General features: G+C 44.6%; 91 protein-coding genes and 2 tRNA genes. 65 read left to right on the forward strand and 28 right to left on the reverse strand.

The window, feature by feature from the left end:
- Nucleotides 1-94: 94 nt before the first annotated feature.
- Nucleotides 95-235, forward strand: coding sequence for a hypothetical protein (locus IQ263_RS05390; RefSeq protein ID WP_194066520.1), 141 nt, complete (start codon nt 95-97; stop codon nt 233-235).
- 182 nt (nt 236-417) lie between these two features.
- Here IQ263_RS05390 and IQ263_RS05395 read toward each other — a convergent pair whose 3' ends face one another.
- The gene (locus IQ263_RS05395) at nt 418-3,198 is read right to left on the reverse strand and encodes a phycobilisome rod-core linker polypeptide (RefSeq protein WP_194066521.1); all 2,781 of its coding nucleotides are present in this window, start codon (nt 3,196-3,198) and stop codon (nt 418-420) included.
- Between the two features lie 180 nt (nt 3,199-3,378).
- Here IQ263_RS05395 and IQ263_RS05400 point away from each other — a divergent pair, with 180 nt between their 5' ends.
- Both IQ263_RS05400 and IQ263_RS05405 read left to right on the forward strand, forming a co-directional pair.
- Nucleotides 3,379-3,603: a hypothetical protein gene (locus IQ263_RS05400; protein ID WP_194066522.1), complete on the forward strand. Its 225-nt coding sequence runs from the start codon at nt 3,379-3,381 to the stop codon at nt 3,601-3,603.
- 228 nt (nt 3,604-3,831) lie between these two features.
- On the forward strand, nt 3,832-5,019 hold the full coding sequence (locus IQ263_RS05405; protein WP_194066523.1) for a class I SAM-dependent methyltransferase: 1,188 nt from the start codon (nt 3,832-3,834) through the stop codon (nt 5,017-5,019).
- A 207-nt stretch (nt 5,020-5,226) separates the two neighbouring features.
- Here the strand turns inward: IQ263_RS05405 and IQ263_RS05410 are convergent, their stop codons facing one another.
- Nucleotides 5,227-5,403 carry a hypothetical protein gene (locus tag IQ263_RS05410; protein ID WP_194066524.1) on the reverse strand — a complete coding sequence of 59 codons (177 nt, stop codon included), beginning with the start codon at nt 5,401-5,403 and terminating at the stop codon, nt 5,227-5,229.
- 89 nt (nt 5,404-5,492) lie between these two features.
- Here IQ263_RS05410 and IQ263_RS05415 point away from each other — a divergent pair, with 89 nt between their 5' ends.
- A complete protein-coding gene (locus tag IQ263_RS05415; RefSeq protein ID WP_194066525.1) occupies nt 5,493-5,738 on the forward strand; it encodes a hypothetical protein in 246 nt (81 codons plus the stop codon).
- A gap of 336 nt (nt 5,739-6,074) precedes the next feature.
- Here the strand turns inward: IQ263_RS05415 and IQ263_RS05420 are convergent, their stop codons facing one another.
- Complete coding sequence (locus IQ263_RS05420) at nt 6,075-7,124, reverse strand: restriction endonuclease (RefSeq protein WP_194066526.1); 1,050 nt, start codon at nt 7,122-7,124, stop codon at nt 6,075-6,077.
- A 459-nt stretch (nt 7,125-7,583) separates the two neighbouring features.
- On the opposite strand from IQ263_RS05420, the gene IQ263_RS05425 reads away from it, so the two are divergent.
- Nucleotides 7,584-7,787, forward strand: coding sequence for a type II toxin-antitoxin system HicB family antitoxin (locus IQ263_RS05425; protein WP_194066527.1), 204 nt, complete (start codon nt 7,584-7,586; stop codon nt 7,785-7,787).
- Complete coding sequence (locus IQ263_RS05430; RefSeq protein ID WP_194066528.1) at nt 7,784-8,002, forward strand: type II toxin-antitoxin system HicA family toxin; 219 nt, start codon at nt 7,784-7,786, stop codon at nt 8,000-8,002. The genes IQ263_RS05425 and IQ263_RS05430 overlap by 4 nt, the downstream gene beginning before the upstream one ends.
- Nucleotides 8,003-8,107: 105 nt before the next feature.
- Here the strand turns inward: IQ263_RS05430 and moaA are convergent, their stop codons facing one another.
- Entirely contained in the window at nt 8,108-9,097 is a 990-nt protein-coding gene (moaA, locus tag IQ263_RS05435) for a GTP 3',8-cyclase MoaA (protein WP_194066529.1), read from the reverse strand.
- A 370-nt stretch (nt 9,098-9,467) separates the two neighbouring features.
- Here moaA and IQ263_RS05440 point away from each other — a divergent pair, with 370 nt between their 5' ends.
- From IQ263_RS05440 to IQ263_RS05480, 9 genes are all read left to right on the forward strand, one after another.
- Complete coding sequence (locus IQ263_RS05440) at nt 9,468-9,917, forward strand: nitrate reductase associated protein (protein WP_194066530.1); 450 nt, start codon at nt 9,468-9,470, stop codon at nt 9,915-9,917.
- Between the two features lie 457 nt (nt 9,918-10,374).
- Complete coding sequence (locus IQ263_RS05445) at nt 10,375-10,806, forward strand: ATP synthase subunit I (protein ID WP_442922495.1); 432 nt, start codon at nt 10,375-10,377, stop codon at nt 10,804-10,806.
- Nucleotides 10,807-10,833: 27 nt separating this feature from the next.
- On the forward strand, nt 10,834-11,589 hold the full coding sequence (atpB, locus tag IQ263_RS05450; RefSeq protein WP_194009252.1) for a F0F1 ATP synthase subunit A: 756 nt from the start codon (nt 10,834-10,836) through the stop codon (nt 11,587-11,589).
- Nucleotides 11,590-11,729: 140 nt separating this feature from the next.
- A complete protein-coding gene (gene atpE / locus IQ263_RS05455; RefSeq protein WP_194009253.1) occupies nt 11,730-11,975 on the forward strand; it encodes an ATP synthase F0 subunit C in 246 nt (81 codons plus the stop codon).
- A 27-nt stretch (nt 11,976-12,002) separates the two neighbouring features.
- Nucleotides 12,003-12,470 carry a F0F1 ATP synthase subunit B' gene (locus tag IQ263_RS05460; protein WP_228042322.1) on the forward strand — a complete coding sequence of 156 codons (468 nt, stop codon included), beginning with the start codon at nt 12,003-12,005 and terminating at the stop codon, nt 12,468-12,470.
- A gap of 101 nt (nt 12,471-12,571) precedes the next feature.
- Nucleotides 12,572-13,099, forward strand: coding sequence for a F0F1 ATP synthase subunit B (locus IQ263_RS05465; RefSeq protein WP_194066531.1), 528 nt, complete (start codon nt 12,572-12,574; stop codon nt 13,097-13,099).
- A gap of 3 nt (nt 13,100-13,102) precedes the next feature.
- Nucleotides 13,103-13,648 (forward strand): ATP synthase F1 subunit delta, encoded by a 546-nt coding sequence (gene atpH / locus IQ263_RS05470; RefSeq protein WP_194066532.1) that lies wholly within the window; start codon nt 13,103-13,105, stop codon nt 13,646-13,648.
- A 309-nt stretch (nt 13,649-13,957) separates the two neighbouring features.
- On the forward strand, nt 13,958-15,475 hold the full coding sequence (gene atpA, locus IQ263_RS05475; RefSeq protein ID WP_194066533.1) for a F0F1 ATP synthase subunit alpha: 1,518 nt from the start codon (nt 13,958-13,960) through the stop codon (nt 15,473-15,475).
- Between the two features lie 352 nt (nt 15,476-15,827).
- Nucleotides 15,828-16,778, forward strand: coding sequence for a F0F1 ATP synthase subunit gamma (locus tag IQ263_RS05480; protein ID WP_194066534.1), 951 nt, complete (start codon nt 15,828-15,830; stop codon nt 16,776-16,778).
- Between the two features lie 161 nt (nt 16,779-16,939).
- Here IQ263_RS05480 and IQ263_RS05485 read toward each other — a convergent pair whose 3' ends face one another.
- The 4 genes from IQ263_RS05485 to IQ263_RS05500 all read right to left on the reverse strand — a co-directional run bounded on the left by IQ263_RS05485 (nt 16,940) and on the right by IQ263_RS05500 (nt 18,032).
- Entirely contained in the window at nt 16,940-17,167 is a 228-nt protein-coding gene (locus tag IQ263_RS05485) for a DUF2442 domain-containing protein (protein WP_339384757.1), read from the reverse strand.
- A gap of 113 nt (nt 17,168-17,280) precedes the next feature.
- Complete coding sequence (locus IQ263_RS05490) at nt 17,281-17,493, reverse strand: helix-turn-helix domain-containing protein (protein ID WP_106149042.1); 213 nt, start codon at nt 17,491-17,493, stop codon at nt 17,281-17,283.
- 56 nt (nt 17,494-17,549) lie between these two features.
- A complete protein-coding gene (locus IQ263_RS05495; RefSeq protein WP_106333817.1) occupies nt 17,550-17,762 on the reverse strand; it encodes a helix-turn-helix domain-containing protein in 213 nt (70 codons plus the stop codon).
- A gap of 57 nt (nt 17,763-17,819) precedes the next feature.
- On the reverse strand, nt 17,820-18,032 hold the full coding sequence (locus IQ263_RS05500) for a helix-turn-helix domain-containing protein (RefSeq protein WP_106149040.1): 213 nt from the start codon (nt 18,030-18,032) through the stop codon (nt 17,820-17,822).
- Nucleotides 18,033-18,285: 253 nt separating this feature from the next.
- Here IQ263_RS05500 and IQ263_RS05505 point away from each other — a divergent pair, with 253 nt between their 5' ends.
- The 12 genes from IQ263_RS05505 (at nt 18,286) to IQ263_RS05560 (ending at nt 27,543) form a co-directional block, all read left to right on the forward strand.
- Nucleotides 18,286-18,729, forward strand: a complete 444-nt coding sequence (locus IQ263_RS05505; RefSeq protein ID WP_194066535.1) for a hypothetical protein — start codon at nt 18,286-18,288, stop codon at nt 18,727-18,729.
- A 451-nt stretch (nt 18,730-19,180) separates the two neighbouring features.
- Nucleotides 19,181-20,455: a phospholipase D family protein gene (locus IQ263_RS05510; RefSeq protein WP_194066536.1), complete on the forward strand. Its 1,275-nt coding sequence runs from the start codon at nt 19,181-19,183 to the stop codon at nt 20,453-20,455.
- A gap of 375 nt (nt 20,456-20,830) precedes the next feature.
- A complete protein-coding gene (locus IQ263_RS05515) occupies nt 20,831-21,268 on the forward strand; it encodes a CdiA C-terminal domain-containing protein (protein ID WP_194066537.1) in 438 nt (145 codons plus the stop codon).
- Between the two features lie 11 nt (nt 21,269-21,279).
- Entirely contained in the window at nt 21,280-21,663 is a 384-nt protein-coding gene (locus IQ263_RS05520) for a hypothetical protein (protein ID WP_194066538.1), read from the forward strand.
- Between the two features lie 182 nt (nt 21,664-21,845).
- Nucleotides 21,846-22,343 carry a DUF29 domain-containing protein gene (locus tag IQ263_RS05525; protein ID WP_194066539.1) on the forward strand — a complete coding sequence of 166 codons (498 nt, stop codon included), beginning with the start codon at nt 21,846-21,848 and terminating at the stop codon, nt 22,341-22,343.
- 74 nt (nt 22,344-22,417) lie between these two features.
- On the forward strand, nt 22,418-22,957 hold the full coding sequence (locus IQ263_RS05530; RefSeq protein WP_194066540.1) for a Uma2 family endonuclease: 540 nt from the start codon (nt 22,418-22,420) through the stop codon (nt 22,955-22,957).
- 143 nt (nt 22,958-23,100) lie between these two features.
- Nucleotides 23,101-24,282 (forward strand): YcjF family protein, encoded by a 1,182-nt coding sequence (locus IQ263_RS05535; protein WP_194066541.1) that lies wholly within the window; start codon nt 23,101-23,103, stop codon nt 24,280-24,282.
- Complete coding sequence (locus tag IQ263_RS05540; protein WP_194066542.1) at nt 24,283-24,438, forward strand: hypothetical protein; 156 nt, start codon at nt 24,283-24,285, stop codon at nt 24,436-24,438.
- Between the two features lie 834 nt (nt 24,439-25,272).
- Entirely contained in the window at nt 25,273-25,590 is a 318-nt protein-coding gene (locus tag IQ263_RS05545) for a 2Fe-2S iron-sulfur cluster-binding protein (RefSeq protein ID WP_194066543.1), read from the forward strand.
- A 57-nt stretch (nt 25,591-25,647) separates the two neighbouring features.
- Nucleotides 25,648-25,839: a hypothetical protein gene (locus tag IQ263_RS05550; RefSeq protein WP_194066583.1), complete on the forward strand. Its 192-nt coding sequence runs from the start codon at nt 25,648-25,650 to the stop codon at nt 25,837-25,839.
- Nucleotides 25,836-26,927, forward strand: a complete 1,092-nt coding sequence (locus IQ263_RS05555; RefSeq protein WP_194066544.1) for a DUF3326 domain-containing protein — start codon at nt 25,836-25,838, stop codon at nt 26,925-26,927. Before IQ263_RS05550 ends, IQ263_RS05555 begins: the two co-directional genes overlap by 4 nt.
- Before the next feature lie 22 nt (nt 26,928-26,949).
- Entirely contained in the window at nt 26,950-27,543 is a 594-nt protein-coding gene (locus tag IQ263_RS05560; protein WP_194066545.1) for a CPBP family glutamic-type intramembrane protease, read from the forward strand.
- A gap of 199 nt (nt 27,544-27,742) precedes the next feature.
- Here the strand turns inward: IQ263_RS05560 and IQ263_RS05565 are convergent, their stop codons facing one another.
- The 8 genes from IQ263_RS05565 to radA all read right to left on the reverse strand — a co-directional run bounded on the left by IQ263_RS05565 (nt 27,743) and on the right by radA (nt 33,072).
- A complete protein-coding gene (locus IQ263_RS05565) occupies nt 27,743-28,159 on the reverse strand; it encodes a TIGR02588 family protein (protein ID WP_194066546.1) in 417 nt (138 codons plus the stop codon).
- Nucleotides 28,156-29,010, reverse strand: a complete 855-nt coding sequence (locus IQ263_RS05570) for a TIGR02587 family membrane protein (RefSeq protein ID WP_194066584.1) — start codon at nt 29,008-29,010, stop codon at nt 28,156-28,158. The genes IQ263_RS05565 and IQ263_RS05570 overlap by 4 nt, the downstream gene beginning before the upstream one ends.
- 118 nt (nt 29,011-29,128) lie before the next feature.
- Nucleotides 29,129-29,380: a type II toxin-antitoxin system PemK/MazF family toxin gene (locus IQ263_RS05575; RefSeq protein ID WP_228049807.1), complete on the reverse strand. Its 252-nt coding sequence runs from the start codon at nt 29,378-29,380 to the stop codon at nt 29,129-29,131.
- Nucleotides 29,381-29,383: 3 nt separating this feature from the next.
- Complete coding sequence (locus IQ263_RS05580) at nt 29,384-29,617, reverse strand: hypothetical protein (protein WP_194066547.1); 234 nt, start codon at nt 29,615-29,617, stop codon at nt 29,384-29,386.
- 85 nt (nt 29,618-29,702) lie between these two features.
- Nucleotides 29,703-30,656 (reverse strand): WD40 repeat domain-containing protein, encoded by a 954-nt coding sequence (locus tag IQ263_RS05585; RefSeq protein ID WP_194066548.1) that lies wholly within the window; start codon nt 30,654-30,656, stop codon nt 29,703-29,705.
- Nucleotides 30,657-30,716: 60 nt separating this feature from the next.
- On the reverse strand, nt 30,717-30,956 hold the full coding sequence (locus IQ263_RS05590; RefSeq protein WP_194066549.1) for a DUF2283 domain-containing protein: 240 nt from the start codon (nt 30,954-30,956) through the stop codon (nt 30,717-30,719).
- A 283-nt stretch (nt 30,957-31,239) separates the two neighbouring features.
- Nucleotides 31,240-31,470, reverse strand: coding sequence for a type II toxin-antitoxin system Phd/YefM family antitoxin (locus IQ263_RS05595; protein WP_194066550.1), 231 nt, complete (start codon nt 31,468-31,470; stop codon nt 31,240-31,242).
- Nucleotides 31,471-31,515: 45 nt separating this feature from the next.
- Nucleotides 31,516-33,072 carry a DNA repair protein RadA gene (gene radA, locus IQ263_RS05600; RefSeq protein ID WP_194066551.1) on the reverse strand — a complete coding sequence of 519 codons (1,557 nt, stop codon included), beginning with the start codon at nt 33,070-33,072 and terminating at the stop codon, nt 31,516-31,518.
- Between the two features lie 164 nt (nt 33,073-33,236).
- Here radA and rpaB point away from each other — a divergent pair, with 164 nt between their 5' ends.
- The 5 genes from rpaB to IQ263_RS05625 all read left to right on the forward strand — a co-directional run bounded on the left by rpaB (nt 33,237) and on the right by IQ263_RS05625 (nt 35,837).
- Nucleotides 33,237-33,968, forward strand: coding sequence for a response regulator transcription factor RpaB (gene rpaB / locus IQ263_RS05605; protein ID WP_194009302.1), 732 nt, complete (start codon nt 33,237-33,239; stop codon nt 33,966-33,968).
- Nucleotides 33,969-33,988: 20 nt separating this feature from the next.
- On the forward strand, nt 33,989-34,132 hold the full coding sequence (locus IQ263_RS05610; RefSeq protein ID WP_194066588.1) for a hypothetical protein: 144 nt from the start codon (nt 33,989-33,991) through the stop codon (nt 34,130-34,132).
- Nucleotides 34,133-34,409: 277 nt separating this feature from the next.
- Nucleotides 34,410-35,060, forward strand: a complete 651-nt coding sequence (locus tag IQ263_RS05615; protein WP_194066552.1) for a cofactor assembly of complex C subunit B — start codon at nt 34,410-34,412, stop codon at nt 35,058-35,060.
- Nucleotides 35,061-35,112: 52 nt separating this feature from the next.
- Nucleotides 35,113-35,451, forward strand: coding sequence for a hypothetical protein (locus IQ263_RS05620; protein ID WP_228049808.1), 339 nt, complete (start codon nt 35,113-35,115; stop codon nt 35,449-35,451).
- A gap of 74 nt (nt 35,452-35,525) precedes the next feature.
- Nucleotides 35,526-35,837 carry a type II toxin-antitoxin system VapC family toxin gene (locus tag IQ263_RS05625; protein ID WP_339384758.1) on the forward strand — a complete coding sequence of 104 codons (312 nt, stop codon included), beginning with the start codon at nt 35,526-35,528 and terminating at the stop codon, nt 35,835-35,837.
- Nucleotides 35,838-35,927: 90 nt separating this feature from the next.
- On the opposite strand, the gene hpsJ-A is transcribed toward IQ263_RS05625, so the two are convergent.
- From hpsJ-A to rfbB, 4 genes are all read right to left on the reverse strand, one after another.
- Nucleotides 35,928-36,605, reverse strand: a complete 678-nt coding sequence (hpsJ-A, locus tag IQ263_RS05630; protein ID WP_194009278.1) for an HpsJ-like protein, cyanoexosortase A-associated — start codon at nt 36,603-36,605, stop codon at nt 35,928-35,930.
- A 215-nt stretch (nt 36,606-36,820) separates the two neighbouring features.
- Nucleotides 36,821-37,489, reverse strand: coding sequence for a cyanoexosortase A system-associated protein (locus IQ263_RS05635; protein ID WP_194066553.1), 669 nt, complete (start codon nt 37,487-37,489; stop codon nt 36,821-36,823).
- A complete protein-coding gene (gene crtA / locus IQ263_RS05640; RefSeq protein WP_194066554.1) occupies nt 37,489-38,340 on the reverse strand; it encodes a cyanoexosortase A in 852 nt (283 codons plus the stop codon). The genes IQ263_RS05635 and crtA overlap by 1 nt, the downstream gene beginning before the upstream one ends.
- Before the next feature lie 226 nt (nt 38,341-38,566).
- Entirely contained in the window at nt 38,567-39,676 is a 1,110-nt protein-coding gene (gene rfbB, locus IQ263_RS05645; RefSeq protein ID WP_194066555.1) for a dTDP-glucose 4,6-dehydratase, read from the reverse strand.
- A gap of 360 nt (nt 39,677-40,036) precedes the next feature.
- On the opposite strand from rfbB, the gene IQ263_RS05650 reads away from it, so the two are divergent.
- A complete protein-coding gene (locus IQ263_RS05650) occupies nt 40,037-40,528 on the forward strand; it encodes a hypothetical protein (protein WP_194066556.1) in 492 nt (163 codons plus the stop codon).
- Nucleotides 40,529-40,535: 7 nt separating this feature from the next.
- Here the strand turns inward: IQ263_RS05650 and IQ263_RS28190 are convergent, their stop codons facing one another.
- Entirely contained in the window at nt 40,536-40,754 is a 219-nt protein-coding gene (locus tag IQ263_RS28190; RefSeq protein WP_228049810.1) for a hypothetical protein, read from the reverse strand.
- Between the two features lie 518 nt (nt 40,755-41,272).
- Between IQ263_RS28190 and IQ263_RS05655 the strand changes: the two genes are divergently transcribed.
- From IQ263_RS05655 to IQ263_RS05665, 3 genes are all read left to right on the forward strand, one after another.
- Nucleotides 41,273-41,878, forward strand: a complete 606-nt coding sequence (locus IQ263_RS05655; RefSeq protein ID WP_194066557.1) for a DUF1517 domain-containing protein — start codon at nt 41,273-41,275, stop codon at nt 41,876-41,878.
- 297 nt (nt 41,879-42,175) lie between these two features.
- On the forward strand, nt 42,176-43,060 hold the full coding sequence (locus tag IQ263_RS05660) for a hypothetical protein (protein ID WP_194066558.1): 885 nt from the start codon (nt 42,176-42,178) through the stop codon (nt 43,058-43,060).
- 182 nt (nt 43,061-43,242) lie between these two features.
- Nucleotides 43,243-44,298 carry an S-layer homology domain-containing protein gene (locus IQ263_RS05665; protein ID WP_194066559.1) on the forward strand — a complete coding sequence of 352 codons (1,056 nt, stop codon included), beginning with the start codon at nt 43,243-43,245 and terminating at the stop codon, nt 44,296-44,298.
- 55 nt (nt 44,299-44,353) lie between these two features.
- On the opposite strand, the gene IQ263_RS05670 is transcribed toward IQ263_RS05665, so the two are convergent.
- Complete coding sequence (locus IQ263_RS05670; protein WP_194066560.1) at nt 44,354-44,563, reverse strand: hypothetical protein; 210 nt, start codon at nt 44,561-44,563, stop codon at nt 44,354-44,356.
- Between the two features lie 34 nt (nt 44,564-44,597).
- Here IQ263_RS05670 and IQ263_RS05675 point away from each other — a divergent pair, with 34 nt between their 5' ends.
- Together IQ263_RS05675 and IQ263_RS05680 are read left to right on the forward strand one after the other, a co-directional pair.
- Entirely contained in the window at nt 44,598-45,236 is a 639-nt protein-coding gene (locus IQ263_RS05675) for an alpha-ketoglutarate-dependent dioxygenase AlkB family protein (RefSeq protein WP_194009303.1), read from the forward strand.
- Nucleotides 45,237-45,278: 42 nt separating this feature from the next.
- Nucleotides 45,279-46,649 (forward strand): hypothetical protein, encoded by a 1,371-nt coding sequence (locus IQ263_RS05680; protein ID WP_194066561.1) that lies wholly within the window; start codon nt 45,279-45,281, stop codon nt 46,647-46,649.
- 136 nt (nt 46,650-46,785) lie between these two features.
- Here the strand turns inward: IQ263_RS05680 and IQ263_RS05685 are convergent, their stop codons facing one another.
- Nucleotides 46,786-48,408: a peptidoglycan-binding protein gene (locus tag IQ263_RS05685; protein WP_194066562.1), complete on the reverse strand. Its 1,623-nt coding sequence runs from the start codon at nt 48,406-48,408 to the stop codon at nt 46,786-46,788.
- A gap of 268 nt (nt 48,409-48,676) precedes the next feature.
- Here IQ263_RS05685 and alr point away from each other — a divergent pair, with 268 nt between their 5' ends.
- The 4 genes from alr (at nt 48,677) to IQ263_RS05705 (ending at nt 52,412) form a co-directional block, all read left to right on the forward strand.
- A complete protein-coding gene (alr, locus tag IQ263_RS05690) occupies nt 48,677-49,882 on the forward strand; it encodes an alanine racemase (RefSeq protein WP_194066563.1) in 1,206 nt (401 codons plus the stop codon).
- A gap of 147 nt (nt 49,883-50,029) precedes the next feature.
- Complete coding sequence (locus tag IQ263_RS05695) at nt 50,030-50,878, forward strand: mechanosensitive ion channel family protein (RefSeq protein WP_194066564.1); 849 nt, start codon at nt 50,030-50,032, stop codon at nt 50,876-50,878.
- Nucleotides 50,879-50,919: 41 nt separating this feature from the next.
- Nucleotides 50,920-52,044 (forward strand): patatin-like phospholipase family protein, encoded by a 1,125-nt coding sequence (locus IQ263_RS05700; RefSeq protein ID WP_194066565.1) that lies wholly within the window; start codon nt 50,920-50,922, stop codon nt 52,042-52,044.
- A gap of 279 nt (nt 52,045-52,323) precedes the next feature.
- Nucleotides 52,324-52,412 (forward strand) — tRNA-Ser (locus IQ263_RS05705).
- 112 nt (nt 52,413-52,524) lie between these two features.
- On the opposite strand, the gene IQ263_RS05710 is transcribed toward IQ263_RS05705, so the two are convergent.
- Complete coding sequence (locus IQ263_RS05710; protein ID WP_194066566.1) at nt 52,525-53,463, reverse strand: serine hydrolase; 939 nt, start codon at nt 53,461-53,463, stop codon at nt 52,525-52,527.
- A 95-nt stretch (nt 53,464-53,558) separates the two neighbouring features.
- Between IQ263_RS05710 and IQ263_RS05715 the strand changes: the two genes are divergently transcribed.
- Together IQ263_RS05715 and IQ263_RS05720 are read left to right on the forward strand one after the other, a co-directional pair.
- Nucleotides 53,559-54,260: a C40 family peptidase gene (locus IQ263_RS05715; protein WP_194066567.1), complete on the forward strand. Its 702-nt coding sequence runs from the start codon at nt 53,559-53,561 to the stop codon at nt 54,258-54,260.
- 238 nt (nt 54,261-54,498) lie between these two features.
- Complete coding sequence (locus IQ263_RS05720; protein WP_194066568.1) at nt 54,499-55,503, forward strand: glycosyltransferase family 2 protein; 1,005 nt, start codon at nt 54,499-54,501, stop codon at nt 55,501-55,503.
- Nucleotides 55,504-55,760: 257 nt separating this feature from the next.
- On the opposite strand, the gene IQ263_RS05725 is transcribed toward IQ263_RS05720, so the two are convergent.
- Nucleotides 55,761-56,930, reverse strand: coding sequence for an IscS subfamily cysteine desulfurase (locus tag IQ263_RS05725; RefSeq protein ID WP_194066569.1), 1,170 nt, complete (start codon nt 56,928-56,930; stop codon nt 55,761-55,763).
- Nucleotides 56,931-57,026: 96 nt separating this feature from the next.
- Between IQ263_RS05725 and IQ263_RS05730 the strand changes: the two genes are divergently transcribed.
- The 17 genes from IQ263_RS05730 to IQ263_RS05805 all read left to right on the forward strand — a co-directional run bounded on the left by IQ263_RS05730 (nt 57,027) and on the right by IQ263_RS05805 (nt 79,106).
- On the forward strand, nt 57,027-57,674 hold the full coding sequence (locus IQ263_RS05730) for a hypothetical protein (RefSeq protein ID WP_194066570.1): 648 nt from the start codon (nt 57,027-57,029) through the stop codon (nt 57,672-57,674).
- A gap of 517 nt (nt 57,675-58,191) precedes the next feature.
- Nucleotides 58,192-59,514, forward strand: coding sequence for a four-carbon acid sugar kinase family protein (locus tag IQ263_RS05735; RefSeq protein WP_194066571.1), 1,323 nt, complete (start codon nt 58,192-58,194; stop codon nt 59,512-59,514).
- A 421-nt stretch (nt 59,515-59,935) separates the two neighbouring features.
- Nucleotides 59,936-60,832 (forward strand): hypothetical protein, encoded by an 897-nt coding sequence (locus IQ263_RS05740; protein WP_194066572.1) that lies wholly within the window; start codon nt 59,936-59,938, stop codon nt 60,830-60,832.
- Between the two features lie 165 nt (nt 60,833-60,997).
- The gene (locus IQ263_RS05745; protein ID WP_228049811.1) at nt 60,998-61,762 is read left to right on the forward strand and encodes a hypothetical protein; all 765 of its coding nucleotides are present in this window, start codon (nt 60,998-61,000) and stop codon (nt 61,760-61,762) included.
- Entirely contained in the window at nt 61,684-62,619 is a 936-nt protein-coding gene (locus IQ263_RS28195; RefSeq protein ID WP_228049812.1) for a hypothetical protein, read from the forward strand. The genes IQ263_RS05745 and IQ263_RS28195 overlap by 79 nt, the downstream gene beginning before the upstream one ends.
- Before the next feature lie 499 nt (nt 62,620-63,118).
- A complete protein-coding gene (locus tag IQ263_RS05755) occupies nt 63,119-63,757 on the forward strand; it encodes a hypothetical protein (protein ID WP_194066574.1) in 639 nt (212 codons plus the stop codon).
- Between the two features lie 80 nt (nt 63,758-63,837).
- Nucleotides 63,838-65,529 (forward strand): hypothetical protein, encoded by a 1,692-nt coding sequence (locus IQ263_RS28200; protein ID WP_228049813.1) that lies wholly within the window; start codon nt 63,838-63,840, stop codon nt 65,527-65,529.
- 87 nt (nt 65,530-65,616) lie between these two features.
- Entirely contained in the window at nt 65,617-66,609 is a 993-nt protein-coding gene (locus IQ263_RS05765) for a hypothetical protein (protein ID WP_228049814.1), read from the forward strand.
- A gap of 55 nt (nt 66,610-66,664) precedes the next feature.
- Nucleotides 66,665-66,907 (forward strand): hypothetical protein, encoded by a 243-nt coding sequence (locus tag IQ263_RS29740; RefSeq protein WP_339384756.1) that lies wholly within the window; start codon nt 66,665-66,667, stop codon nt 66,905-66,907.
- Between the two features lie 366 nt (nt 66,908-67,273).
- Nucleotides 67,274-68,419 carry a circadian clock protein LdpA gene (gene ldpA, locus IQ263_RS05770; RefSeq protein WP_194066575.1) on the forward strand — a complete coding sequence of 382 codons (1,146 nt, stop codon included), beginning with the start codon at nt 67,274-67,276 and terminating at the stop codon, nt 68,417-68,419.
- A 285-nt stretch (nt 68,420-68,704) separates the two neighbouring features.
- The gene (locus IQ263_RS05775) at nt 68,705-70,483 is read left to right on the forward strand and encodes a R3H domain-containing nucleic acid-binding protein (protein ID WP_194066585.1); all 1,779 of its coding nucleotides are present in this window, start codon (nt 68,705-68,707) and stop codon (nt 70,481-70,483) included.
- 364 nt (nt 70,484-70,847) lie between these two features.
- On the forward strand, nt 70,848-72,500 hold the full coding sequence (locus IQ263_RS05780) for a CheR family methyltransferase (protein ID WP_194066576.1): 1,653 nt from the start codon (nt 70,848-70,850) through the stop codon (nt 72,498-72,500).
- 127 nt (nt 72,501-72,627) lie between these two features.
- Nucleotides 72,628-73,746, forward strand: a complete 1,119-nt coding sequence (locus tag IQ263_RS05785) for a chemotaxis protein CheW (RefSeq protein ID WP_194066577.1) — start codon at nt 72,628-72,630, stop codon at nt 73,744-73,746.
- Between the two features lie 447 nt (nt 73,747-74,193).
- Nucleotides 74,194-75,654: a methyl-accepting chemotaxis protein gene (locus IQ263_RS05790; protein WP_194066578.1), complete on the forward strand. Its 1,461-nt coding sequence runs from the start codon at nt 74,194-74,196 to the stop codon at nt 75,652-75,654.
- Between the two features lie 91 nt (nt 75,655-75,745).
- Nucleotides 75,746-76,099 (forward strand): methyl-accepting chemotaxis protein, encoded by a 354-nt coding sequence (locus IQ263_RS05795; RefSeq protein ID WP_370588989.1) that lies wholly within the window; start codon nt 75,746-75,748, stop codon nt 76,097-76,099.
- Complete coding sequence (locus IQ263_RS05800) at nt 76,096-76,587, forward strand: methyl-accepting chemotaxis domain-containing protein (protein ID WP_194066579.1); 492 nt, start codon at nt 76,096-76,098, stop codon at nt 76,585-76,587. Before IQ263_RS05795 ends, IQ263_RS05800 begins: the two co-directional genes overlap by 4 nt.
- Nucleotides 76,588-76,613: 26 nt before the next feature.
- The gene (locus tag IQ263_RS05805; protein WP_194066580.1) at nt 76,614-79,106 is read left to right on the forward strand and encodes a hybrid sensor histidine kinase/response regulator; all 2,493 of its coding nucleotides are present in this window, start codon (nt 76,614-76,616) and stop codon (nt 79,104-79,106) included.
- Here IQ263_RS05805 and IQ263_RS05810 read toward each other — a convergent pair.
- Entirely contained in the window at nt 79,103-79,318 is a 216-nt protein-coding gene (locus IQ263_RS05810; protein ID WP_194066581.1) for a hypothetical protein, read from the reverse strand. The two genes, IQ263_RS05805 and IQ263_RS05810, sit on opposite strands and share 4 nt — an antisense overlap.
- Here IQ263_RS05810 and cheB point away from each other — a divergent pair.
- Nucleotides 79,305-80,393, forward strand: a complete 1,089-nt coding sequence (gene cheB / locus IQ263_RS05815; protein ID WP_194066582.1) for a chemotaxis-specific protein-glutamate methyltransferase CheB — start codon at nt 79,305-79,307, stop codon at nt 80,391-80,393. The genes IQ263_RS05810 and cheB overlap by 14 nt on opposite strands.
- A gap of 165 nt (nt 80,394-80,558) precedes the next feature.
- On the opposite strand, the gene IQ263_RS05820 is transcribed toward cheB, so the two are convergent.
- Nucleotides 80,559-80,948 carry a response regulator gene (locus IQ263_RS05820; RefSeq protein ID WP_194013022.1) on the reverse strand — a complete coding sequence of 130 codons (390 nt, stop codon included), beginning with the start codon at nt 80,946-80,948 and terminating at the stop codon, nt 80,559-80,561.
- Between the two features lie 653 nt (nt 80,949-81,601).
- On the opposite strand from IQ263_RS05820, the gene IQ263_RS28210 reads away from it, so the two are divergent.
- The 3 genes from IQ263_RS28210 to IQ263_RS05830 all read left to right on the forward strand — a co-directional run bounded on the left by IQ263_RS28210 (nt 81,602) and on the right by IQ263_RS05830 (nt 82,425).
- Nucleotides 81,602-81,985 (forward strand): hypothetical protein, encoded by a 384-nt coding sequence (locus IQ263_RS28210; RefSeq protein WP_228049816.1) that lies wholly within the window; start codon nt 81,602-81,604, stop codon nt 81,983-81,985.
- 26 nt (nt 81,986-82,011) lie between these two features.
- On the forward strand, nt 82,012-82,326 hold the full coding sequence (locus tag IQ263_RS30080; protein WP_486579270.1) for a hypothetical protein: 315 nt from the start codon (nt 82,012-82,014) through the stop codon (nt 82,324-82,326).
- 27 nt (nt 82,327-82,353) lie between these two features.
- Nucleotides 82,354-82,425: transfer RNA gene (locus tag IQ263_RS05830), tRNA-Gln, on the forward strand.
- A gap of 160 nt (nt 82,426-82,585) precedes the next feature.
- On the opposite strand, the gene IQ263_RS05835 is transcribed toward IQ263_RS05830, so the two are convergent.
- Nucleotides 82,586-84,016, reverse strand: a 1,431-nt coding sequence (locus IQ263_RS05835) for a serine hydrolase (RefSeq protein ID WP_370588991.1), incomplete at its 5' end; no start/stop codon positions are given.

Here is an 84,016-nt window from a genome sequence, read left to right on the forward strand (position 1 = left end):
GGCTAAGACTTCATCCATAGCACATCTTTATAAAAATGGTATAATATCAAATCCTCTCTTCATCGGAATAGTAAATTAACAGTTAACATCATGTATGAGTGCAACCGGAATTGATCTAACTCTCATCCTCAAACCCTCACCCACCGTCAACAATCGCATTTGGCTGGCGTTCAGAAAATCAGAAAAACAACAGCCAAAAATAAAACGGATGCTCGAATTGTACCAACTTCAATAAATTAATTCGCGATCGCGCTTCCCTCTCCTCCCTCTCTTCCCTCACTCAGCGCCCTCTGCGCCCTCTGCGGTTAAAAAACTCCAAATTATACAACAAAAAAAGGGCTAGCAATTAGGCCAGCCCCTCAACTAATTGGAGACATTAAATTACAACTAATTTAAGATCTCAAATCTCAAAACAATCTAACTTCTGTCGATCGCTGCTACCGGCTCAAAACTCGGAACCACAACATCAGCATTCTGCTTAGTCAACTGGTTGTAAAGCCTTTCAGTATTCGGGAAATTAGCAGCAGGGAGAGTCGGGAAGCGGCGGTAAGGAACAGTATCCTCGCCAAACGCTTCAGCATATTCAACGCTGTTCAACATCGCGTTGATAAAGCCCTTAATCCCTTGGCTTGCCAAGATTTGGTTGTACGTCCGAATCTCCGCTTGATTGCGAGGAGCGCGGCCCAAGAAGTGCTTCGTTCCCAACTCAATCACCTTAGTATTGGGATAAGGTGCGTAGAACTGTTTCACGTACAGCGACGAGCAACCCAAAGCCTCAATAAACTCTTTGAGATTGATTTCATTGTTGCCCAGTTTGCTTTCCAGCGCCGTGAATTCATTCTTCACAACATACGGATGGATGTCGCGCTCAAAAACTTGACGGTAAGCAGCTTGAATTAAAGTTTTCAAAGCTACTTTGTCCGAAGTAGTCGTCAGCTTGAACACCTTAGTTTGTTCGCGCCGCTTGCTGACACCTTGAGCAATCCGATTTTGCAACTCGACATCGCCCGGAGAGCCGGCAGTACCAAGTTCAACAAACCTAGGTGTTTCTGTCGCCGTCTCAAGGTTGACCTTTTTCTCACCAAAGGAGCCTGTACGCATCGTCCGCATCGACAAACCAGCCGGAGTCACGTAGCGCTCGTAGGGGACTGTATCTTCCCCGAAAGCTTCGTTGTACTCCATGCTGTCCATGATGCCATCGACGAGCGCGTAGAAACCCTTCTTGGCGCAAATGTCAAAGTAAGCGTTCATTTCCTGGCGGCCGTAGGTAGGGCGTCCCAGGAGTCGGCGGTGGATGTACTCGATCGCCTTACAAACGTACAGCTTGCTCCAGTACATATTGCGGAACACATCAGACTTCGCCAACATCCGAATAAACTCGCGCATCGGAATGTCGCCGTTTTCCAGCTTAATTTCCGCCACCTTTTGGCGCTGGCCGTCGAACACATCGCGGCCGAACACTTGCAGGTAAGCAGCCCGAATCACCGCTTGGGTGGAGCTTTCGGTATATTTGACACTGGAAGCACTGCTGTAGCCGCTAGAGACACCGCGAGTTGATTTTTTCGGAGATGTGTAACCACCGGGGAGCTGGTCTAATTTAAAGACCTTGGGGCCGAGAGAGCCGGGAGCCTTACCTCTGGCATCCGGGTTGCTCAATTGGTTTTCAATACCAGCACCTTGACGGATCAGGATGCGTCGGGTGTCTTTGCCGAAGGGAGCCGGACGGCTCTTGGGGTTGCGAGTTTCTTTCGGGAAAATCGCGCCGAACTGAATTTCTAAGGGGTCATTACCAACACCGTAAACGTGCTGGTCTGGTAGCGGCTGGGTGTAGCCGGCAAACAAGGTGATGAACTGAGGAACTTTGCGGAACGGAGCGCTGAAATTGAACAGATCAATTTGTGGGCCCCAGTTGCGGCATTCCTGAGCTTCTTGGCCCAAACCGCGCAGGTAAGGAACTGTTTCTTCGCCGAAGTAGTCGGAATATTCCTGGGAATAAACCATTGCGTCTACGAGGCCTGCGAGGCCGCTTTTGGTGACGATCGCAAAATACTTGCTAAATTCCTCCCGCGAGCTCAAACCGCGGCCGAGGAAGTGGCGGGCCGCCAGTTCTACAGCGCGACTGTTGACAAAGGGCTCGTAGAATTGCTGGCGGTACAGAGGAGATGTACCCAAACGGCGGATAAACTCTTTCATCGAGATTTCGCCGTTTTTGACCTTAGATTCCAGGTCAGAAATGCTTTGGCTGTAAGCGCGGGTAATGTCGCGCTCGAATACTTGGCGGTAAGCTGCTTTGACTACTTCTTGCTTTTCGCCCGACGACAGACCGGTTTTCATCGCGAATTTCGAGCGTCGTTCCGATGCGTTGAAGTAGATTTGAGGCAGTTGCAGGCCTTGCTGATCCTTGGTTTCGCGCTGGCGCACCTTGTCTGAAGGTGTCGGAGCTTTGAATTCGGTAATTGCTACGTCGAAATACTGTGCGACGATCGTGCGTCCGGCCTCATCATTCTTGAAATAACCCAAGGATGCAGCCTTCATTTCCTGCATTGCCACAATTGTAGCCGCGGAAGAGCAAGCATTTTCGATAATTTCCCGCAATCCGCGCACGTTCACCGAAATAATATTCGGGTCGCCAGCGACGATCGCGTAGGTGATGTAGCGCAAAAACCAGCTCAAATCCCGCAGAGATTTGGTCATGTTGCTCGGGCCGTAGCGCGAGACATTAATCGGCCCAAACCCAGCAGGAACTGGGCCGCCACCGCCACCGTTGCTCGAAAACAGATTTCCCAAACCCAACAATCCGCCACCTGAACCAGAGCCGTTGCCGCCGCCACCCGCGCGACCTTCAACGTAGGTAACAGTTCCCAGTTTCATGCCTTCAGAGACATTAACCGAGCCGCCACGAGCCGCACCAGCCATTGCCATCACAGGTTCTGCCGGTCTTTCCAAAAATGCCAGCGGGGAACCGCCGACAAAAATTCGGTTGGCGGCCCGAGACACTATCAGTTCTGAGTTTCTCGTCAGCGTCTCAGAAATTGCGATTCTCATCGCACCGGAACTGAAATAAGTTGCCAGTTCGCTAAGTTCGCCCCGCTGTAGGAAGCGGTCTTGCTGTTCTGCTTGCGAAATCGTTGCGACCGGTACAGTTTGATATAGTTGCGGACGCGCAACTGAGCTTCCACCACTTGCTTTTACAGTCATTAGACTCCTTCGCTCCCTATCTAAATCGTTGCAGCATTTACCCAGACTAACCTTGCCTTCTGATGCAAGTACAACTAGGTATTTTGCTTTGTTTACTTTTTGCCTTGACCTGTCACGAGGTTGGGGCGCTTACTTTCTTAGATTAAAATGTTTTGGTTTCATCTTTCGTCCTGCCGGGAAATGTCCGACCCGAAGACAGGCACGCGGCACTTCCTCCGCCCTTGCTTGGCCCTAGACCCCCGGCAAAAATTATTTGCAGGAAAGCTCGCGAGCGGGCGATCGCAGCAACTGCCGTTTATTCAGGAACAAGAAAATCCAAAATTTTCTTCTGCCTTTTGCTGGGCCTTTTACTTTTTGCCGAAAGACGCCTCCGCTTTACCCGAAAGCTCAGCATTGGGTGATTGACAGTCCTCGTTTGTTAAAAAGCCTGTCGAGACTTATTGTATAGATTCACGAGAGCTTATATGAGAAAAAATGATAAGTTTTATTACGCGCCAACTGTCAGTCGATTTAAAATTTGAGATTTTTGATTTGAGATTGACTCGCGCGAAACAATAACAGTTTACCACGTAGCGCCCTTCTGTCGGAGCTCGGGACAATCTCAAAACTCACGCACTAACCCCTCACCCACCTATGGATACTACGCCCGATATCAGCGCTGCCGTGCGGCGGCTTTACGATACTTTCCCTTTTCCTCCCGATCCTTTGTCCGACGAACCGCCCCCAGGGTATAACTGGCGCTGGAGTTGGCCTGATGCTTACAATTTTTGCACTGGCCAAAAGCCGCCAAAACTCGATATTCGGATTTTAGATGCGGGCTGCGGCACTGGTTCGAGTACGGATTATCTGATTCACCTCAACCCGGAAGCGTCCGTAACGGCGATCGACCTTAGTTCCGGTGCCTTGAAGGTAGCACAAGAACGCTGCAGGCGATCGGGGGCGCGAGAAGCCGATTTTCGCCACCTCAGCATCTACGATGCGGCCGAGTTAGAGGGCGAGTTCGATCTGATCAACTGCGTCGGCGTGCTGCACCACTTACCCGATCCGATCCGGGGCATTCAAGCGCTGGCGGCGAAGTTGGCGGAGGGCGGTTTGATGCACATTTTTGTGTATGCTGAGCTCGGCCGCTGGGAGATTCAACTGATGCAAAGGGCGATCGGACTTCTCCAAGGCAGCCAAAAAGGCGACTATGCTGATGGTGTGAAAGTCGGCCGTCAAATCTTTGCTTCTTTACCAGAAAACAACCGTCTTGTCAAGTACGAAAAACAGCGTTGGGCAGGAGAAAATCAGCGAGACGAATGTTTTGCTGATATGTACGTTCACCCGCAGGAAATTGACTACAACATCGAGACTTTGTTCGAGTTAATTGACGCTTCGGGATTGGAATTTCTCGGTTTCTCAAATCCGGGATATTGGCAATTAGAACGACTGTTAGGGAAAGCACCGGAATTGATAGAAAGAGCTCAGGGTTTGACGGAACGAGAGCTTTATCGATTAATTGAATTGTTGGATACGGAAATCACTCATTACGAGTTTTTCTTGGGCAAAAAGCCTGTTAATAAAATTGATTGGTCGGACGACAAGGCACTTTTGGCTGCAATTCCAGAGTTGAGTGTTTGTATCCACGGTTGGCCTAGTCAACAAGTGTTTGATTGCAATTATCAATTGATGGATTTGTCAAGTGCTGAGTTTGAGTTTCTGCAAGGTTGCAATACCAGAACTGTGGGGGAGATTTTGGCGGATGTGGACATGGGATTGGATGAAGTGCGATCGATCTTATCAAAACAGCTAATTTTGCTAACACCGTGCGATCGGATATAACAATCGACAACAGGGGAATTGAGGACACGGCAATGCCGTTTCCCTACCCCAAAATAATCGATCGATCCCCCTCGCAACAGATATAACCATCGCCAGATTAACTGTAGGGAAACGGCACTGCCGTCTCCTGATTGTGGGTAACTTCCCGTAAAATCCAAAATCCCAAATGGATTGACACAGGCCCCCCTCTGCGGCTACGCTTTGAAGTTAGAGGTTGCTTTGCTTGTAGAGGAAGTAGCCCGCGTCCCCTCCGCTTCGCTCCGCCCAAAAATCTAGTTGCACTCCCTCCGCTTCGCTGCGCCCAAAGCTGCTGGTAACAGCAATGGACAGCATAACCGCCAAACTGATCACAGCAGTCTGGAGGCTAACGGAGTATGATAACACTCTCTGTAGCCGCCCTGCTATGTCTTGAAAAGCGGGGCGGCTGGGTTTTTGGGTTTTTTTAGAAAACCCAAAACCAGGAGAACATAATTATGTCACAGGAATTCTTGCCTGACGACAACAAATTTGCACGGCCAAATGACGACTCAGCAGCAGAATCGGAACAGGATGTGGTTTGTGTAACGGTGACAGGTTCGCAATCGGGTGTCAGGGAAACCATACTCACCTTGTACCGCCTGGGATTTGCCCAAGTTGGCGATTGGAGTCCCCTACAACGTGCAGCCAATCCGAAGCAAGTGATGAGTGTGCTGATTCGCCGTCGGAAGCGCAAAGCGTAGGTGTTTGCTCGTTCCCAGGCTAGAGCCTGGGAACCAGTTAAGAAGACCAACAAATCTCAGGCACGTTACTTTACTAAATCAGGATAAGAGCATATCCTAATTTAGAGGCTGAAACATCTATAAAAAAAGCTAGGCGGGGAAACTCTAATTTCCCATTCTTTATAGGAACTAGGCAGAGTTGTAAGAGTTGGAGTATGAGTGGGCTGGCAAGCTAACGGCAAAACGCAGCGGCGGCAGATAACCTTGAACTAAGCACCAGCATTTTTCGTCCGTCCGCTCCCGTGACGTGTTAGGCAATACATAAGGCACAATGAGGAAGAAGCATTACGCAAATCATTACACATAGTCGTTAATCCATGACTGTAAAGCCAAGCCATCTCTTAAATGCAAGCGTAGAAAGTTGTCTGGTCTTTTTTTCTCCTTTACTACTCCTGCTGTGAATTTACCTGAAGTTGCAACGAGCAACATAGGAAAATTTTGGTTTGCGTACAAAGCACTTCTAACATCGCTCACTCCTACAACAGGGCGATGTTTAACTTCAACTGCTAATAATACAGTTTCGCCTGGAATTAATTCTCCACGCGCTATAATGTCTCGCCCTCCATCTCCTGACGGTGGCGTAAGTTTCACCTCAAGACCTCTTGATCTGAGTAGCTCAGCGACCAACTCTTCTAGTTGTCTCCATGTCAAGTCTTGCAAAGTCTTATAGCCTTGCGAAAGCGCCATTACAATATCTCGTGTAGCGTCTGCGATCTGAATAGATGGTGTTGTAGAAGGTGAATGCCAAAGGTTTGGAAGTAATAACACGGAAGGGTATGAATCTCCTTGCAGCGCTGTACGACAGCAAGCAACAATTTCACGTAACGAGACTTTCAGGGAGGCTCCTTGAAGAGTAGAGCGAAACTGAAGCGAATTTTCTGCTAAATCTAAAGCTACACCTTGATACCAAATCCCAGAAGAAAGTTGACGGCAGTGTAAACCGAGCATAACTTCAAAAGATTCATGGTTAGGTAAGCGAAAAGATGCATCAACTTCTGATATCCATCCATGTTTTTTCATGCCTTTATTAAAGGCTGATGCAAGTTGTTCAGCTTGTGCTCTCTCAATGCGAATTTCATCAAAACCCAAGGGAATAAGCAAATGAGGATTACTGTATAGGTACTTAAAAAATATTGCAGAAGGATCTATGTGTCCTGAGCGTTCAAGACCATGCCGAAACTGTTCAGGGGAAATATTTGAAAAAACTGACGCAACAAATTCGTTAGCTGACAATTGACCTGAATTTTTACGAATACCTAAATGCAGGGCGCGTACCCAAGCGGTTTTGTCTTCGTAATCGTCGAGGAAAGCCTCAAACGCATCAACTTCATCAGGTTGAACAATCATTAGATTTATTACGAAAGTGCATTTTCAGACTACTATGCCTAACTTATAATTATAGCGCAGTTGCAGTACAATTGTGACGCAAAAAAGCTAGACGGCCACCGCTCCAATCCGATCGCTCCGACCGTGGCAACCTTGCCAGACGTTAGACCCACGCTAGACCCGCAAACTTTGCCTGTGATGCAACTCTGCCAGCCTTGCCACTGCCACAGGTGGAATCATCCCAAAACCCGCTAGACCCCGCCAGATGGTGCATTTTGTAGCCTTGCTTGTGGTGTCGGGGCGATCGCCCCGTGTCGATCGGACTGCCGCCAATTTTGGAGTCTTATTGGTGGAAAACCCTACTAACTTCCGCAGACATCAAAGCCTGCCTTGCTTTTGCCGCAGACCGCGAGAAAAAGAAGTTTTCCTGTATTTATTAATAATCGTTATAATATCCTTAACAAAGGACTAAATAAATGTATGAAAATTAGAGCAATCATCCATCCTGCAGAAGAAGGTGGCTATTGGGCTGAAGTACCTGCACTTCCTGGGTGCATTACCGAAGGAGATACTATGGAAGAAGTGATGGCTAATTTAAAAGATGCGATGGTCGGTTGGCTCGATGTTGCTAATAGTTGTGAAGCAATTGCCTCCACAGATAAAATTGTTGAAATTGCTGTATGAAATCTATTTCAGGGAAGCGACTGGGCAAAATACTAGAGCATAAAGGTTGGGTTTTGAGAAGAATTACTGGCAGTCATCATATCTATGAAAACCCCGAAATAGACCAAATTTTGTCAATTCCCGTTCACCGGAATCAAGATTTGAAAGTTGGAACCTTAAAAGCCTTAATGAAAATAGCCCAGCTATCTGAGGAAGATTTACAAAGTTTGTCTTAAGCCGAAATTAGGAGACGGCAGTGCCGTGTCCCTACCGAAAATAATACTGTAGGGACACGGCACTGCCGTCTCCTCTATATCATTCCGGTGTTACCGGAATTGATACTACCCGCCGATTTGAGACATGGTGCGGCTGTAATTTCCTTGAGTAGTTCCCGAATCCCGCTGCTTGAAATTAATCTCCGGTTTAATCTCTAATATGTGCCGCACTCGATCGCGCAATTCAACCGTAGACACCCCATTCCGCAGAGCAGTTTTTAAGTCAATTTGCCCCGTTTCGTTCAGCAGACAAGGCCGCAGCCACCCGTCAGCAGACAAACGCATCCGGTTGCACCGATCGCAAAAACACTCCGACATCTGGCTGATAAATCCTAAAGTGCCCTTCGCCCCCGGAATTTGAAACACATCCGCCGGCCCGTTACCGCGAATTCCCGACTCGGCTAACCCGTATTTATCGCTAATTTGTTGCCGCAATTCTGCCGAAGCTACCCAACCTTTATCGCCAAATAAGTCGCCATTGCCGATCGGCATAAACTCAATAAATCTAACGTGCCAATTCCGGTTAATAGTTAACTCTGCCAAATCCAATATTTCCCCGTCATTCACACCGGGAATTACCACAACATTCAGTTTCAGCGGGTCAAATCCAGCTTGATAAGCCGCTTGAATTCCTTCCCAAACTTGCATCCAGCGCGATCGTCCCCGACTGCCAATTATCTTATCGAAAGTCTCCGGTTCCAAGGAATCCAAACTAATATTAATCCGCCGCAAACCTGCACTGTAGAGATTTTCGGCCATTCCCGCAAGCAAAAATCCGTTGGTTGTCATGGATAAATCTCGCGTTTCGGGCATCGAGGCGATCGACCTCACCAAATCCACCACCCCAGGGCGCAGCAGCGGTTCCCCACCAGTCAGCCGAAACTTAGTAAATCCTACAGGTATAAAAACTTCGCGCAGCAGAGTTAGCAATTCCGAGTGAGTTAACAACTGCTGCTGCAACACGTAGTCCAACTCGCTACCTTCCGGCATACAGTAGAGACAGCGGAAATTGCAGCGGTCTATCAAACTAATCCGAAGGTAGTCTACGGGATTCATGTCAATACTATGTAATATTACTTAATTATAAATCCTGACTCGATTTTCTGCAATTATTAATTGAAAGCAAGAAACCTGCATCGATTTCTCTCTATTACTCTCTCCTCAGCGCCCTCAGCGCCCTCTGCGGTAAATAAAAAAAATCTCAATCACAAATCCAACAAACTTCCTACTCAACTTCTTCTCTCTCTTACTCTCTTCTCAGCGCCCTCTGCGCCCTCTGCGGTAAATAAAAAAAAATCTCAATCACAAATCCAACAAACTTCCTACTCAACTTCTTCTCTCTCTTACTCTCTCCTCAGCGCCCTCAGCGCCCTCTGCGGTAAATCAAAAAAATCTCAATCACAAATCCAACAAACTCCCTAAATATATGTTCTTTGAATTTGAAGCTGACTTTGTAGAAGCCCTGCGCTGCGTTCCGATGCAGGTACGACTGAAATTAGATACTTGCGGGATTAAATTAAAGTTACAAGATTGGAATCACTTCAACCAAGCAGAACGTCAAATGCTTGTCGAGTTACCTTGTTTGACTGAATCAGAAATTAGCGATTACCGAGAACAGTTAAACCAAGTATTAATCAAACAGACTGGTCAACCGGGTACTGATTTGGCGGTTGATGAGAATCCCCCCTGGATGGATGCTGCAACTATACCGGAGTCTGTTTCTGCAAAAGCTCAAGAGTTGGATATTGTGATTAGTTTGGCAGAGTGGGCGAGTTTGCAGCCTCTGCAGCGGTTTGCTTTGATTAAGCTTAGTCGATCGAGCCACGAGAATAAAAATTTCATCCCGGCGCTGCAAGAGTTTAAGGTGATTGAATGAGTTGGAGTTTTAATTAACCGCAGAAATTTACCGACCAGACGCCTGTTCTACAGAGGAGCGAGATCGGAGACTGTTCCGCATTATATTAAAAGATTATATATATTGAGAAATACATCAAAAAAAAATATAATTGCAGCATAAGAACAGTGATTGTGGTAAGGGCGATCGATCTGTGATACAACGGCTGCCTGCTACGAGCGTAAAACGTTTATGGTATGCACGCTTGCCTCGCCACAGTACCTCGGCTCTACTCTTCTCTGACGCCGATCAAAAAATTCATTTTTTTTTAAGTTATGTTACCTGCACGTGGTATTATTCGATCTGAAGTGTACGAGCTGTAGCTTTTGTCACACTTATCGCTACAAGACGGTTTCAACCGAATTAATTGTAGTGGGAGTCAACTAACACCGACTGCTTTAAAAGTCAAGTAACCTTGTCAGATAAATCTCTCGCATCCATCGCTGAAACGGAGGACATCTCTCATACGGGATCGCCCGAACCGGAGTCCACCGACGCTATGCAAGATTTCTACAAGCTTCAACAACAGTTGTTTGTAGTCACGCTTGCTTTCACGGGAATAGTTTTTGTCTCGGTGTGGATTTTGTATTCGCTCAACATTGCCCTAAATTATGTGATTGGGGCGATCGCCGGTGTGGTTTACTTGAGAATGTTGGCTAAAGACGTTGAGCGCATCGGCCAGCAAAAGACGAGTCTGAGTAAAAATAGGTTAGCTGTCTTTATTGGGTTGATTATAGTAGCAACTCAGTGGAATCAGTTACAGATTTTGCCCATATTTTTGGGATTTCTGACGTATAAGGGCGCGATCGTCTTTTATGTGGTGCAAAACCTATTTGTTCCCGACCCGGAGAACGGGTCAGGCAGTCGGTGAATCCTCCACTGTGTGAACTTCTTGTGAATGGAAATGCTAAATGTCTTAAATGCTTTTAATGCTTTTCCCCTCGCTGAGTTGGAAGTAGGTAAGCATTTCTACTGGCACATAGGTAGTCTCAAAGTTCACGGTCAGGTATTCATTACCTCCTGGATTGTGATTGCTATCCTCCTGATAGCTGCCTTCGCGGGAACTCGCAATATGCAGAGAATTCCGCGCGGAATGCAAAATTTTATGGAGTATGCCTTAGAATTTCTTCGAGACTTGGCTAGAAATCAACTCGGCGAGAAAGAGTACCGTCCGTGGCTGCCGTTTATTGGCACTTTGTTCCTGTTTATTTTTGTATCCAATTGGTCGGGGGCTTTGCTTCCTTGGAAGCTAATTACGTTACCAGAAGGCGAGCTAGCTGCTCCGACTAACGATATCAACACGACGGTGGCACTTGCTTTGCTGACTTCTCTGGCATATTTTTATGCGGGCTTCAGTAAGCGGGGTTTGGGTTACTTTAGTAAGTACATCGAACCAACCCCAATTTTGTTACCGATCGCGATTTTGGAAGATTTCACCAAGCCTCTTTCTCTGAGCTTCCGTTTATTTGGTAACATTTTAGCGGATGAATTAGTGGTGGCGGTTCTGGTGGTATTAGTTCCGCTGTTCGTACCTCTGCCCGTAATGATGTTGGGTCTGTTTACCAGTGCGATTCAAGCTTTGGTATTTGCCACCTTGGCAGGAGCTTACATTCACGAAGCATTGGAAGGACACGGCGACGAACAGCACGATTAACACTCCTCAAGTGGGTAAAGGTTAATAGGGAACAGTCTGCAGTTTCATGTCCGATGACTGATGACTGATGGCTGATTACTAATGACCGATCGCCCAAAATCTGTATTTCATTCTGTACACTAAGGTTAAGGAAATTTATCATGGATCCGACAATTGCCGCAGCTTCAGTTATCGCCGCCAGTCTAGCTATTGGTTTAGGTACGATCGGCCCTGGTATCGGTCAAGGTAATGCCGCCGCTCAAGCAGTAGAAGGTATTGCTCGTCAGCCGGAAGCAGAAGGCAAAATTCGCGGTACTCTCCTGCTCAGCTTAGCATTTATGGAATCCTTGACTATCTACGGTCTGGTTATTGCATTGGTGCTGTTGTTTGCTAATCCCTTCGCTTAATACTGAAGGACTGCCAAAAGGGGGCGGATGTGTTTCCGCCCCAAAAACAAGGAGGAACTAAAAGTGTTTGATTTTGATGCAACTTTGCCTTTGATGGCGTTGCAGTTCCTAGTTTTGACGGTAGTTCTGAATGCGATTTTCTATAAGCCGATGTCTAAGATGCTCGACGATAGGGACGAATACATTCGTACCACTAAACTGTCAGCTCAGGAACGGTTGGCGAAAGCCGAGAAATTAGCGAAGGAATACGAACAAAAACTGGGAGAAACTCGCAAACAGTCTCAAGCCGTAATTGCTACGGCTCAAGCGGATGCCAGAAAAATCGCGTCGGCCAAAGTAGCTGAGGCTCAAAAAGAAGCTCAAGTTTCGCGAGAAAAGGCAAGCCAAGAGATAGAGCAGCAAAAACAAGAGGCTATGCGCTCGCTAGAAAAAGAAGTAGATGCCCTGAGCCGACAAATTCTTGAGAAGCTATTAGGCAAAGCATTGGTCAAATAGCTCGATCGAACAGTTTTAGATTTTGGGTAAATTAGAAAATCTAAAATCTAAAATCTAAAATCGGTTCATCAAACCTGCACGCGCAATTATGGAAGAGAATCATGGGGACTGTTTTATTGCTAGCCACAGAAGCTAGCGGGGAAGGTGGTTTCGGTTTAAATTTTGATATTTTAGAAGCCAACCTGATTAACCTGATCATTCTTGTTGGATTGCTTTTTTACTTCGGGCGCGGCTTTTTAGGAAATATCCTCAGCGAAAGACGCTCCGCTATCGAAGAGGCAATTAAAGAAGCAGAAACTCGCCAAAAAGAGGCCGCAGCAGCTCTCGCAGAACAGCAGCAACAATTGACTGAGGCTCAAGCAGAAGCAGAACGGATTCGAGCCGCTGCACAAGAAAATGCGATCGCAGCCAAAGAAGCAATTTTAGCTCAAGGGGCGCAGGACGTTGAACGCATGAAAGCAACAGCAGGTCAAGAGTTGGAAGCAGAGCAAGAAAGAGCGATCGCCCAACTCAGAGCAAGAGTGGCTTTAATGGCACTAGAAAGGGTGGAAAGCCAGTTAAAAACTAGCTTGGATGACAGCGCTCAACACCAATTAATCGATCGCAGCATTGCGTTACTGGGAGGCTAAAACGTGAGTAAAGTCAGCACAGAAGTCTTGCAGCCTTACGCATCTGCCTTGATGTCACTGGCTCAGTCGAGCAATCTTGCAGAAAAGTTCGGCGAAGACGTTCGTTCTTTGCTCGGCCTGCTAGAAGGTTCGGAGGATTTGCGTCAATTTTTAGGCAATCCGCTGATTAAACCGGATGATAAAAAAGCCGTAATTGGGCAAATAGCGGGTGAAGAAATGAACCCCTTGATGCACAACTTCCTGAAGCTATTAGTAGACAAAGGAAGAATTGTTTTTTTAGAAGGAATTGGTCAACAATACTTGGCAAAGCTCCGAGAGCTCAACCAAACAGTATTGGCTGAAGTTACATCTGCAGTCCCGCTTTCAGATGCTCAAATGCAGACTGTTCGCGAGAAAGTGCAGGCGATGAGCAGCGCTCAAAGCGTAGAAATTGTAACCAAAATAGACGCAGATTTAATCGGCGGTGTGGTAATCAAAGTAGGCTCTCAAGTAATTGATGCCAGCCTGCGGGGACAATTGCGCCGTCTGGGAATTCGCTTGAATTCTTAATTGAAGGAAGAAGGAAGAAGGAAGAAGGAAGAAGGAAGAAGGAAGCATCAAAGAGGAAGCAGGAATAAGTGAATTTATGTTTTCAAGTTGTTAGTCCCAAATTCTTACTACCAAATCTCAATTCTTTCTTGAAGAAGGGATAAGGAAGAAGGAAGAAGGAAGCCGGTATTCGGGAAGCATCAAACAGGAAGCAGGAATAAATGAATTTATGTTTTCGAGTTGCTAGTCCCAAATTCTTACTACCAAATCTCAATTCTTTCTTGCCGAAAACATCGATCGAAAACTGACAACTGACACATAATAATTAACATGGCAGCAATCAGACCTGACGAAATTAGCAGCATTATTCGCCAGCAAATTGAACAGTACGACCAAGATGTAAAAGTCTCTAACGTCGGTACTGTTTTGCAAGTAGGCGACGGCATTGCCCGGATTTATGGCTTGGATAAAGCTATGTCCGGCGAATTGCTAGAATTTGCCGACGGCACCGTGGGCATCGCACTGAACCTCGAACAAGATAACGTCGGTGCAGTGTTGATGGGCCAAGGCCTAGGCATTCAAGAAGGTTCGGTAGTTACTGCTACTGGCAGAATTGCTGAAGTCCCCGTTGGTGAAGCAATGTTGGGACGGGTAGTTGATGCTTTGGCGCGTCCGATTGACGGCAAGGGCGAAATTAAAACTACTGAGTCTCGGTTGATTGAATCTCCGGCACCAGGGATTGTTTCTCGCCGTTCTGTTTACGAACCGATGCAAACAGGAATTACCGCTATTGATGCGATGATTCCTGTGGGAAGAGGACAGCGGGAACTGATTATTGGCGACCGTCAAACCGGTAAAACTGCGATCGCAATTGACACAATCATCAACCAAAAATCGGAAGATGTAATTTGCGTCTACGTGGCGATCGGTCAAAAAGCTTCTACAGTAGCTAACATCGTCAACGTCCTGCAAGAAAAGGGCGCGATGGACTACACAATCGTCGTAGCAGCCAACGCTAGCGACCCCGCAACCCTGCAATATTTGGCGCCCTACACTGGTGCTAGCTTAGCCGAGTATTTCATGTACAAAGGCAAGCACACTTTGGTCATTTACGATGACCTTTCCAAGCAAGCACAGGCCTACCGCCAAATGTCCTTGTTGCTGCGCCGTCCTCCCGGTCGCGAAGCTTATCCCGGAGACGTGTTTTACCTGCACTCTCGCTTGCTAGAACGCGCTGCTAAATTGAGCGACGATTTGGGCGAAGGCAGCATGACTGCTTTGCCAATTATCGAAACCCAAGCTGGTGACGTTTCTGCTTACATTCCGACGAACGTAATTTCGATTACCGACGGTCAAATCTTCCTTTCTTCTGACTTGTTTAACTCTGGTTTGCGTCCAGCAGTAAACCCCGGTATTTCGGTATCGCGGGTAGGTTCTGCGGCTCAAACTAAGGCAATGAAAAAAGTAGCCGGTAAGGTGAAATTGGAATTGGCGCAGTTTGAAGAACTGGCAGCATTTTCTCAGTTTGCTTCTGACTTGGATAAAGCTACTCAAAATCAATTGGCGCGGGGTCAACGCTTGCGGGAACTGTTGAAACAGGACCAAAGTTCGCCCCTGCCGATGAACGAACAAGTGGCTATAATCTATGCCGGTATTAACGGCTACATGGATGATATCGCTGTGGAAAAAGTCACGAAGTTTACTGTTGGTTTGCGCGATTATTTACGGACTAGCAAGCCGAAGTACGGCGAAATCGTTCAAGGCGGAAAGGCCTTGACTGATGAAGCTGAGAAGCTGCTGAAAGAAGGCATCGCAGAATACAAGCAAAGTTTCTTAGTGTCTGCGTAATTAGTCATCAGTCATCAGTCATCAGTCATTGGTCATTCGTTAAGTCGCAAATCCCCCCTAGTTTCCCTTAAGAAGGGGAGAACTGGAAGCAGTCAAAGTTCTCTTTGTTTAAGCAGGGAACTGGAAGCAGCCAAAGTTCTCTGAAAAATGGGAAATGGAAACACTCAAAGTCCCCCTTAAAAAGGGGGATTTAGGGGGATCGAGACTTGGCTGCAACCCTGATTTAGACTGTGTTTTAGCGTGATAGCTGACACAAATTGGTAATGCCGTGTCCCTACCGCAGCTAAACTTAAAAACTGATGGCTGCGAACTAATAACTCGGAAATAAAGGCTAAGAAAAAAGGAGAAAGTTATGGCAAATCTCAAAACTATTCGCGATCGCATTAAATCGGTCAAGAACACTAAAAAGATTACAGAAGCAATGCGTTTGGTGGCTGCTGCTAAGGTGCGCCGCGCTCAAGAACAGGTGACTGCTACTCGGCCTTTTGCCGATCGCCTCGCAGAGGTATTGTACGGTTTGGCGGAACGCTTGCAGTTTGAAAGCCAGGATTTACCGCTGCTGAAAAAACGCGAAGTCAGAACAGTTGGACTTTTGGTAGTTTCGGGCGATCGGGGTTTGTGCGGTGGCTACAACAGCAACATCATCAGATACGCCGAAAATCGCGCTAAGGAAATCAAAGCTGAAGGCTTAGACTACAAATACGTGTTGGTAGGACGCAAAGCTACTCAGTATTTCCAGCGCCGCGAACAGCCGATCGATGCTACTTACACTAACTTAGAACAAATTCCGACAGCACCGGAAGCAGCGCTAATTGCTGATCAATTGCTGTCTCTGTTCCTGTCGGGAACTGTGGACAGAGTTGAACTAATTTACACCAAGTTTGTGTCGCTAATTAGTTCGCGTCCGGTAATCCAAACCTTGTTACCCCTCGATCCCCAAGGTTTGGAAAGTTCCGATGATGAAATCTTCCGCTTGACAACGAAAGGCGGACAGTTTCAAGTATCGCGGGAGAAGGTTGCTGCACCTACAAAGAGTTTGCCGGCCGACATGATTTTCGAGCAAGATCCGGCACAAATTCTGGAGGCACTTTTGCCTTTGTATTTGAACAACCAATTGCTGCGGGCTTTGCAAGAATCTGCAGCTAGCGAGTTGGCTGCGCGGATGACGGCGATGAATAATGCTAGTGAGAATGCTAGCGATTTGATCCGTAGTTTGACGCTGACTTATAACAAGGCGCGGCAGGCGGCAATTACCCAGGAAATCCTGGAAGTTTCCGGCGGTGCTGAGGCGTTGAACGGCTAAGTTAGGGTTGACAATTTGTTGATTTTATTCTATGCGTCTGGGGGAACTCAGGCGCTTTTTTTTGGAGTGATACTTTCTATAACTAGGCGGTTGAAACCGCTTCTTGTCAAACGAAGTCCACTCCTAGCGGACTAAGAAGGAGATTGAAGGCGGATTTGGTATTAGAGTATTTTTGCGCGTTCTTCTAACCACCGCTGAAATGACTTCTGACTTTCTCCAGATGGTTTACCGAGAATAATATTTTTGATGCTAATGTCTTCGTCAATATCAGGCCAGTGGATTCCATCATTTCCACCAATAAATAGCCAATTATTGCGATCGTTTGGTGTGCTGTGCCATAGCCGAGGATACCAAGCTAAAGGTACAGAAATAGTACGACCATGATAGATCTACTGTTAGCGCGTCGTCTGTAACCACTACGTTTTGTGCTTGGGGGATTTGTAGCAATTCAACCATTACTGATGTCAAAAGCTTACTTCTCTATATTAGCTTGGGCGATCGCTCACTCCTGCACAATTTCCACCAAGTCTTCAATCATTACATCAAAGGTGCGAGCCAATTTGTGTATAGAAATAAAGTCAATGGTTGACACTCCCGGACAGCGGGCGTAGTGTCTGACGGTGCTGTAAATTACTCCCGATCGCTCTGAAACCTCTTTTAGCGTCCAACCTTTCTCAGCGGCGAATTCTCTAACTTTTAGTCTGACTAAACCCATACTTGACGAATGATGGTGTACCATCATAAGATATTTTTATTCCAAAAGGCGATCGGCTAATCTTCGACAATCTCATACAAATCTTCGACCATCACGTCAAAAGTCCTCGCCAACTTGTCCAAGGCTGTCACGTCAATTGTTGCTAATCCGGGCGATCGGGCATAGGTTCTGAGCGTACTGTAGACTACGCCCGATCGCTCTGAAACCTCTTTGATCGTCCAGCCTTTCTCAGCAGCAAACTCTCGAACCCGTAATCTAATTAAGCCCATAAGCTCTTCAGGTGTGACTAATATCAGTCATGAAATTATACTACAAAAGGCGATCGCCTACTCTTTGACGACCTCAACCAAATCTTCCACCATCACATCAAAAGTACGTGCCAACTTGAGCAGACAAGTAAAATCAACCATCGCCATTCCCGGAGAACGTGAATAGGTGCTGAGGGTGCTGTAGTTGACTCCCGATCGGTCAGAAACCTCTTTGATCGTCCAGCCTTTCTCACCAGCAAATTCTCTAACCCGCAATCTAATTAAGCCCATAAGCTCTTGACAGATGATTGATATAGGTCGTAAGATTATAATGTAAAAAGCGATCGCCCCCAGGCCTGGAAAACTCAAGGACGATCGCCTGTCAAAGTTCAAATCCCTAAGCAGGAGACTCATCAACCACATTCCCTAAACAAGAAACTTATCAACTAAATTCCCAAATCAAGAGACATATCAGTCAAGAGATACACATCAATCAAGAGAGACATTAACTCAAGAGAGACATCAAGCGAAGGAGATTTCTATAATGTTAGCAAGCTTTTCGAGAAAATCAACCCCCAGACACAGATTGAGCCGGTTTGTCACCAAAGAGGCGATCGCGCGGCTGCTGAAAATCAAGGTAGAACAAATATATCGCTTCGAGTGCTGGGCGCATATCCTGTACGTACACGCCCAAGGGATGAGTCGGTTTGTGAGTTATGCCGACTTTCCGCCAGTGGTGGGAGTGGAATCGCCCTCTGGTTTAGATTTTGGTTATTGGAAGCGCCGGATAGCGAGTCAGAAAGAGAGACACGCGCCGGATTTTTGGGTGGATTTCTATGCGGAGAAATTTCACAAAGCTGTTTGTGTTTCTGAATTGTTGGAGTGGGGGGAAATGGTGGGGGTGATTAAATTGATGTTAAGTGCGATCGCCCTGGAATCGCTGCGAAAGGTTTATGCACAAGAGAAATCTCTGCTGCAACATTTTTAAATTATGACTAAAACACGGGTGATTAGAAACCGGGTTTTTTTGCGAAAATACGGTATCCAAGCCTTTAACTAAGTGAAAAACCCGGTTTCTTTGCTGTGCGTAACTCTCATAAATCCGATCTCTGCCACAAATATTCAAAAATTGGTTCAAGCTCGACTGCAACAGTTATAATTTCTCCATGCGTTTCCCTCTCTATCCCTTGTTAAGCCCATGAGTAACCTTTCAAACATCCCAGGCGATCGCGGGAATTACAGGCTAAGTCCGCTCAGTCTGCGGTTATGCGTTTGGTGGGTTCCCGCCGTCGGAGTCGAAGTAGGCTGTGATTGAGTTGGCTGATTATGTTTTTAGTCAACTTTATTAGGTGCGATCGCGCAGTTTTAGGGAAGATAATCAAATTGTGGTTTACATCTTACCTAAAAAGTTTTATATCAATTAATTGGAGGTATTTACGATGAATTATCAGTTTTTGTACGACGACAAAGAAAGCTTAAAAAATAAAATCAATACTTTATTAGATTCCGAACAATTTTATTGGAGTGAAATTTATATTTTTTCTGCTTTTTTTGATGATGCTGGGGTGACACAAGTAAAACAAATTCTTTCAGCCGATTTTTTAACAGAAGATGCGAAAGTTGTGATTGCCATCGGCAGCAAAAACTTCTTTAATGAGATTAAAAATATTAAAAAAATATTAGATTTTATCGAATCAGAAAAATCAAAAAAACCTAATAATAAATCTGTTCACTTTATATGCCCTAAGAAGAACTTTCATATCAAAGCCTATTGTTTTTTAGGTCGGAGTCGGAATGTGAAGATAAAAGCTGACATTCAGATAGGTGTTTCGATCATAGGGTCATCTAATCTAACTCGGCCAGGTCTTGAATGTGAGGGAGAATTATGTATTAGTATCCACAACTTCAACTTAACAAAAACATTAATTGCTCGTTTGTCTGAGATATATATTGATTCTAAGGAATATGATTTATGGGAAAAAATAATTGACGAGTACCAGAACAATCAATATAATTCATGGGAACAAAAAATCAAGGAATTTGCAGAAAAAATTAATAAATATAATGGAGAGTCTTCTGAAAATCAAAATGAAGTTCTCCCACCGTCTCAAGAAAACTCTACGTCTGTAAATCAAGATCAACAACCCATACCAAACAGATCAGATGGTAAATTCATTGAACTAGGTGTCTTGACTGATAGTGATCTTATTGCCAAGGCAACTAATCTCGTTAATGGTAGGGAGAAGATAAATTGTTTTCACTCGTCACCCACAACTCTAGAGGAAGCGAAAGAGGATTTTCGCGAAGGTTCTTTATGCCTCTTATTTTCAACAGAAAACAAGATATTCCAAATTGGTGAAATAATGCCTCATAGTTCCGATCAAGAAACGACAGAAGGATGTTTTGTAAGATATAGAGTAAATGTAACTTATAAGCCTTCTGATGATATTGATGAAATTCTTACGAATGAAAAGTATAAAATAATATCTGATGCTAAGGATATGGAGGAATTACCTTATGAAATTCTAAAGGATTTTGAAGAAGAAGTTAATGAATATCAGGAATATCAGAAAATGCTCGCCGATCCGAAATATCAAAAATGGATAGAAAAAGGTAAGAAGAAGACGCAATTAGAAATTATTGACAGAATATTAGAAATTGGCGATCCCACTTTAATGAAGAAAGAGCTAGAATTACTCCGTCAATCCATTTAATGTGCCATCATTGTGTTCTCAATACCAACTTAATTTTACAATGGTTATGGGATAAAATCATCGTCTTTACCGGCCATAATAGTAATAGCAGGCTACTTGCAAAAGTGCCATTAATTGTCAGAAAATCAAAGAGAATTTATTGTTTCAGAGTTTATACTTATCTTAAGTCTTTGCTAAAAGTTTAAGTAACTTCTTTGCTGGTAAGCCCGTAAGATGGCAGATTGAAGGAACTAGAGATAGTGTTAGTATTAGGGTAATAGTAGAACCTGATGGGAGAGGAATCATTGTATTGACTAAGTGAGAAACCCAGTTCTTTTTCTCAAGTGACTTGGCTCATAATGTGCGATAATTCACCAAAATTTTAAATAACCAAAAATGGTGAATAACGGGACTAACCAAACCCCTAAGCAAAATTCGGCTAATTGTGGCAGTATTGATGAATCAGAAAGAGCTTTTGGTGCAACCGAAAGAGCGATTGCTGAATTTCTGGAAAGAGAGGGAAAGAATGTTAAAGCCTTGGTAGAAAAAACCGATGGAGGTAGAAATCCCGATGCTGAGGTAGATGGAAAACGCACTGAATTCAAAAGTCTAGATGCCGGTGCTACAAGCGCGACAGTGAAAAATCAGATCAACAACTCGATTAGACGAGGGGGACAAGCTAGGGATATAATTATAGATGCTAGGGTGTCTGGGTTGATAGAGGCTGAGGCTGAACGAGGTTTGCAGAGGGCGAAAAATATTACACGCGGAAAAATTGATAGCGTCCGAATTATTGGCGATATCTATGACATCACTTTTACTGAGTTTCAATAAAGGAGGTTTTTATGTCTCGCACACTAGATATTTTTGTATACTTTCCGCAGGACATCGAACATTTAATCAAACAATTAGAGTTGATATTGGCTCTAAAATTTGAGCTTGTTTCTGATGATACTGATAACTGGTATGAGTTTCGCAACTCAACAATCACTCTTACTGTAGGAAAGCATGATTTTGAAAACGATCGAGATATCAAATTTGAAGAATACCCTTATAACCTATCAATCAGAGCGTTGAACATCTCGAATGAACTTGAGAGGCAAAAGTGGTGTGATGATTTTGCTAGTTATGTTTTCCAAAAGTTGAAAGCTACAGAAAGCTATCGTTTAATGCTGGTAGATAACCTACAAGTGAAATTAGAGGAGTTTGCGCCATTGGTGAAGGTTTGATCCAACATCATAATAGGCTTAGATGAAACAGGAAATTTAGGGGTTGTCATCCATACCTTTAAACAAACCGATCGCACTTCTTGCATATTTCGGCTCATTTGAGCCCGTAAAGCTAACTTCAGCGATAAATTATCGAATATGTTACACTTTATGTCTAGAGAAGAGAAAGGGAGTCAAACAAAATGACAACTATCCAATCAATAACAACTGCAATAACATCCCTTTACGAACGGGATTTTTATCTGTGGTTACAGACAACTATCAACTTATTAAAAGAGGGAAAGTTTGCCGAAATAGATTTAGAGAACTTACTAGAGGAACTAGAAAGTATGGGAAAAAGCGATAAAAATGCTTTAAAAAGTAATTTGAGGGTACTTTTAATGCACTTACTTAAGTATAAATATCAGCCAGAAAAACGAACAAATAGTTGGGTGTACACCATTCGTGAACATCGTAAACGCATCCGAGATACCTTCAAAACCAGTCCGAGTTTATATCGTTTTTTTGAAGAGATATTTAATGAATCTTATCAAGATGCTAGGGAATTAGCCGCAGATGAAACAGGTTTATCTATTGCGATATTCCCCCCAGAGTCTCCTTTTACGGAAGAAGAAGTTCTTAATCCTGATTTTTTACCGCCTGACAGCGATCAATCTGAAAATTCTGAGAATATTGAATAATTGAATCAGATATCCTTCTCTGTACCGATCTGTCATAATAGGATCGGCGAATATGCAAAAGCCAATACATAACTATGGTCGCTGCTACTGTCGCACAGAAGCATTTTACTCTAGAAGAGTTCACGGCTAATCCCCTCGACCAAATCGAATGGGTGGATGGAAAACTCGTTGAGAAAGATGGAGTCACAGTCAAGCATGGTAAAATTCAATCAAGGCTGGGTTGTGCTTGGGCAAATTACAGAACTTTAAGCAAAAATGGAGGTAAACTTTATATTTCACCACCTTGTCGCACTAGCCGACAAATTCGCCGGCCCGATGTCGCTTATCTCACACCCGAATTAGTTGCACAATTTGGTAATATTGCCACTTTACCCCAAAGTTTCCCCTTAATTGCCGAAATAGTTTCACCCACCGATATCGCGGAAGATGTCTTTCTCAAAGCACAGGAATATTTAGCATCTAGCTGTCAGGAAGTCTGGTTAGTTTTTCCAGAAAGTCGTTTAATATTCGTGATAACTCAAGATAGAATGCTGACATTTAGAGCCGGTGAAACTGCCACCACTCAACAAATCCTCAGCGGTTTCAGCATCGAGGTCGATCGACTGTTAGCTTAAACATCAAACTAAATTGCTACAATATCTTTAAGACTCCCCCAGTCTCGCGTTGTGCGGACTTCGTTTGTAGAGCCTCCGAATTCTCTTCGGTGGTGTTTGAAATCCAGATTTAATCTCCCATCCTTCTCGGAGCACAAACCGCCATGTCAGACGACTTTTCCCTAGACGAGCTGTTAAACAAAAGTTACGACGCTTTCAAAGAAGCAGAAAACCAAGTGGGACAGTGCAATGTTTTAGTCATCGGCAAAACCGGAGTCGGCAAAAGTACCCTGATCAATTCTGTGTTTCGCCAGCGCTTGGCAGAAACCGGAGTCGGCCGCCCCGTCACTCACGGTATTCGCCAATATACCAAACCGAATTGCCCGATCGCAGTTTACGACACTCCCGGACTAGAACTCAACGCCGAACAAATTAAAATTATTCAATTAAACGTTGCTAAACTAATTGAAGACCAAAGACTCCTGCACCCCAAAGAACACATTCACGTCATCTGGTACTGCATCAATCACAGCGCCAATAGAATAGAATCAGTCGAGGAAAACTGGCTAAAAGAAATGGAAGTCAAAGATGTACCAGTGATTTTAGTGCTCACTCAAACTACATCGAAAAAGCCCAGCGAGTTTTTCAAGCAACTCGAACACATGAATTTGCCAGTCAGTCAAATCATCCCCGTCATGGCAGAACCGGAAGAAATAGATGAGGATTATACAGTAAAATCTCACGGTTTAGACAAATTGGTGGATGCAACTTTTCAACTGCTGCCGGAAGTCGCTCAAAAAGCTTTTGTGAAAGAACAAATTGCCAATGTTTCGCTCAAATCTGACATGGCATTTAAGTATGTAACTGGTTATGTTGCCGGTTCTGCAATTGTCGGTGCGACTCCTGTACCGTTTGCTGATGCGCCGATTTTGATGGCGATGCAAACGGCAATGATTGCTAATATTACTGTGATTTTTGGAATGCCCTTTGATAAGGGGTTTGTTTCGGCGATGCTATCTGCGATTAGCGGTGCTGGCGGGGTTACTGCTGTGGGTAGAAGTATTGTGACTAATTTGATCAAAATGATTCCCGGTGCTGGTACTGTTGTCGGCGGTGCAATCTCCGGTGCAACGGCGGCAACTCTCACCCTTGCCCTCGGTTTGGCTTACATTGAAGTGCTTAAAACTTATATGAAAGCTCAAATTAATGGTGAAGAAGTTTCTTTGCAGCAGTTGACAAAGATGTTTGTGGAATTGTACAAGGATTATGCTAGTTCGGGACGCAAAACTTTGAGGGATGACAAGCAGAATCAACCGAAGCCTCCCAATCAAATTAATATTGAGTAAATGGGGCATTGGGAATTGGGCATTGGGCATTGGGAATTGGGCATTGGGCATTGGGAATTGGGCATTGGGCATTGGGCATTGGGAATTGGGAATTGGGAATTGGGCATTGGGCATTGGGAATTGGGCATTGGGAATTGGGAATTGGGAATTGGTTAGTTTCAATTACTAATTACCCATTTTTTATTACCAATTGACAACTAACAACTAACAACTAATAGCTAACAACTAATAGCTAACAACTAATAGCTAACAACTAACAACTAATAGCTAACAACTAACAACTAATAGCTAACAACTAACAACTAATAGCTAACAACTAACAACTAATAGCTAACAACTAACAACTAACAGCTAACAACTAACAACTAACAACTAACAACTAACAGCTAACAACTAACAACTAATAGCTAACAACTAACAACTAACAACTAACAACTAACAACTAACAGCTAACAACTAACAAATAACAACTAACAACTAACAACTAACAACTAATAACTAACAACTAACAACCAACAACTAATAGCTAACAACTAACAACTAACAACTAACAACTAACAACTAACAACTAACAACTAACAACTAACAACCAACAACTAACAACTAAAAACTAACAACTAAAAACTAACAACTAACAACTAACAACTAACAACTAACAATCAGCACTCAGTTAGTTCTACCGGGTTTTAGTGTTGCTGTTGATGAGTTGTTGGGTTGATGGCAAATATTGGTTAATTAGTTATATCTAACTGCTTTCTGGCAGAGTTCGCCCGTGCTGTTTGCGATTGTTTGTGAAAAAATGCTTGACAAAATGCCGTAGCTTGCGGGGCTGGACACGATCGCACTGCTAGTTAAGTTAATGAAAGTTATTGGCAATAAACAGTGTAGTTTTAAATTTGCACAAAATCGCCGACAGCGGTAATATATTTATTGCTTTGTTTGCAAATTTAGCGTAAATTCCGATCGAGAATTAAAACGATTAATAGAAATATGTCCAAGATTTACACTGTTGAATTGATCCACCAAGGCACTACCCATACCGTACAAGTGCCGGAAAACAAACAAATTCTGCAGACGGCGGCCGCTGCGGGTATTGAGTTGCCGAGTTCTTGCAATGCGGGGGTTTGTACTACCTGCGCTGCAAAAATTATTGAAGGGGAAGTCGAACAAAGCGATGGGATGGGCGTGAGCCCGGAACTTCAGGCGGAAGGTTATGTGTTGCTGTGCGTTGCTTATCCGAGATCGAACTTGAAGATAGAAACAGAAAAAGAAGATATTGTGTACGCTCGGCAGTTTGGCAAACCATAGAAATAAACTAAAATTGACATAAATATCGATCGCGGTAAACCTATTATGGATCGCCCTATGACCACCCATTTCATTTCCGCAGAAGTTGACCTCCACGATACCGCCGAAGAACTGCACTCGGCGATTGAAATTGAACTGCAAAAGCACGGCGAACCGCTGCGCTGGGCTGTCACAGATGTGGATGTCGATCGCCAAAAAGCTGTGGTAGAAGGCTACGTGCTCGTGGAATCATCCCCCGTAGCAGCGTGAACTCTCCCCCTTTAACAGTGGTTTTGATAGTCCCCACAGGCGTTGGAGCCTCGATTGGTGGCTTTGCAGGAGATGCGCTGCCGGTGGCTAGGGCGATCGCCCAAGTTTCAGATACGCTGATTACTCACCCCAACGTCCTCAACGGCGCTCAACTTTATTGGCCGATACCTAACGCTCTCTACGTGGAAGGTTACGCCCTTGACAAGTTTGCAGCAGGATGCTGGGGATTGCAACCAGTACATCAAAATCGCATAGGCTTAATCCTAGATTCCGCGATCGAACCAGAGTTGCAGTTGCGGCACTTGCAAGCCGTTGACGCTGCTAGGGCCACATTAGGTTTGAACGTAAGTGATTGTATTTTGACCGATCGCCCCCTGGAAGTAGAATTGCGTATTTCAGAATCAGGGGCATCCTGGGGGACAATCGGCAATCCCGACAGTTTATTGCGCGCCGCCGAAAAATTGATCCGACAAGCAAAAGTCGAGGCGATCGCCGTTGTGGCGAGATTTCCCGACGATGAAGGTAGCATCGCCCTCGAAAACTACCGCCGCGGCAAAGGAGTTGACCCCCTCGCCGGCGCGGAAGCTGTCATCAGCCACCTGATCGTCAGAACTTTTAAAATTCCCTGCGCCCACGCCCCGGCGCTGTCTGCGCTTCCCCTCGATCCGCAGCTTTCCCCGCGATCGGCTGCTGAGGAAATCGGGTATACTTTTTTACCTTGCGTGCTTGCCGGTCTGGGCAAAGCTCCCCAATTTGTCGGGCCAGAAAGCGCTCTAGGGAGTCAATTATCGATTACTGCCGATCGAGTCGATGCGGTGGTCATACCCGCCACAGCGTGCGGCGGCAGTGCTATCCTGAGTTTGAGCGGGCGATCGTCGGTACAAATTATCGCTGTGGGCGACAACAAAACCCAGATGCAGGCGACTCCAGAAAAACTCGGAATCAAAGCTTTGCAGGTAAACTCATATTTAGAGGCGATCGGAGTCTTGGTCGCTTTACGAGCCGGCATCACTCCAACTTCCTTGGGTGCAGACATTTCCCCCCTGCGTTGTTTGTCTGACTCAGCTCAACAAATCTCAAATCTGTAATCCATAATCTAAAATTGATTAAGTGGCAGAAAAACTTCCCGAAAATCCTGAAATTGAACCCTTAACGCGCACCCAAGTTTTAGTAGCAATGGGTGTAACAGCCATTATGTTGCTGGCGGTAGCTAAAGTGTGGTTGCTATTTGGATCGGTATCGCTTTTGCCAGTCAAATTGAACGTAATGGATTTGCTCGCAGGATGTGTGATCGGACTGGCAATTACAGGCGGTAGCGCGATCGTTTATCGCCTTTGGCCCGGTTATCGCCGGAGTGCTGACGTTTACTTAGAAGTAGTGCTCAAACCCCTATTTTGGCCGGATTTAATTTGGCTGGGACTGCTACCGGGACTGAGCGAAGAATTGTTATTTCGAGGCGTGATGCTTTCTGCCTTGGGAATGAATTTTACTGGTTTAATTTTATCAAGTTTTTGCTTCGGCATTCTGCACTTAGGAGGCACGGATCAATGGCCTTATGCTGTTTGGGCGACGGCGGTGGGATTGCTGTTAGGTTACAGTGTTTTAGTGACTGGGAATTTGTTAGTGCCAATTACGGCTCATATCTGTACAAATTTGATTTCTAGCTGTGTTTGGAAGTGGGAAAATAATCAAGTGAAGCAGTAGGGCGATCGCACTTCCAAAGCGGCGATTGAAATCGCGCCTGCGCGGAATATAGCAATAAATGCCAACGCGCCAGGTTTTTTTTTAGATTGAACGAACCGCGAAGACGCTTTAGGCGAAGCCGCGCGTCAGCGCTAGGGCGCGAAGGAAGAGGAAGAGTTCACAGAGGTGAAAAGGTTTTAACCGCCGATTTTTATCTGTGTTAAGGCAGTTTGTAGCTGCTCGATCGCACGATCAATTCACCTTGACTGGGGTTGCGACTGAAAATAAAAGCTCCTGCTTGAGTTTCGCCGCTTGACAAAAAGTCAATTTGTTGGTCGCCGGATTCCAAAACTTCGCCGTTGACTCGTAGTTCCGCAATAATTTGCACTGATTCAGCCGTTTCGCCGCCCGTGTTAGTCACTGTAAACGGCACGTAAAATTGCCCTTGGGTTTCGCGAATTGGTGCATTGCGAGTGACAGAAATCACCGGAGGTTTCTGTTCTTTAGTCGCCCAGTTGTAGAGTACGAGTCCGGTGAGGCCAGAAAGGATGAAACAGGCGATCGCAAATGTCACCCATTCAGCAGGATTTCTTTTTTGTTGCTGTTCGCGATCGCTTTCTGTATTGTTTTCACTCATACCGTTAACCTCCCCGCAGCGCCGCCAATTGTCGCCGGCAATCCCAATACTAACGTATAGCTCAACCACATCGACCACGGAGCGTCAAAACTGAGTTTTTGGAAGAAAAACAGCATAAATGCAGAAGCCGCCAGCGATACTAAATACGCCATTACAGTTTCGCTGAGGGGACGCTGAAAAATCCCTTGTTGTTGTTGGCGCTTTTCTTGATAAGTAAAGCCTGCTACAAATACAATACCGTAGGAAATTAGCAGCGAAGCGGCAATAATTGCTAATTGCCAAGGCGGCGAAATAGCTGCCGCTAACATGGGCACTTCGTCGGTTGGGGCGATGTTGAAAGCAACGATCGTAGCGCCGATTAAAGTAGCGCCGATATCTGCTACAGTTGGATTAATTGTAGGTTCGCTGTCGCCGTCTGAGCTTTGATAGCGATCGCCGCTCAAGAAACCGTTGGCCAGGGCTACTCCCAAGGCAAACGGCAGGCCTTCAAAGATGATTTTCCCCAAAGTTTCTTGCAGGGGAGTCTCCAGCCTAATTTCCCTGAGCAAAAACAGGATCGCAGCGGCGCAGACAATCCCAATTGCGATCGCTTCTACGGTATCCATTGCAGCATCTCGCCAGCGGATGTTCTTAGTTTTGCGAAAACCTTCAGTGCGAACCAGCAAGAAAACGGCGATAAAAGTAGTTGCAATGGCGATCGAAATGTCGATCGGTTTACTGTGCGAACCAATCCACCAAACCTCCATCGTATAAAGCAGGGGAATTCCGAACAAAAAGCCCCCCGATGCACCTCGAATAATGTCGTTGAGTTCATTTGACCACTGATTTTTACGTCTTTTTGACTTGTTCATGTTGGGGTGAAAAAGCTTGCGAGCTTGTATGTTCATCAAAGAAAAGACCAGATTTGTTTGACTCTATCTCGCACTTGCGCCAAATCATCTGGGGTTAATATTCCCAGTCTCCTTTCCACTAAACTTTTTTGTAATGTAATGTGTTCAGTTTATGTAAGCGAACCACTGAAGGTCGCTTTAATCCTGCTTGTTGCCATTCCTGAATTTCGACATCAAAGGTTGTACGAGGGATTTGACTGGTTATTTTAGCAACGATCGTGTCTTCATCTCCCGTGTCCAACAGTATCAAACCAGGACGGCGTTTAGTTTCGGTTGTACCTGCAAAGATGAATGCGACTATAACTAATTCTCCAAACTGATAATTAGTCATAGCTCACTCCTCATCGTAAATTGCGTCTGGTTCGCTGAAATCGGCAAAGAATTGTTGGGCGGCAAGACGATGCCAATCTGTTTTTTCCTCTACTTCATCCGCTTCGGAGTTTGTTGGTTCTTGCACCAGAACAATAACTCTGACTTCTTGGTTAGCTGTCAAGTATTTTAAGATAGTATCGGGAAATTCTATTTTCCCTTCATCTGTGACTTTTGCGGGAAACTCGTATGCTTTCATAATTTTTAGGTCAATTTTTTTTACAACATTATTCAGTTTGTGATTTACTTTCTAATTCCTTGAGTTATAAAAAAAACTCGCACGATTATAAATCTCTTTGCCAAATCTTGATAGTTTTGTTATCACTTCCACTAACCAGAGTCTGCCCATCCGGGCTAAAAGCCACAGAGTAAACTCCCCATGAATGCCCCAAGAGACTGCAAATTTTATCTCTGGTATCGAGATTCCAAAGTTCGATAATACCAGGTTCCGTACTATTCTCTTCGCTGCCAGAATCCCACCCGCCACTTGCTAAAATTTTCCCATCAGGGCTAAAAGCTAAGCAGAAGTCCCCCATTGAATTTTCCGCAAGAGTATAGATTTCTATTCCCGTGTAGAGATTCCACAGCTTAATAGTTCCCACACAGTGCAAAGTCGCAAAAGTTTCTCCATCGGGGCTAACAGCGATCGCATAAACAGAGTCCATACCCTCCTGCCAATGCTTTGTCCAGATTTCATCTCCAGTGGTTAAATTAAAAGCTACTGCACTTAGAGAAACATAATCATCTGCACTGCTACTAAGTAGAATCTTTCCGTCAGGGCTGAATAAAATAGCCAAACTATAAAATACTTCTACTGGCCACTTTAAAGTCCGAATTTCTTCTCCATTTCTAAGGTTCCAAAGTTTGATAGTTGTGTCTTCACTGGCACTTGCCAGAGTCTTCCCGTCGGGGCTGATAACTACAGAAGTAATTATGTCTGAATGTCCGGTGATGGTGTAAATTTCCTCTTTAGTGCTGAGATTCCAAAGCTTGATAGTTTTGTCCTTACTGCCGCTAGCAAGAGTTTGGCCATCAGGGGCGAGGGCAATGGATGTAACCCCTTGTGAATGTCCTGATAAAGTGTGAAGTTCTTGCCCTGTGTTGAGGTTCCACAGCTTAATTGTGCTATCAGAACTTCCGCTAACTACAGTCTGTCCGTCGGGAGTGATGACAACAGAAGTTACCGAACATGAATGCCCGTGAAGGGTGTGTACGCATTGCCAGTTAGTTTGAATCATTTGATGTTACTCCTAGCATTCATCCAGCAACCACATTTTTACTGATTGTTTTCAATTCCATTAAAGTGCAAGCTGAATTTCGGAATATTCTCCTAAAGCTTCGTTGACAACAATCAGTTTCCCTTGACTGTCCGCCCCTAATTGTTGATTGGCATTGAGTAATTCAATTCCATAAATAGTACCGTCTGGGGCAATATCTACATTCATTTGCTCGCTAACCTGGATAGTTTCTACCTGTGCATTTTTTTCTTTCAGGTATATATAAGCTACGTTGTATCTCGGATCGTAAGTCAGTTTCATGGAACCTCCTGCTCAAAATAATTTGACAATTACAGTGATAATTATCCAGTCTTCGCCTTCTGACGCTGCGATCCTGCACTTTCTTCATAGCATAAACTTTTCCCTGCCACTCAGCATTGAAGGAAAAGTTGCGCCTAAATCCGGTTCTACCAAACCCGGCCGGAAAAGTTGTACCACTTTCTACAGTAGCAATTACTTCTGCCTCAGTTGCACCTCACTCAATCAATCGTGCTTGAGCATGGGGATGTAATCTAACGCTCACGTTGCTATTACCTCCTTAAGCTCATGACCTGTACTCCTTAAATTCTTCTAGCGGTTCGTCAAAATCATCGGACATCCAAACCATTCCTTTAGCACTTCCTGCTTGTCGATTGGGTTTAGCTTGTTTGGCAATTACTACCAATTTTACAACAGGCTGGTTATCTTTACTAATGGCAACTTCTTCACCTCTCATCGCCGCTTCGATCAATTCCAAAAACTTTTCTTTTGCCTCAAGAATGTCTACTTGATACATAATTTCTGCCTCCTTACTATCAATTTTTAACATCACCATTCTAACTCAATTCGATAAATCCTCTTCCTCCAAATCCACAGGCGGCAACTCCATATCATCAGACTGCAACTGAGCCGGAGTAGCCGGAATTGCGGCAATAATTGCATCGATTACTCTCGCCACCGGAATAATTTCCATCCCCAAATCTGGCACCGGTTGATTCTTCGGAACGATCGCCCTTTTGAACCCCAACTTAGCCGCCTCCCTCAGTCGCAATTCCAACTGCGAAACCGGCCGCACCTGTCCTCCCAAACCCACTTCCCCCAGCAAAACTGTGCGCGCATCAATTACCCGATCGCGAAAACTGGCCACAACCGCGATCGCAACTGCCAAATCCGATGCCGGTTCCTCCACCTTCAACCCGCCCACCGAAGCTACAATAGTATCTAATTTAGACAAAGGAATCCCCACTCTTTTTTCCAAAACAGCTAAAATTTGCTGCAATCTACTATTATCAACACCCGTAGTAGAGCGGCGCGGCGAACCAAAACTCGCAGGACTAACTAACGCTTGAATTTCTACTAAAATCGGTCGAGTTCCTTCGCAAGCAACCGTCGTAGAAGTACCGGGAGAAAATTCATCTTTATTACCTAAAAATAACTCCGACGGATTGTCTACTTCTCGCAAACCCTCTGCTACCATTTCAAAAACACCGATTTCGTGAGTCGCCCCAAAACGGTTTTTCATCGATCGCAAAAGCCGGTGAGAAGCAAAGCGATCGCCCTCAAAATAAAGTACAGTATCTACCAAATGTTCCAACACCCTCGGCCCCGCCAAACCTCCATCCTTAGTAACGTGACCGACAATAAATAAAGTAATATTTTCCCTCTTCGCCACCTGCATCAAAGCCGACGTACATTCCCGCACCTGAGCCACCGAACCCGGAGCCGATGTTAAACTAGCAAAATAAATAGTTTGGATGCTGTCAATCACCGCCACATTCGGTTTGAGCGATTCCAACTCCCGCAAAACTACTTCTAAATCCGTCTCAGGAAGCAAGTAGAAATTCTCCGCTGACTTGTCCTCGGAATCCGCTTTAGCTTCCCCGTTGCTGCCGGATTTATGTCCGCCGTTGCTTGACAAATCCACCGGATTAGCTACACCCAAACGCTGCGATCGCAATTTCACCTGTTGGCCAGACTCCTCCGCACTGACATAGAGTATCCGATCCTTGCGCGCCAACATATTCGCCACCTGTAAAAGCAGCGTCGATTTCCCGATACCCGGTTCCCCGCCAATCAACACCAGGGAACCCGGAACAATCCCGCCTCCCAAAACTCGATCGAGCTCCCCGTAACCAGAAGGCCAGCGAGACTGAGTTTGGTCAGCAATCTGCGATAATCTAAAAGATACTCTCGGTTGACCCTTCGACTTATCAGGAGGCGAACCGCCCACCGTCTTAGTTGTCACCCCAGTTAAACCAACCCGCGAGCCACCAGCAGTAGGTTGTTCCAACTGCTCGTCAAAAGAATCCCACTTGTGACAGCTAGGACACCTGCCAAAATATTGTGGTGAATCATACCCGCATTCCCGACAAATATATTGTATTCGAGGCTTAGCCATTGTTTATGATGATAAATAGTCACCCTAACATTTAGAAAAATCTGAGTTAAAGCAATTATAAAGCTTTCAGATCGATCGCCACCAATGATTCAATCTGTAGCTTCTATGATAGGGTACAAAAAATTAACATTATCTGAAATGTAACTTAAGGAGTGCTCGGTAAATTGGAAAACCATAAAGAAAAAATTCTGGTAGTCGATGACGAAGCCAGTATCCGGCGCATTCTGGAGACTCGCCTTTCGATGATTGGCTACGATGTCGTCACCGCGGCTGACGGCGAAGAAGCTCTCGAAACATTTCGCAACAGCGAACCAGACTTAGTGGTTTTGGACGTGATGATGCCGAAGCTAGACGGTTACGGCGTCTGTCAGGAGTTGCGTAAAGAATCAGACGTACCCATCATCATGCTAACCGCTTTGGGAGACGTAGCCGATCGCATCACCGGTTTAGAATTAGGCGCAGACGATTACGTCGTCAAACCTTTCTCTCCCAAAGAACTAGAAGCCCGCATCCGTTCGGTACTGCGGAGAGTTGACAAAAACGGCACCTCGGGAATTCCCAGCTCTGGAGTCATTCAAGTCACGAATATTAGGATTGATACCAACAAGCGCCAAGTTTACAAAGGCGACGAGCGAATTCGGCTCACAGGCATGGAATTCAGCCTGTTAGAGCTGCTAGTGAGCCGTTCTGGAGAGCCTTTTTCGCGATCGGAAATTTTGCAGGAAGTTTGGGGATACACGCCAGAACGCCACGTAGATACCCGCGTCGTGGACGTTCACATCTCCCGGCTCCGAGCCAAACTAGAAGACGACCCCAGCAATCCCGAATTAATTTTAACCGCCCGCGGCACAGGTTATCTGTTCCAGCGAATTGTTGAACCTGGAGAAGTTGGGTAAAGTTAGTTGGCATTTGGCAGTTGGCATTTGGCAGTTGGCAGTTGGCAGTTGGCAGTTGGCAGGTGTTAGGAAAGCAGGTGTTAGGAAAGCAGTTGTTAGGAAAGCAGTTGCTAGTTGTTAGGAAAGCAGTTGGCAGTTGGCAGTTGGCAGTTGGCAGTTGTTAGTTGTTAGTTGGCAGTTGGCAGTTGGCAGTTGTTAGTTGGCAGTTGTTAGTTGGCAGTTGGCAGGAAAGAAGTAGTTATTAGTCAACAGTCAACAGTCAACAGTCAACAGTCAACAGTCAACAGTCAACAGTCAACAAATAACAAATAACCAATAACAAATAACCAATAACCAATAACAAATAACCAATAACCAATAACCAATAACAAATAACCAATAACCAATAACCAATAACCAATAACCAATAACAAATAACCAATAACTAATGACTAATGACTAATGACTAAATCCGATCCAAATAAAGTTTTGCGGCAATTGCCCTTAGTTGCAGGAGGGTTAGCAGGTACGCTGCTGATGGTAAACCGCTTGCTAACAGAGCAGATTACAGACTCTCAAGCTCGATCGGACGCTTTGGGAGTAATTATCAGCGCCCTGCTGATTTTAACAGGCTTGCTGTGGCAGCAGGTGCAAGCGCGATCGCCCGATTCGGTACAGCTAATCGGCTCTGAAGGCTTCGAGTTTGCGCCGGATTTACCCGATGCCGTCAAGCTAGAATTAGCCTGGGCATCGCGTTTGCTGTTGACAAATACCGCCACAAGGGCGATCGTCATTGTGTATCGAGGAAAAGTTTTATTGCGGCGCGGCATTTTAGGCATCAATCCCGAAGTTAAACCAGGGCCAATATTGCAGCGAGCGATCGACAAAAACAAACCAATTTATTTAGTAAAGCTCGATATTTATCCCGGCAAAATTGAATTTGACTACTTACCAGAAAATACCCAAGGAGTCATCTGTCAGCCCATCGGCAGTCAAGGCGTTTTAATCTTAGGTGCCAACGCGCCCCGCAGCTACACCAAACAAGACGAAAACTGGGTAGAAGGCATTGCCGAAAAACTCGAAAACACGATCGCTCAGCACCTAATTTCTTAACTTTGTAGGGGGCGCATTCTGCACCTTCTCATAACATTTAAATCAAGCTACTATGACAACTAATTTGCTTCTCAATCTGAACCGTTTACCCAACAGCTTACCTAGTGAAGGTTCTATCCGTATTGAGCTAGTCAAAGGACTCCTAGTATTTCGCATTTCCACCAAAATACAGGAGCGAATAGAAACCTTAACAGCTCAAAAAACAGAATCAGCTCTCACTTCAGAAGAAGAAACAGAACTAAATCAATATCAAGAATTGGTTGATTATCTAAATTTGGTTAACGAAACTATAAAAAAATCTTTTTTATATCCTCTACACGGTAGTGTCAAGCGCTATGATGAGCCCTTTGAACCTGCTGCACCCTCAGAAGATTGGGAAGTGCTGCAATGATTGTACTGGATACTCATATATGGGTGTGGTGGGTTGACAAAAATGCGCGACTGACTCAAAAACACTAGGACTGGATACAACAATATCAGTCTCAAGGTTTAGGAGTTAGCATGATTTCTTGTTGGGAAGTCGCTAAATTGGTAGAGCTGGGAAGACTAACTCTGTCCCTAGCAGTTGATGAGTGGTTAGCAGCAGCTTTAGCTTATCCGGGAGTGCAGCAACTCGAACTCACAATTCCTATGATTATTCAGTCAACCAAACTCACGGGTTTTCACCGCGATCCTGCTGACCAACTTATTGTAGCAACAGCGAAAATACATGGGTGTCCGGTGCTGACGGCTGACGCGAAATTTTTGGCATATCCTGAAGAGCAGACTCTTAAATAATAGAGGTTGAAATGTGTGGATTCTGTTGCATTTATAAGTTCGTAAGGTGCGCGTCGGCGCACCTTACATCTAACTCAAAACTCAAAACTACTATCTCGCCCAATCAGTACCGCGCCAAATTGTGAAAAACAACACACTAGAAATCAGCGCACCCAGCAGCCACTTAACAGCATTTTTAAATAACCCCAAGCGCTGACTTGACTGAACCGTGGCGCTTTGTGTCTTCAACCGTTCCTTAGCCGGAGTAATTCTTGAAAGAATTTGGCTTTTTAATTCCTGCGGGTTTTGCGTATCCGCTGGTACCCCCAAACGGGTAAGTTCCCCCGCCAAATTCCTTAAATCTTCAGGAGTGCCCTTGTTCAGTCGTTCTTCCACTTGCTGCAATTGAGCTAATTGTTGATCGGCTTGAGTAGTAATTTGCTTGCTGTTTTGGTTGTTGACGTAGATAGTGCCAAAAATTCCCAAAGGCAACATCAACAGAAAAAGCAGCGCCAACAGCAAAGAAACCCAAGACAAAAGCTTTAACAAAGGGTCTTCAAAACGCCTGCGATCGTAATCTTCTCCAAAAAATATCAGCGCCATAGCCAGCAGCGGAACTGGCACCCGTTCCACTACAGCGCCAATCGTCTGCAATTCCCAGACGCGATTGCCGAAGTTTGCTGGTATCAAAACTGCGATCGTATCTAATAAAGACAAAATTAATAAACCGTAGCCAATCCAACGCAGCCTGTAAATAGAAAAACCTTGTTCGCCTTGTATGTCATTCATAAAATCCTCACTGTTGTTGTTAACAAAAAAATCTATCTCTCCGTTCAAAACGGATACAAACTACAGATTGAAGTCGTCGAATCTCCAAATTTTAGACCAAAGTTAGAGTTCCCAGATTCATCAGGTCGAGTAAATCTAAAATCTAAAACTTCCCCGAAGAGCGACTTGTGAGCCAGGGTAGCCGAAGCAAGTCGAAGAATCTAAAATCGACTTACTTAAGGTTCGGGAAATCGTGGCTGCCACCACCCATACCAAGAAACCCAAGCATTCTCTAGGGTTTTTTTGGCATCTTCTGGAGTTGTTTTATCCAAAGGCATAGACATCTGAGTCCACAAACAGCGCTTGTCTTGAATATTTCCCCTACCCAACAGCCAAAACAAAATGCGGTTCGGCTGCAAATCGCTAGTATTTCGATTGTATCTAAACTGTTGGGAAGTTACTGTAGGACTGCCGCGAGGATTGATACACGAACTCAAATACAGTCGATTTTGCTGTTGCAAAATTCCGTGAAACCCGGCAGCTTGAGTGCTGGCTAATGCTAGCTTACCAGGAGACGACTTGAGAATAGTATGTCCCTTCATCATACCTTCCACGTCCCCAATGGTATTCACCAAATAGCGCATCTCTATTTCTAGATCCTTGCTATTTTTTTGATATTGATACTTTCTGGCAGCCTTGACTTGTGAAGTATCGGTGATTTCCAGCGGCGCGCTCTTGATTATTTTCCACTCTGCTAAAGGCACCGACTCGGGAAAATTAAACTGGGTTACTAGACTATTGCCTGTTGAGGGATAGAATGTCAACTTTCCGGCCACTAATAAAACTCCTGCCAAAGTAACAGCCAAAAGAGAAATTCTAATTGGTTTCCAAGAGGTCATAGCCATTAGCAATTTTGTTTTTTATTATTTGGCGGTTCCGATTGCAAGATTGCAAACCAGCAGAATAGCCCGAAAAAGAATACAGAAATCATCGAAAAAACTACCGATCCACTACCTTCGTGCCAGTATTTAAATGCTTCTGATTGAGATAGCGATACCAGCACTGCCAGGAGAGCAATCCGCGCGGCATTCACGACAAATGCAATAAGTATTGCTACGATTGGGACTACAATTTTCTGTCCCCTAGTTGTCGGAAACATCAGCAAGAAAACTAGGGATAGTCCTAATAGTTGTAGGATAGCATTCACGCCAGAACAGCCGTGATACACTTCGACGCTGCCCTTTTCTAGGATAAGAAAAACTCCTTTCCGTATAACTTCAAATCCTAGATAGTGCAGGATGAAAGCTGAAAATTTAGCTGTTAGTAGGGCTACGTCAACAAATACTCCGATCGCGCCGGGAGGAATAATAACATAGGCAAGTATTAGCAGTTCTTGCCAATATTGTTTCAGTCCTTTTGTGCCGGAAGCTAGCAAAGCCAGACTGATTCCAGATAAGAAAGGGGCAACTCTGATAAACAAGTCGTAGCCGGATATGGAGGAAGTTTTGAGCAAAGTGAAGGCAATTAACGATGCTCCCAAAAAGCTGGCGAAAACTCCGCTTTCAAAAGTTAGGGATTCGTGTTTTTCCCAAATCAGAAATACCACGACTCCCCAAAACATTAACATTGTGCCGAAGAGGTCTGTGTCGTTTGTTCTGGCAGCCAGAGTCAGTTGCAAGGCAATCAAGCCGGAGGCTATGCCTAACAGCCAATATTTAGGTTCTTGGATTTGTTTGATCCAGTTGATTTCTATCATTGCTGCTTTTTGTTTTTTACTAAAAGCTTATAAAATGCTCGAGCAGGTAACTCTATAGAAATTATCAGCCACAAACACTGAAATTTATGCGTTTGGGATGAATGTTAACTAAATCTTCACAATAATTGACAAGAGTGAATGTTTGTGATATTAGTTTTCATCTAATTAAATCAGAAGAATTTGTAGGGTGCGGAATTCGCACCTTACCCGAATTAGCAATTACCAATTACTGATGAGCGTAAATTTTTTGGTAGTAGGTTTGATATTCCTCCGAAAGCAGGGGTTCCCACCACTCGCGATGGGCTAAGTACCATTCTACGGTCTGCCGCAGGCCTTCTTCAACTGTTACTGAGGGAGTCCAACCTAGTTCTGTTTCTATTTTGCTGGCATCAATAGCGTAACGCCGATCGTGCCCGGCTCTGTCTTTGACAAATGAGATCAGTTGTTCGCAAGGACGCGCGGGCAAATCTTCGGCTAATTCGTCCATTAGCTGGCAGAGCATCTTGACTAAATCGAGATTTTTTACTTCGTTGTTGCCGCCAACATTGTAGGTTTCTCCTGGTTGGCCGCGGTGGATAACGGCATCTAAGGCGCGGCAATGGTCGAGGACATACAGCCAATCTCGGACGTTTTGACCGTCGCCGTATACTGGCAGGGGTTTGCCGAGTAGCATATTGATGCACATTAATGGAATCAGCTTTTCGGGGAAGTGATAGGGGCCGTAATTGTTGGAACAGTTGGTGATGATTGTGGGGAGGCCGTAGGTGTGGAAATAGGCGCGGGCGAGGTGGTCGCTGCCGGCTTTGGAGGCTGAGTAGGGGCTGTTGGGGGAGTAGGCGGTGGTTTCGGTAAATGCTGGGTCGTCGGGGCCGAGACTGCCGTAAACTTCGTCGGTGGAAACGTGGAGGAAGCGCATTTGTGCTTTGAGAGACGAGTCGTCTGTTGCTTCAAAGTGCTTGCGGAAGGCTTCTAGGAGTGTGAAGGTTCCGACGACGTTGGTTTGAACGAAGGCTGCTGGCCCGATAATTGATCTGTCAACGTGGGATTCTGCGGCAAAGTGGGCGACTATGTTGATGTTTTCTTGTTTGAGCAAGCTATCGACTAGGGCTCGATCGCAAATATCCCCCTGCACAAACCGAAAATTTTCTCCTTTTTCCAAGGTTGCTAGGGTTTCTCTGTTGCCGGCGTAGGTTAAAGCGTCGAGTACGATTACCCGATCGCCCGGATAGCTGCTGCACCAGTGATGCACAAAATTCGAGCCGATAAATCCAGCCCCGCCCGTCACCAACAATCGATGAGGTTCTCGCTCAATGCGTTGATTCCCAATGTTTGTCATAAAAATAAAAGTTTTTCCAATAACTAAGTCTTTTTAAAAGTAGCCTTAAATGTAGTTTGTCATCAAGTGTTTGTCGCTCAGCGATCGAATTTTCTGTTGTCGGACTTCAGATTTTCTGATTTTGGGGCGCTGAAATATTGACTCAACACACTTAAATTTCTATCTGTGATTTTGAGCGTAACGCTTACCTAACAAGGTTTTTATTGTTTATTTTTGGTAATTTAAAATTATAGTGGCGATCGGGCGATCGCGGATATTTGCGATCGATCTGTGATTTGAGCAGATAGCGACTGTTGATCTATTTGTGAAGAGCTGTTACCATTTATTTTTTAAATATCCTTTACAATATTCCAGAGCACCATGAAGAAGTTTCAAGTGTTAGCTGGCATTGCTTCCGTCGCAGCGATCGCCAGTAGCATCGCCATAGGTGACGCTGCATCTGCATTTCCCTGTTCCTACAAAAAATCAGGGGCGACTCAATCTGGTTCTGCGACAACGCTCCTAGGTTCGGGCGGCTCCGATCGAATGAATCCGTGGAAATCCGACAAAATAGCGGCTCTGGGTTTTCTGGGTTTGTTTGGGGTTTTGGGTGGCGGTGCGGCCTACATGAGCTATCGCGCCGGCCAGCGGGCCTCTGCGGCTTGTGCTGCGATGAGCGATAATTTTGAAGTTTTTGAAGAGCCAGTTGAGCCGATCGCATATGCAAGTGTAGCTGAGACTGCAGATGCGGTTGCTGTGGTTCGCGAACACCCGGAAGCTCCAGGCGGCGAGCTAGATTTGCCGGTGGAGCAAGTTGCAGAGTTAGTTTGTGAAAGTGCGATCGAACCAGTAAAGCGCGCGATCGTCAAATAGACTGCAATCAGTAAGGATCGCGCGTGCAGACTTCAGTTTGCAGCCAAACAAACGGACGCTGACTGATATCAAATCCTCTCTTCATCGGAATAGTAAATTTACTGTTGATTGTTGACTGTTGACTGTTAACTGTTGACTGTTGACTGTTGACTGTTAACATCATGTATGAGTGCAACCGGAATTGATATGACGCACGCGCGATCCGTTCTTTGATGGTAATCGACACGATCTCAAATAGTTATCTCGCGGCGACAAAGTATTCGCTGAGGGAATCTCCCATCTTGCAAGATTGGAGGTTTTTAAACTTGCAATTTGCGAGCATTTGTGTTTGGCATTTAATAAGCTGTTGTGCAAATAAACATTGTATATTTTGATGACAATCAAAAATTGTCAAATCCTCTCCCCCTCTACCCTGATCCCCATCGGACCCTCAATCGCCATACACAATATATATGAGCAACAGCTTAATGCTGTCGGGAACTCGCGAATTTTTGAGGCGATCGCGCGCTGAATAAAAAATGCTTTTTTCCCAGCCGGATCTGGCTCTTCGATCCTGCTCTTTACAGGCTTTTTAGGATTGTCTAAGAGCGACTGTTGAAAATTAGATCGCTCAAAGCGATAATATAGGCTGCGGGGGCGATCGCCGAAAAAAATCTCGCTCTCAATCTGAAGGTAGATGACAATAGTTACAATAGGGTGATATGATAGAAAGCATTGCCCAAAAGATGACAACTATAGGTAATTATGAGTGGTTTGCGCGATCGGTTCAATCAATTTACAGGTAAAACTAGATTAGCAGTTTGTCGCGTGTTCGTTCAGCTAACAGGTGAAGAAGTTGCACCGATGTTAGGAGTTCTCAACAGCACCGCCAGAGAAGCAATTGATGCCGATGGCGATGTAACAGTTTTGGGAGAAGGCCTTGTAGAAATTTGCAATCACTTGTTACAGTATGACAACTACTGGCAAGCAGCCGCTAATGAAGGTGATGTTTTTTGGGATGAAGGCGAAGCGGGCGATTATGTGGATGAACTTTTCACTGATTCAGCCTCCCGCTATCTCAGCGAACCTCAATACAGCACATCTGCTGACGAGAAAAATTCCCCGTTGTCTTTGCCGGTAACTAGAAATGTCGTAGTGATGCTGACAGTTGCTTATGAAGGTGAAGTTCCAGCCCTAGAAACAGACCTCGCTGACATGAGCGCCCTGAAAGCTGGTTTGAAAGCATTGATTAATTTACAGTACCAGGAAAGGCTGCGAGCCGTGCAAGTTCACTTTTCTCCGGCACAATTGGGAGACGAACTTACCAACGACCAAGTTTTGGTAAATTTCCCAGAACTCATTCCCCTTTAAAAACTGGAAAAGTTGCCATCAACACAACGAACCAGTGCTTTGGTAAAAATAATTCGCTTTGACAAAAACAATGTTAGCCGACACGATTTAAAAAAAAGAAGAAAAATAAAAAGGTTCGATCGTTCGGACTTTTTACCGAGGAAAAACTACGGGCTTTGTAAAAAGCTTTTTTTTATAGGGCGATATGAGGACGCTTGCGGTTAGCTAGAAGACTCGCCGCGACATTCATCTCGCACTCTTAAAGATGGCGCAGAAATGCTTTCACGACCAACAACCAATGAGCAAATATTATTGACTATGCTGCGAAAACTGACAGTTTATTTGATGGCTGTAATTTTGTTGGTGACGACAACCGCTTGCGGCTCTCCTTCAGTCCAAGCTCCGACAAATCCTGCTGCTGGAAATCAGGAGATTAACAGGGTGCGTACTTCACCAAAGAATAACTTGAGTCAAGGGGAATATCCCGTACAGCAAGCTACCTACGACGATGGCGATGGCGAGTACAGTTTGATGTTGCTGAATACTGGCCCCGGTAATTCTTCTATTTATCGCAGTACCGATTTACAAATGGCTCGTTTGACGGAGGAAGAAATATCGGCTGGTAAGAAAAGTTATCTAAAAATTGATAACAATAATGCGAGCCTGCATTTGACAGAAGATTTTAAAATTGAGTACGTTCATAACGTTACTGAAACTGTTGCTAATCCTCAAACAGGTCAGCCGCAAACGGTGGTGGTGCGGCAGCAATCGGGCTTCTGGGCTCCGTTTGCTGGGGCCGTGGCAGGTCAGGCGATCGGCAGTTTGTTATTTACACCGCGATATTACGTGCCGCCACTCTATCAGCCTGGGGTAATTATGAACGGATATGGCGGGTACGGCAATACTTACGGCCAAGCTGTCTCGCAATATCAAACTCGCTACCAAGCCCCGCCTGCTGCTGTGAGCAACCGTCAAGTTTTAAGGACGACGGGCCGCTTGCGATCGCCCACATCGAATGCGCCAGTAAGACGGCAAGCACCGTCGAATGCCAATCGATCGACCGGTTCGGGTTACGGCGGCAGCACTTTGAAACGATCGCAGCAGCCGCGTCAAAATGAATACAAGCGCCAGCCGAGTTTTGGTAGCGGCGGGGCGTCTCGCAGGCCTAGTCGCAGTGGCTCTTCCCGCAGCAGAGGGCGCTAATTAGAAGATTGCTAAAATCAGCAACGCCCGATCGATAAAAGTGGATTCGATCGCTCTTCTGTATACCACGCCGCCGCAGTTATTGACGGTGAGAATTTGGGAATAGTTGAGCGATCGATTTGTGTATTTACCAGACCCAAAAAATATGTGATTTAATTGCTACATTGATATGTGGTGACAATATGTCTTCTTCACAACCCCCATCAGGGGAAAGAAACCCTCTAGGATTCGACGAATTGATTGCCATCTTGGTTGCTTTCGGCACGATGGGAACAATTTTCTTTTGGGCCACCAGCAAGAATCCCAATCAATTCGGCATGAGAAATTGGCAATTTCCAGCCGTTTTTTCAGCGCCTGCTGTCACACCCGGAAACTCGACAATCTTAACACCCCTGCCGAGTTCGGATGTGCGATCGCCCGCGCCTGCGCCCGCTACAAAGCTGATTCCCTCGCAACCTAATGCCGCACCGATTGCGCCGATTGTACCGATTGTACCGATTGTACCGATTGCGCCTGTTGCGCCTTTAGGGCCGATTTTACCGGCAATTCCTCCCCAGGGGGCGATCGTGGTTCCCCAAACGCCAATTGCGCGCGAGACTCCCCCTGCAATCATTACCAAACCGAAAGCCCCTAAACCAACAGTCGGGCCGGTTAAATTCTCCGATATGCCTGACAAATATTGGGCGCGTCCATTTATTGTCGCTTTGGTCGATCGCAAAATCTTTACTGATTTCACAGACAACAAGTTTCGTCCCGATGAACCAATGACGCGAGCCGAACTAGCCCGCTTAATTGAGCGAATGTCCGACAAAAAAGAGACCCGAAAACCGATTAATTTTGAAGACGTGAAAGACAAGAACCCTGCCGCTAGCGCGATCGATGGCAGCGTACAAAAAGGATTTCTTAAAGGATATCCAAACAATGAGTTCCGTCCCACAAAAGAGGTTCCCCGTGTCGAAGTCATAGTAGCATTAGCTAGCGGTTTAAACCTGAAAAAAGAAGGGAATCCCACCAAGATTTTACAAGTTTATACAGACAGACAAAAAGTGCCGAAATGGGCAGTTGACAAAGTAGCAGCAGCAACAAAAGCTGGCATTGTTGTCAACCACCCCAAGCCCACACTTTTGCAGCCCAACAAAACAGCAACTCGCGCGGAAGTAGCAGCCATGATTTACCAATCTATGGCAAAAAAAGGTAAAGTACCTGCTAAACCTTCTAAGTATGTTGTGCCGCTTTAATTAGAGGAATGAAGCCCTTCTTTTTTCTATGAGTCTGACTTGGGCTTGCGGGTAGTCAGAAACCGGGTTTTTTGCGACAATACTTCGTTATAGCTGACAGAATCAGCCAAAAACCCGGTTTCTTGGTTTTGCGGGCCGTCAGAAACCAGGTTTTTTGCGACAATACTTCGTCATAGCTGACAGAATCAGCCAAAAACTCGGTTTCTTGGGTTTGCGGGCAGTTGAGATCGATGTTAAAATCACAGCAATCATGCCAAATCATCATTCCACACTCATTGATTCGATTTGAGGCAATTATTATGTATCATCAGATAAGACTTGGGGATAATCAGCTAGATAGCAGCGATCTTCAAGAAACAGTAGTTATTGATACTGATGGAGAAGTGATCTTATATCCCAATTTTTTTAGAATCGAAGAAAGCGATCGTCTTTTTTCAGATTTATATTCTAGTATTAACTGGAAACAGGATATTATTCATTTTTATGGAAAAAAGATACCTTTACCCAGACTTACAGGTTGGTATGGAGATGAAGGCAAATCCTATACATATTCCGGCATCGAACAGCATCCTGATCCTTGGACTCCCACACTCAAATTAATTAAATCAAAGGCTGAAGAGATATCAGAAGTTACTTTTAATAGCGTGCTTCTCAATCTATACCGTCACGGTAAAGATTGCGTTTCCTGGCATAGCGATGACGAGCCAGAATTAGGTGAAAATCCTATTATAGCCTCAATTAGCTTTGGGGGAACTCGCCGATTTTCCTTAAAACATAAAACATCAGAAAACTACAAAATTAATCTGGATTTGCCCAATGGTAGTTTACTATTGATGAAAGGTGAAACCCAGCACTTTTGGAAACATCAGATAGCTAAAACTGCTAAATTTGTGGAACCCCGAATAAATCTAACTTTTAGGGTTATAAAAGCCGTTTAAAATCAATCTCATTAACACTATAAAATCACCGCTAATCAAATTATGAAAAATTTACTTTTACTAGGGACATTAAGTTTTAGTATTGCTTTTGGGTTGGGTCTAGTAGTAGAAAAAGATGTTACTAAAAGCACGATTATAGGCGGTATAGCAACAATTAGCACCATTAGTAGTGCGTTCGTTTTAACCAAGAAATCTGAACGAGAACTTAAAAACACCCACAGCCATACCGAAAACTTAAAAAGTGTTGAAAATCAGATTTTAAGTCTGAAAAATCAAAGGAGAGAACTTGTACAAGCAATTGGTAGCAAAACTCAATCAAAAATAACGATTGAAGCAGAATATAAGTCGATTGTTGTAGAAGTTGATCGGCTTAAAGAAGAGATTAAATCTCTAAATGCACAGCGAGAAAATTTGCAAAATGTAATTATTAATCGTGAAACTCAAAAGACACAAATTACACAAAAAATTAGTGTTCAAACTAAACTAAAAAGACCAATTAAAAAGACAAAAGGCACAACATTGTACAATTGCATTTTAGAGGGATTAGAAAAATCTCTAGATTTTTATAACAAAAACAATCACGGCACATTTGAAAGCTATTTGCAATCATTACAAAAACCCGCAGAACAATTGTGGTCTTCTTATAGATCAAATCAGGTTAAAGTAAGCTATTCTGAACCGTCGATTCAAGCAGTTTATTTAATTCGCTATTATCCCCATTATGTTTACGTGAATTTCCAAGTTTTAGAAATTATACACAGTCAAAATTTATTTCAAAATTTCATAAATGAAACACTAGAAGTATGCTTGTTTGGTGCAGGCCCATGTCCAGAAATTGTTGGTTTAAGTAAATTTTTATCAGATAAGTATCAAAACATTAAAAAATTAACTGTTAATGTATATGATATTGCTTCTGACGAATGGACTTTAAGTAGAAATATTACCCAAAAATTTGTGATACCGAAATATTGGTCAGGAGATTTACAACTAAATAGTAATTACCTAAATTTATGCGAATTTAATTCTCTTCACTCAATCAAGGGAACAATTAAAAAAAGCCAAATCTTCATTTTTCAAAATTGTCTGAATGAAATTTATAATATATCTACAGTTCAAACGAATCTCAATTTCTTGCTGAATGAAATACCTTTGGGTAGTGTAATAATAATTATTGACTTGAATTATCGACAAAATGTAAGCATCATCGAGCAATTGAAACAACAAGTAAGTAATAGAGATGATTTTGAAATTTATGCCCCTGCACTTGAAGACATAAAAATTCAACCTTGCCCTAATCTTCCACAAATTATTAAACAAAATCTGTTAACTGGAAAAGGTAAGTTAGTACCTCGTAGTAAAGACATCGACTGTGTTTTTATAAGTTTGCACAAAATCAGTCTAAAAAGTTTGTAATTAAATTAAATCCTTTTGCAAAGGCATCGCCACATTTGCTACAGCCTTAATTCCGATGACTTGCATTCCCTACTACAAACAGGTTCGTAGTGAGGAATGCAAGTCCTTATTTCTGAGATTTAAATCGCCTATCGCTCTAATCTTGAAACACCATAATGCTGCCCGAATAGCAAGCTACCCAAACCTGATGAGTTTCCGGATCGTAAGTAATTCCGATCGGACTTGAATTAACATTTACTGTTTGCAAAACTTTCATGTCGCTCGTTCTAACTTTGCTAACAGTATTCGAGAAATAGTTAACCACGTAAATCAGTTGACCGTCATCCGAAATCGCCATGCTGCGAGGTGCATTTCCAGTCCTCACTTTTTGAGCCACTTCACCCGTTTTTAGGTCAATCTTTGCCACATTTCCTTCACCGTTTAACGTGGCATAAAGATAATTTCCCTTCGGATCTATTGTCAGATGACGCGGCGCATTGCCAATATTTCTCAGCCATTCTACCGAAAAATTTATCAAATTTACTTTCGCAATATCCGAAGAACCCATGACGGCTATATAGGCATTCTTTGAGTCAGGACTTACCGCAATTCCCCGAGGATATGCACCTAGTTTTACCCGCTCGATTTCGAGATTTTTATTTATATCAACTACGCTCAAATCCCAACTGCACCAATTGCTGGCGAGGGCGAAGCGATTGTCTGGTGAAACAGCATTGAATTTGGGAACAGCACCCACAGGAATTACGTTTTCTATTTTTAACGTTTTGGTATTGATGCGGTAGAGGAAACTTTGGTCGTGTTTGGCCGATGGAGTACATCTATCACTCCCCGGATTGTCGAACCCTTTACCGTACATCTGGTAGTTGGATACGTAGGCATATTTGCCGTCTGTTGAAAAAGCAGCTTCTACGGGAGCACCTCGATAATTACCTTTGAATTTAGCAAATCCGAACTTGGACAAGTTTATTGTATCGGGAATAGTCTTGACTAATTTAAAGTTCCTGTCGTAAACTGTGATTGTGTGGCTGTACATCATGTTTTGAGCAAAAAACAATCCCGACCCTGAATAAACTATTGATTTCGGCGATATTTTGCCGTAAATAGTTTTTTTCAATGTCATGTTGCGGGTAATCTTTTCTGGATGTTTTACCTGCTTTTCGGGTTGAAATTCAGGTGTTTCTGCTTCGGATTGTGGCGCGGGAGTTTCTGTTTTAAATGGTGGTAAAAATGGTTCTTGAAAAAAAGGTTTTTTCGGCTGGATTTTAGTTGTATCTTCGAGTTTGTTGGTGTTTTCTGTGGTGCTAGGCGATGGGGAATATTGATTTTCTTGGGGATAGCTACGCCGATCGTACTTTGACTGCGTTTCGTCAGCGGGTTGATTGTCAGCTAGAGCGCTTTCCGGTTTAACGTTAAGTGCTGACAAGGTTTGAGGGCCGACAATTCCGTCAATTTCCAGGTTGTTGTCTGCTTGGAACTTTTTCACAGCAGCTTGGGTTATGGAGCCGTAAAATCCTGTGGGTTTCTGGCTAAAATATCCTGCGTCTTGTAGTGTTTTCTGGAGTTCGGCAACTTCGGGGCCTGAATCGCCTTTTTTGATGGCCAGGGTGGGGTTGACTATATTTAAAATTGTGAGAGCGATCGTAAAGAAAAGTAAAGGAGGAAAGGCTAAATTTAGGTGTTTTGTCGAGTTGGGCGATCGAGTTTGAGGCGCAGGCGTTTCCCAAGTTTCAGCTAAATGCAGGTAAGCTAATCCGTCCATAGTTTTTACCAGGTATTTTGGATGCTATAGCAATCCTAAATGATTTATGGTACTACTCGCGATCGGGTTCTGCCTGGGAACCAGTTATAAATTAGTCCTAGACGCGCGAGTGGTGAGAAACCGGGTTGTATTGCGAAAATACTGCATCTAGACCTTTAATCTCGATTTAAACCCGGTTTCTGTGGTATTAATGCGTAATTCCTGATAATTAAACCTAGGATAAAATCTCCGAGCAGTGTTTAATTGTGTAAGCAAGATAGGAGCGACAATGTTGAGCGAGGAAGAAAAAACAGCAGAATCGGCGCTAACAAAAAACCGCCAGACGGTGCTGTGGAAAGGTGATGGCGGACTTTGCCAGCGGGCTTGGGTAGAAATTGATTTGGCAGCTTTAACTCACAATGTAAAACAGCTTAAAAATCTGTTATCTCCCCAAACTGAATTGATGGCAGTTGTGAAGGCGGATGCTTACGGGCACGGTGCTGTTGCAGTCAGTCAAACAGTATTGCAAGCTGGTGCTAGTTGGCTTGGTGTGGCGACGATTCCCGAAGGCATAGAATTGCGAGAAGCTGGGATAGAAGCGCCGATTTTGCTGTTGGGGGCAACTCATACAGCGGCGCAGGTAAGGGCGATCGCCCAATGGCACTTGCAGCCCACTATTTGTACTGCCAAACAAGCCCTAATTTTTTCCGAAGTTCTCGCTACTCTCGATCGCTCTTTGCCCGTTCACGCTAAGTTAGATACGGGAATGTCTCGCTTGGGTACGCCCGCGTCGGAAGCAACAGAATTTGTGCAATTAGTCAAGCGGTTGCCCAATTTAAAATTAGCTAGCATTTACTCTCACTTGGCGACAGCCGACAGTCCCGATCCCGCTGTTATGACTGTTCAGCACGATCGGTTCAAACGGGCGATCGAGCAAATTCAAACAGCAGGAATTAACCCCCCCCGCCTGCACTTGGCAAACTCGGCGGCGGCCCTGGCAAACCCCGATTTACACTACGATTTAGTGCGAGTCGGTTTGGCTACCTACGGTATTTATCCAGCTCCTCACTTGCAGTCGATCGCTTCTTTGCAGCCGGCAATGCAGGTAAAAGCCCGGATTACTCAAGTGAAAACAATTGCAGCAGGCACCGGTGTCAGTTATGGCTATCAATTTATCGCCTCGCAGCAGACACAGATTGCCGTAGTTGGCATCGGCTATGCAGATGGGATTCCGCGCAATCTTTCTAATAAAATTCAGGTTTTAGTCAGGGGCAAATTTGTGCCGCAAATCGGAGCAGTGACGATGGATCAATTAATGCTGGATGTCTCGGCAATTCCCGATTTAGAAGTCGGCGAAGTGGTGACGCTGTTGGGCAAAGATGGGGAAAATGAAATTACTGCAGACGGTTGGGCAGAAATTTTAGGAACTATTTCCTGGGAAATTCTCTGCGGTTTTAAACACCGATTGCCCCGCGTAGCAGTGATTAGTCAGTAGTCAGTAGTCAGTAGTTATTGGTTGTTTGTTATTGGGCTGGAATACCCAATCCCTCCGCTTCGCGCTCGCCCAATCCCTCCGCTTCGCTCCGCCCAATCCCTCCGCTTCGCTCAATTACCAATTACTAATTCCCAATTACCAATTAACATGACAGTTATTCAGACGTTTTTACCAATAGCCCAAACCTTGTATTCCCAGCTAAATGCAGAAAGAACACAAGCCTTGGAAGTAGCCCAAGAATTCTCGAAAAAGTTCGTAGAATTGGGGTTTAAAGTTGTACCTCAAGTGCTGTGGGCGATCGGCATTTTGTTAATTACGCGATTTGCGATCGATGTGGCGGGGCGCGTGACTCGCCGAACTCTGAGTCGCACCGAGCCCACGCTGCGGAAATTCTTAGTTCAAGCTGCAGAAATTACGATTTTGATTGTCGGAGTAGTCGCAGCTTTGAGTCAGTTGGGAATTCAAACTACCAGTGTGGTGGCGGTGGTTGGTGCGGCGGGTTTGGCGATTGGCTTGGCGTGGCAAAATACTTTGTCGCACTTTGCTGCTGGGGTAATGTTGATTAGTTTGCGGCCTTTTGAAGTGGGAGATGCAATCGAAGCTACTGATGTGAAGGGAGTTGTCGATAGCATCGGGATTTTTTCAACTACTGTTGTGACGGACGATCGCATAAAAATTATTGTCCCTAACAACCAGCTATTTAACGGTACACTGAAAAATACCACGGCAATGGGAACGAGGCGAGTAGACTTAAAAATTGATATTGGCGATCGGCCGATCCGTCCAATGATGGCTGAGTTATTAGAAATTGCCCACTCTCACCCCCTAGTGTTGGAAAATCCGCCCCCGACTTGTTTAGTAGCCGAGATTACTCCAGATACAACTATTTTATCTCTCCGGCCTTGGTGCGCGTCGGTGGCCTACGAACAAGTGCGATCGCAAGTTCAAGAACACGTCAAAGAAGCAATGAATGCCCACAAAAATCAAGCACAATAGATATCAATCCAAAATCTAAAATCCCAAATCCAAAATCTAAAATGAGCAACTGGTATCCGCAGCAAATTTTGCAAGAACCCGGTGTCAGGATGTCCGCCACCGAAAGACAAACAATTCTCAGCAAATTTCCGCCTCCCGACGAAAACAATCAAATTTATGCCGACGCAATTTTTGAAGGCGGAGGCGTGCGTGGAGTTGCGTTTTTAGGGGCGCTCAGATGCTGCAGCGATTTGGGCATCCGCTGGCGAAAATTGGCAGGCACTTCTGCCGGTGCAATTACGGCTGCAGTATTGGCAACAGACTTGTCAATTGATGACTTAGAAGAACTGTTGGGACAGCTAGATTACAACATATTTTTAACTCAAAAAAATAGTCCTCTAATATTAAATGGCGACCCCGCAGACGACCTGCAATCTCCAGCTTGGACGCTACTTTTCCTAACAATTAGCCGCCAGATGGGTGAATATTCTTCGCAGCCTTTCCGGCAGTGGTTGGAAGCAACACTTGCTAAAGGTCACTTGCACACTTTTGCTGATGTCAAACAACTGGTAAAAGACCGGGAATTAAAAGTAGTAATATCTAACCTCAGTCGCGGTGAAATGTTGGTAATTCCCGATGATTTAAACCGACGGGAATCGGCGGATTCCGACGCTTTGTACGAGGAGTTGCAGCTCAAAAGCGCTGAAGATTTTAGCGTTGCTGAAGCGGTGCGGCTGTCGATGAGTATTCCCCTATTTTTTGAGCCGGGAAAACTCGGAAACGACTTAATTGTCGATGGGGGAATTCTGAGCAATTTTCCGCTGTGGATTTATGACACGCAATCGGGTTCGACTCCGGTTGCACCGCGCTGGTTTACCTTTGGGTTTCGGTTGGTTGATACTGGCCTGGAAAATCAAATTAAGATTAAAAATCCGGTGTCGATGCTGTCGGCGATGTTCACAACGATGATGAAAGCAAGAGACCGCTATCACCAGCGGGAGATGGATAAAGGTAGGGTGATTAATATTGATGTGACTGAAGCTCAGGTGACGACGACGGATTTTCAACTTGATGCCGATCGCAAGGCTAATCTGTACCGGTTGGGCTATTTGTATACTAAGAGGTTCTTTTTGAGTTCCAATTTTAGTTGGGAAAAGCACTTGAAGGCTAGGGGCTTTGGCGAGTAGGCATTGGGAATGGGCCCGCGCAGGGCATTGGGCATCGGCCCGCGCAGGGCATTGGCCCGCGCAGGGCATTGGGCATCGGGGATTGGGAATAGTTGATTTTTCTTTCTTCTTCCTTATGACTTCAATATTTGAGTCAAGCTCAATAATTCATCTGTGTATCCGTGTCAAAATCCCTGTTGTACCCTTCTTCCTTCGAGACAGAGTAAGGGATTGAGGAATCTTTAAATTAGGGGTTGGCAAAAAGAAGATGTGTGTGCTATAGTTAGTTACCGTCATCTTGGAGAGGTGGCTGAGTGGTCGAAAGCGGCAGATTGCTAATCTGTTAAGGGTGTTAACATCCTTCGAGGGTTCAAATCCCTCCCTCTCCGTTCTAGAACTTGTAAGAAAAAATTATTGTTAATCAAATTTTTGGACGGGCTTTGAGCATCGTCCAAATTATTTTTGCAATTCAAGTCTAGTCGCAATAATCAGCTACTAAATCTAATTAAGTGCCTTCATCGCTTCGACAAATTGCCGCGATATAAATGGCAAAATTTCTTCATTCTTGCTATTCTCTTTACCCTCGGTAAATACAACTAACAAATACGGCCGCAAACCGGGTATTTCAATATAAGCAGCATCGTGGCGAACTTGACTTGTCAGCCCTGCTTTTGACCACAATTTTGCATCTTCTGGCAATCCGCCGCCTAAAAAACCTGTAACTTGATTTTCGGGATCTGCCTCTAATTCTGCTGGTGCTAAACTGCGTTTCATTAAGCCCATCATTGCTTGCGATGCTTTGGCAGAAACAGCTACGCCGCCTATTATACTGTGCAGCAAACGCGCCGCTGCATTGGTGGTCAGCATATTTCTATTTTCCATTAATTCTCCCAGAAATGCTCGCTCGCGACCGTAGGGCCCATCGCACCAGGTTTTTTGATTGGCGTTAATATTTTGTAATTCCGGCCAATCTAATGATTGAAAGTAACGGTTGACGATGTTTCGCTGCTGTTTCCAAGTTTCAAAGGGGCTTGGTGATAATTCTGGGCCGCTGGTGGTGCCGGTGAGCGCGTCTACTACTAAACCGGTGGCGTCGTTGCTGGAATCAACTATCATATCTCGGACGGCGCGTTCTAATTCTGGCGATGTTTGAATCATGCCTTTTTGGGCCCATTCCCAGATGGCAACGAGGTAGAATAATTTGATGATGCTGGCGGGATAAATTCGTTCGGATGCTCGGTTGCTAAAACCTCGCGGTTGATATTTCCAAAATTCTGGTGCGCTGAGGGCGCCGCCCGTGTTGACTCGCACTGGCGGATCGTAGACTATCCAGGTAATGGCTGTGCGATCGCCCGTCAATCCTGTAAATTCTGACAATGCAGAGTCTATAATGCTACTGCCGAGGGTTTCTAATTGTTCGTCTTTGTGGAAAAATGTCATGGTTTATGGCGGACGGTTAACGGTTAACGGCGGTTTGCTAATGGCCATAAATCGTTGGATGCGAACAATTAACAGCAAATAATTAGCAATTAGCAATGGTCAATTCTCAATTATCTGATGTTGTGGAGTACCGGGTGCGATCGCACATAAATATTTACGATTCCCCAAAGTGCGATCGTTTGGCAACTCAAGCATCGCAGGGGCGACATTTGCGCGCCCTCAACCAAAGTCGGAGCGAGGTAAACTTCGATACAAACGCTGTGATGGTACGGCTGTGCGAAGACGATTATCCCGGATGGTTGGATCTTCGAGATATTGACTTGCTCGAAGTCACAGAAACAGTGTATCATCCTTTGGTGCTTTCAGAGTTTCAAATCAGGGAAAAATTGCCCGTTGCAATTACTTTTGCTCGTGCAGCCATGAACCAATCTAATTATTATCTTTGGGGCGGTACAGTCGGGCCAAATTATGATTGTTCGGGATTGATGCAAGCTGCTTTTGTGGCTGCAGGCATTTGGTTGCCTAGGGATGCTTATCAACAGGAAGCTTTTACTAAACCTATTAGTATTGGTGCTGTAGAACCGGGAAATTTAGTATTTTTTGGAACGCCAGAAAAAGCCACTCATGTAGGATTGTGTCTCGGAGATCGTCGCTACATTCACAGTTCGGGACAAGCACAAGGTCGCAACGGTATCGGTATCGATGTTTTGTCGGAGGATGGGGATGAAGTCAGTCAATTTTATTACCATCAGTTGCGGGGATATGGTAAAGTGGTCGCCAGTTATCAACCTAGTTAGTTTATTGGGCGATCGCACTACGAACAAAGAAACCGGGTTTTTACCGAGATTGAGGGTGGGAACAAATGATTTTCGTAAAAAACCCGGTTTCTGGCCACCACGCCTAAGTTCTGTAGTTCTTAATTAATGACTAATGACTAATGACCAATGACTAATGACTAATGACTAATGACCAATGACTAATGACTAATGACTAATGACCAATGACTAATGATTACTGATATTATCGAATAAAAAAATGGACGCTGCATTATTTTTGGAAAAATTGGCTGCACAACAGGCTGGCGCTGAGGTTGTTCTCGACGTTTCGGTAGTAGTGCCGGTGTACAATGAGGTGGAAAGTTTGCCTCATTTGATTGAGGCGATCGCCTCTGCTATTCAACCATCAGGACTCAGCTATCAAATTATTTGTGTAGATGACGGTTCTAAGGACGGTTCTGCTGAACTTCTCAAACAATTGGCCGGTAGTCGCGATGACCTTTGTGCTGTGCTTTTGCGCCGCAATTACGGGCAAACTGCTGCGATGTCAGCAGGTTTCGATCGCGCGACAGGTCGTGCTATTGTTACCCTAGACGGCGATTTGCAAAATGATCCGGCTGATATTCCGCTATTGTTGGCAAAGTTAAATGAAGGTTACGATTTAGTTAGCGGCTGGCGCAAAAATCGGCAGGACAATACTATCAGCAGGTTAATTCCTTCTAAAATTGCTAACTGGCTGATTGGTCGGGTTACAGGCGTAACTTTGCATGACTACGGCTGTTCTTTGAAAGCTTACAAATCTGAGTTAGTCGCCGACTTGAATCTTTACGGGGAATTGCACCGATTTTTGCCGGCTTTGGCGTTTATTGAAGGGGCGAGAATTGCCGAAATGCCGGTGCGCCATCACGCCCGCCGTTTCGGTCAAAGCAAGTACGGAATTTGGCGGACTTTTCGGGTGTTGATGGATTTGTTAACTATTTCTTTTATGAAAAAGTTCCTGACTAGACCGATGCACGTTTTTGGACTTTTGGGACTGAGTTCTATGACGTTGGGAACGGTTTTAGGGATTTATTTGACTTTCGTGAAATTTGGTCTGGGTCAAAGTATTGGTAATCGTCCTTTGCTGATTTTGGCTGTGGTTTTGTTGTTAACTGGCGTGCAGTTATTTTGTTTTGGTTTGCTGGCGGAAGTGATGATGCGGACTTATCACGAGTCCCAGGGAAAACCGATTTATCGGGTGCGCGAGGTTCTTGGTTCTAAGTGAACGATCCTGTTAGTAGATCCCCGACTTCTAGCATTAGCTTTGATGTTGAGTCTGGGAAAGGGTTACAGAAGTTGGGGATCTGGTGTTATATGATTTAACTCATCTAGGATATTGAACCGTCTAATCCCAAATGGTAAGGTGCGTCGCCACGCTTGAATCTGAAAGTTTCATTGAGTATCTTCTAGCGACGCACCCTACAGGTTACTATCAACTGTCAACTGTCAACTGTCAACTGTCAACTGTCAACTGTCAACTGTCTAACTCATCACTTTTTGAGCTTGGCGGAGAGATGTGATAGTTGCGATCGCGTGTTCGGAGACTGCATCTATTTCTGCTGCGGTATTGAACCGGCCAATTCCAAACCGAATTGAAGCATAAGCTAATTTGTCCGATCGCCCGATCGCTGCTAAAACATGAGATGGAGCAATTTTCGCCGAAGTACAAGCCGAACCCGAAGAAACAGCCGCCGCCGATTGCAAACCCAATATCAACGCTTGACCGTCAACCCCGCCTACACTAATATTAAGATTACCGGGCAATCTCTTAGTAGCGTGACCGTTGAGAAAAACATCGTCCAATTCACTCAAATTTTCCCACAAACGCTGGCGCAAATTAATCACTCGTTCTGTTTCCGACTCCATTTCCGCAACGGCTAATTCTACTGCTTTGGCGAATCCGACTATTTGCGGTGGGTAGAGAGTTCCCGATCGCATTCCCCGTTCGTGGCCTCCTCCGTGCATTTGCGGCGCTAGCTGCACTCTCGGCTTGTTGCGGCGGACGTACAGAGCACCGATGCCTTTTGGCCCGTAGATTTTGTGGGCTGTCAAGGACATTAGATCGATGTTCATTTCCTGTACGTCGAGGGGAATTTTGCCGATCGCCTGTGCCGCATCCGTGTGAAACAGAATGTCATTTCCCCGACAAATTGCAGCAATTTCGGCGATCGGTTGAATCACCCCAATTTCGTTATTAGCCGTCATCACTGAAACTAAAATTGTCTCGGCCCGAATCGCCTTGATCAAATCGCCAATATCAATCAATCCGTCACTTTTTACAGGTAAAACAGTAATATCAAACCCCAATTTTTGCAAATACGTACAGGGGTCAAGAATTGCATTATGTTCGGTTTTTACTGTAATAATGTGCTTTCCTTTGCTGAAATAACTTTCGGCGACACCTTTAATCGCTAAATTATTTGCTTCCGTCGCACCGCTAGTAAAAACAATTTCTTCTGGAGAAGCATTGATTGCTTCTGCTATGATTTGCCGCGATTTTTTAACCGCTGCTTCTGCTTCCCAGCCGTAGACGTGGTTGATGCTGGCTGCGTTGCCGAATTGTTCGGTAAAATACGGCAGCATCGCATCAAGTACCCGTTTGTCTACAGGAGTTGTGGCGTGGTTGTCTAGGTAGATAGGACGTGCGGACATAGTGCAGTTTTGGTTGAAAAAAGTGTTAGATTTATTGTAGACGAGCCTTTTGTTCTACCACAAAACTTTATATTTAACAAATATTTGTGAAGATTTATGCGAGCTGACATTCAAGGATTAGAAATTACTGTCGGTGAGCTCAGGCACCTGTGCGGCGCGGGGCCCCATCGCGTATACAGACCGGCGACTGCAACTAATTTTGCCCGCGAAGTTTTAAAAACCGTCGGTTTAATTGTTTTGGTTATAATCAGTTGTTGGTTGCTGGTTGCGATATTTCCTAGGGCTTATTTGTTTTGGTTCGCCCTCCACCTCGCGGCGATCTGCGGTTTAATTTTTGAGGATGCGTGGAAAATTTGGAGCAGCCAAAATAAAGATTTAATCAATTTGTTTGATGATGTCGATCGCTATAATGGTATAATCAAAGCCATCGAAATTAACGATCGCATAGAAGATGCGGGCAATGCGGAAGTCAAAATAGGCGATCGAGCCAAAGTCATTCAAGCCTTGCAGGCCATCAGAGAGGATTTAGTTCGAGCTTTGAAAACTGAAAGAATTCTCAGGGAAAACAAAAAATTTGTCGCAACTAACTCCGAACTGTTTGCCAATAATTTGAGAACTTTGAATGCCTTGCAAATTAGCGATCGAGCCAGCAAACAAGGGCGATTGCTCAACGAAGCTTTGCAGTTAGCTACAGAAGTTCAAGCAGAAATAAAAAAGTTGCAAGATCGAAACACTGCTAATTGAAAAAATGGAAAGATAAGATGGCGATTGAAACCGCGTCTACACTAATTCCATGCCAAGCGGAATGAAGAGAATAACGTAATTTTAAAAGCAGACGGCGGTTGAAACCGCCAGAAAGTCAAACTAATTCCATGCCAAGCGGAATGAAGAGAATAACGTAATTTTAACCAAATACGGTTCAGTTAAAAAGCTAATTTCTCCCCGCACAAATCAGTTAATTTATAACTATCATAATCTCGGCGATCGCGATCGCCGACCATCGCGAAAACTAACACTAAGAAATCTCTTCTGACACCAGCGTTAACCCAACCTTATTAAATTTTAACCGCCCCTTCTTCAACCCGCTCTTTAATGGCTGTAAGGTAAGTATAAACCGGGTTTCAACCGCCCGGTATTATTCAACACATCTTAAAATTCATGAATAATGAGAATTGTTAAGAAATATCCTAATTGTAAATTTTTGGCTGTTAAGTAACAGGTAAGGATATCTTGGAAAGGTGACGTTAACAACAAGGTCAGTATGTCTTCTAGCCAACCCAAGATTATAGTTCTCGACGACGATCCAACAGGTTCGCAAACCGTGCACAGTTGCTTGCTGCTGACACGTTGGGACGAAGATACCCTGCGTTTGGGGCTGCGGGACAAGTCCCCGATTTTTTTTATACTGACAAATACTCGATCGCTAACTCCCGAAAAAGCAGCCTCCGTCACCCGCGAAGTGTGCCAAAATCTTAAAAAGGCGATCGCCAGCGAAAAAATCGAAGACTTTCTAATAGTTAGCCGTTCTGATTCTACCCTGCGCGGTCACTATCCCATCGAAACCGACGCGATCGCCGAAGAACTAGGCCCCTTCGACGCACATTTTCTAATTCCCGCCTTTTTTGAAGGAGGCAGAATTACCCGCAACAGCGTACACTACCTCATGGTTAACAGCGTTGCAACCCCTGTTCACAAAACCGAATTTGCCAAAGATTCAGTCTTCGGCTACAGTCACAGTTACCTGCCAGACTACGTAGAAGAAAAAACCAAAGGTCGCATCAAAGCTGATACAGTCGATCGCATTTTACTCGCAGATATACGCTACGGAAGTTTAGATCGACTGATGGACATGACAGACAACCAATGTGCAGTTGTTGACGGCGAAAGTCAAGGCGATTTAAACACATTTGCCAAACACATTCTCGATGCAGCCAGTCAAGGCAAAAAGTTTTTATTCCGCAGCGCGGCCAGTATTTTAACATCCTTAGCTGACATCGGCCACCAGCCCGTAGCAGCCGACGAAATGGCAAAATACGTGAGGGATGGCAAACCGGGTGCAGTAATAGTTGGTTCCCACGTTAAGAAAACTACTGAACAATTGGAGCGGTTGTTAAAAGAACCCAATATAGTTAGCATTGAAATAGATGTATCTCACTTGTTAGAAGATTCACCCGAGTCTCGCACCCAAATGCTCGATGAAATTCTCGAAAAAGCCCGGACTGCTAATGCCGATGGTAAAACGCCTGTAATTTATACCAGCCGCAAGGAACTCGAATTTGACAATGCGGAAATCAGGTTAAAATTTGGAGAGGCGGTTTCTGCTTTATTGATGGATGTGGTGCGGGGACTGCCTGCCGATATCGGGTTTTTGATTAGCAAGGGCGGCATTACTTCTAATGATGTTTTGAGTACAGGTTTGTCGCTCAAAAGTGTCAGGCAAATCGGTCAAATTATCGCAGGTTGTTCGGTGGTGAAAACAGCAGCCGACCATCCTCTGTTTCCCAATTTACCAGTTGTTTTGTTTCCGGGAAATGTGGGGGATAGCCATGCTTTGGCTACGGTTTACAAGCGGCTGAGCAAGTAACCAGCAGACAAATCTAAAAAAACAGAACACCCAGAACCCCGACTTCTCTAAGAAGTCGGGGTTCTAACATCGATACCAAGCTGGAGGCTTCTATTATTTTTATGACCTCAAGCCCGGTAAATATCATCTTGGACTTAGATACCTCATTGGCGCACAAAGAGCAACTAACATCAAAGAACAGGTATTAGAAAAAGTCTGGACTGGTTGGATAGCGATGCCTTTTGTGGACTTACACCTAGTAAATTGATGAACATACGAAACTTTATTGATAAATTATATATTGTAGTGTAAGATACTTTTTTTGGAGGCGATCGAAGTTTAGTATTTTTAATTGTTTCATCATAAAAATATCACGTAAAAAATCAGTATTTTTACGGTTAAAACATTTATGAATTAGTCCTAATATATAACCAAGTAATTGATGAGTCACTTTGTGAAAGCAAAGCTAATTGATGTGATTAAGCATTTTGCCTTGTTTTTATTGGCTTTAATCATTTCGGGTGTAATGGCACTGAGCCATGTGTCCGCAGGAGCGACAGCGCCCTCTGATATAGGAATAACCAGGGTGACTGAGTTGAAATCCGCTGAAATTGATGGCATCCGCTTTGAAAGCATAATGCCAGAGCCTGTATTGACCCTTTCCAAAAAACAACCTGACACTTCCGGTGTAATTGCGCTCGGCCATGTACCCAGATTGTTAGCTGGGGCTGTTGATGCGGAACTGGGGAGGGCAACTGAATTGACATCCTTTGAATCAACACATAGCAATATCGATAGCAATGCAGTTGAAAGAAATGGTATTCGGTTGGAAATTTTAGTACCAGACAGGGTATGGCGTATACCTGAAAAACAAGATGCTACTACTCCTGTTCGGATCGGTTTTCAAATTACAAACAACACACCTTACCCCATTCGCTTTCCTCCACTCGATCCCCTGCTGGTATTTCCACTAGCAATAGTAGATGCTGATGGTAATTTATTACGAAGTTCTGGGGGTAGAGGTATGCTTCTCAAGTCTCCGCAACTGGCTTGTCCCTTAGTTCAACCGCGAGAAAATCTAACCTTTTTCTTGAAAGCGGAACTTTTCTGGCAGAACAATCAGCTTCTATTTGGAGGCAATGATGGATTGGGTGGCGGATGGACTTTCGATATTGGGCCTGGTAACTATCAAATTAGGTTGAAATACATCAATCCTAGGTCAGTATTATTCTGTGATGACCCACACATGACTGAATACAAATTAACACGAGGGATTTGGACAGGTCAAATAGTCACACCCTTTGTGAAGTTTCGCATCGTCCAATCTGAATCCAAATAAAACTTAAGTGGCAATTTTTACTCGATTTCAGGTCAAGACTGTTATTTCCTAGTACATACAAAGGAGTTGTCAGCAATGAGACTATCCCAACACTGGACAATTTTATTAAGTTCACCCTTGCTGATTTTACTCACAGGTAGAGCCAGTTTCGCGTTTTCTTTCACAATGCCATCTCAACAACCAAACCCGATATGCACTCCTACCTCGCCTTACTGTTCCTCAATATCTCAGACAAAGCCTGGTGTTGGTACTTTGACTGTCTCTACTACCTCAGTCTCTGTACTCCCACTAGGTGGCACAAATGATTTTTTTAACCTTCTCACATCATCTGTTTGGGCCCAAAATGGTTGGACTTTTAACAAGGCGCAACCTGTAGAATCTTTAACAGGTAGGTTTGATATTGGGGTTTATGCTCCCTCTATTTTTCTTACTACCCCAGAAAGAATTGGAGCTGAAATACAAGTTCTTTATAACCCTGGTGTCGGAGATCCAGTAGGAAGTAACGTCCATTTTATCCAACGGGTAGTTAACAATCATGCTAATACCATTACCCTGCAGGGAGCCATCCAGCAACCGCCGGGAACTCCTGACGATAAAATTGATACAGTCCTAGAGCAAACTCAACTAGGTTTTATCGACCCTCGAAATCCCCAAAAACCAACATTTAACCCTTTTTACGACACCTATGGTCAGGTGGTAAGGTATCCAAATCAAACAATTCTTTTTGTAGATATTGTAGCTCGAGAAGATATCTATTATAACAACAAAAACTGGAGCGCAGAACTTTATCTTGCTGAGGTCAAAGATCCCATTAATAACCCAAATGAAGTGACAATATATAATGGGATATCATGGGTTGGGAAAGCATATTCACTCCTCCTAAAACCTCTAAAAAGTTTTCCGACAGCCTCGCCTCCGGTTTGGAAGTAGACCGCTTTAACCTCTCTGACCTTACTCCAGGTTCAAAATATATAGCCTGGACAAACAATGACCTTCCCTCCAACCGCTGCAACCCAAACACATTTTTAAGCACTCAGAATGACTCAGGTTTTCAGCTAGGATTTAACGACGACAGTAGCCCTGTAGGAAATGGCTTTGCCTCCGCACTAACTGGTACTGTGGGCAGTAGTGGCAATATCAACCTCAATGTCCGTGCTGCTGGTGGAGGTGCTCGCGGTCAAGACACAGGCAATTACGAGCTGTTTGTTGATGTTTACGACCCACAAGAATCGCCAGATTTTAGCGTAGCAACTAGCGGCGGCGGCGGCTTCGGAAAAGAAAAGCGCGGCCTGACACAGCAAAACCCCATCCTGCCCAATTCTCTCCAAAATGGCTGGCAAGTCTTCAACAAAGTTCCCGGCTGCCGCTGGTTTGACCCTCCCACTACTTACGGCTTTGAATTCCAATCTCTGGAAGACACTTTATTTACTGAAATTCTTGATTTCCCTGTGGGCGATGACCAGGAATTTACTGTTGCAGTGGGAGACTCGATTCTCGGTAATTTCAGTCCGGGAGATAAATTAGACTTTATTTCTTTGTTGGGTTATCCAGTAGATAATTTTAGAATCACTGGGATTGATTCATTATTTGGCCCGACAGCAGAAACAGCATTTCCAATTCAATTAGCTTTTAAGGAAAGGGAAGGAAGTTTCAAGATGCGGCAAATTTCTCGGCCAATTGATGCGGAAGCTGTACCGGAACCGGGGAGTATTTTGGCGGCTAAGGGAATGCTGCTGTGGTTTGCTGCGATGCGCTATATTTTGCGGAAAAAGCGACAGGCTGGATAATTTTTACAGGGCCTAATATCCCGACCGGGGCGGGTTTTTGAGATTGGAGATTGTTGGCAGATATTGTTGGTGAACCCGCCCCTACAGGAATCACTATCGAATGAACTGAAGATTCTGCGATTGCTCTCTCGTCGCGCACTGACACAAAGCTCGCAATTACACAACTACATTTATTTTTATTACCTCAAGCCCGGTACATATCATCTTGGACTTATATACCACGTTTCCGCACAAAGAGCAACTAACATCAAAGAACAGGTATTAGAAAAAGTCTGGACTGGTTGGATAGCGATGCCTTTTGTGGACTTACACTTGGTAAGTTGATGAACATACGAAACTTTATTGATAAATTATATATTGTAGTGTAAGATACTTTTTTTTGCAGGCGATCGAAGTTTAGTATTTTTAATTGTAGCAGCAAAAAAATATCACGTAAAAAATCAGTATTTTTACGGTTAAAATATTTATGAATTAGTCCTAATATATAACCAAGTAGTTGATGAGTCACTTTAAGAAAGCAAAGCTGATTGATGTGATGAAGCATTTGGGCTTATTTTTATTGGCTTTAATCCTTTCGGGTGTAATGGCACTGAGCCATAGGTCCGCAGGAGCGACAACGCCCTCTGATAGTAGTATTAAGCTTGAAACTCTAGTCCCGGAAAGAGTATTGACAATTCCCCAAAATGAACCTAGTAATTATACTCCTATACAATTTGGAGTTCGTATTACTAACAATACCCTAACAGCCTTTCGCGTTTCTTTGGATTCTTTGACACCTGAATTTATGGCGGTGGATGGTGAAAATTTTTATGCAGGTAAAATTCAAGTTAGTCTGGTATTTCGGACTGAATCAGATTTTCCATTAGTTAGAGCGGGAGAAAGCCTTAACCTTTTCTGGGAGGGGAAATTTTATTGGGGCGCTCAAAATATTTACCTTCAAATACCTGACAAATATAGTAATCTCTGGTTTTTTAGAGGATTCAAACCGGGTATTTCTAAGGTTCGGTTTACCTACACCAATGCTGAGGCCCAGAGATGGTATCGGGATCGTGAAAAGGCAGAACGCAAGCAATTGATGGGAGTGTTGACAGGTAATTTATCTAGTCCGTGGACACAGTTTAGCTTTGTACTACCCTAACCTATTTTGCTTAATAATTGCCGCAATCGCATCACAAATAAAATTTTTCTTTTTTTTTAATATGTGGAGGATTTATAAAAATGCAATTTCTACTTCTACCTAAAGTTTGGTTCGCATCAATGGTTCCGATAGCTCTAATTACAGAGCCTGTATTTGCATTCCAGCTTAGAGGTACAACAGCAAGTTCTTCTCAGGAAACCTATGTGACAATTCCCGACACTGGCGACAGCGGTAAAATTACTGTTACAACAAAAGATATCAAAGAAATAAAACGAGGTGGAAGCGATGCACTTCTGGATTTGTTAAGACCTTATCAGCAGCAAGGTTGGAAATTTAAACAAGGTGGTAACTTAGGAGGGGCTTTTAATGTGATTTCTTACTATCCCTGCGCTCCTATAACTCAGTGTGGTAAGGAAATGTCTATTTTTCCTGAACTTGGTATTCCTCCTAGTGGAAAACAAATGGGCCTTGGAGCTAGTATTTGGATAGATTATGAAGCCGACCCGAATGATGAACCAAAATTTGGTCAAACTTATTGGATTCAAAGGGTAAATGTTAATACGGGCGGACAGCCTGTATCTGCTTATGGGATGACAGCTACGTCTTTTAATCTAATCGATAATCTATCCTCTAATACTCCTTTCTATCTAGCGGCTGATTATCTGGGTAGGTTTAATCCTCAAACAAATCTACCATCATACTCTTTTCTAGACGTGCCTTACGTTTTAGGGACAAATTCCAACCCAAGTTATATCTATAATCATGACTGGAATTTTGAACTTTATCTAGCTTATCTCAGACCAAACCAAGAAGTCACAATTTACAACGGAATCTCATGGGGATGGACAAACACATTCACTCGTCCTAAAACCACTAAAAAGTTCTCCGACAGCCTCGCCTCCGGTTTGGAAGTAGACCGTTTTAACCTCTCTGACCTTACTCCTGGTTCCAAATATAGAGCCTGGACAAACAACGACCTCCCCTCCAACCGCTGCAACCCCAACACATTCTTAAGCACTGACAATGACTCAGGTTTTCAGCTAGGATTTGACGACGACAGTAGCCCTGTAGGAAATGGCTTTGCCTCCGCACTAACTGGTACTGTGGGCAGTAGTGGGAATATCAACCTCGATGTCCGTGCTGCTGGTGGAGGTGCTCGCGGTCAAGACACAGGCAATTACGAGCTGTTTGTTGATGTTTACGACCCACAAGAATCGCCAGATTTTAGCGTAGCAACTAGCGGCGGCGGCGGCTTCGGAAAAGAAAAGCGCGGCCTGACACAGCAAAACCCCATCCTGCCCAATTCTCTCCAAAATGGCTGGCAAGTCTTCAACAAAGTTCCCGGCTGCCGCTGGTTTGACCCTCCCACTACTTACGGCTTTGAATTCCAATCTCTGGAAGACACTTTATTTACTGAAATTCTTGATTTCCCTGTGGGCGATGACCAGGAATTTACTGTTGCAGTGGGAGACTCGATTCTCGGTAATTTCAGTCCGGGAGATAAATTAGACTTTATTTCTTTGTTGGGTTATCCAGTAGATAATTTTAGAATCACTGGGATTGATTCATTATTTGGCCCGACAGCAGAAACAGCATTTCCAATTCAATTAGCTTTTAAGGAACGGGAAGGAAGTTTCAAGATGCGGCAAATTCCCAAGCCCATTGATGCGGAAGCTGTACCGGAACCGGGGAGTATTTTGGCGGCTAAGGGAATGCTGTTATGGTTCGCTGGGATGCGCTATATTTTGCGGAAAAAGCGACAGGCTGGTTAAACAGTTGGCAGTTGGCAGTTGGCAGTTGACAGTTGACAGTTGACAGCGAGGTTTTTAAACAGTGACATAACTATCTTTCCGATCGAAATGATGAAACATAGATTCTGCGATCGCGATGCTAGCCCGAACAGTGACACAACTATCTTTCCGATGAAAAATCTTTACACTCTGCTATATGCTTTCAGCCTCATTCTCATCAACCCCTGGGGAGGCAGCCGCGGCGAAATTTGGACGCAACCTAAAGTTTTTGTTGTCCTGCTGATTGTGCTTTCAAATTTATCATTCTTATGGGAAGAAAGGAAACTTTTAACTTTTTCCCGGCAGTGGAAAGTCTGCCTGATTTTGTGGGGAGTTTTTTTGACGGTGGGAGCGATTTCTACCCTAAACAGTCCTTTCCCGGAGCGTTCTTTTTGGGGACAAAACCAAATGGGAGACGGCTGGCTGTACTGGCTGTTAATTTCTATTTTTAGCCTCACCAATAGGCTGCTGTTAAAACTGCATCCAGAATTGTTTTGCTGTCAAATACGGGGTTTGCTGATAGGAGGTGCGGTTGTAGCTGTTAGCGTTTTTCCGCAAGTTTTCAACTGGCAAATTGATTATACAGCAACGAACGGTCAGTCGATCGCACATGATGTTTTGGCGAGCAGGATTTTTCGGGGACAGCAGCCGTTAGCGCAGCCCTCGAAGAGGATCGCACTTTTCTCGCACCGCGGCCACGCAGCTATAGTATTGACTCTGACAGCCGTTATTTGTGCGGTAGCTTGGAAGTGGAAATTAATTAGCGATCGCACTTCCACTCTCGCTTTATTTCTCATTCTCCCCGCTTTGCTCTTTACCAACACTCGCACAGCCATTTTATCTTTAATTATATCACTATCTTACTTGTTGGGACGGCAATATTACAAACAATTAATTCCAGCTATTGCGATCGGCTTAGTGGCAATTAGTGTGATGACTTTTACGCTAACCTCTGGACTGGAATCGGGTATCTGTTGCACAAGTAATGTCCAGCCGATCGCCTTTGTGGGAACTTGCTGTGCGCGGGATTCAAAAACGGCCTCTCTTTGGCTGGGGTTTTAACGGATTTGGCATCGCATATCCTTTCGTCGCCAATCCCAATAAGGTTCCTGAAATTGTGAACTTAGGTCAGTTTTCTTATGATTATATGGCCCCAAACGGACGGGTTCGCACTGAAAAAATACCGAGTTATAAAGCTCACAATTGGATTTTAGATACTGCTATTTCTACAGGCATTCTGGGTGCGATCGCTAGTTTTGCTTTGTGGGGATATTGCTTGCACGCTCGCGATCGTGTCGCTAAATACCGATTTATCAGCAGTGGCGATCGGCTATTTAACTTTCATTCTGCCTTGGTTTGAGTGCGCTCAATACGCGCAGGTGCTTTGGTTAGCGCTAGATGGCTCCGAATCGAGTTTTCCTAGTCCAAAACTCTCAATCCTGCAATAATAGTCGGCTTTTCTCTTGCACCCACCGCTAACAAATGATATTATTATAAGTCTGCCTGCAATTAAAACCTCAGCCAAAAATTAAAAATTGTACCCGTAACAAAAACTCTTAAAAAAATTAGATTGCCAAAAAAGTCATGCTCGATACTCCACATCTAGGGCTGACCCCCAAGTCCCACTCCTATCGGTAGCGTTTTGATACTTGTATCTGGCTGAGCCGGAAAACTCAGTACAAATTTTTGCCTCGTAATTTTTAGCTCAAAGGATTAACATATAAGGGTGACAGAACATTATCATCCACTAAACTCATTAAAAAGCGGCCGCTGGTTCAAGTTGATCTGTGGGGCGAGCTTTCAACACCTGCCGGCGGTTCGGAATCTCACCTTGGCTTACACCTTAGCAGGCGCTGACTGTATCGATGTCGCGGCAGATCCCGCCGCCGTCGCAGCAGCGAAAGAAGCCCTACAAGTTGCCAGCGAATTACAGGCAAAAACCCCCAACCGCAGGTTTGGGGGCAAAGGGTTGCCCTGGCTGATGGTGAGTTTAAACGATGGGGAAGACCCGCATTTTCGCAAGGCCCAATTCAACCCAGCCGATTGTCCGACGGACTGCTGGCGGCCTTGCGAAAAAATATGTCCGGCCTCGGCAATAGTTTTTCAGGAAGCTGTTGAGGGTTTTTCCGGGGTGATAGACCAGCAATGCTATGGCTGCGGTCGCTGTTTGCCAATTTGTCCGAGCCAATTAATCTACACTCGTTCTTACGTGTCTGCTCCCGCTGCGATCGCACCTTTAATCTTGCAATCCGGTGCGGATGCCCTAGAAATCCACACGCAAATAGGCAGAGAAGTAGATTTTGCGCGACTTTGGTCGAGCATAGCTCCGTGGGTCGATCGACTCAAATTAATAGCAATTAGTTGCCCCGATGGAGACGGTTTGATTGACTATTTGCGGACACTATATCAAATAATTTCCCCCCTTCCTTGTCCCCTAATTTGGCAAACCGACGGTAGGCCAATGAGCGGAGATATCGGAACAGGAACTACTAGAGCCGCAGTAAAACTCGGTCAAAAAGTTTTGGCTGCCCAGTTGCCGGGATTCGTGCAACTTGCAGGAGGCACTAACGATCGCACTGTCAGCAAACTCAGAGCCTCTGGACTGCTTTTGGATGGCGGAAAAAAATTGTCATCTCCCCCCATCCAATACATTGCAGGTGTAGCTTACGGCAGCTATGCCAGGGTTTTGCTGTCGCCAATTTTAGAACAATTAGACACAATGCAGAGCGATCGAGCGTTGGCAGTTCCAGCAGCCAAGCCAGCAGCCGAAGTTCCAACACATCGGTTGAATCAACTCGAAGCCGTCCCAGAACTTCTCTCGGAGGCCGTGAGTTTAGCTCGTTCTCTAGTTTCCCAGATCAAAAGTCATTAGTCATTGGTCATTGGTCATTAGTCATCAGTCATCTTGCCCGCTCGCGAAGTCGAAGCGTGGTCATTAGTTAATCAAAAACAACTGACAGCTAACAACTGTATATCACCATCGCATTTGCGACCTCAGAAACCCGGTTTCTTAGTATATTTCTCGTTCATCCACGCAAAACTCGTAGAAACCCAGTTTCTAACTGCCCGTGCGTAATCCGCGAACTGATGACTAATGACTAATGACTAATGACTAATGACTAAAAAGTTGAAAACGTCACCGAACACACCGAGGCGAATGCAGATTACAGACGACCTCAACAGACTATTAGAAATCGTGCCAGACGAGATCCGGCAGCCCCTAGAGCAGCACCCGCAGCGCAACAATCTCATTGAGGTTGTAATGGACTTGGGCCGCCGACCAGAAGCTCGTTTTCCATCCTCGGCCGAACATCTTTCCCAAACACCGATTTCCAAAGCAGACCTCAACTATTGCATCGATCGAGTCGGCAGCTTCGGCGGCGACAATCGAGCCGGTATCGAGCAAACCCTGCACCGAATTAGCGCCCTTCGCAACCGCAGCGGCGAGATTATCGGCTTGACATTGAGGGTGGGCCGCGCTGTGTTCGGGACGATCGGCATTATCCGCGATTTAGTGGAAACCGGTCAGTCAATTTTGATGCTAGGCCGCCCCGGAGTCGGCAAAACCACAGCCCTGCGCGAAATCGCCCGCGTGCTCGCCGACGACTTGGAAAAACGAGTGGTAATCATCGACACCTCCAACGAAATCGCCGGAGATGGAGACATCCCGCACCCGGCGATCGGCAGAGCTCGCAGAATGCAAGTTTCCCGTCCCGAACTCCAGCACCAAGTCATGATCGAAGCAGTGGAAAACCATATGCCGCAAGTGATCGTGATTGACGAAATCGGCACGGAATTAGAAGCTTTGGCCGCTCGGACGATCGCCGAAAGGGGCGTGCAATTGGTCGGTACCGCCCACGGGAACCGGATCGAAAACTTGATGAAAAACCCGACTCTGGCAGACTTAATTGGCGGAATCCAAGCGGTGACGCTAGGAGATGACGAAGCAAGGCGGCGCGGTTCTCAAAAGACAGTTTTGGAACGCAAATCACCGCCTACTTTTGAAATTGCGATCGAAATGCTCGAACGCCAGCGCTGGGTAATCCACGAGCGAGTTTCAGATTCGATCGACAGCCTGCTGCGGGGACGCGAACCGAACCAGCAAATCAGAAGCGTCAGCGACAGTGGAGAAGTAATTATCGAGCGCGAGTCAGCATCTCCCCCCGCCCGCTTTCCAGGGATCTCAGCTTCTAGCCCAGGCCCCGCTGCGGTATCAGCAATCCGACCTGTCACACCGATTTCTGGGTGGCGCAGTGCCGGCAAAATGGTGCCGATGCCCCCTCAAGGCGAGAAATTCGCAGCAGCTAACAGCGCGCCGGTGGCTCCTGAGACTCGGTATTTCGAGCAACTCCTCGAAGAATCCCTGTCCGTGGAACCAGTACCGCAGCAGCGGGGACGTTATTCCCAGAACGTCGGCCCTAACGGCGAAGATTTGCCCCTCCACGTTTATCCTTACGGCATAGCTCGCCACCAGCTAGAACAGGTGATTTCGACCCTGAACTTGCCGGTGCAGTTGACGAAGGATATTGAAAGTGCTGACGTGGTTTTGGCTTTGCGATCGAACGTGCGGAACCAGTCCAAATTAAGGCACTTGGCCAAAACTCGCCAAGTTCCCCTGCACACAATCAAGGCTGGCACTATTCCCCACGTAGCGAGAGCTTTGCGGCGCTTGTTGGACATGGACGACCCCGGCACCCCGGAAGTGGCAGACCTCGCCTTATTCGCCCGCAGCGGTACTTCTGACGAGCTCGAAGCTCTCGAAGAAACCCGCTTGGCTGTGGAGCAAATTGTCATTCCCAAGGGACAGCCGGTGGAACTCTTACCGCGTTCTCCCAACGTCCGCAAAATGCAGCACGAACTTGTGGAACACTATCACCTAAAATCTCACAGTTTTGGGGAAGAACCTAACCGCCGCCTGCGGATTTTTCCAGCTTAAACAGTCGGGATTTGGAACCGGCATTGTGTAGGGTGCGCGGGCCGCACCTTACGGTTTGAAGGCAGCAGGTAGAAGGAAAACGGCCGAATTTTTTTCGTGCTGCTGTCTGTTTTCTACCTGCTCTTTTCGATCTCGCAATCTGCTAAATTAACGATGGTTTTTGTGGGTGAGTTCACCGCCCCAACGCGAATCTTGCGGTCGATCGACCTGACACGATCTTATTTCCGTTCGGATTGTGGCGGTGAGTGCGATCGGCTCAAATCCCAATTCGCAACTCCCCATTCCCAATTCCCAATCCCTCCGCTTCGCTCCGCCCAATTCCCCATCATCACAGATTCTACCTAAACAAATTTACCGAGTTGATATGAACGATGCACAAATTCAGCTATTTATTCAATTAATTGCGGCTCGCACCGGTTTACAAATTCGCCCGCAAGATCGATCGGCTTTGACTCAAAAACTTTTGACTCGGATGAAAGCTGTAAAAATAGCCTTACCCGATAATTATTATCAAATGTTAGCTGCTCCGAGTCTGGAAAGTCAAAACGAATGGGACAAACTCGCCCTGCTGCTGACAACAAACGAAAGTTATTTCATGCGGGACAAAGGACAATTTTCGCTCCTAGAAAAAGTCATTTTCCCGGAATTGATCGATCGCCAATTAAAACTACACGATCAATTGGGGATTAAGCCAACCCTGCGAATCTGGAGTGCAGGCTGTTCTACCGGTGAAGAACCTTATTCTTTAGTTTTTATTTTAAAAAAGCTAATTTCCGATTTGGAAAAATGGAATATTTTAGTTTTAGGTACTGATATCAATCAAGAAGTAATAGAAAAAGCGCAGCGGGGAATTTACAGCCCTTGGTCGTTTCGCTTAGTCGATCCAAATTTGCAAGCGCGCTATTTCGATAGGCAAAAAACCGAGTGGGTAATAGATAGAACATTGCGCCAATTTGTGAGCTTTAGCAATCTCAATTTAGTGACAGATAATTTTCCTAATATTTACACAGATATTAATAACATGGATTTGATACTATGCAGAAATGTTTTTGTTTATTTTGAAGATAAATATATTTCCCAGGTATTGAAAAAATTTGCCAAGACGCTGAGACCTGGAGGATATTTAATGACCGGTCACGCGGAAGTTTACAATCACGTAATGAAGGAGTTTCAACCAAAAATTTTCCCGGAGTCGGTTGTTTATCAAGCCAAGAATGTTCTAGGGGATGAACCAGGTAAAATAGAGTCTTTGATTGCACCAGCATCCCAGGTAAAATCAGCCTCTGGGGAATCGGGAAAGGGAGCGGAAGTTGGTAGCGACAGCCGTCAGTTGCCGTTAGCGAAAACGGTGCTAGCTAGTTTTGCTAACGGCAATTTTACAGATATCGGGTCGCTGTTAACAGCAGATACTCCGTTGGAAAAAATCCTGCAAAGTCGCTATGTCGAGGGACATTGTGCGGGCAAGGATGGGTCATTATTAAATGATAACTTAATCACAAAAACGCCGCCAGAAACTTATTTAATGCTAATCAAAGAAGCTAAACAATGCTTTAAAAATAAAGATTATACTGAAGCAATTGAGCGGGCAGAAAAGGCGTTATCTCTACAATATCAGACCTTTGATGCTGATTATTTGTTGGCGCAAATTTATGCAAATTTAGGTAATTATTCTCAGGCGATCGAACACTGCAAGCAAGCTAGCAAAGTAGATTCTATGTCAGTATTTCCTTATTGTTTACAAGCGCAGATTGCTGAAGAACAGGGAGATTTGGAAACCGCTAAAATTATTTTGAGAAAAATCATTTATCTTTGCCCATCTTTTGTTTCAGCTTATCTCGAACTCGGAAATATATACATTCAAGAAGGTAAGCTAAATATAGCTATTAAAATGTACAACTCATCCTGCGAAATTCTCAAAAAACTACCGCCGAATACTCCGATAGAGCAGCAGGGAAAAATGACAGCGAGTCAAGTATTGATGGATGTTCAAAAAAAAATGGTAAAATTGTACAGCTAACAAAACTGACGCGCCGGGAGAATTTACAAACTAATTTTTTTTGTAAGTACCTCGCTACCCAACCTAATACGATCGCATAAACCATGTGTTTTTCCCAAGTCCCAGTCAATAAAGTGTCACAATCAATATGGAAACTAAGCCGTATCTTATATTTAAACAGAACGGTTTGCTCTGGGGTGTAGAAGTCGCCTGCGTTCGGGAAATTTTCTTTCTACCGGAGCTGACACCCATCGCCGAAGCGCCTCCAGATATTGTTGGGGCGATCGATCTCAGGGGATCTATTCTGCCGGTGATGGATCTAAATCTTCGTTTTGGGTATCTGTGGCACGAGTATTGTTTGACAGATAGTGCGATCGTTATAGAATGGCAAGAAGTTCGAGTTGCCATCATTGTTAATGAAGTTACCGAAGTTAAGCAGATCCCGGAAGATGCAATAACTCCGCAGCTATCTTACGGGCGAGACAACTCAGAGGCGTCGCATCATTTTGTAGCTGGATTTGCTCGCTGCGGGGCCGATATGATTATGCTGCTCAATCTCGATCGCCTAATTCGATATTCTCCCGACAAAACAGAGGCAGAAATTCCCTTTTCTGCAAGCATTGCAGGCTCTGGGGCGTTAGCTGGCAAGGTAGAGAGCCAAAATTTGCACTTAGAAATAGATCCAAAATTATTAGCGGAAAATGCTAAATTTTTGAGCCAGCCTCGCGTTTTTTGTCCCAATGCTATGCCGGAAGAAAAGGCAATTTTTCGAGAGCGAGCTGATAATTTGAGGCTCTTGGGCGATCGCAAAAATTCTGAAGCAATTAATCTGTCGCTGGCGGTGGTTCTCTTAAACGACGAATATTTTGGTATTAATCTAGAGGTAGTGCGTGAATTTACTGACATTCGCCAAGTAACTCCGGTTCCTTGCACTCCCGATCGCATTATTGGAAATATGAATTTGCGGGGCGAGATTCTGACGCTAGTGGATATTCGGAATGTTTTAAATATGTCGGCGGATACAAAATCTCTATCTAAGGCGATCGTTGTTGAAATTGAAGATTTGGTTGCAGGTATAATTGTTGATGAAATCTTAAATATTATATATTTGAATGTGGCAGAGCTTGCGACTATTCCTGCTGCAATAACTTCGGAAAACCGCGAATATCTGCTCGGTACTACTATTTACAAAGAAAAAATCATCGCTGTTCTCAACTTACATAAACTCCTCAAACAAGGGGGAATTGTTGTTGATGAGGAGGTTTGAAAAAAGATTTTATCAGCCCATCGGAATTGCGCCGGCACCAAGAAACTCCGCGCCACCGGAAATTCAAGAAAAGATATAGCCTTTCTCAGCACAAGTGCCATACACTGGGATTTTTCGTAATTGGTAATTGAGAAATTATATATAGGTTGCCATAGAGCTAATTTTATCACCCAAATACTCCCCAAAAATCCTCAATCTCGGTTAAAAACCCGGTTGATTGACCTTTTGGTGTAAGCCATGTAATTACTCGCCCTCATACCTCACAAAAATTAAGAACCGCTATAGCAATAAAACGGAATTTGCTATGATATTATTTGTTAGTGTCACTGCACGGCATCGAGTCCAGAAGTGGCCGGCTGATTTCTGTTGTTAAGGCGGTATTCCTAACGAAGAGCGCAGCGTCACAATATTACCAACAGAAATCCCATCTTAAATTCAGGAAAAAAGATGTTTGCTAAAATTAACAATTTAAACATTAGAAACAAGATACTGCTCGGATATCTAGTGCCAGCAACTATATACTTAGGGTTTCCCGTAGTAGTTATCGCTACTACCAATCAGGTATTTAACACTTTCCAAGAAACAGAAAGAGTAGAGCAAGTAATCGGAGAAACCAGTAAAATATCCGCAGGTGCGGAGCAAATGGTACGGGGGATGCGCGGGTATATAATTAATAAAAATCAGCAGTTTTTAAAGGATTTTCAAGCAGGTGCAGAATTAGCTCGCCAGTCGGCGAATAATGTAGAGCAGATCGTTAAAGATCCCTCACAGAAAACCCGTTTGTATAGGATGCGAGAGCTAGTCAACGAATATTATGATGGTTCTAACGAAATTGTTCGCTTATTGCAGCAAAATCAAAAAGAGAAAGCCATCGCTCTATTTAATACAGGCAAGTACACAAATTTTGTGAATGAATTTGTGGAAGTGAACCAGGTATTTCGGGAAGCAGAATTAAATATAATTAAGGAAAAAACGCAGATGACAAAGGAAGCTTTACACTTTTTGATATCGACGCTGCTGGTTGCTTCGGTGCTTTTAATGCTGTTTGGTGCGGGCATAGCTTGGCTAATTTCGTCAGGAATTGTCGGAACTATCGATCGCGCAATTAGTTCGATCGCTACTTCTTCCACTGAGATTGCAGCAACAGTTGAAGAACAGGAACGCATGGCAAGCCAGCAAGCAGCTTCAGTCAATCAAACTACTACGACAATGGACGAATTGGGCGCATCTTCTCGCGCGACTTCACAGCAGATAGAAACTGCCGCATCTCAAGCAATACAAGCTTTAAATTTAGCTGGAACAGGTACAAAAGCTGTTGAACAAACTTTAGAAGCAATGGCAACGCTGAAAACAAAAGTGCAGGATATGCAAGGGCAAATTATGCAGTTGAGCGAGCAAACCGATCGCATTGGCAATATCTCAACTGTCGTTAGCGATTTGGCAAATCAGACTAATATGTTAGCGCTTAATGCTGCCGTGGAGGCAGTGCGGGCGGGCGAACACGGCAAGGGATTTGGCGTTGTCGCGTCAGAAATTCGCAAACTTGCCGATCGCAGTAAAAAATCTGCTACGCAAATTAATCTCTTAGTTGCTGATATTCAAAAGGCGATTAACTCAACAGTAATGGTGACAGATGAAGGAACTAAAACTGTAGAATTTGGTGTAAATATTGCCTCAGAAACTGCAGCAGCCTTTGCTGGAGTGGCTGATGCAATTAACAATGTGGTTTTGACCTCTCAGCAAATTTCGCTGAACGCCAAACAGCAAGCAATCGCGATCGAGCAAGTGGTGGAAGCTATGAACTCACTCAACCAAGCAGCGGCACAAACGGCTTCCGGTATCACTCAAACTAAAGTCGGTACTCAAAAATTGAATGAAGCTGCTTTAGATCTAAAAGCAGTTGTTTAAGAATAGCGATTAGTTCTGATAGCTTCACAAAAAGATGTAACTGTAAGCCTCTTTTCCCCCTGATGACAGTACAAGTCAGATTGGCAATATCTTGACCTTAGCAAGTTTGGTTAGCGATTTAGCCAGCCATAGGAATATCCTGGCTCTCAACGCCGCCGTGGAAGCAGTCAGAGCCGGTGAGTACGGTAAAGGTTTGGCGTTGGTAGCAAGGGAAATTCGCAAGTTAGCAGATGAAAGTCAAGAAGTGGCACAAAAGATGAATGGTATTATTCCAGAGATTAAACGTGCGATCTACTCGACTGTGAAAGCAACAGAAGAGGGAGCCAAAACGGCAGTAATATCAATTCCGGTTGCATTCATACCTGATGTTAACAATCAACAGTCAACAGTCAACAGTCAACAGTCAACAGTCAACAGTCAACGCCTGAATTTACTATTCCGATGAAGACAGGATTTGATATGACAGGGGTGAAAACAGTACGAGATATGGCAGAAGCTTTTACGGGGGTTTGGGAAGCTTGCAATCTGGTGTTTACTAGCAATCAACAAATTTCTTTTAATATTAAACAGCAGGCGATCGCTATTCAGCAAGTAGGTGATGCCATGAATTCTCTCAACCAAGCCGCTTTTCAAACAGTCAGCGGCATTACTCAAGTCAAAATCGGCACTCAAAAACCCGAAGCTGCATTAAATTTCAAGTCTGTGGTGTCAGAAGTATGTTCGGAAACGAGGGGTGTACGGGATTTAATGGATTTAATGGATTTAATGAAAAATTGGGCGCATTTCAGTTTTGCATTTACAGTGCGAGCCTCCCCGCTCGCGATTTGTACAATACGCGAGATATTAAACTCGCACTATGATAAAAAAATGCTTTTTGCAAAACTGAGATGCTCCCGAAGAATTAGCGATTACCAATTAGCGATTACCAATTAGCGATTACCGATTACCCAAAGATATATATGATAGAAGATCGAGAACTACGAGATGTATTTAAAATTGCTAGTCAAGAACACTTGCAGAAACTAGACGATGGATTTCTGTACTTGGAACAACATCCAGGGGACTTAGCTAAGTTAGAAGAATTGCTGCGGGAAACCCATTCTCTTAAAGGTGATGCTGGGATGTTGGGCGTAAAAAATGTAGCATCTTTAGCTCATCAAATAGAGCATATTTTGGGAGGTATCAAGCGGGGAGAAACTCAACTAAATCCAGAGCTTAGCGATCGACTTTCCCAAGGTTTAGAGGCGCTTCGCCAACTCGTTAACGAAGCCGTCACGGGTCAAGATTCCGGCGTCAATACATTTTACGTGCTCGCTAGCATGATGGGTGCTTCTAGCAATCCCCAGCCCGCCGCCCCGACAGCAGAACCATCATCTTCACAAGTACCAGAACAAGAATTAGTAAAAACGCAATTTACTAATTCGGAAAATATACCACCAGAAACAAACAATGAAACTTCTTTAGCCACTAATTTAGATCGTAATTTCTCTTTTTTGACGGTACAATCGGAGCGAGAATTGCTGTCGAAATCTCAAAAATTGCCTGCCGCTTCTGGCTCCGCTGCTACATCGGATTCCGAACCGACTGTTAACAATGGTTCTTTTAGTTCGTCTTACCGCATCGAAACAATTCGCGTTGCTACCAAAAGTTTAGACGATTTAATGACTCAAGTAGGGGAACTAACTGTTACGAAAACTCGGTTAGTACACCGACTTGCTGAACTCGAAAAAATCACAACTTTGTGGGAAGATTGGAGCCGAGAAGCTTTTATAAATCCGTTGGCTTATCATCAAATAGAAACTGAGAAAACCGGGTCTGAACAAAACTCGATAGTCATGCAGTTTCAGAAATATTACCAGCGGACTGAAGAACATTTAGAACATCTGGGAACTTTAGTAAATCGCTTGAATAATCTAGTTGATGAAGATACGGCTAGACTCGAATTAATTACGGAGGAATTAAGCTCAGGAATTCGCACTCTTAGACTGCTGCCTTTGTCTACTATTTTTAATATATTTCCCCGAGCGGTTAGAGACTTGGCGAAGCAGGAAGAAAAAGAAGTTGCATTAGTCATTGAAGGGGGGAAAACTTTAGCTGATAAACGCATTTTAGAAGAACTGAAAGACCCTTTGATGCACCTGATTCGGAATGCGATCGACCACGGCATCGAGACTACCGCCGAACGCGAAAGGCTCGGCAAACCTCCCGTGGCTACTCTCCGAATTAAAGGCTACCAGACTGCTAGTAATATTATCATTGAAGTTGCTGATGATGGCCAGGGGCTGAATCTCGATCGCATTAAACAAACTGCTGTCAAACGCAACGTCTGCACGCCGGAAGCACTCGCCCTCATGACAGAAAGCCAAATTCAATCGTTGATTTTTGCTCCGGGTTTTTCCACCAGAACATTTGTTACTGAAGTCTCTGGCCGGGGGGTTGGTTTAGATGTAGTTCGGACTAATGTTGAATCACTAAAAGGCAGTATTCAAGTTGAATCTGTACCAGGAAAAGGATGTATTTTTCGGCTAAGGATCGGCACATCTATAGCTACTGCCAATGTATTAATTATAGCTGTTGAAGGTGTTGCTTATGCGCTGCCTATTGAGTTTGTTGATACGGGAATAATGGTGGCTAATTCTGATATTTTTCCTTTAGAAGGGAAAGCAACTATACTTGTCGATGGTCAGCCGCTATCAGTTGCGTATTTGGCAGATTTATTAGAATTAAGCAAGGGAGAATGGCTGCCTCAAAATCAGGAGTGGAGAGAGGAAAGTTGGAAAGAACTCAACAGGAAAATAGAGGGAGAATCCCTGACTTCAAATTCTCAAAAAATGTCTTGTATTGTCCTGAAAGTTGGGGAGGAAAGATTGGGATTATTTATAGATACTTTGATTGACGCACAGGATGTGGTGATTAAACCTCAAAGTCAATTGTTGAAACGGGTGCGAAATGTTTCAGGTGCAACGATTCTCGGAACGGGGGAAGTTTGTATGGTACTCAATCCTCATGATTTGATAAAATCTGTACGCAAACAAGTTTCGTCGCGTGAGGTTTCTGGCGGGCGATCGCCCGTTGAGACAGTCAGCCGCAAACAAGTTATACTTTTAGCAGAAGATTCGATCGCTACCCGCACTCAAGAAAAGCGCATCCTCGAAGGTGCAGGTTATGAAGTGGTGACAGCCGTAGACGGAATGGATGCTTTCAATAAATTAAAAACTCGCTACTTTGATGCTCTGATTTCAGATATACAAATGCCAAATTTGGATGGCTTAGGACTTACTGTTAAAATTCGCGAGCAAAAAGAATACAATGAGTTGCCGATTATTTTGGTAACATCTTTGGCATCGGATGAAGATCGAAAAAGAGGGGCTGATGCCGGGGCTAATGCTTATATTCCTAAAGGTACGTTCAATCAAGATGTATTGATTGAAACCTTGAAAAGGTTAGTTTAATTGTAGAAGAAGGGGAAGGGGAAGGGGAAGGAAGAGGGGGAGAGTGGGAGAGTGGGAGAGTGGGAGAGACGGCTACCAATTCCCAATCCCTCCGCTTCGCGCTCGCCCAATTCCCAATTATCCATTCCCAATTCCCAATCCCTCCGCTTCGCGCTCGCCCAATTCCCAATTATCCATTCCCAATTACTTAAAAAATTCATGTCTTCGGTCATAAAAGTATTGTTAGTAGAAGATTCCCCAGTAGCTACGATTGTCCTCAAGCGCATTTTGGATGCTTCGCCAGAAATCCAAGTTGTAGGAACCGCTTGCAACGGGTTAGAAGCACTAGAATTAATTCCGAAACTTCAGCCGGACGTTATCTGTACGGATTTTAATATGGCAAAAATGAACGGGTTAGAATTCACGCAGGAAGTGATGAAAAAATACCCGCGACCGATTTTAATAATTAGTGCTTCTGTACAAGCAAGCGATACTCAAAATGTATTTGAACTTATGGAAGCAGGTGCATTAGATGTTTTCCCCAAACCGATTGGCGGGTTGGCATCAGATTACGCTCGTCTCGCGAATGAATTAATTGCTAAAGTTAAAGTTTTGTCGGGAGTTAAAGTATTTACGCGGCATCAAAGGCTGGGAGGAATCGAAACAAGCGATCGCCCCAGCCCAAAAATTAATCAATTATCAGCGCACAATTACCAATTATCCAGGGAAAATCTTAAGCCTCATACTATTAAATTATTGGCTGTAGGCGCGTCTACAGGCGGGCCGCAAGCGCTGCAGTCGATTATTTCGCAGTTTCCAGCTAATTTGCCAGTGCCGGTAATTTGCATCCAGCATATCAGTGAAGGATTTTTGCAGGGATTGGTTAACTGGTTGGGTTGTGAATCAAAACTGCCGGTGAGAATAGCTGGTTTGCGGGAATTACCGCAAGCTGGGATTATTTATTTTCCGCCTGAAAAGCGTCATTTAGAATTGGATTCTCAAGGGCGATTTATTTATTCGGAAGGTGGTGGTGAAGGGGGACACTGCCCATCTGTAACGGTAACTTTTAAGTCAGTTGCTAATTTTTATGGTAGGGGGGCTGCTGGTGTTTTGCTAACAGGAATGGGTAGAGACGGTGCTGAGGGTATGCTGGCGATCGCGCGAGTAGGAGGCTTGACAATTGCTCAAGATCGAGACAGTTGCGTGGTTTTTGGAATGCCGAAAGAGGCGATCGCCCTTGGTGCAGCTCAGCACGTTTTACCCATCAGCGCGATCGCTCCCCTGCTGTTGGCTAAGTTAAAAGTTTAGCACTTAGGGAAAATATATAGCCTTTTTCAAGCGTGGTGAGGAGTTGACATTTTAGATTGAGGAATTGGGGGATTGAGGGATTGAGCGATCGATCTGTCAATACCTCATATGAGAGATCTAACTGCTATAGAAGGAGACGGCGGTTGAAACCGCGCCCATCTTCTTTTATGATTTGAGAGTGATAAACTTACCAATAACTTCGCGCAACTTTTCAGCATCAAAGGGCTTAGTTAAATACTCGGTTGCTCCCGCCAAACGACCCTGCACCTTATCAAAGGCTCCATCTCTGGCTGTCAGCATTACGATCGGCAAATTTTGAAATTGAGGTAAGCTTCGTACTGTGCGACAGAGTTCCAATCCGTCAATACCAGGCATCGAAACATCGAGCAACAAAACAGAAATTTGTTCGTGATAAATCGTTGATAAAGCATCGACTGCATTGTCTGTCACGAGAACTCGAAACTCTTTGCTTAAGGCTTGTTTGACCAGTCCTTGCATTACTACGCTATCATCAACTGCCAAAATAGTTGGTATTTGAATGCTAGTTGCAGACATATTCTTCTCCCGGTTTATTTATAACTTTTGAAAAGAGAAAACATAATTTTCGCCATGTCGAAGGGCTCGAAAACAGGGATGGCTAGAAAAGTCGAGCGCCTATTACAACACTTGCAAAATCTCCATCTCAATGCTAAAACCCTCGACGGTCGAGTTTGACCAACTATCGTTACAAAGTTTAACATTTTGGCAATCTTTTGTACTTCATTTTCTCACTGTAATTGAGTAGTCTGTGGCACAGACTCGTAAACCGCACTGGTATTGTGGCACAAATTGATTATTTTAATCTACCAGCAAGCCTCCTACGCAGGATTAGACAAGTCCCTTAAAATACACTTAAATTTAGAGAACTTGCTCCAAAAAATCCGGTTTCTTGGAAAATCGTTGCTCATCCCAGAGATGCTTGAGGAAAAAAACCCGGGTTTTGTGCCTCGCCTGCCTCTAGGACTGACTTATTCAAAAATTCTCTGTAAACTGCTATCCGCGATGTATGGGTGAAGCGTGTTTTTTCCCTGGGGAGGCTCTTAGATTCACCCAGCCGGAGTATTAAAAAGCACAGTCAAGTCGAAATATAATTTGTATCGTATTTAGATCTGCGGTGTCCTAATTCCATAACTCAAAAGTTTCAATTTCAGTCAAGGGGTTGCTCTGAGTTGGGCGCAAGCAGGCTGCACGCGACTTGTGCCAACAGTCTCCCGACACAAAATACAGAGCTTGTTTTGCAAGGGCCGGTATTGAAGCCGGTGGACATTCACGAAGGGGTTGACAGCAGGCTGCTGATTTTGCAGGGCGGCTTGAAGTCCAACGGGCTGATACCGGGAATTGAGGTAATTAAAGACTGGGGCGACTTGCCGAAGGTAGAGTGCTATCCCGGAGCTCTCAACCAAGTATTTATGACTATTTGGGGGAATGCGATCGACTCTTGGGAAAATCGGCCCGCGCCCAAGACGTCGCCATCTCGACGGCGCTGGTGGCCGGAGAGTGGGAGAATGCTGAGTTTGGAAAGTCGATCCTCTTCGTTGGCGCAGCCCCCGTAGGGGCGGGCTCCGCTAACGGCAAATTTGTGGTGATTCGGATTCGCGACAGCGGACAGAGATTGACCCAAAAAGCTAAATCCCGCTTGTTTGACCCTTTCTTTACCACTAACCCCGATGGGGCAGGGTACGGGACTAGGCTTGTCTATCAGTTACCAGATTGTGGTGGAACAGCAGGGTGGCAGTTTGAAGTGTATCTCGGAACCCTTACAGGGAGCAGATTTCTGGATTTAAGTCCCGCTGTATCGCCCCGCACCGGTCAAACAAAAAACTGGCGGGCGATCGGTTTAAAAAATATTTTTGAGATTTTACTGTCAAAATGCTTGACAGATTTAGGTGTTTGAATGCTAATATGATGAAGGTTAAGACGTTGGGGCGTCGCCAAGTGGTAAGGCAGCTGGTTTTGGTCCAGCCATTCAGAGGTTCGAATCCTTTCGCCCCAGTTAAATTGTTTGTACAATGGTTGATTCAGAAGGAGTAAAGTCCTCACTACGAACCAATGAATTATGTTTGTAGTGAGGACTTCAGTGTTTCTGAATCAAAAAACTAAAGTCCTGACTGCAAACCAATTTTATTGTGGTTGTTCGATCGCCCCACATCAGATCACTGGGAACTTTTGATCTCGCGAGCGTTGAGCCGATCGAACACGTATCGCGAAATGGCCGGAAATGCTGTTTCGTCTCTGGAATAAGCGGGATCGTCAGCAAAAACAGCTAAGATATAAATCGCGCGATCGTCCAAAGTCCTGACAAATGCCACTTCGCTGCGGGATTTGGAAGTATAGCCAACCTTGGAACCAAAATAAATCTTAGTTGGTAAAGACTCGCCCAGAAATCCTTTGATCGAGTTGGTAGGGTCATTTTTCCAGGCCTTGGGGTCTAAATCTCTCGTCAGCAAGTAAGCCATTTTGCGGCTGGCGATGCTGGAAACAGCTTGCCTAGTATAGATTTCATATATTAATCTGGCGGCTTGATCGCTAGTTACTTGATTGCGAATTGGCTGGGAAGCATCGCCCCGCAATTGCAAGTCACGACCGATAGGGCCTTCTTGATGCAAATAGTGTATGGGATAATTTTTGGTGCTTATACGAATATCATTGTAGCCGGCTGACTGGAAAAATGAATTAATTTGCGTGCGTTTTTGCAGCCATGTTTGCAACTCTTCTCCTGCGAGCCGGACTCCTGATTTTGTATCAGTGATTTTGTCTAAAATCCGGCTGGCGGCATCGTTGTTGGAGAAACCAATCATTTGTTCTAGGTCGTTTTTGAACGTTGATTCTTTTTGCGTAATTATGCCTTTTTCGGTGGCTGAGTAAAAGGCTGCCATCCAAAATAACTTGGCAACGCTAGCGGGAAATCTGAGACTTTGATTTTGATATCCGGCAATGCTGTGGGTTTGGGGATTGCTAACATCAATTAAGCTAATTGATAGCTTGTCTGCAGGCAGTCCTTTGCTGGTCGCAATCTTCACAGCTTCATCAACAATCCCTTGCAATTCTTGAGAGTAAGTTAAATTAGGAGGTGTTTTGATGTTGTAGCTGAAGGTAGGCTCGCTTTGACGATCGACTAAACTTTCCGGTGTTTGAATTATCGGCGGCGAGAGGGGTTCTTGAGTCAAAATGACTGGCGGTTCTGGGGGACGGCGAATTCTGAAGGGTATTGTGACAATCCAAAAAAGCGCGATCGCCCCAGCAACTAAGCACAGGATGTTACCGTATTTTAATCGAGAAAATTTCGTCCTGACTCGGCGACGAGATTGGACGGGAGGCTGGCTGCTTTGTCTGCGCCTGACTGGACGCTGGCTGCTTTGGGGTGGGGATTGGGTTAAACTTCTGGCATCCATCTTCTCTCGATAAAGAGACCGCAGATATAAGGCAGAGGAACGCAGATAAACGTAGATAATTTTAAGAATTGATACCGACTTTTCCCAGAAATCTATGGGGCGCGGGGATGCAACTGGACGGCTGCTACTTTGTCGGGATGGGACTGGACGGCTGCTGCTTTGTCGGGGCTGGATGGGGCGTTGGGGCCCGAT

Source organism: Tychonema sp. LEGE 06208 (assembly GCF_015207505.1).
Lineage (GTDB): Bacteria > Cyanobacteriota > Cyanobacteriia > Cyanobacteriales > Microcoleaceae > Microcoleus.

Excerpts from the sequence above, each read along its gene's own strand:
- IQ263_RS05490 (WP_106149042.1), bottom strand. The coding sequence starts at position 17,493 with ATGGGTTTAGTCAGACTAAAAGTTAGAGAATTCGCCGCTGAGAAAGGT.
- IQ263_RS05495 (WP_106333817.1), bottom strand. The coding sequence starts at position 17,762 with ATGGGCTTAATTAGATTACGGGTTCGAGAGTTTGCTGCTGAGAAAGGC.
- IQ263_RS05570 (WP_194066584.1), bottom strand. The coding sequence starts at position 29,010 with ATGAACAAGTCAAAAAGACGTAAAAATCAGTGGTCAAATGAACTCAAC.
- IQ263_RS05745 (WP_228049811.1), top strand. The coding sequence starts at position 60,998 with ATGCCATCTCAACAACCAAACCCGATATGCACTCCTACCTCGCCTTAC.
- IQ263_RS05730 (WP_194066570.1), top strand. The coding sequence starts at position 57,027 with ATGCGAGCTGACATTCAAGGATTAGAAATTACTGTCGGTGAGCTCAGG.
- IQ263_RS05460 (WP_228042322.1), top strand. The coding sequence starts at position 12,003 with ATGTGTTTCCGCCCCAAAAACAAGGAGGAACTAAAAGTGTTTGATTTT.
- IQ263_RS05565 (WP_194066546.1), bottom strand. The coding sequence starts at position 28,159 with ATGAGTGAAAACAATACAGAAAGCGATCGCGAACAGCAACAAAAAAGA.
- IQ263_RS28195 (WP_228049812.1), top strand. The coding sequence starts at position 61,684 with ATGGGTTGGGAAAGCATATTCACTCCTCCTAAAACCTCTAAAAAGTTT.
- IQ263_RS05670 (WP_194066560.1), bottom strand. The coding sequence starts at position 44,563 with ATGATGATTTGGCATGATTGCTGTGATTTTAACATCGATCTCAACTGC.
- rfbB (WP_194066555.1), bottom strand. The coding sequence starts at position 39,676 with ATGACAAACATTGGGAATCAACGCATTGAGCGAGAACCTCATCGATTG.
- IQ263_RS05400 (WP_194066522.1), top strand. The coding sequence starts at position 3,379 with ATGTCCGACCCGAAGACAGGCACGCGGCACTTCCTCCGCCCTTGCTTG.
- IQ263_RS05520 (WP_194066538.1), top strand. The coding sequence starts at position 21,280 with ATGTCTCGCACACTAGATATTTTTGTATACTTTCCGCAGGACATCGAA.
- IQ263_RS05780 (WP_194066576.1), top strand. The coding sequence starts at position 70,848 with ATGAACGATGCACAAATTCAGCTATTTATTCAATTAATTGCGGCTCGC.
- IQ263_RS05420 (WP_194066526.1), bottom strand. The coding sequence starts at position 7,124 with ATGATTGTTCAACCTGATGAAGTTGATGCGTTTGAGGCTTTCCTCGAC.
- IQ263_RS05785 (WP_194066577.1), top strand. The coding sequence starts at position 72,628 with ATGGAAACTAAGCCGTATCTTATATTTAAACAGAACGGTTTGCTCTGG.
- IQ263_RS28200 (WP_228049813.1), top strand. The coding sequence starts at position 63,838 with ATGCAATTTCTACTTCTACCTAAAGTTTGGTTCGCATCAATGGTTCCG.
- alr (WP_194066563.1), top strand. The coding sequence starts at position 48,677 with ATGTTGAGCGAGGAAGAAAAAACAGCAGAATCGGCGCTAACAAAAAAC.
- IQ263_RS05525 (WP_194066539.1), top strand. The coding sequence starts at position 21,846 with ATGACAACTATCCAATCAATAACAACTGCAATAACATCCCTTTACGAA.
- IQ263_RS05715 (WP_194066567.1), top strand. The coding sequence starts at position 53,559 with ATGGTCAATTCTCAATTATCTGATGTTGTGGAGTACCGGGTGCGATCG.
- IQ263_RS05755 (WP_194066574.1), top strand. The coding sequence starts at position 63,119 with ATGAGTCACTTTAAGAAAGCAAAGCTGATTGATGTGATGAAGCATTTG.
- IQ263_RS05510 (WP_194066536.1), top strand. The coding sequence starts at position 19,181 with ATGAATTATCAGTTTTTGTACGACGACAAAGAAAGCTTAAAAAATAAA.
- IQ263_RS05680 (WP_194066561.1), top strand. The coding sequence starts at position 45,279 with ATGAAAAATTTACTTTTACTAGGGACATTAAGTTTTAGTATTGCTTTT.
- IQ263_RS05635 (WP_194066553.1), bottom strand. The coding sequence starts at position 37,489 with ATGGCTATGACCTCTTGGAAACCAATTAGAATTTCTCTTTTGGCTGTT.
- IQ263_RS05465 (WP_194066531.1), top strand. The coding sequence starts at position 12,572 with ATGGGGACTGTTTTATTGCTAGCCACAGAAGCTAGCGGGGAAGGTGGT.
- IQ263_RS05430 (WP_194066528.1), top strand. The coding sequence starts at position 7,784 with ATGAAATCTATTTCAGGGAAGCGACTGGGCAAAATACTAGAGCATAAA.
- IQ263_RS05665 (WP_194066559.1), top strand. The coding sequence starts at position 43,243 with ATGTCTTCTTCACAACCCCCATCAGGGGAAAGAAACCCTCTAGGATTC.
- IQ263_RS05500 (WP_106149040.1), bottom strand. The coding sequence starts at position 18,032 with ATGGGCTTAATTAGATTGCGGGTTAGAGAATTTGCTGGTGAGAAAGGC.
- IQ263_RS05660 (WP_194066558.1), top strand. The coding sequence starts at position 42,176 with ATGCTGCGAAAACTGACAGTTTATTTGATGGCTGTAATTTTGTTGGTG.
- IQ263_RS05480 (WP_194066534.1), top strand. The coding sequence starts at position 15,828 with ATGGCAAATCTCAAAACTATTCGCGATCGCATTAAATCGGTCAAGAAC.
- IQ263_RS05505 (WP_194066535.1), top strand. The coding sequence starts at position 18,286 with ATGTTAGCAAGCTTTTCGAGAAAATCAACCCCCAGACACAGATTGAGC.
- IQ263_RS05535 (WP_194066541.1), top strand. The coding sequence starts at position 23,101 with ATGTCAGACGACTTTTCCCTAGACGAGCTGTTAAACAAAAGTTACGAC.
- IQ263_RS05390 (WP_194066520.1), top strand. The coding sequence starts at position 95 with ATGAGTGCAACCGGAATTGATCTAACTCTCATCCTCAAACCCTCACCC.
- IQ263_RS05515 (WP_194066537.1), top strand. The coding sequence starts at position 20,831 with ATGGTGAATAACGGGACTAACCAAACCCCTAAGCAAAATTCGGCTAAT.
- IQ263_RS05710 (WP_194066566.1), bottom strand. The coding sequence starts at position 53,463 with ATGACATTTTTCCACAAAGACGAACAATTAGAAACCCTCGGCAGTAGC.
- IQ263_RS05405 (WP_194066523.1), top strand. The coding sequence starts at position 3,832 with ATGGATACTACGCCCGATATCAGCGCTGCCGTGCGGCGGCTTTACGAT.
- IQ263_RS05800 (WP_194066579.1), top strand. The coding sequence starts at position 76,096 with ATGAAGACAGGATTTGATATGACAGGGGTGAAAACAGTACGAGATATG.
- IQ263_RS05695 (WP_194066564.1), top strand. The coding sequence starts at position 50,030 with ATGACAGTTATTCAGACGTTTTTACCAATAGCCCAAACCTTGTATTCC.
- IQ263_RS05550 (WP_194066583.1), top strand. The coding sequence starts at position 25,648 with ATGACCACCCATTTCATTTCCGCAGAAGTTGACCTCCACGATACCGCC.
- IQ263_RS05720 (WP_194066568.1), top strand. The coding sequence starts at position 54,499 with ATGGACGCTGCATTATTTTTGGAAAAATTGGCTGCACAACAGGCTGGC.
- IQ263_RS05700 (WP_194066565.1), top strand. The coding sequence starts at position 50,920 with ATGAGCAACTGGTATCCGCAGCAAATTTTGCAAGAACCCGGTGTCAGG.
- atpE (WP_194009253.1), top strand. The coding sequence starts at position 11,730 with ATGGATCCGACAATTGCCGCAGCTTCAGTTATCGCCGCCAGTCTAGCT.
- IQ263_RS05575 (WP_228049807.1), bottom strand. The coding sequence starts at position 29,380 with ATGACTAATTATCAGTTTGGAGAATTAGTTATAGTCGCATTCATCTTT.
- IQ263_RS05725 (WP_194066569.1), bottom strand. The coding sequence starts at position 56,930 with ATGTCCGCACGTCCTATCTACCTAGACAACCACGCCACAACTCCTGTA.
- IQ263_RS05790 (WP_194066578.1), top strand. The coding sequence starts at position 74,194 with ATGTTTGCTAAAATTAACAATTTAAACATTAGAAACAAGATACTGCTC.
- IQ263_RS05415 (WP_194066525.1), top strand. The coding sequence starts at position 5,493 with ATGTCACAGGAATTCTTGCCTGACGACAACAAATTTGCACGGCCAAAT.
- IQ263_RS05440 (WP_194066530.1), top strand. The coding sequence starts at position 9,468 with ATGTTCTTTGAATTTGAAGCTGACTTTGTAGAAGCCCTGCGCTGCGTT.
- crtA (WP_194066554.1), bottom strand. The coding sequence starts at position 38,340 with ATGATAGAAATCAACTGGATCAAACAAATCCAAGAACCTAAATATTGG.
- IQ263_RS05805 (WP_194066580.1), top strand. The coding sequence starts at position 76,614 with ATGATAGAAGATCGAGAACTACGAGATGTATTTAAAATTGCTAGTCAA.
- IQ263_RS05775 (WP_194066585.1), top strand. The coding sequence starts at position 68,705 with ATGCAGATTACAGACGACCTCAACAGACTATTAGAAATCGTGCCAGAC.
- IQ263_RS05425 (WP_194066527.1), top strand. The coding sequence starts at position 7,584 with ATGAAAATTAGAGCAATCATCCATCCTGCAGAAGAAGGTGGCTATTGG.
- IQ263_RS05810 (WP_194066581.1), bottom strand. The coding sequence starts at position 79,318 with ATGACCGAAGACATGAATTTTTTAAGTAATTGGGAATGGATAATTGGG.
- hpsJ-A (WP_194009278.1), bottom strand. The coding sequence starts at position 36,605 with ATGAATGACATACAAGGCGAACAAGGTTTTTCTATTTACAGGCTGCGT.
- moaA (WP_194066529.1), bottom strand. The coding sequence starts at position 9,097 with ATGAATCCCGTAGACTACCTTCGGATTAGTTTGATAGACCGCTGCAAT.
- atpA (WP_194066533.1), top strand. The coding sequence starts at position 13,958 with ATGGCAGCAATCAGACCTGACGAAATTAGCAGCATTATTCGCCAGCAA.
- IQ263_RS05620 (WP_228049808.1), top strand. The coding sequence starts at position 35,113 with ATGACAACTAATTTGCTTCTCAATCTGAACCGTTTACCCAACAGCTTA.
- IQ263_RS05595 (WP_194066550.1), bottom strand. The coding sequence starts at position 31,470 with ATGTATCAAGTAGACATTCTTGAGGCAAAAGAAAAGTTTTTGGAATTG.
- IQ263_RS05615 (WP_194066552.1), top strand. The coding sequence starts at position 34,410 with ATGACTAAATCCGATCCAAATAAAGTTTTGCGGCAATTGCCCTTAGTT.
- IQ263_RS05580 (WP_194066547.1), bottom strand. The coding sequence starts at position 29,617 with ATGAAAGCATACGAGTTTCCCGCAAAAGTCACAGATGAAGGGAAAATA.
- IQ263_RS05765 (WP_228049814.1), top strand. The coding sequence starts at position 65,617 with ATGATGAAACATAGATTCTGCGATCGCGATGCTAGCCCGAACAGTGAC.
- IQ263_RS05395 (WP_194066521.1), bottom strand. The coding sequence starts at position 3,198 with ATGACTGTAAAAGCAAGTGGTGGAAGCTCAGTTGCGCGTCCGCAACTA.
- IQ263_RS05540 (WP_194066542.1), top strand. The coding sequence starts at position 24,283 with ATGGGGCATTGGGAATTGGGCATTGGGCATTGGGAATTGGGCATTGGG.
- IQ263_RS05590 (WP_194066549.1), bottom strand. The coding sequence starts at position 30,956 with ATGAAACTGACTTACGATCCGAGATACAACGTAGCTTATATATACCTG.
- IQ263_RS05820 (WP_194013022.1), bottom strand. The coding sequence starts at position 80,948 with ATGTCTGCAACTAGCATTCAAATACCAACTATTTTGGCAGTTGATGAT.
- radA (WP_194066551.1), bottom strand. The coding sequence starts at position 33,072 with ATGGCTAAGCCTCGAATACAATATATTTGTCGGGAATGCGGGTATGAT.
- IQ263_RS05675 (WP_194009303.1), top strand. The coding sequence starts at position 44,598 with ATGTATCATCAGATAAGACTTGGGGATAATCAGCTAGATAGCAGCGAT.
- IQ263_RS05545 (WP_194066543.1), top strand. The coding sequence starts at position 25,273 with ATGTCCAAGATTTACACTGTTGAATTGATCCACCAAGGCACTACCCAT.
- IQ263_RS05740 (WP_194066572.1), top strand. The coding sequence starts at position 59,936 with ATGAGTCACTTTGTGAAAGCAAAGCTAATTGATGTGATTAAGCATTTT.
- atpB (WP_194009252.1), top strand. The coding sequence starts at position 10,834 with ATGGAAATGCTAAATGTCTTAAATGCTTTTAATGCTTTTCCCCTCGCT.
- IQ263_RS05650 (WP_194066556.1), top strand. The coding sequence starts at position 40,037 with ATGAAGAAGTTTCAAGTGTTAGCTGGCATTGCTTCCGTCGCAGCGATC.
- IQ263_RS05585 (WP_194066548.1), bottom strand. The coding sequence starts at position 30,656 with ATGATTCAAACTAACTGGCAATGCGTACACACCCTTCACGGGCATTCA.
- IQ263_RS05655 (WP_194066557.1), top strand. The coding sequence starts at position 41,273 with ATGAGTGGTTTGCGCGATCGGTTCAATCAATTTACAGGTAAAACTAGA.
- IQ263_RS05685 (WP_194066562.1), bottom strand. The coding sequence starts at position 48,408 with ATGGACGGATTAGCTTACCTGCATTTAGCTGAAACTTGGGAAACGCCT.
- IQ263_RS05735 (WP_194066571.1), top strand. The coding sequence starts at position 58,192 with ATGTCTTCTAGCCAACCCAAGATTATAGTTCTCGACGACGATCCAACA.
- cheB (WP_194066582.1), top strand. The coding sequence starts at position 79,305 with ATGTCTTCGGTCATAAAAGTATTGTTAGTAGAAGATTCCCCAGTAGCT.
- IQ263_RS05530 (WP_194066540.1), top strand. The coding sequence starts at position 22,418 with ATGGTCGCTGCTACTGTCGCACAGAAGCATTTTACTCTAGAAGAGTTC.